118 protein-coding genes, 2 other RNA genes, 2 pseudogenes and 2 riboswitches (2 of these 124 cut by a window edge) are annotated in these 115,343 nt (G+C 37.6%); of the genes and pseudogenes, 96 read left to right on the top strand and 26 right to left on the bottom strand.

All coding sequences use genetic code 11. The features are described from left to right. Both ABC255_RS18075 and ABC255_RS18070 read right to left on the bottom strand, forming a co-directional pair. On the bottom strand, window positions 1–671 hold the 5' portion of the coding sequence (locus ABC255_RS18075; RefSeq protein ID WP_412995633.1) for a DUF4956 domain-containing protein. Its footprint begins 13 nt before the window's first position; the window shows 671 of its 684 coding nt (coding positions 1–671); its start codon is at window positions 669–671; its stop codon lies off the left edge, out of view. A gap of 24 nt (window positions 672–695) precedes the next feature. Next, window positions 696–1,397: a polyphosphate polymerase domain-containing protein gene (locus tag ABC255_RS18070; protein ID WP_335536129.1), complete on the bottom strand. Its 702-nt coding sequence runs from the start codon at window positions 1,395–1,397 to the stop codon at window positions 696–698. Window positions 1,398–1,583: 186 nt separating this feature from the next. On the opposite strand from ABC255_RS18070, the pseudogene ABC255_RS18065 reads away from it, so the two are divergent. Next, a pseudogene (locus tag ABC255_RS18065) lies at window positions 1,584–3,149 on the top strand (catalase); the annotation flags it as partial. 55 nt (window positions 3,150–3,204) lie between these two features. Here the strand turns inward: ABC255_RS18065 and ABC255_RS18060 are convergent. Then, window positions 3,205–4,494, bottom strand: a complete 1,290-nt coding sequence (locus ABC255_RS18060; RefSeq protein ID WP_412995630.1) for a sensor histidine kinase — start codon at window positions 4,492–4,494, stop codon at window positions 3,205–3,207. After that, window positions 4,487–5,173 (bottom strand): response regulator transcription factor, encoded by a 687-nt coding sequence (locus ABC255_RS18055; protein WP_335536132.1) that lies wholly within the window; start codon window positions 5,171–5,173, stop codon window positions 4,487–4,489. Before ABC255_RS18055 ends, ABC255_RS18060 begins: the two co-directional genes overlap by 8 nt. A 156-nt stretch (window positions 5,174–5,329) precedes the next feature. Between ABC255_RS18055 and ABC255_RS18050 the strand changes: the two genes are divergently transcribed. The 3 genes from ABC255_RS18050 to ABC255_RS18040 all read left to right on the top strand — a co-directional run bounded on the left by ABC255_RS18050 (window position 5,330) and on the right by ABC255_RS18040 (window position 7,347). Continuing rightward, on the top strand, window positions 5,330–5,695 hold the full coding sequence (locus ABC255_RS18050; protein ID WP_412995628.1) for a VOC family protein: 366 nt from the start codon (window positions 5,330–5,332) through the stop codon (window positions 5,693–5,695). Between the two features lie 26 nt (window positions 5,696–5,721). After that, window positions 5,722–6,750 (top strand): hypothetical protein, encoded by a 1,029-nt coding sequence (locus ABC255_RS18045; RefSeq protein WP_412995626.1) that lies wholly within the window; start codon window positions 5,722–5,724, stop codon window positions 6,748–6,750. Window positions 6,751–6,879: 129 nt separating this feature from the next. After that, window positions 6,880–7,347 (top strand): SRPBCC family protein, encoded by a 468-nt coding sequence (locus tag ABC255_RS18040; protein ID WP_412995624.1) that lies wholly within the window; start codon window positions 6,880–6,882, stop codon window positions 7,345–7,347. Between the two features lie 41 nt (window positions 7,348–7,388). On the opposite strand, the gene ABC255_RS18035 is transcribed toward ABC255_RS18040, so the two are convergent. After that, entirely contained in the window at window positions 7,389–7,772 is a 384-nt protein-coding gene (locus ABC255_RS18035) for a hypothetical protein (RefSeq protein WP_335536136.1), read from the bottom strand. A 155-nt stretch (window positions 7,773–7,927) separates the two neighbouring features. On the opposite strand from ABC255_RS18035, the gene ABC255_RS18030 reads away from it, so the two are divergent. The 10 genes from ABC255_RS18030 (at window position 7,928) to ABC255_RS17985 (ending at window position 14,854) form a co-directional block, all read left to right on the top strand. After that, window positions 7,928–8,110, top strand: a complete 183-nt coding sequence (locus tag ABC255_RS18030) for a hypothetical protein (RefSeq protein WP_412995622.1) — start codon at window positions 7,928–7,930, stop codon at window positions 8,108–8,110. 58 nt (window positions 8,111–8,168) lie between these two features. After that, a complete protein-coding gene (locus ABC255_RS18025; RefSeq protein ID WP_412995620.1) occupies window positions 8,169–8,393 on the top strand; it encodes a hypothetical protein in 225 nt (74 codons plus the stop codon). 183 nt (window positions 8,394–8,576) lie between these two features. Continuing rightward, window positions 8,577–8,681, top strand: a complete 105-nt coding sequence (locus ABC255_RS18020; RefSeq protein WP_412995618.1) for a hypothetical protein — start codon at window positions 8,577–8,579, stop codon at window positions 8,679–8,681. A gap of 539 nt (window positions 8,682–9,220) precedes the next feature. After that, window positions 9,221–9,634, top strand: coding sequence for a VOC family protein (locus ABC255_RS18015; RefSeq protein WP_412995616.1), 414 nt, complete (start codon window positions 9,221–9,223; stop codon window positions 9,632–9,634). Window positions 9,635–9,649: 15 nt separating this feature from the next. Further along, a complete protein-coding gene (locus ABC255_RS18010) occupies window positions 9,650–10,123 on the top strand; it encodes a GNAT family N-acetyltransferase (RefSeq protein WP_412995614.1) in 474 nt (157 codons plus the stop codon). A gap of 3 nt (window positions 10,124–10,126) precedes the next feature. Then, entirely contained in the window at window positions 10,127–10,834 is a 708-nt protein-coding gene (locus ABC255_RS18005; protein WP_412995612.1) for an AraC family transcriptional regulator, read from the top strand. Between the two features lie 428 nt (window positions 10,835–11,262). Continuing rightward, entirely contained in the window at window positions 11,263–12,300 is a 1,038-nt protein-coding gene (locus ABC255_RS18000; RefSeq protein ID WP_412995610.1) for a DUF3231 family protein, read from the top strand. 39 nt (window positions 12,301–12,339) lie between these two features. Continuing rightward, window positions 12,340–13,377 (top strand): DUF3231 family protein, encoded by a 1,038-nt coding sequence (locus ABC255_RS17995; RefSeq protein ID WP_412995609.1) that lies wholly within the window; start codon window positions 12,340–12,342, stop codon window positions 13,375–13,377. Window positions 13,378–13,773: 396 nt separating this feature from the next. Continuing rightward, window positions 13,774–14,604, top strand: a complete 831-nt coding sequence (locus ABC255_RS17990; protein ID WP_412995607.1) for a GNAT family N-acetyltransferase — start codon at window positions 13,774–13,776, stop codon at window positions 14,602–14,604. A 118-nt stretch (window positions 14,605–14,722) separates the two neighbouring features. Next, window positions 14,723–14,854: a hypothetical protein gene (locus ABC255_RS17985; protein ID WP_335536856.1), complete on the top strand. Its 132-nt coding sequence runs from the start codon at window positions 14,723–14,725 to the stop codon at window positions 14,852–14,854. 127 nt (window positions 14,855–14,981) lie between these two features. Here ABC255_RS17985 and ABC255_RS17980 read toward each other — a convergent pair whose 3' ends face one another. Together ABC255_RS17980 and ABC255_RS17975 are read right to left on the bottom strand one after the other, a co-directional pair. Next, a complete protein-coding gene (locus ABC255_RS17980) occupies window positions 14,982–15,410 on the bottom strand; it encodes a DUF2383 domain-containing protein (RefSeq protein ID WP_412995605.1) in 429 nt (142 codons plus the stop codon). Between the two features lie 104 nt (window positions 15,411–15,514). Next, window positions 15,515–16,126 (bottom strand): cell wall hydrolase, encoded by a 612-nt coding sequence (locus ABC255_RS17975; protein WP_412998581.1) that lies wholly within the window; start codon window positions 16,124–16,126, stop codon window positions 15,515–15,517. A gap of 333 nt (window positions 16,127–16,459) precedes the next feature. Here ABC255_RS17975 and ABC255_RS17970 point away from each other — a divergent pair, with 333 nt between their 5' ends. From ABC255_RS17970 to ABC255_RS17940, 7 genes are all read left to right on the top strand, one after another. Continuing rightward, window positions 16,460–17,461: an LLM class flavin-dependent oxidoreductase gene (locus ABC255_RS17970; RefSeq protein ID WP_412995603.1), complete on the top strand. Its 1,002-nt coding sequence runs from the start codon at window positions 16,460–16,462 to the stop codon at window positions 17,459–17,461. 194 nt (window positions 17,462–17,655) lie between these two features. Continuing rightward, window positions 17,656–18,153 (top strand): hypothetical protein, encoded by a 498-nt coding sequence (locus ABC255_RS17965; RefSeq protein WP_412995601.1) that lies wholly within the window; start codon window positions 17,656–17,658, stop codon window positions 18,151–18,153. 387 nt (window positions 18,154–18,540) lie between these two features. After that, window positions 18,541–19,512: an NHL repeat-containing protein gene (locus tag ABC255_RS17960; protein WP_412995600.1), complete on the top strand. Its 972-nt coding sequence runs from the start codon at window positions 18,541–18,543 to the stop codon at window positions 19,510–19,512. A gap of 143 nt (window positions 19,513–19,655) precedes the next feature. Beyond that, the gene (locus ABC255_RS17955; RefSeq protein ID WP_412995598.1) at window positions 19,656–20,321 is read left to right on the top strand and encodes an LbetaH domain-containing protein; all 666 of its coding nucleotides are present in this window, start codon (window positions 19,656–19,658) and stop codon (window positions 20,319–20,321) included. 90 nt (window positions 20,322–20,411) lie between these two features. After that, window positions 20,412–21,290 carry an AraC family transcriptional regulator gene (locus tag ABC255_RS17950; RefSeq protein WP_412995596.1) on the top strand — a complete coding sequence of 293 codons (879 nt, stop codon included), beginning with the start codon at window positions 20,412–20,414 and terminating at the stop codon, window positions 21,288–21,290. 734 nt (window positions 21,291–22,024) lie between these two features. Continuing rightward, window positions 22,025–22,798 carry an SRPBCC domain-containing protein gene (locus ABC255_RS17945; protein ID WP_412995594.1) on the top strand — a complete coding sequence of 258 codons (774 nt, stop codon included), beginning with the start codon at window positions 22,025–22,027 and terminating at the stop codon, window positions 22,796–22,798. A 7-nt stretch (window positions 22,799–22,805) separates the two neighbouring features. Continuing rightward, window positions 22,806–23,240 carry an SRPBCC family protein gene (locus ABC255_RS17940; protein WP_412995592.1) on the top strand — a complete coding sequence of 145 codons (435 nt, stop codon included), beginning with the start codon at window positions 22,806–22,808 and terminating at the stop codon, window positions 23,238–23,240. 49 nt (window positions 23,241–23,289) lie between these two features. Here ABC255_RS17940 and ABC255_RS17935 read toward each other — a convergent pair whose 3' ends face one another. Continuing rightward, the gene (locus ABC255_RS17935; RefSeq protein WP_412998580.1) at window positions 23,290–24,684 is read right to left on the bottom strand and encodes a TrkH family potassium uptake protein; all 1,395 of its coding nucleotides are present in this window, start codon (window positions 24,682–24,684) and stop codon (window positions 23,290–23,292) included. 146 nt (window positions 24,685–24,830) lie between these two features. On the opposite strand from ABC255_RS17935, the gene ABC255_RS17930 reads away from it, so the two are divergent. The 9 genes from ABC255_RS17930 to ABC255_RS17890 all read left to right on the top strand — a co-directional run bounded on the left by ABC255_RS17930 (window position 24,831) and on the right by ABC255_RS17890 (window position 33,459). Beyond that, window positions 24,831–25,856: a threonine aldolase family protein gene (locus ABC255_RS17930; protein ID WP_412995590.1), complete on the top strand. Its 1,026-nt coding sequence runs from the start codon at window positions 24,831–24,833 to the stop codon at window positions 25,854–25,856. Between the two features lie 165 nt (window positions 25,857–26,021). After that, window positions 26,022–26,621 carry an NADPH-dependent FMN reductase gene (locus tag ABC255_RS17925; protein WP_412995588.1) on the top strand — a complete coding sequence of 200 codons (600 nt, stop codon included), beginning with the start codon at window positions 26,022–26,024 and terminating at the stop codon, window positions 26,619–26,621. A 177-nt stretch (window positions 26,622–26,798) separates the two neighbouring features. Continuing rightward, window positions 26,799–27,359 carry a CBO0543 family protein gene (locus ABC255_RS17920; RefSeq protein WP_412995586.1) on the top strand — a complete coding sequence of 187 codons (561 nt, stop codon included), beginning with the start codon at window positions 26,799–26,801 and terminating at the stop codon, window positions 27,357–27,359. A 108-nt stretch (window positions 27,360–27,467) separates the two neighbouring features. Beyond that, window positions 27,468–27,992 carry a cupin domain-containing protein gene (locus ABC255_RS17915; RefSeq protein WP_412995584.1) on the top strand — a complete coding sequence of 175 codons (525 nt, stop codon included), beginning with the start codon at window positions 27,468–27,470 and terminating at the stop codon, window positions 27,990–27,992. Between the two features lie 310 nt (window positions 27,993–28,302). Further along, a complete protein-coding gene (locus ABC255_RS17910; protein WP_412995582.1) occupies window positions 28,303–29,760 on the top strand; it encodes an amino acid permease in 1,458 nt (485 codons plus the stop codon). A gap of 56 nt (window positions 29,761–29,816) precedes the next feature. Beyond that, a complete protein-coding gene (pabB, locus tag ABC255_RS17905; RefSeq protein ID WP_412995580.1) occupies window positions 29,817–31,559 on the top strand; it encodes an aminodeoxychorismate synthase component I in 1,743 nt (580 codons plus the stop codon). A gap of 226 nt (window positions 31,560–31,785) precedes the next feature. Continuing rightward, window positions 31,786–32,355 carry a hypothetical protein gene (locus ABC255_RS17900; protein ID WP_412995579.1) on the top strand — a complete coding sequence of 190 codons (570 nt, stop codon included), beginning with the start codon at window positions 31,786–31,788 and terminating at the stop codon, window positions 32,353–32,355. A 136-nt stretch (window positions 32,356–32,491) separates the two neighbouring features. Next, on the top strand, window positions 32,492–33,031 hold the full coding sequence (locus ABC255_RS17895; RefSeq protein WP_412995577.1) for a glutathione peroxidase: 540 nt from the start codon (window positions 32,492–32,494) through the stop codon (window positions 33,029–33,031). Window positions 33,032–33,159: 128 nt separating this feature from the next. Next, window positions 33,160–33,459, top strand: coding sequence for a BC1872 family protein (locus tag ABC255_RS17890; protein ID WP_412995576.1), 300 nt, complete (start codon window positions 33,160–33,162; stop codon window positions 33,457–33,459). 77 nt (window positions 33,460–33,536) lie between these two features. Here the strand turns inward: ABC255_RS17890 and ABC255_RS17885 are convergent, their stop codons facing one another. Further along, a complete protein-coding gene (locus ABC255_RS17885; RefSeq protein ID WP_412995575.1) occupies window positions 33,537–33,854 on the bottom strand; it encodes a hypothetical protein in 318 nt (105 codons plus the stop codon). Window positions 33,855–34,094: 240 nt separating this feature from the next. Here ABC255_RS17885 and ABC255_RS17880 point away from each other — a divergent pair, with 240 nt between their 5' ends. The 3 genes from ABC255_RS17880 (at window position 34,095) to ABC255_RS17870 (ending at window position 36,536) form a co-directional block, all read left to right on the top strand. After that, on the top strand, window positions 34,095–34,784 hold the full coding sequence (locus ABC255_RS17880) for an N-acetylmuramoyl-L-alanine amidase (RefSeq protein WP_412995573.1): 690 nt from the start codon (window positions 34,095–34,097) through the stop codon (window positions 34,782–34,784). 127 nt (window positions 34,785–34,911) lie between these two features. Beyond that, entirely contained in the window at window positions 34,912–35,868 is a 957-nt protein-coding gene (locus ABC255_RS17875) for an alpha/beta hydrolase (protein ID WP_412995571.1), read from the top strand. Between the two features lie 119 nt (window positions 35,869–35,987). After that, on the top strand, window positions 35,988–36,536 hold the full coding sequence (locus tag ABC255_RS17870; RefSeq protein ID WP_412995569.1) for a GNAT family N-acetyltransferase: 549 nt from the start codon (window positions 35,988–35,990) through the stop codon (window positions 36,534–36,536). A gap of 62 nt (window positions 36,537–36,598) precedes the next feature. Here the strand turns inward: ABC255_RS17870 and ABC255_RS17865 are convergent, their stop codons facing one another. Further along, the gene (locus tag ABC255_RS17865; protein WP_412995568.1) at window positions 36,599–36,796 is read right to left on the bottom strand and encodes a hypothetical protein; all 198 of its coding nucleotides are present in this window, start codon (window positions 36,794–36,796) and stop codon (window positions 36,599–36,601) included. A gap of 269 nt (window positions 36,797–37,065) precedes the next feature. On the opposite strand from ABC255_RS17865, the gene ABC255_RS17860 reads away from it, so the two are divergent. From ABC255_RS17860 to ABC255_RS17830, 7 genes are all read left to right on the top strand, one after another. Further along, entirely contained in the window at window positions 37,066–38,133 is a 1,068-nt protein-coding gene (locus ABC255_RS17860) for a GGDEF domain-containing protein (protein ID WP_412995566.1), read from the top strand. Between the two features lie 247 nt (window positions 38,134–38,380). After that, window positions 38,381–38,941 (top strand): AAA family ATPase, encoded by a 561-nt coding sequence (locus ABC255_RS17855; protein WP_412995564.1) that lies wholly within the window; start codon window positions 38,381–38,383, stop codon window positions 38,939–38,941. 38 nt (window positions 38,942–38,979) lie between these two features. Beyond that, window positions 38,980–39,513 carry a GNAT family N-acetyltransferase gene (locus tag ABC255_RS17850; protein WP_412995563.1) on the top strand — a complete coding sequence of 178 codons (534 nt, stop codon included), beginning with the start codon at window positions 38,980–38,982 and terminating at the stop codon, window positions 39,511–39,513. 3 nt (window positions 39,514–39,516) lie between these two features. Further along, window positions 39,517–40,623: a D-TA family PLP-dependent enzyme gene (locus tag ABC255_RS17845; RefSeq protein WP_412995561.1), complete on the top strand. Its 1,107-nt coding sequence runs from the start codon at window positions 39,517–39,519 to the stop codon at window positions 40,621–40,623. 177 nt (window positions 40,624–40,800) lie between these two features. After that, window positions 40,801–41,937, top strand: a complete 1,137-nt coding sequence (locus ABC255_RS17840; protein ID WP_412995559.1) for an MBL fold metallo-hydrolase — start codon at window positions 40,801–40,803, stop codon at window positions 41,935–41,937. 68 nt (window positions 41,938–42,005) lie between these two features. Continuing rightward, window positions 42,006–42,464, top strand: a complete 459-nt coding sequence (locus ABC255_RS17835) for a MarR family winged helix-turn-helix transcriptional regulator (RefSeq protein WP_412995557.1) — start codon at window positions 42,006–42,008, stop codon at window positions 42,462–42,464. A gap of 238 nt (window positions 42,465–42,702) precedes the next feature. After that, the gene (locus ABC255_RS17830; protein ID WP_412995555.1) at window positions 42,703–44,157 is read left to right on the top strand and encodes a DHA2 family efflux MFS transporter permease subunit; all 1,455 of its coding nucleotides are present in this window, start codon (window positions 42,703–42,705) and stop codon (window positions 44,155–44,157) included. A gap of 65 nt (window positions 44,158–44,222) precedes the next feature. Here the strand turns inward: ABC255_RS17830 and ABC255_RS17825 are convergent, their stop codons facing one another. Then, complete coding sequence (locus ABC255_RS17825; RefSeq protein ID WP_412995554.1) at window positions 44,223–44,684, bottom strand: CBS domain-containing protein; 462 nt, start codon at window positions 44,682–44,684, stop codon at window positions 44,223–44,225. A gap of 199 nt (window positions 44,685–44,883) precedes the next feature. Here ABC255_RS17825 and ABC255_RS17820 point away from each other — a divergent pair, with 199 nt between their 5' ends. The 4 genes from ABC255_RS17820 (at window position 44,884) to ABC255_RS17805 (ending at window position 50,793) form a co-directional block, all read left to right on the top strand. Next, entirely contained in the window at window positions 44,884–46,044 is a 1,161-nt protein-coding gene (locus ABC255_RS17820; protein WP_412995552.1) for a DUF4317 domain-containing protein, read from the top strand. A 122-nt stretch (window positions 46,045–46,166) separates the two neighbouring features. Further along, window positions 46,167–47,393, top strand: coding sequence for a helix-turn-helix domain-containing protein (locus ABC255_RS17815; protein WP_412995550.1), 1,227 nt, complete (start codon window positions 46,167–46,169; stop codon window positions 47,391–47,393). A gap of 363 nt (window positions 47,394–47,756) precedes the next feature. Further along, window positions 47,757–49,880, top strand: coding sequence for a glycoside hydrolase family 3 protein (locus ABC255_RS17810; protein ID WP_412995548.1), 2,124 nt, complete (start codon window positions 47,757–47,759; stop codon window positions 49,878–49,880). A gap of 124 nt (window positions 49,881–50,004) precedes the next feature. Then, window positions 50,005–50,793 (top strand): DUF2935 domain-containing protein, encoded by a 789-nt coding sequence (locus tag ABC255_RS17805; RefSeq protein ID WP_412995547.1) that lies wholly within the window; start codon window positions 50,005–50,007, stop codon window positions 50,791–50,793. 49 nt (window positions 50,794–50,842) lie between these two features. On the opposite strand, the gene ABC255_RS17800 is transcribed toward ABC255_RS17805, so the two are convergent. Both ABC255_RS17800 and ABC255_RS17795 read right to left on the bottom strand, forming a co-directional pair. After that, a complete protein-coding gene (locus ABC255_RS17800; RefSeq protein ID WP_412995545.1) occupies window positions 50,843–51,310 on the bottom strand; it encodes a GreA/GreB family elongation factor in 468 nt (155 codons plus the stop codon). Window positions 51,311–51,637: 327 nt separating this feature from the next. Continuing rightward, entirely contained in the window at window positions 51,638–51,874 is a 237-nt protein-coding gene (locus ABC255_RS17795) for an ABC transporter (protein WP_412995544.1), read from the bottom strand. A 285-nt stretch (window positions 51,875–52,159) separates the two neighbouring features. Between ABC255_RS17795 and ABC255_RS17790 the strand changes: the two genes are divergently transcribed. The 4 genes from ABC255_RS17790 to ABC255_RS17775 all read left to right on the top strand — a co-directional run bounded on the left by ABC255_RS17790 (window position 52,160) and on the right by ABC255_RS17775 (window position 54,902). Beyond that, window positions 52,160–53,155 (top strand): DUF3231 family protein, encoded by a 996-nt coding sequence (locus ABC255_RS17790; protein ID WP_412995542.1) that lies wholly within the window; start codon window positions 52,160–52,162, stop codon window positions 53,153–53,155. A 102-nt stretch (window positions 53,156–53,257) separates the two neighbouring features. Further along, complete coding sequence (locus ABC255_RS17785; RefSeq protein ID WP_412995541.1) at window positions 53,258–53,440, top strand: hypothetical protein; 183 nt, start codon at window positions 53,258–53,260, stop codon at window positions 53,438–53,440. Between the two features lie 158 nt (window positions 53,441–53,598). Then, window positions 53,599–53,886 (top strand): putative quinol monooxygenase, encoded by a 288-nt coding sequence (locus ABC255_RS17780; RefSeq protein ID WP_412995539.1) that lies wholly within the window; start codon window positions 53,599–53,601, stop codon window positions 53,884–53,886. A 26-nt stretch (window positions 53,887–53,912) separates the two neighbouring features. Next, window positions 53,913–54,902, top strand: coding sequence for a Gfo/Idh/MocA family protein (locus tag ABC255_RS17775; protein WP_412995537.1), 990 nt, complete (start codon window positions 53,913–53,915; stop codon window positions 54,900–54,902). A gap of 56 nt (window positions 54,903–54,958) precedes the next feature. On the opposite strand, the gene ABC255_RS17770 is transcribed toward ABC255_RS17775, so the two are convergent. Then, window positions 54,959–55,657: a sulfite exporter TauE/SafE family protein gene (locus ABC255_RS17770; RefSeq protein WP_412995535.1), complete on the bottom strand. Its 699-nt coding sequence runs from the start codon at window positions 55,655–55,657 to the stop codon at window positions 54,959–54,961. A gap of 193 nt (window positions 55,658–55,850) precedes the next feature. On the opposite strand from ABC255_RS17770, the gene ABC255_RS17765 reads away from it, so the two are divergent. Beyond that, entirely contained in the window at window positions 55,851–56,150 is a 300-nt protein-coding gene (locus ABC255_RS17765) for a hypothetical protein (RefSeq protein ID WP_335533272.1), read from the top strand. Between the two features lie 78 nt (window positions 56,151–56,228). On the opposite strand, the gene ABC255_RS17760 is transcribed toward ABC255_RS17765, so the two are convergent. Together ABC255_RS17760 and ABC255_RS17755 are read right to left on the bottom strand one after the other, a co-directional pair. After that, window positions 56,229–56,495, bottom strand: coding sequence for a DUF3006 domain-containing protein (locus tag ABC255_RS17760; protein ID WP_412995533.1), 267 nt, complete (start codon window positions 56,493–56,495; stop codon window positions 56,229–56,231). Between the two features lies 1 nt (window position 56,496). Next, the gene (locus ABC255_RS17755) at window positions 56,497–57,708 is read right to left on the bottom strand and encodes an MBL fold metallo-hydrolase (protein WP_412995531.1); all 1,212 of its coding nucleotides are present in this window, start codon (window positions 57,706–57,708) and stop codon (window positions 56,497–56,499) included. A gap of 139 nt (window positions 57,709–57,847) precedes the next feature. On the opposite strand from ABC255_RS17755, the gene ABC255_RS17750 reads away from it, so the two are divergent. Both ABC255_RS17750 and ABC255_RS17745 read left to right on the top strand, forming a co-directional pair. After that, window positions 57,848–58,327: a GNAT family N-acetyltransferase gene (locus ABC255_RS17750; RefSeq protein WP_412995529.1), complete on the top strand. Its 480-nt coding sequence runs from the start codon at window positions 57,848–57,850 to the stop codon at window positions 58,325–58,327. A 42-nt stretch (window positions 58,328–58,369) separates the two neighbouring features. After that, a complete protein-coding gene (locus ABC255_RS17745) occupies window positions 58,370–58,714 on the top strand; it encodes an avidin-fold protein (protein WP_412995527.1) in 345 nt (114 codons plus the stop codon). 69 nt (window positions 58,715–58,783) lie between these two features. On the opposite strand, the gene ABC255_RS17740 is transcribed toward ABC255_RS17745, so the two are convergent. Further along, window positions 58,784–59,620, bottom strand: coding sequence for an EcsC family protein (locus ABC255_RS17740; RefSeq protein WP_412995525.1), 837 nt, complete (start codon window positions 59,618–59,620; stop codon window positions 58,784–58,786). A 629-nt stretch (window positions 59,621–60,249) separates the two neighbouring features. Here ABC255_RS17740 and helD point away from each other — a divergent pair. Continuing rightward, window positions 60,250–62,559 (top strand): RNA polymerase recycling motor HelD, encoded by a 2,310-nt coding sequence (gene helD / locus ABC255_RS17735; protein WP_412995523.1) that lies wholly within the window; start codon window positions 60,250–60,252, stop codon window positions 62,557–62,559. A gap of 62 nt (window positions 62,560–62,621) precedes the next feature. On the opposite strand, the gene ffs is transcribed toward helD, so the two are convergent. Together ffs and rnpB are read right to left on the bottom strand one after the other, a co-directional pair. Then, window positions 62,622–62,887, bottom strand: an RNA gene (ffs, locus tag ABC255_RS17730) — signal recognition particle sRNA large type. A gap of 53 nt (window positions 62,888–62,940) precedes the next feature. Then, an RNA gene (rnpB, locus tag ABC255_RS17725) (RNase P RNA component class B) lies at window positions 62,941–63,324 on the bottom strand. A 223-nt stretch (window positions 63,325–63,547) separates the two neighbouring features. Here rnpB and ABC255_RS17720 point away from each other — a divergent pair. The 20 genes from ABC255_RS17720 to ABC255_RS17625 all read left to right on the top strand — a co-directional run bounded on the left by ABC255_RS17720 (window position 63,548) and on the right by ABC255_RS17625 (window position 84,617). After that, window positions 63,548–65,104 carry a spore germination protein gene (locus tag ABC255_RS17720; RefSeq protein ID WP_412995521.1) on the top strand — a complete coding sequence of 519 codons (1,557 nt, stop codon included), beginning with the start codon at window positions 63,548–63,550 and terminating at the stop codon, window positions 65,102–65,104. Continuing rightward, window positions 65,085–66,185 carry a GerAB/ArcD/ProY family transporter gene (locus ABC255_RS17715; protein WP_412995519.1) on the top strand — a complete coding sequence of 367 codons (1,101 nt, stop codon included), beginning with the start codon at window positions 65,085–65,087 and terminating at the stop codon, window positions 66,183–66,185. The genes ABC255_RS17720 and ABC255_RS17715 overlap by 20 nt, the downstream gene beginning before the upstream one ends. Then, window positions 66,182–67,291: a Ger(x)C family spore germination protein gene (locus ABC255_RS17710; protein WP_412995517.1), complete on the top strand. Its 1,110-nt coding sequence runs from the start codon at window positions 66,182–66,184 to the stop codon at window positions 67,289–67,291. The genes ABC255_RS17715 and ABC255_RS17710 overlap by 4 nt, the downstream gene beginning before the upstream one ends. Window positions 67,292–67,421: 130 nt before the next feature. Further along, window positions 67,422–67,796, top strand: coding sequence for a DoxX family protein (locus ABC255_RS17705; RefSeq protein WP_412995515.1), 375 nt, complete (start codon window positions 67,422–67,424; stop codon window positions 67,794–67,796). A gap of 399 nt (window positions 67,797–68,195) precedes the next feature. Beyond that, on the top strand, window positions 68,196–69,032 hold the full coding sequence (locus tag ABC255_RS17700; RefSeq protein WP_412995513.1) for an HAD family hydrolase: 837 nt from the start codon (window positions 68,196–68,198) through the stop codon (window positions 69,030–69,032). A 215-nt stretch (window positions 69,033–69,247) separates the two neighbouring features. Next, the gene (locus ABC255_RS17695; RefSeq protein WP_412995511.1) at window positions 69,248–70,012 is read left to right on the top strand and encodes an NUDIX domain-containing protein; all 765 of its coding nucleotides are present in this window, start codon (window positions 69,248–69,250) and stop codon (window positions 70,010–70,012) included. Between the two features lie 13 nt (window positions 70,013–70,025). Then, window positions 70,026–70,721, top strand: a complete 696-nt coding sequence (gene pnuC / locus ABC255_RS17690; protein ID WP_412995509.1) for a nicotinamide riboside transporter PnuC — start codon at window positions 70,026–70,028, stop codon at window positions 70,719–70,721. After that, a complete protein-coding gene (nadR, locus tag ABC255_RS17685; RefSeq protein ID WP_412995507.1) occupies window positions 70,722–71,741 on the top strand; it encodes a multifunctional transcriptional regulator/nicotinamide-nucleotide adenylyltransferase/ribosylnicotinamide kinase NadR in 1,020 nt (339 codons plus the stop codon). Window positions 71,742–71,895: 154 nt separating this feature from the next. Further along, a riboswitch (SAM riboswitch) is annotated at window positions 71,896–72,004 on the top strand. Between the two features lie 188 nt (window positions 72,005–72,192). Next, window positions 72,193–73,209, top strand: coding sequence for a BMP family protein (locus tag ABC255_RS17680; protein WP_412995505.1), 1,017 nt, complete (start codon window positions 72,193–72,195; stop codon window positions 73,207–73,209). A 235-nt stretch (window positions 73,210–73,444) separates the two neighbouring features. After that, window positions 73,445–74,965: an ABC transporter ATP-binding protein gene (locus tag ABC255_RS17675; protein WP_412995503.1), complete on the top strand. Its 1,521-nt coding sequence runs from the start codon at window positions 73,445–73,447 to the stop codon at window positions 74,963–74,965. After that, a complete protein-coding gene (locus ABC255_RS17670) occupies window positions 74,949–76,025 on the top strand; it encodes an ABC transporter permease (protein ID WP_412995501.1) in 1,077 nt (358 codons plus the stop codon). Before ABC255_RS17675 ends, ABC255_RS17670 begins: the two co-directional genes overlap by 17 nt. After that, window positions 76,012–76,929, top strand: a complete 918-nt coding sequence (locus ABC255_RS17665; RefSeq protein ID WP_412995499.1) for an ABC transporter permease — start codon at window positions 76,012–76,014, stop codon at window positions 76,927–76,929. Before ABC255_RS17670 ends, ABC255_RS17665 begins: the two co-directional genes overlap by 14 nt. A 20-nt stretch (window positions 76,930–76,949) precedes the next feature. After that, window positions 76,950–77,612: a sulfite oxidase-like oxidoreductase gene (locus ABC255_RS17660; protein ID WP_412995497.1), complete on the top strand. Its 663-nt coding sequence runs from the start codon at window positions 76,950–76,952 to the stop codon at window positions 77,610–77,612. Further along, window positions 77,584–78,333 carry a nucleoside phosphorylase gene (locus tag ABC255_RS17655; RefSeq protein ID WP_412995496.1) on the top strand — a complete coding sequence of 250 codons (750 nt, stop codon included), beginning with the start codon at window positions 77,584–77,586 and terminating at the stop codon, window positions 78,331–78,333. Before ABC255_RS17660 ends, ABC255_RS17655 begins: the two co-directional genes overlap by 29 nt. A 298-nt stretch (window positions 78,334–78,631) precedes the next feature. Next, window positions 78,632–79,168 (top strand): VUT family protein, encoded by a 537-nt coding sequence (locus tag ABC255_RS17650; RefSeq protein WP_412995494.1) that lies wholly within the window; start codon window positions 78,632–78,634, stop codon window positions 79,166–79,168. Between the two features lie 141 nt (window positions 79,169–79,309). Continuing rightward, the gene (locus tag ABC255_RS17645; RefSeq protein WP_412995492.1) at window positions 79,310–80,020 is read left to right on the top strand and encodes a YwaF family protein; all 711 of its coding nucleotides are present in this window, start codon (window positions 79,310–79,312) and stop codon (window positions 80,018–80,020) included. 232 nt (window positions 80,021–80,252) lie between these two features. Further along, complete coding sequence (locus ABC255_RS17640) at window positions 80,253–81,752, top strand: carboxylesterase/lipase family protein (RefSeq protein ID WP_412995490.1); 1,500 nt, start codon at window positions 80,253–80,255, stop codon at window positions 81,750–81,752. 159 nt (window positions 81,753–81,911) lie between these two features. After that, window positions 81,912–82,877: an alpha/beta hydrolase gene (locus ABC255_RS17635; RefSeq protein ID WP_412995488.1), complete on the top strand. Its 966-nt coding sequence runs from the start codon at window positions 81,912–81,914 to the stop codon at window positions 82,875–82,877. Between the two features lie 207 nt (window positions 82,878–83,084). Further along, a complete protein-coding gene (locus tag ABC255_RS17630) occupies window positions 83,085–83,738 on the top strand; it encodes a hypothetical protein (RefSeq protein WP_412995486.1) in 654 nt (217 codons plus the stop codon). Window positions 83,739–83,954: 216 nt separating this feature from the next. After that, window positions 83,955–84,617 carry an HAD family hydrolase gene (locus tag ABC255_RS17625; protein WP_412995484.1) on the top strand — a complete coding sequence of 221 codons (663 nt, stop codon included), beginning with the start codon at window positions 83,955–83,957 and terminating at the stop codon, window positions 84,615–84,617. Between the two features lie 65 nt (window positions 84,618–84,682). Here ABC255_RS17625 and ABC255_RS17620 read toward each other — a convergent pair whose 3' ends face one another. Both ABC255_RS17620 and ABC255_RS17615 read right to left on the bottom strand, forming a co-directional pair. Beyond that, window positions 84,683–85,774 (bottom strand): DUF1648 domain-containing protein, encoded by a 1,092-nt coding sequence (locus ABC255_RS17620; protein ID WP_412995482.1) that lies wholly within the window; start codon window positions 85,772–85,774, stop codon window positions 84,683–84,685. Between the two features lie 18 nt (window positions 85,775–85,792). After that, window positions 85,793–86,170, bottom strand: a complete 378-nt coding sequence (locus tag ABC255_RS17615) for a GntR family transcriptional regulator (RefSeq protein ID WP_412995480.1) — start codon at window positions 86,168–86,170, stop codon at window positions 85,793–85,795. Window positions 86,171–86,347: 177 nt separating this feature from the next. Beyond that, a riboswitch (TPP riboswitch) is annotated at window positions 86,348–86,457 on the top strand. A 152-nt stretch (window positions 86,458–86,609) separates the two neighbouring features. Between ABC255_RS17615 and ABC255_RS17610 the strand changes: the two genes are divergently transcribed. The 9 genes from ABC255_RS17610 to ABC255_RS17570 all read left to right on the top strand — a co-directional run bounded on the left by ABC255_RS17610 (window position 86,610) and on the right by ABC255_RS17570 (window position 93,151). After that, window positions 86,610–87,218, top strand: coding sequence for a thiamine phosphate synthase (locus ABC255_RS17610; protein WP_412995478.1), 609 nt, complete (start codon window positions 86,610–86,612; stop codon window positions 87,216–87,218). After that, entirely contained in the window at window positions 87,202–88,320 is a 1,119-nt protein-coding gene (thiO, locus tag ABC255_RS17605; protein ID WP_412995476.1) for a glycine oxidase ThiO, read from the top strand. Before ABC255_RS17610 ends, thiO begins: the two co-directional genes overlap by 17 nt. 4 nt (window positions 88,321–88,324) lie before the next feature. Next, the gene (gene thiS / locus ABC255_RS17600) at window positions 88,325–88,528 is read left to right on the top strand and encodes a sulfur carrier protein ThiS (protein WP_412995474.1); all 204 of its coding nucleotides are present in this window, start codon (window positions 88,325–88,327) and stop codon (window positions 88,526–88,528) included. 3 nt (window positions 88,529–88,531) lie between these two features. Then, entirely contained in the window at window positions 88,532–89,299 is a 768-nt protein-coding gene (locus ABC255_RS17595) for a thiazole synthase (RefSeq protein ID WP_412995472.1), read from the top strand. Then, entirely contained in the window at window positions 89,296–90,309 is a 1,014-nt protein-coding gene (locus tag ABC255_RS17590; protein WP_412995470.1) for a ThiF family adenylyltransferase, read from the top strand. The genes ABC255_RS17595 and ABC255_RS17590 overlap by 4 nt, the downstream gene beginning before the upstream one ends. 295 nt (window positions 90,310–90,604) lie before the next feature. Beyond that, window positions 90,605–91,456 (top strand): DegV family protein, encoded by an 852-nt coding sequence (locus ABC255_RS17585; protein WP_412995468.1) that lies wholly within the window; start codon window positions 90,605–90,607, stop codon window positions 91,454–91,456. Between the two features lie 310 nt (window positions 91,457–91,766). After that, window positions 91,767–92,162 (top strand): transcriptional regulator SpxA, encoded by a 396-nt coding sequence (gene spxA / locus ABC255_RS17580; protein ID WP_412995466.1) that lies wholly within the window; start codon window positions 91,767–91,769, stop codon window positions 92,160–92,162. 125 nt (window positions 92,163–92,287) lie between these two features. After that, window positions 92,288–92,701 (top strand): RrF2 family transcriptional regulator, encoded by a 414-nt coding sequence (locus tag ABC255_RS17575; RefSeq protein WP_412995464.1) that lies wholly within the window; start codon window positions 92,288–92,290, stop codon window positions 92,699–92,701. Window positions 92,702–92,809: 108 nt separating this feature from the next. Continuing rightward, a complete protein-coding gene (locus ABC255_RS17570) occupies window positions 92,810–93,151 on the top strand; it encodes an IDEAL domain-containing protein (protein WP_412995462.1) in 342 nt (113 codons plus the stop codon). A gap of 68 nt (window positions 93,152–93,219) precedes the next feature. On the opposite strand, the gene ABC255_RS17565 is transcribed toward ABC255_RS17570, so the two are convergent. Both ABC255_RS17565 and ABC255_RS17560 read right to left on the bottom strand, forming a co-directional pair. After that, window positions 93,220–94,017 carry an HAD family hydrolase gene (locus tag ABC255_RS17565; RefSeq protein ID WP_412995460.1) on the bottom strand — a complete coding sequence of 266 codons (798 nt, stop codon included), beginning with the start codon at window positions 94,015–94,017 and terminating at the stop codon, window positions 93,220–93,222. 329 nt (window positions 94,018–94,346) lie between these two features. Next, window positions 94,347–97,379 carry an efflux RND transporter permease subunit gene (locus ABC255_RS17560; RefSeq protein ID WP_412995458.1) on the bottom strand — a complete coding sequence of 1,011 codons (3,033 nt, stop codon included), beginning with the start codon at window positions 97,377–97,379 and terminating at the stop codon, window positions 94,347–94,349. 375 nt (window positions 97,380–97,754) lie between these two features. On the opposite strand from ABC255_RS17560, the gene ABC255_RS17555 reads away from it, so the two are divergent. From ABC255_RS17555 to ABC255_RS17525, 7 genes are all read left to right on the top strand, one after another. Then, on the top strand, window positions 97,755–98,789 hold the full coding sequence (locus ABC255_RS17555) for an ABC transporter permease (protein WP_412995457.1): 1,035 nt from the start codon (window positions 97,755–97,757) through the stop codon (window positions 98,787–98,789). A 1-nt stretch (window position 98,790) separates the two neighbouring features. Next, entirely contained in the window at window positions 98,791–99,477 is a 687-nt protein-coding gene (locus tag ABC255_RS17550; protein ID WP_412995455.1) for an ABC transporter ATP-binding protein, read from the top strand. 61 nt (window positions 99,478–99,538) lie between these two features. Beyond that, window positions 99,539–100,219 carry a response regulator transcription factor gene (locus tag ABC255_RS17545; RefSeq protein WP_412995454.1) on the top strand — a complete coding sequence of 227 codons (681 nt, stop codon included), beginning with the start codon at window positions 99,539–99,541 and terminating at the stop codon, window positions 100,217–100,219. Then, window positions 100,216–101,595 carry a HAMP domain-containing sensor histidine kinase gene (locus tag ABC255_RS17540; protein ID WP_412995453.1) on the top strand — a complete coding sequence of 460 codons (1,380 nt, stop codon included), beginning with the start codon at window positions 100,216–100,218 and terminating at the stop codon, window positions 101,593–101,595. Before ABC255_RS17545 ends, ABC255_RS17540 begins: the two co-directional genes overlap by 4 nt. A 134-nt stretch (window positions 101,596–101,729) precedes the next feature. After that, window positions 101,730–102,437, top strand: a complete 708-nt coding sequence (locus ABC255_RS17535) for a DNA alkylation repair protein (protein WP_412995451.1) — start codon at window positions 101,730–101,732, stop codon at window positions 102,435–102,437. 451 nt (window positions 102,438–102,888) lie between these two features. Then, on the top strand, window positions 102,889–103,557 hold the full coding sequence (locus tag ABC255_RS17530; protein WP_412995449.1) for a nitroreductase family protein: 669 nt from the start codon (window positions 102,889–102,891) through the stop codon (window positions 103,555–103,557). 233 nt (window positions 103,558–103,790) lie between these two features. Beyond that, window positions 103,791–104,747: an SGNH/GDSL hydrolase family protein gene (locus ABC255_RS17525; RefSeq protein ID WP_412995448.1), complete on the top strand. Its 957-nt coding sequence runs from the start codon at window positions 103,791–103,793 to the stop codon at window positions 104,745–104,747. A gap of 46 nt (window positions 104,748–104,793) precedes the next feature. Here the strand turns inward: ABC255_RS17525 and ABC255_RS17520 are convergent, their stop codons facing one another. Next, window positions 104,794–105,846 carry a phosphotransferase gene (locus ABC255_RS17520; RefSeq protein WP_412998579.1) on the bottom strand — a complete coding sequence of 351 codons (1,053 nt, stop codon included), beginning with the start codon at window positions 105,844–105,846 and terminating at the stop codon, window positions 104,794–104,796. 38 nt (window positions 105,847–105,884) lie between these two features. Beyond that, a pseudogene (locus tag ABC255_RS17515) lies at window positions 105,885–106,661 on the bottom strand (arylamine N-acetyltransferase family protein). Window positions 106,662–106,855: 194 nt separating this feature from the next. Here ABC255_RS17515 and ABC255_RS17510 point away from each other — a divergent pair. Then, complete coding sequence (locus ABC255_RS17510; protein ID WP_412995446.1) at window positions 106,856–107,440, top strand: nucleotidyltransferase family protein; 585 nt, start codon at window positions 106,856–106,858, stop codon at window positions 107,438–107,440. Between the two features lie 112 nt (window positions 107,441–107,552). On the opposite strand, the gene ABC255_RS17505 is transcribed toward ABC255_RS17510, so the two are convergent. Then, entirely contained in the window at window positions 107,553–107,726 is a 174-nt protein-coding gene (locus tag ABC255_RS17505; RefSeq protein ID WP_412995445.1) for a hypothetical protein, read from the bottom strand. 297 nt (window positions 107,727–108,023) lie between these two features. Between ABC255_RS17505 and ABC255_RS17500 the strand changes: the two genes are divergently transcribed. The 7 genes from ABC255_RS17500 to ABC255_RS17470 all read left to right on the top strand — a co-directional run. After that, complete coding sequence (locus ABC255_RS17500; protein ID WP_412995443.1) at window positions 108,024–110,186, top strand: xanthine dehydrogenase family protein molybdopterin-binding subunit; 2,163 nt, start codon at window positions 108,024–108,026, stop codon at window positions 110,184–110,186. Further along, a complete protein-coding gene (locus tag ABC255_RS17495; protein WP_412995441.1) occupies window positions 110,183–110,659 on the top strand; it encodes a (2Fe-2S)-binding protein in 477 nt (158 codons plus the stop codon). The genes ABC255_RS17500 and ABC255_RS17495 overlap by 4 nt, the downstream gene beginning before the upstream one ends. Next, window positions 110,644–111,504 (top strand): FAD binding domain-containing protein, encoded by an 861-nt coding sequence (locus ABC255_RS17490; RefSeq protein ID WP_412995439.1) that lies wholly within the window; start codon window positions 110,644–110,646, stop codon window positions 111,502–111,504. The genes ABC255_RS17495 and ABC255_RS17490 overlap by 16 nt, the downstream gene beginning before the upstream one ends. Window positions 111,505–111,536: 32 nt before the next feature. Continuing rightward, complete coding sequence (locus tag ABC255_RS17485) at window positions 111,537–112,322, top strand: XdhC family protein (protein WP_412998578.1); 786 nt, start codon at window positions 111,537–111,539, stop codon at window positions 112,320–112,322. A 167-nt stretch (window positions 112,323–112,489) separates the two neighbouring features. Next, complete coding sequence (locus ABC255_RS17480) at window positions 112,490–113,632, top strand: GntR family transcriptional regulator (protein WP_412995437.1); 1,143 nt, start codon at window positions 112,490–112,492, stop codon at window positions 113,630–113,632. A gap of 286 nt (window positions 113,633–113,918) precedes the next feature. Beyond that, window positions 113,919–115,220: an ABC transporter substrate-binding protein gene (locus ABC255_RS17475; protein ID WP_412995436.1), complete on the top strand. Its 1,302-nt coding sequence runs from the start codon at window positions 113,919–113,921 to the stop codon at window positions 115,218–115,220. A gap of 91 nt (window positions 115,221–115,311) precedes the next feature. After that, window positions 115,312–115,343, top strand: the 5' end (the start) of a protein-coding gene (locus ABC255_RS17470; protein WP_412995434.1) for a carbohydrate ABC transporter permease. The gene runs 919 nt beyond the window's last position; the window shows 32 of its 951 coding nt (coding positions 1–32); its start codon is at window positions 115,312–115,314; its stop codon lies beyond the right edge, outside the window.

The raw sequence follows: 115,343 nt of genomic DNA, 5'->3' as shown, positions 1-115,343 counted from the left end.
TTGCCGTCATAGCTTAGCATGATGGCTGATTTTACATCTTCCATGCTAGAAATATTATTAATAAAATCTAGGTCATGATCTTTGACACGGATTTCATAGGTCACTTCATAATCATTACCTGGCATAGCTGACTTTGATTTAAGGGAATGCTTTATAGCATGTCCAGAAATAACATGTTCCAGTGATTTTTCAATCGAAGTGCTGCTGTATCTCACAACTAATAAATATGGATTTTCAATTTTTACTTTGTTAACAAAAACAATTAAGACTACCCCAATTAAAATTGATCCAATAACAGCCAGAGGAACAAAACCTGCACCACACAAAATTCCTACCACAATTGCCCAGAAGATATAGACAATGTCCATGGGGTCTTTAATGGGAGTTCGGAAACGAACAATCGATAAGGCACCAACCATCCCTAGTGATAACAAGGCATTAGATGAGATTCCCATGATGATTAAGCCTGTAGCCATCGACATGATAATTAACGAAATATTAAAGGTATGAGAATAAATAACACCCGTGAAGGTTTTCTTATAGACATAAAAAATTAACAAACCTAATGCAAAAGCGGCCAGCAATCCAATCAAAGAATCTACGATTGAAAAACTGCTTGTCTTTTCTAAAAAACTCGATTTGAAAATATCCTTAAAATTTAAACTTTCCATTTATAATTCCTCCAATAAATTGTATTAACCAAACATCCTGCTATATTGATATTTTGAATAGCCACTTTTTCGACGATCGATGACTTGAAGTAATTGTTTAATGACATCTGGTAAATACTCATCAAATTTCACTTCAAGAACAACGACATTTGGTGTGGTCTCAACCATTGCTAAATCTGGGTTTAAAAGATCATTATTTCGAAAACTCGTTTTAATACAGCCATCAAATGTTACTCGGACGTTACCATATTCATAAATGAACACTTCACGTTCATAGTCGACAACCGTCATCGGTTTTAATTGATACAGTTTCATTTGGACATATAAATCCTTAATAAGAGGTCTTGTGTCATTTTCCATCCACTCAATGTCACCCAAACGAATTTGTTCATATTCCTCCGGGGTTAATCGGCATTTTTGTTTAAAGGTTAAATTATCTCGTTTGCTCTTTTTTTCAAGATTAAGATAATCCATGTTGTAATCATACAATCTGACTCTAAACTTATCTCTATCAAGTAAACCTTCTTTTTTCTGTGATAGGACCTTATTATCATAGTTATCGAAATAAACACTTCGTATTAAATATTTCCCATTGTTTTTTGCATGAGGGTCTGGTGTCATAAAATGCTTCAAATTATTTCTAAGCAGATAGCAATCCAGTGAGGTCATTTCATGCTTTAATTCTCTACGTCCCTTTACACCATTTAAGCTCATCGTCGCCTTCATGTTTCACTCTCCAATCTGTTGAACAACTTCTTGAAACCTATTATGTTGGTTAAACCTTAAACAAACCTTAAAAGTTAATAGAGAGAGAAAAAGAATACATACAATGATTCAAATTGGTAATAATTAGATGGTATTATTTCGTGCAATGGAGGGCTAATAGTGGAAGAAAATCATCAATTTAAGAAGGGTTCTGGTGAAAGTGCTGATACCTTAACCAATCGCCAGGGACATCCTGTAACAGATAACCAAAATATCAGAACGGTTGGCAATCGTGGACCATCCACACTTGAGAATTATGATTTTATTGAAAAAATTTCACATTTCGATCGTGAAAGAGTGCCTGAGCGGGTTGTTCATGCACGTGGAGCGGGAGCACATGGGTATTTTGAAGCGTATGGTAAAGTAGGAGATGAGCCAATCGCAAAATACACAAGAGCAAAGCTGTTCCAAGAACCAGGAAAGCGTACACCGCTTTTTGTGCGTTTTTCAACAGTGGCAGGTGCAATGGAATCACCAGAAACTGCGCGAGATCCGAGGGGATTTGCGGTTAAATTCTATACAGAGGACGGCAACTGGGATCTTGTTGGAAATAACCTGAAAATATTCTTTATCCGCGACGCAATGAAATTTCCTGATATGATTCATGCGTTTAAACCCGACCCGGTTTCCAACTTAAGTAACCCTGAGCGGATGTTTGATTTCCTATCTCGCACACCTGAAGCTACACATATGGTTACTTATCTTTTCTCTCCTTGGGGAATTCCGGCAAATTATCGCCAAATGCAGGGATCAGGGGTTAATACATACAAATGGGTTAACAAGGATGGTGAAGCGGTTCTCATCAAATACCACTGGGAACCATTAAAACAGGGGATTAAGAATCTGACTCAGAAGGAAGCTGAACAAATTCAGGCAAAAAGTGTAAGTCATGCTACCCAGGACCTATATGAGGCCATTGAGCGTGGAGACTATCCTGACTGGGAACTTTGCGTTCAAATCATGAGTGATGATTACCATCCTGAGTTAGATTTTGATCCATTAGATGATACAAAATTATGGCCAACAGACAAGTTTCCGTTCTTAAAGGTAGGAAAAATGGTTTTAAATAAAAATCCGGAAAATTATTTTAATGAAGTGGAGCAAGCAGCGTTTGGTACAGGTGTTTTAGTCGATGGTTTGGATTTTTCAGATGATAAAATGCTTCAAGGCAGAACGTTTTCCTATTCGGATACACAGCGACATCGTGTAGGCACAAACTATTTACAGCTTCCAATCAATGCACCTAAAAAGCGCGTGGCCACAAATCAACGCGGAGGACAAATGTCGTACCATGTGGATTCAGGTCAAAATCCACATGTAAACTATGAGCCTTCTGTTATCGGTGGCCTAAAGGAAGCTGAACAAGTAGGTAAAGTTCACGAACCACACTATAATGATAAATTGGTACGTGAAAAAATTGACCGTCCTAATGATTTTGGTCAAGCTGGTGAAACGTACAGAAGTTTTGAAGACTGGGAAAGAGAGGAGCTCATCAGCAATCTTGTCGACGCACTCAAAATATGCAGACCAGAAATCCAGAATAAAATGTTTGAGTACTTTACAAATGCGGACGAGGATTATGGAAAACGGGTCAAAGAGGGCGTGGCAAAAGCTATGGAAATGAGAAAGGAAACATCACATACAAGCTCAGCTGAAGCAGATGCTGCCACCGATAAGGCAATACAAATGGGACATGAAGCAGATCCATATTAATAAAAAAAAGGCCGGACTCGTGTGAGTTCGGCTATTTTTGATTTGTACAATTGTATTACTTTGGTAGTTTTATTTTAAAAGTAGTGCCCTTATTTTCGTTGGCGCTGACTTTAATACTTCCATCGTGAGCAGCAACAATCCATTGGGCAATGGAGAGACCTAATCCAATTCCGCCAGATTCTCTTGTTCGTGCTTTGTCTTCACGGTAAAAACGGTCAAAGATGTAAGGAATATTTTCTTCTTTTATTCCAATACCCGTGTCACTTATTTCCAAGACTACTTTATGATCTTCTTCGTAGGTCTTTACTCCAATACTGTCATGTTCGCCTGTGTATTTTAAGGCATTATCGAGCAAAATGACGAGAAGTTGATGAAGACGGGTTTCATCAGCATTCATCATCATGTCACAATTTAATTTTAACCAGAAATGTTTATCCTGTGATTCAGCAATTTCGATATAAGGAGAACAAACACTTTTGACAAAACTATCAACATGGATCGACTTTTTCTCCAGCTGTGTTTGAGAGGAATCTGCCCTGGCTAACGTCAACAAGTCAGTCGTCAGCTTTGATAATCTCCGAGTTTCAGAAAGACTTAGGGCGATATTTTCAAATTTATTCGCTATTTTTTCATGAGGTGTGGTCAGCAATAATTCTAATTTATTTTGAATAATCGTTAATGGTGTTCTTAACTCATGGGAGGCATTTTCAACAAACTCGGATTGCTTGTTCCATGAGCGGATAATTGGTTTCATCATCTTTTTTGACAAAAGATAGCTGGCAGAGATCGATAGTAAAATAAAGATGGAAGAACAAATGATGATGAGTTTACTGAAATTATTTAGGATATTTTGCTCGGCGTCAATATTAATCATGAGCTGTGTATATGCAACCTCATCTTCATCATTGGTATCTTCAAATAAAAGATAGCGAAACGGGTACAAATCATTCACGTTTGTATTGGTTATAGTATCAAGGTTCGTTTTAACAGGTTTGTAGTCTGCTAAATAATCTTCATAGAATGAAGTTCCAATCTCATTCTGATTGACAATGTTATCATTTTCATCCCATTTAATGACGATAATTCGCGGATTTTTCGGCCGATCATTCTGGCGTGCTTCAATTTCACCGTTATCATTTGGGGGAGGGGTCCTGGTATTATTTGGTGAATTATCGTCCATCCTTTCCTTAAACATTGACAGCTCCTCATCTGCCTTTGAGAATAAGGTGATTTGAACCTGACTAAAAACAATGAAACCGAATATCGTAAAAATCACAGTAAAAGAAATGAGATTGAGCACCATGAATTTTAACTGTTGTTTCCTGAAGATTTTATTTTTAAACATTTCCTTCACCATTTTCGGTCAGCATATAGCCTAATCCGCGGAAGGTTTTTATATATTGATCATAGTTGAATTTTTTTAAGTTTTTTCGTAATTTGCTTGCATACACCTCTACAACTGTTGCACTGGTGTCGGATTCGAATCCCCAAATTCGATCGAAGATTTGTTCTTTTGTGAGAATGGTATTTTTATTGTTGATCAAATACTCAAGCAGCTCGAATTGCTTCCCATTTAGATTCACAAGTTCATCACCAATGGTCGCTGTATTATTTTTTACATTTAGCTTTAAATCCTTAAAGGTAATCACGTTTTCTTTAAATTCTCCAACGCTTCTTCTAACCATAACCTCTAATCGTAATAACAACTCTTCACGATGAAAGGGCTTGACTAAGTAGTCATCTGCTCCTACCTTAAAGCCGTGGATTTTATCGTCAATCCCGTCTTTTGCCGTTAGCATCATGACTGGTGTGGTAATATTCTTCTTTCTTAGATTTTCTAAAACTTCATAACCATTCATAAAGGGGAGCATGATATCTAAAATGATCACATCAAATATATTCTGCTCCGCTAAAAATAAACCTTCCTCGCCATCATAAGCTTGTTCTGTTTCAAACAGTTCTCCTACTGTTTCACGTATGGTTTCAGACAGGTGTTTGTCGTCTTCGATAATTAATAATTTCATTCGTTGTTCCTCTTTTCAAGTTGCTAATAAGATAGTTTGATTATAGGGCTATTTAGGATAATTGCAAAATGTTTTCATGTAGGGGATAGAAGGAATTTATCAAGATGTGGCGAAAATTGTATATTATAAAACTTTATTTCGAAAGGGAGTTTCTTTATGTATCGATTTAAGGCGATTGATCACATTCAACTAGCCGGTCCTAAAGGTTGTGAAGAAACTGCGAGGAAATTTTTTATTGATATTCTTGGATTTGAGGAAATGGAGAAACCAGCAGAATTGAAAAAGCGCGGCGGAGTTTGGTTTCGAAACGGAAGCACACAAGTACATATTGGTATAGAGGAACCATTTGCACCAGCAAAAAAAGCGCATCCTGCCTTTGAGGTAGAGAATATTGAAGCGTTGAAAAAACATTTAAGAGGTAACAGAGTCGAAGTGATCGAAGACAATAACCTTCCGGGGGCAAATCGTTTTTATACAGCTGACCCCTTTGGCAACCGTATTGAAATACTCGAGTGGAACTAATCTTTCATAAGGGGGGAGTGTGGGTAATGAGTTTAAGAGATAAAACCATTGTAGAATTAGAAGAGATAGAAGAAGAACTGAATGAGCAGGAAGATGAGCATGGGTATTCTAATTTTTCAATGAAAATTGATGTGTACAAGGAAATGTACCGAAAACTCTCCTTGCTTGTCCGACAGCATAATGAGGATGTACAAAGTTCGCTCGATTATGTAAAAAGGAAATTGATTTATTGTCTTATTCATTATGGAACGTATTTGAAGACCGAATATCAAAAAGATGATTACTTGGCGACTCGCTGCTTGGAGGAAGCGCTAAAATATGATAAAACCAATCCACTTGCCGCCTATCGACTAGGTTTCTTGTCTTATAAATTTAATGACTATACTAAAGCGATTCAGTATTTCCGAAATGCTTTAGAAAATGATCAATACCATAAACAGCATCTCTATCAATTAAATGAACAGCAACAGTTAAATGCCCATTTGTATTTAACCAATTGTGCTTTGCATATTGCAAAGGAAACGTATGAAAAAATGAATGAATTACCTCTAGCGAAAACGCAGGAGATACCGAAACAGGAGTTATCTCCGTTGTTCAGGAGTTTAATAGATAATGAAAAATATTTGCTGGAGCATGCCTTCTATAAGTTAAACAATGTTGAAAGAACGACTTGTTCTAAGGCAGAATGTGAGAGGTTAATTTCCAGGCCGCCGCATGATACCCTTCTCGTTTATTTTGGTGATCGGACGATTGTTACTGTTTTTAACGGGGAGGAAGCCACGCTAACTCAAGACCAAGGAAATATGCTAAGTTATTTTCTATTAAATAGTTCAGAAGCTGTACCAGCCACAAGACATGATTTCTCGGTGGTGGATACGGTTATTCCAAACACGTATATTACAAATGTCAGCAGACTACGCAGGAAATTAATACAACACGGAATTCCCTCCATGATACAAACCAAAAGGTACCAAAATGAAACAGGCTACTATTATGATGGATCTTATCCGTTTTATATCATGTATCGATCAGACGAAGAAATTGAATATCGTTAAAGGGGCGGTGACAGGGGGTCATCGTCTTTTTGAGTTGACTCGAAAATAAATTTTGAATAATCATGTGTAAGTTGAATATTAATTAGGTAGGTATTTTAACTTGAAGACCTTCAAAATGGAGGGGATCCTTTGAAAATTGAATACCAACATACTTTTGGTCTGCCAAGAAAGGTTGTCTGGAAGTACATCAAGGATGAAAAGGTATTAGGAAGTGCCATCCCAAACTGCAGGACGTTTGTCCAAAGCACAACTGGTCTATATCAGGCAGAAATTGACATTCACATAGGACCACTAAAAGATGTTTTTAGACTCAAGGTTAAGCTGGAAAAAGAACAGGCACCGTCTTATTATCATCTGTTGCTGAAAGGAAAAGGTAATTTAGGCGAAATAAGTGGCAATGCTGATTTATTTTTCAAAGACCAACAAGGAAGCACTCAGCTCAATATCCATGCAGACGTTAAAGTCACAGGAACCCTCTCTGGTGCTGCAGAGCGGGTGATAAGTGGAGGAGCAAACAAGGGAATAGAGAAATTTTTTCTGAGTGTAGAAAAAGAAATAAAGAAAAACCTTTATCTTTTGCGAAAAGGTCGAAAATGAGAAAGAGCAACGTCATGGGACGTTGCTTTATTTATTCTTACCTACTCATGCTGTGGATAATTAGCTAATTCTTTTATTCCTTCTATCCAATCCTTAAAATTAGCATATTTATTTGCGTCGAAACCAAAGTGCTCTTTAATTAAATTAATGGATTCAAGTTCAGTTTCATGAACAATTCCGTCTGAATAAACTAAGCGGAGGATTTCAGTTAGAACAATATGTTTTGAGCGTTCCTCTTTAAAAACCTTAAGAATATCATCTATCGCTAAGCCTTTGATTTTATAATCCTCCAGATCCATTTCCTCTGTATACTTCGCGATAACTGGGTTTTCAAATACCGAGAATTTCCCATCAATGGTGGCCATTAGATAGGCTAACTCAAGAAACGCCTCTTTCTCCTCTTGTTGAAGCTTTGTCAAAAACATTATGTCTAGCTCCTTCTTAATAAAAATGATTTATGTTATTAGACATCTTACCAAGTTTAAAGACCATTTGTCTAATATTTATATGGTGAAAAAAGGAAAATTCCAGTTTTAAAACGAATAAAATATAGGTTGGGTGAGTAAGGAGGTTGAATGTCATGGGATTTTTTATACATATGCTTGTTACATCACTGCTTGGAGTATTGTTGTTTATTAATTTTGTATATTTTATTAAAAACATAAAAGAAGGAAAAAGTACTCATAATCAAACGATCTTGGGTTCTGTTTTGACCTTCTTTTTTATATTTTCTTTTATGTTTTTCATCCTAAGTCTGCATTAAACTAAGTCTTGGCAGTGAGTCTTAAAAAAATAAAGGTTGTAAAAGGGGCAATACTATTTTGATAAAAACAGTTTTTGTAGGTTTAACAATTTTTTTTCTTATAAGTTTTTTGCTACTATCCATTGGCTATAGGTTTCAGATTGAATGGTTGATGTTCCGTTATTATGAAGAAACTGAAACAGGTTTCTCTATTGGAGGTTCTGTCATTCCATTTATCATCGCGATTATTGTCACATTTTTTATTGGAGAGTATTATCAGAAGAAACATAACAGTAAATGGTAGCGATATTCGATATTGATTATGATTCAAAGGGGATGTTTTATTGCTTGAAACGCGACGATGTTTATTACTCAAACTCCAAGAAAATGATTTAGAGGATATCAAAAAACTATATGTAAATGAGGATGTACGTAAATACCTGGGAGGTACTCGGAAGGGTGGGGGGCGGGATATGGTGTTGAGGTTTTGCAAACAATTCTAGACTTTGCTTTTACATTTCTCGATCTACCAAATGTAGTGGCAGAAACACAAACTGCTAATATTGCTTCTTGTAATCTATTAGAAAACTAGGAATGAAAGTAACAGAAACAGTTAGTAGATTTGGAGAGAAACAATCATTTTATTCTTTACACAGCTATAAAAAAAACCCCACCGGATTTACGGTGAGTTTAATCTAACACCCAAACCCAACATGCTATACGACTGTACAAATTAAAATTAACCTTATCTTAATCGAAGCAATCAAATTCTTCAGGAAGTATTACTGAATCAAATGGACAAATTCTGCAATCTTCAGATTGCAGTTCCAAAAGAATTACACATCCTTCAGAATTTCTACAAGCTTTTAGCGGAGGACAAGGTATCACACAAGGAACACACACTAAATCACCAACTTCTACACTGCAAGTTCCTACAGTACATAGCACTTCATAAATACAAAATCTTTGAAGACCCATTTCTTATCACCTCTCTTTACCTTATAAAATTATTAAATGAAATTAAGAGAGGATTTGAAACGGACAAGTATCTGTATTTTATTACTTTGAATGAATAATGTGTCAACAGGATTCGAATATAGACATTCTTGATATGAGGAGGAAGGAAATACAATGGATAACAAATTATTAAGGATTGGAACTTCTTATTTACCTGTGAGTGATGTGGAGTTATCATCCCAATGGTATGTAAACAAATTAGGTGCAGTGCTAAGCTATAAAGATGAAGACAAAGCAATACTTAACCTTGCAAACCAAAGTTTCTTCCTAGTTAAGGCAAAGGAAAATCAAAGTGCCAACTTCTATAATATATACGGTGAAGAGTGTTTTTCTCTCACATTTGAAGTGAATGGAATATACTCTCTTGAAACCATTTATCGAGAATTTAAAGAAAAAGAAATTAAAGTAGAAGAAATAGAGAACAGAGGACATAGCGGCAGAAACTTTGTTTTCTATGATCTTGACGGAAATAAATTCGATGTGTGGAGTGAACTTAGCCCAAAATTTAAAGAGAAGTTTCTGTCTTAATGGGGGATAAACAAAATGATTAAATTAGGAAATGTAGCCGAGATAGTCATTGCGCACAAACTCATGAAGGAAGCATTTGAAGAGTATCGATTTCTGGAAGTTCCTTCAAGTGCGATTTATGAACCAGTCGAATCATTAAGAGATTCTTTTCGTAATGGTTCAGAAAAATTTATTATCTGTTACATTGATGGCTGTCCACTTGGTTCTTTACGATTTAAAACAATAGGAAGATCTTTGTATTTTTCAAGAGTATCGGTTCCACCTTATGCAAGGGGAAGAGGGATTGCAAAATCAATGTTATCTTGGCTCGATGTATATGCAAAAAAAGAGGGATTTTATAAACTGCAATGCAAAGTGAGGAGCAGCTTAACTCATAATGTACGTTTATATCAATCTATTGGTTATACCGTGTCGAAAGAGGAAATGGTAACGAGTTCTAATAATTTCCCAGTGAACATAGTAGTGATGGAAAAGTTAATCGAGCAATAACTGATGTTCAAAAAAGAGTGCGTAATTGTTAAAGAAATGGCAGGTGTGGTGACGATGGTTCAAGAAACAACATTACATATATTAAACGGACAAGCAATGTACGATTTTTTTAAAAGGAAGAATTTCCTCCAAGGCCAAAAGATGATCCCATTTAACGAAGCAATGTGTTTTGGGGAAACAACCGAAGACCTATTCACACCGGAATTCAACGAAAAACGGGCAAAGGTTCATCACGTAACTTCAGAAAAATATACTGATATTACGTTAAACCCATTAAAGCCGCTCATTAGCAAAAGTTTTACCAACATAGAACTATGGTTTGACGAGGATATGTTTTGTCAAATCAATATCCTCACGATTCTTGCTTGGCTCGACAAAAAGGGTCACACTAAGCCCATTAACCTGCATATTGTTGGTGATAAGTTTGAACCTATTGAAAATTACACATTAATGGCAGCTGGTTATTATGAACACTATGTAGAAGTATTGATAAATAAAACTCTCCCAGAATCTATCGATCTAGTACCCTTAAGGAAGGGCGTTGAGTTGTATTTAGCTTATCTTAACGAGGATAGTAACCTAATGATGTATATTAAAAAGAACCAAAATATGACGGAAAAAGAACTTTTATTCTCCCTCTTAGAAAATTTCAAAGAGTATGGATTAGGGGATGTACAATATTTAGAAATTATAAGGGCGCAACGGTCCTAAAGAATATCCCATCTATTTCAATTAGGGACGATAATAGTTTGTTGCAAGCGTTTCTGCCAAATGCAGAAGCGCTTTTTTGTTAGTTATTTTCACTAATGATTAATTACATAATGACGGGATATCCAATTTATTTCCAGTAAACTTTTCTGGGTGGCTTTATTCTCACTAGTAGAATACATAAATATTCGGTACTTTGACTTAATTTCTCATCACCATGGCTGGACAATGGCATGGTCCATTTTATTCAATTTAATCATTTTTTAATGCTGCTTTTACATTATAAGCGTCCAATTGCAGCGATAATCTTATCCATTCCTATCATTTTATTCTTTGTCATGCTCTTTCATGTACCGATTTATTAACAAAATGAGAATATATTACGGAATGAAGAAAAAACTAAAGGGAAAATAAGGTTAAGGGGAGTAAATATGGATTTAATGAAACCAATTAACATTAGCTCAGATAAATTAGCTCCAGAAAACCATTTTACTGCTGTGGAAATGGGAAAGCTTTGGGCAACCTATGTAGGGAATAGTATGTCGAATAAGATCTTGCAGTACTTCCTAAAGAATGTTGAAGATGAGGATATAAAAACCTTGCTCGAAAATGGTCTAGCCCTAACAGTTGACTTTATACAAACAATTGAGAAGTTTTTCAAACGAGAAAACTTTCCAATTCCCGTGGGATTTACCCAAGATGATGTAAATCTCGGTGCTCCGCGGTTGTTTGAAGATCAATTTTATGTGCATTATTTGAAATATGCTGCAAAAGCAGGACTTAGTTTATATGCCATTGCCATTCCGATGGTAATGAGAGAGGACATACGAGAATTTTTCATTTATTGTAATGAAACTACCACCATACTGTTGGGGCAGCTCAACAATGTATTGATCCAAAAAGGTTATATTATGAAACCTGCAGCCATTCCAGTGCCTAAAAAAGTGGATTTTATTAAAAAGGAAAATTATTTGAATGGCTTTTTCGGCGATATAAGAGAATTACATGCACTCGAAATCACTCATCTATATGATAATATTGAAAACAATATCACCAGTAAAGCTCTACTAATTGGCTTTAGCCAAGTCGCCAAAAGGGAAAAAGTAAGACATTTTTTTGTAAGAGGTAAAGCGATTACCGACCGGGAAGTCCAACAGTTTCAGGATAAACTCCATAAGGAAAATTTACCGTTTCCATCCCAAATTGATCATTTAGTTACAGAGTCTACTTTTTCACCTTTCTCAGATCGAATCATGGTGTTTCACAAAGTAGATATGTTTTCTATTAAAATTCGGTCATTCGCAAACTCTATGGCTGTGAATGGAAGAAGAGATATTGCTTTAATGTATATGAAGGCACTTTCCGAGGTTGCTTTATTTGTGGAGGACGGGGCAAATATTTTGATTGAAAATGGATGGATGGAACAGCCTCCAAAAGCCATTGACCGTGATCAACTGTCAGCTAAGTAATCTTTATTTGGAAGATCTTTGACGTAAAGGAAGAGTGTAATGGAACCAACCAGAATATCTTTAACCGCTCCAGAGGTCTCAAGTTTATGGACTCAATATATGTTTGATACAATGTCAATCGCTTTTATTAGGTATGCACTTGAACACATAAAAGATGAAGATATTATTGAAATATACAAATATTCATTGGAGCTTTCAGAAGGTCATGTGAAAAAAGTAAAGGATTTCTTTGTAGGAGAAGGTGTTCCCATTCCAAAAGGATTTACAGAAGAGGATGTGAATATTCATGCTCCCCGCTTGTTTCAGGATCCATTTTATCTGTACTATATTTACATAATGACTTTACAAGGGCTGACAGGTTACTCCTTGTCTCTCAGTACCTCGATACGAGCAGACCTTCGTAAATACTACAGCACCTGTAACACTGAGACGATGCTGCTTTTTGAGAAAGTCATCGATAGTCTGCTGACGAAAGGGCTATTTTCAAGACCGGCTGTCCTGACGCCGTCTGTAGAAATCGATTTTGTTAAACACCAAAGTTTTTTAACAGGATGGTTTGGTGAGCGCCGGCCATTAACGGGGATTGAAATTGGGGATATTACTTTTAATATGAACAAAATGCATATGCATGTGGCATTAAAAGTGGGTTTTAGCCAAGTGGCTGCTTCTAAGAAAGTTCGGCAGTATATCAACAGGGGGATGGAGATTTCTACTAAACATATTGCTGCATTTGAGAAAATCTTTCGTGAGGAAATGCTGAATTCTCCTGCGTCCTGGCAATCACATGTTACAAACTCGACAACTTCACCTTTTACAGATAAGTGGATGATGTATCAAGTCCAACTGTCTTCACAGATTGCCATTGCCTTCTATGGAACGGCATTAAGCGTTACTTCAAGGGCGGACATCGCTGAAAAGTATATGGCGATGATTGCTGAATTGGTTAGATTTGCGGAAGATGGTGCGAATCTCATGATTGAAAATGGATGGATGGAGGAACCGCCAAAAGCCAGTGACCGTAGAACATTAACAACAGGAAGAAAAGAAGGAATTGAAAATAATCAATATGATAAGTAAATTAGTGAAGGGTGGATAGATTCCAAATCTATCCTTTTTTATATGAAAAATGAAGGTGGTAAGGTTTAAATCATTTATTATTTTCTGTAACCAATCTGGAAAAATCAATTGAGTTTTATCCATAAGCGTTTTTACATAGAGAACTATTATTCTATTTTATTATTTAAAATAATACAATTATAATAAATTTAAGTACCTCGGGCGGCTGGAGTAGTTAAATGGGAGAAAGTCATATTCATGTTAAAGAACATTGAGGGGCCATTAATAAAAGCTAGAAGTTTTACCCAAGACCCATCGCAACTCCAATGTAATCCAAAAACACAGATATGGGGATTACAAATATCCCTACATTTTTTGAGTAGTTTCCAAATTTTACATTAAAAAGGAGCAAAAAAAATGCTGATGAAAGAAGAATTGAAAAATATAAAATTGCTTCAGCAAATTTGTGAGGAAGAAGGACAGCTTCAGCTGAAGCTTAATTTTGATATGCTGGAAAGCAGGTCTGAAAATCGTAAGGAAGATTTTTTTCATTATGAGGATGGCAAGCTTGTTGGTTTCCTTGGAAGCTATTATTTCGGTAATAAAGTAGAAATTTGCGGAATGGTGAACCCGGAATTCAGAAGGAGAGGAATCTTTTCAAAGCTGCTTGAAGAAGCACTTGAGGAAGCAAAGAAACGTGTGGCTAAGACCATTTTATTAAATGCTCCAACAGAATCTCAATCAGCAAAGGAGTTTTTAAAGAACATCCCTTGCACTTTATCACTGGTAGAATACCAAATGAAATGGGAGAAAGTTTCGGAGTTACCTGACGACCCAACGGTGACGGTAAGACCCTCTTTTTCCGGAGATGACACAGAAGCTGAGATACAGCTGGACGTCCAATGCTTCGGGTTAAATGAAAAAGAAGCACGACAGTATAAGCTGGAAACTAAAGACCTCGATACTGATGTTAGATTAATCATTGAAGTAGATGGAAAAATTGCTGGAAAAATGCGACTTTCCGAAATGAATGGTGAAGCATGGATTTTTGGATTTGCTGTTTTTCCAGAACTACAGGGAAAAGGGATCGGCAGAAAAGCACTATCAAAAGTGGTAAAAATGGAAGATGAAAAAGGTTTTTCAATTTTTCTAGAGGTAGAGGCTAAAAATGCCCATGCCCTAAGGCTATATGAATCATGTGGATTTAGAAGCTATCATTCTCAAGAATACTATAAAGTTAATTTTTAAAAGGGAGGGGTGTTCCATGCCCCTCTGATAATATAATAAATTTCCAGAATTTAATAGGAGACATTTGTAACCGTTTACATTATAATAATAGTAAGAACTAGGGGAGGGGAAACAAACCATGGAACTTTTATTAGAACAATGTGAACATAACAAGTCAGAAGAACCTTGTGAAGAGTGTGCCCCACAAATAGAAAATGATGAGAATATGGATTTGTATGAGTATGATTATTATAAAAGGATTTGGTTTTAGGACCAATTGGATCTAGTTAAATATGATAGGATCATCTAACAGGAGCTGTCCAGGACAGCTTTTCTTTTTGTTTATAGCAAAACCATAAAAATGACGTGTTTAAAGCACACGTCATTTTTTATTGCTATTAGTGAAGTAAATGCTGAAGCTGTTCGATTTGTTTACGGCTTGTGTCAATGACTTTTTCCGCAAGCTGCCTGCTTTCAGGGTCGAGGTCACCCCTGACAAGTTTCTCCGAATATTGAACTCCATAATGATCTAAGCCTTTCAAAGCATCTTCAATCATCTCTTTTGTGTCATCCGGAAGCATGGCTTTGTGCATAAAACTATGTATGGAACCAGAGAAACCTTCATCGTCTGCTGGGACACCGCCAAGATTTTGAATGCGCTCAGCAAGTCTCTGAGAATTCTGCTTAACCTCCTGTTGCATCGATTGAAAAACCTTCTTTAGCTCATTTTCTTCAGCTTTTTGGATATAGTGTTCAAATGATCGGATCCCCATATAGGTACCTCTTAATAAGGTATTTAACTCCTCAATAATTGTCTCATTCGTCATTTAATCAGCTCCTCAAAACTTATTATGCAGTTTGTGAGCGGAGGTATACGGATAATCAAAATTTTATTCATATTGAAGAAAAAGGACCATAATGGGCCATTTTTCTATTTTTTAAAGACATGTTGTCCAATTACAAGGGTAGTTGTCCTTGTATCGAGCCATCGGCTGGAGGCGATAGCTGGATTATAGAAGAATAAAGCACCAGGAGCCAATTGGCGTTGTTCCGTGAGAGCGGCTTGTACAGCTTGAATCGATTCCTCATCGGCTGGTTTGTTAATTTCACCATTTTGCACGGGTTGGAATTGACCAGGAGCATAAATGACTTCCTTAATGGTGTTTGGAAATTGAGGACTTTCGACTCTGTTAAGAACTACACAAGCGACAGCAATCTTGCCCTCTAAAGGTTCCGTTTGTGCCTCAGCTCGAACCAATCGTGCCAGTAAATCTAGTTCTTCGTTCGATAGACTTTGGTTCACAGGTTCTACTATTTTCGGCTCATTAGATCTAATCGTTTTATTTGTATTGAGCTCTTGACCAGGGTAAATAAGATTTAAATTGGAAATTTGGGGATTATTATCAGCTAATTCCTGAAGAGTTAAATGATTCTCTCTTGCAATACTTGACATCGTGTCTCCCGGTTTAACCATATAAGCAAATGTGGGGGAAGCAAAAAGTAGTGAAGCGGCAAGTGTTAATAAAGTGATTAGTTTTTTCATCATTCTAGTCCTCCAAGTTGGTTTAATGTATTTAAATCTATTACTATGAATTGAAAAAATAGAATAGTATTACAGTTAAATTACATAGAGGAGACAATTTGAAGACTAGTAAAGTTAAGGAATTATCTTCCAAATTAGTAGAACTGGTGATAGTCGGTGACATAGGGCGGGAGTTAAAAGTTGTAGTGGAAATTGAAATCATATGGTGAATCATTTTATCGGAAGTGACACAGGATAATTTAGAAATAGTAAGCAAAGCATATAAGTTTGTTTCTTGTATTTCTATTGTTACTATAGAAATATACCTTTAAAAAGAAAGGACTAATATATATAATGGGAACTTTTAATATACCTGTTTCAGTCTTAAATCTAGCTCCGATCCGTGAAGGACGGACATCAAAACAAGCGATTGAGGAAATGGTTGATTTAGCACAAGCAACAGAGGCAATGGGCTATGAGCGCTACTGGATCGCCGAACACCATAACTCTCCGACACTTGTTAGTTCAGCTACTGCCATACTCATTAAACATACATTGGAGCATACCAAAACAATCAAGGTAGGTTCTGGTGGAATTATGCTGCCAAACCATTCGCCGCTTGTTGTTGCCGAACAATTTGGTACAATGGCTACGATTTATCCAAATCGAGTAGAATTGGGTCTTGGACGCGCACCTGGAACAGATATGATGACAGCCAATGCGCTGCGCCGCTCAAAAAATGACTCCGTATATACGTTTCCAGATGATGTTCAGGCACTGCTGACTTATTTTGGACCAGAAGAGCACCAAGGTTATGTAAAAGCCTATCCGGGTGTGGAAACCAATGTCCCGGTATATATTCTTGGATCTTCCACAGATTCTGCTTATTTAGCAGCAAGCCTGGGTCTGCCATACGTATTTGCTTCACACTTTGCACCGAAATTCATGGGAGAAGCGATTAAAATTTATCGCGAGCGGTTCCAACCTTCTGAGTACCTAGACAAACCATATATGATGGTATGTTTAAATGTCATAGGAGCAGAAACCGATGACGAGGCTAAAATGTTACAAACCACTATGCACCAGTTTTTCCTAAACGTGGTTCGCGGTTCACGTAATCCATTACAGCCGCCAGTTGAAACCATGGATGGAATTTGGACACCAATGGAAGAAGAAATGGCAAAGTCCATGTCCAGTGTTACCTTAATCGGAAGCAAAGAAACCATCCGTCAGCAGCTGACAAGCTTTCAAGACTACTATGCTGTTGATGAAATCATGGCTGTGTCATATATTTATGATCCTGAGAAACAAAAACGTTCATATGAAATATTTAAAGAAGTGGTGGACGGGGATTAATTTTTATCTCTGTCACTTTTGGTACTTTGTGGACAAATAGGATAATTTAAAAAAGATGACGTGTTAAAAACGTCATCTTTTTTGTACTGCATTCGTATCTAGTAAAATAACATTAGTCGGGCTTTAAAAACAAAATTAGTCACGCCCAAATTCTTTATCACATAGGATGGAGTATCACAAGCGGGGTGATTTGGGTGAATAATTGGTTAAAAGCCGGTATCTTACTATATCTTTCGCTGTTGTTTTTCGGGAGTTTTATAGCAATAGGGATCGTAATGACTGGAGCACTTGATAAATCACTGCCATTTATAGATGACATTAAAATCTTTTTGTATTATTTCTTCGCTGGATCCATTGGGGGCTCACTGCGACATTTATATATGTTTTGTTCTCATTACATGAAAGATGAATTAAACGACTATAGGGAATGGATTATGTACATCTTTTATCCGATATTCGCAACAGGTACAGCAATAGTAGCAGTCACCTTAATCCAAAGCGGGATCCTACTAATAGAATTTGTCGACTTTGAGGATACCCCTTATGCACAAATAAGCTTCGCCTTCTTCGTAGGATTTGGATTCAACCGCTTCGTAAACAAACTAAACGCCGTATCAAAAGATATCTTCAAAACCAATCAACAGCAAGCAAACAACGGAGAAACAAAAACGAAACAGCCAGAGTCCGAATAGGACTCCGGCTGTTTTTGGTGCCACTGTTTGTTGACAACTGTACTGGTGACAGGCACCGTTTATACATAAATGCCCAATTATACAGCTTTTTTTGTATATTGTTTTGGTTGTTTCTCATAGGTTTCGCCTGGAAGGACTAGTTTCAGTTGAAATACTGATGCAATTAAATATGGGATCAAATATGATAATGTCGAATGTAAATAACGAAATCAAAAGCTGCTGAAATCGAATTTGATATAGTAGAGAAGATAAATTGTAAAAGAAATATTACTAAAAATGTGCTAGTTTATCAGATAGTTTGTCTCATTCAAAATAACTCTCGTATTCATAAAGTAAATAGAGTAAAGTTTTATAATTTTACTTAGTATTGTAGAAAGGTGTGATTTTATGGGAAATCGGAAAGACTTCCTTTTCATTGGAGATGGACGGGATAACACGGTTAAGCGTTTCCATCCAACAACAGGGGAGTTCCTTGGTAGTTTTGTCACATCAGGAAGCGGAGGCTTGAATGGTCCTCGTGGACTTTTATTCAATCCTGTAGGAAATTTACTTGTATCAAACCAAAATGTCGACACTAACGAACCTGGAAATGTTTTATTGTTCAATGGTCAAACGGGAGCGTTTATAAGCGAACTGGTCAGTTCAGAAGGCTGTAATGCTGCGTTTGCACCCCGTGGGATTATCCTCTCATACAACAATTCTCTGTTTGTAGCGGACTTTCTTGACATAAACAATCAGCCAGGGGAGTTAAGAGAATTTGACGGAAGCACTGGTGAATTTCTACGCAACCTATTACATCCTGACTTCTTTGCACCGTTTTTTCCACGGGGTGTAGTCATCGGTCCACATGACGGATTGCTGTACGTCTCAGTAGTCAATATTTTCAATCCACTTGATGGGTGGGTCCTTCGCTTCAACCCGGAAACAGGTGAGTACCTAGGGGAATTTATCACTTCAAGTGAAGAAAATAATCTTCATCGTCCTGAAGGTTTAGTTTGGGGTCCTGATGGTAATCTTTACGTTACAAGTTTTCGTGCAGACCCTAATGACAACGATAAAATATTAATTTTCGATCAAATGGGACAGCTTATCGACCAAATAGATCTATATGCAGTAGGAGAACCACGAGCTTTCGCACAAGCTATTCTTTTCGGTCCAAGCGGAAAATTGTATGTACCAATTAGTGATGTATCGAATGTACCTACTGGCGTATTTACTGGTTCCGTTCGAGTCTATGATGTCGACACGAAGACGTTTGATGAAATCATACCTCCATTCTTAAGCGGAGGACCATTAGGCGTTCCTTTTTATTTGACATTTAGAAATACAGATCACGCAACATTGAGATATATGGAATGAAGTTAAGCAACTAAATCACATGGAAAAAGGGCGGCAACGATTTGCCGCCTTTTTAAGTTTAAGAAGAAATGAAAATTTCAATACATAAGTCATCATATATTACATACATATTAACGATTTTTAAAAAGAAGGGAGAGATACAATTGTGGAATCATCATGGCTATCAGAATGGTCCATATAATCTATACACTTATTATGCAGGGTATAACCCGCCAACTTCGGTCAATCCCTATCCTAGGTTTCCCACTATTGATAATCAAGCATTTTTGAGTCCTTTTACATTTGTAGTAGGAGATGTAACCATTCAGAAAAACACATTTGTGGCACCTTTCGTAAGTATCCGTGCAGATGAGGGAACTCCTTTTTATATTGGAAGTAATAGTAATCTTCAGGACGGTGTGATACTCCACGGGTTAAAAAACAAGTATTTTGAGAAGGACAATAAAAGATACTCTATTTATATTGGGGATCAGGTTTCCTGTGCACATGGTGCATTGATTCATGGACCATGCCGAGTAGATGATAATGTTTTTATTGGTTTTAAAGCAATCGTTTATAATGCCATAATAGGAGAAAGGAGCTTTATTTCATCAGGAGCAGTGGTTACCAATGGAGTTAAACTTCGACCTAATAGCTTTGTACCCCCTGGTGCTAGCATCGATACCCAGCATAAAGCTGATTCATTAGGAACTGTCCCAAAAACAGAGGAAGAATTTGCGAAAGAGGTGCAACGGGTGAATCAGGAATTTCCTGCTGCTTATTCATTGTATTTTGGGAAAAATAAATGTTCATGCGGTCTTGCGTGTTAAGAATTTAGAATCAACCCTGCAAATCGGTGCAGGAATAGTCGGATGTGTTCATTTCCTTTCTGCTATTCTTTTAATGAGAGGAGGTTCATCATGGATTCGCTTAGAAGATTGAACGATGCAATAGGGTATATAGAAAAAAACTTACTCGAAGATATTGATATTAAAGAAGTGGCTAGGCGCGCCTATTGCTCGGAATATCATTTTCAACGGATGTTTTCATATTTAGCTGGTATATCACTTTCGGAGTATATTCGCCGCAGGAGGCTTTCACTTGCAGCTTTTGAATTGATGAAAAGTAAAGTGAGGATATTGGACGTTGCTATAAAATATGGATATAACTCACCAGATTCCTTTACAAGAGCTTTTCAAAGCTTGCACGGAATTACACCTTCGGAAGCGAGAAAAAGTGGTCAATCGCTGAAAGCTTTTCCTAGGATGACCTTCCAACTAACTATTAAAGGAGGAAGTGAAATGAACTACCGAATTATCGAAAAAGAAAGTTTTAATCTAGTAGGAATCAAAAAGAGAGTGCCGATCATATTTAATGGTGTAAATCCTGAAATTGCAGCGATGTGGCAAAGTTTAGATATGGAGAAAATAAACACACTTAAGCAACTCTCTAATGTCGAACCAATGGGACTGCTAAGTGCCTCAACAAATTTTTCTAAAGGTCGAATGGAGGAAAAAGGAGAGTTAGATCATTATATTGGAGTGGCAACCACTAAGGATTGCCCTGAGAATCTAACGAAACTCGAAGTACCTGCATTAACCTGGGCAGTATTTGAAGCGGTCGGACCATTTCCTGAAACGCTGCAGAATGTTTGGGGGCGAATCTACTCAGAATGGTTTCCTTCCTCGAACTATCAACTCGAAGTTGGCCCGGAAATGTTGTGGAACGAACATAAAGACGTAACTTCTCCAACTTTTCGTAGCGAAATTTGGGTGCCTGTGATCTCGAAAAATGGATAGAAATTTAGTGTTACTCGCACGGATGGACAAATTTCTTTTTTAAAACAAGTAATAGTGAACAAAAAGCCCTCAGGTACAGTAACTGAAGGGCTCTTTTCTTTTTTAAATGTTCACAATATTGACATATATTTTCATAATATTCGAAATACATTTCGACATGAATGGAATGATTTCTAGTGTTATTCTATTTTGTAGTGTGTTTACTGTGAAATTAATAGTGAATTTTGTAATATTACGTTAGAATTGGTCGACCTTTTTAATTTTTCAATCAACAATTTGTCTGATAGAATAAAAACATAACTACAATAAAAATAGAATTCGTGTTTAGTAGATAAAAAAGTAGAAATGTGTAGAAGTATTTGGAGGGGCTCCAATCATAGTTAGGAGGGCTTTTTATGTATTTCAAAGTTAGGATCTGGAGAAGATTAACCAAAAATCAGAAGATTAGACTTCTTAGACAAAAAGCTCACATTAATTTAATTGGTAAAGGATTTATTGCATAGATTTGAACTTATACAAGATAAAGATGTACTTGGTTGAATAAATAATTGAATGAACAAAACCCGTCAGTTTAGACGGTGTTTTTTTGTTTATTTTGATTTTTCGCTAAGAGAAAAGGATAAAATTTGTGGCCCTTGACGTTATGAGGTAAAACATGTTACCATTTGGTCACTTGATATAAATGTGACTTTTTAGGCACATGTTTTTTAATCGATACTGAAAGGATCGATGTAATGAATGAAGAACTCTCTAACGTATTTAAAGCACTAGGGCATCCAATCCGCAGAAAGATTCTCGATATTCTTAAGCAGTCCCCTAGAACAACCGGAGAACTTGATGAGTATTTTCCGGAAGTTACTAGATATGCCATTATGAAGCATTTGAAGATATTAGAAGAAGGAAATTTGGTAGTGGTTCGACGTGAAGGAAAATATAAACGGAACTTTCTTAATGCGGTACCGCTTCAAGAAATGCATAACCGTTGGGTAGGAAAATATATGGAGCCTACGGCAAATTCTCTATTAAAGTTACGTTCTGCAATAGAACAAATAGGAGGAAAAGAAAAAATGAGTGAATTTCGTATTGAACAGGAGTTATTTATAAACGCATCGCGGGAAGCTGTTTTTAGAGCATTAACAGAAAGGGTGGAAGATTGGTGGGAATTTCGAATAGCACCCAAAGGAGTAACATCTCACTTTACATTTGAACCCGTACCAGGAGGACAATTTATTGAAAAATGGGGTGAAAATGACGGAGCCATCTGGGGGAATGTTTACTTTGTAAACGCTCCTGAAGAAATTCGTCTATTCGGACACCTTGGTATGCAAGGGGCTGTAAATAGTGCTTATACCTATCGTCTACAGGAAAAAGAAGGAGGAACTGTTCTTCAACTTTCACATACTGCATCAGGAGTAATCCAAGAACAATGGGAACAAGAACACTCGAAAGGGTGGGAATATCTTCTTGGAACCTTACTTAAAAATTACGTAGAAAATAAAGTGGAGTAAATAGACAATGGTAGATGTAGTTAAAAACATAATTATTAATCGTCCTATTTCACAAGTATCAGAGTATGCTTCGAACCCTGATCATGCACCAGAATGGTATGTTAATATTCATTCAGCAGAGTGGATATCTACTAAACCACTCGCAATAGGTTCACAAATTGCTTTTAAGGCGAAGTTTCTAGGGCGAGAACTTGCATATGTGTATGAAATCGTAGAATTTGTTCCAGGAAAGAAGTTAGTGATGAAAACGGCCCAAGGACCATTTCCAATGGAGACGATCTATACATGGCAAGCTATTAATGATCATCAAACACGAATGACTTTAAGAAATAAAGGAAATCCAACTGGCTTTTCAAAAATAATCTCGCCGTTTATGTCTTCTATGATGAAGAGGGCGAACATGAAAGATTTGATAAAAATTAAAGAAATTCTAGAAAAATAATTAAGAAACCTGCAAACACACCGTTAAATTATGAACGGTGTGTTTTCCATTATCCAATTAATATTTTTTCTTCTGCGTATTTTACTTTTGCTTCTTTTCTAGGATTTAATAAAGCAAATGCCATGGTTAGTGGCCCAAGTCTTCCTATAAACATCATGATGGTAATCAATACCCTTCCGAATGGGGATAGTTCTGGTGTGAAATTTGCAGACAATCCCACGGTTCCAAAGGCTGATATTGTTTCAAATAGAAGCTTGCTCATATCAGCTTTTTCAGTAAAAGTTAGTAAAAAGAATATAAGAAAGATAAAAAATATCGCAGCCACAACAATCGATAGCGATTTATTTACCAATTCCCAAGGAATCCTCCTTTTAAAGAGGTTCACATTGTCCCGATTGGTCACGACTGCCCAAAAAGCTAAAATAATAATGGCGAAGGTTGTTACTTTAATTCCACCACCAGTCGAACCTGGAGATGCACCAATAAACATCAGTGCCATCATAAAAACAAGAGAGGACAGGTTCATCGCTCCAATATCAATCGTATTAAAACCAGCGGTTCTGGTTACGACTCCTTGAAAATAAGAAGCCCAAAGTTTATCTTCAAAGGCAAGGTTTCCAATAGTAGCCGAATTGCTAAATTCAGAAATCAAGATGATTAGAAATCCTATTATATTTAAAAAGAGTGACATGAGTAATGCAACTTTGGAATGCAAGGATAGTTTACGAAAAGATTTCTTTGCCCATAAATCAAGTATAACGGTAAAACCAATACCCCCAGTAATGAAAAGAGAAGTAATGGCGATGTTTACCGTAGGGTCTCCCACCCATTTACTTAAATTATCAGGTTCAAGCCCAAAACCAGCATTATTGAATGCGGAAATAGAATGGAAAATCCCATAATAGATGGCTTTCCTGAGTGGCATTTCAAATGACCAGCGGATTGCTAAAACAGTAGCTCCTATTAATTCCACGATAAATGTAATAAGAATGATACGCTTAACTAAGGTGACAACACCTGCAAGAGAAAACACATTTAATGAATCCTGGAGCAGTAAGCGTTCCTTTAATCCAATTTTTTTCCCTAAGATAATGAACATAAATATTCCTGTGGTCATAAATCCCCAACCACCAACCTGTATCAAGCTAAGGAGAACTATCTCTCCAAACAAGGTAAAGGTTGTTCCCGTATCTACAACAGCCAAACCGGTTACACAAACGGCTGAGGTTGCTTCAAATAAAGCATCAATAAAGCTTAGTCCACGACCTTCTTCATAAGTAGCAATCGGCAACATAAAAAGAAAAGTCCCTAATAATATTAGACCACCGAAGCCGAGAACCAAGATTTGGGCAGGGTGCATTGTAATTAAATTTCCTTTTCTTTTATAGGTCTTCACTTTTTTAGTCTCCTCTAATAATCCATATTGAAATCTGTCATTGGTAATAATACCAAAAAGAGGCAAGTGAGTGATAGTGAATTTCTTACTTCTTTTTAGTTTAAAACATGAGTGTTTTTATTTTGGCAGGTTGTAAAAAATCTTGGTAAGATATAATACGACGATTAGAAAAAGTGAAAAACGGGGGCAATTAAATGTACAGCTTTAAGAACGATTACAGTGAAGGGGCACATCCTAGGATACTAAATGCCCTGTTAGAAACCAACCTGGAGCAGGATGAGGGGTACGGGGAGGATAGATATTCAAAAGAAGCAATTGAACTGATAAAGGAGAAAATCAGAAATCACGGCGTAGATATTCACTTCATCTCAGGCGGAACACAAACCAATCTTATTGCAATTTCAGCTTTCCTTAGACCGCATGAAGCGGCAATAGCGGTTAGCAGCGGTCATATTCTTGGGCACGAAACAGGTGCCATCGAGGCAACCGGTCATAAAATACTATCAGTTGAAGGCAAAGATGGAAAACTTTCACCATCTGATTTACAGGGAGTCCTAGACGGTCATCCGGATGAACACATGGTGAAGCCGAAATTAGTTTACATATCGAATTCTACTGAAATTGGCTCCATCTATTCTAAAAGCGAATTGCAGGAGTTACATGACTTTTGTCAGCGTAATCAACTAATTTTTTACATGGATGGTGCAAGGCTTGGTTCTGCGTTGTGTTCGGAGGAAAATGACCTGCAGTTGAGCGATCTCCCTAACCTGATGGACGCCTTTTACATTGGCGGGACAAAGAATGGCGCACTGATTGGTGAGGCATTAGTGATTTGCTCTGAATCGTTAAAGGAGGATTTTCGTTATCATATTAAGCAAAAAGGGGCCCTTCTTGCGAAAGGAAGATTAATGGGCATACAGTTTCTTGAACTTTTCCAGGATAACTTGTTCTTTGATTTGGCCACGCATGCCAATAAGATGGCAAGCATGATTAGAGAGGAACTAGTGAAAGCAAATGTTAAGTTTCTGACCCGCTCACCTTCAAATCAAATTTTTCCGATACTTCCGAATTCAGTCATCACGGAGCTACAAGGCAAATATGCATTTCATATTTGGGAGAAGGTAGATTCAGATTCATCTGCTATTCGCTTCGTGACATCGTGGGCTACAAAAGAGGAAGAGGTAACCAGTCTTATTGAGGATCTGAAAAAAGTCTTATAATGTTTTGGAAAAAAAAGATACAAAAGGCGATAGTCAAGCCTGAATGTATCTTTTTTTCTTGAGTAAACCCATTGAACATAAAAGAAGAAAATTTTTTATATAGAATTAAGGGAAGAATTTTAATGAGTAAAAAGTCCCATCATATTATTATTGGAGGTGTGAATAATGGGTTTTTTAGACAAACTATTTGGGAAACAAACCAAGGAGGAAGAAACAGTGACAAATGAAAAATTAAACATTGGAATTATCTTAGGAAGCACACGTCAAGGGCGAGTTAGTCCACAAGTAGGTGAATGGGTAAAAGGAATTGCCGACAAACGGACTGACGCCAATTATGAAATTGTTGATATTGCTGATTTCAATCTACCGTTTTTAGGCACTACGGATGGTTCAGAACCTGGAATTGGTGCCTGGAATGAAAAACTTGCGAACTTAGATGGGTTTGTTTTCATTGTTCAAGAATACAATCACAGTATTACGGGTGCATTGAAAAATGCATTGGATTTCGCACGGGAAGCTTGGAATAACAAAGCAGCAGGAATCGTAAGTTATGGATCAACAGGAGGAGCCCGAGCTGCTGAACATTTACGCGGAATCTGCGGTGAATTGAAAATTGCCGACGTTCGTACACATCCAACATTGAGCTTATTTACTGATTTTGTGAATGGGTCTGAATTTAAACCGCAAGATTTACACCTTGATAATGTCAATGCCATGCTTGGTGAAGTGGAGCAATGGAGTAAAGCATTAAAAACTGTAAGATAATACAGAAATAATAGCGTGTTGGTATAATACCAACAGTTTTAGTTCAGTAAGCACTCTAAAACGGGTGCTTTTTTTTGGATACTCTGTGTCAATAAGATTTAACTATGGAAGGGAATAGCCAAAGGACCTACAGTATAAAATAACGAGGGATAGAAATCATGATGAGGTGGGTAGTTGATGAATTACCAAGAAGGATTGAAACAGGTAGATAAAGCAACTAAAATGATTACTGAGGCAAACCAGTTAATTGTTGAAACAGTTATGAATGCCTTTTTATTTACTTGGCAGTGGTGGACAGCATTTGCTATGATAGTTGCCCCTTGGATTATTTGGGGGATACTCCGAAATCGTGAAAGCTCAGCCCGTTTATTTTCCGCAGGTTTATTGGTGATGGTTTTATCAGAAATCCTTGATACGTTTGGAGTTAGTTACGGAAAGTGGGCTTACCCAGTAAAGGTAGTTCCCGTAGCCACAATAAATTTTTCATACAGACTTTCTGTTTTACCAGTGTTTGTAATGCTATTGTTGCAATATAAGCCAAACTTTAATCCATTTATAAAAGCAGTTTTTTTCGGAGTGCTAGGTGCATATGTGGGTATGCCTGCATTGGCAAAAATTGATTTGTACAAGAAAATTGATTGGTCTTTTACATATTCTTTCTTGATCCTAACCTCATTCTATTTACTGGCGCACTGGTTTAGCCGCTCCAAGGCCTTTGAAAAGGTAGAGAAAAAATAATTAATATACACTGTTGAAAATATTGCTGCCGTCAAGGCAGTTTTTCTTTTCGAATGAAAAAGGATATAGAGTTGAACAAAATAAAATAAAATATGGTGGGATTATGTCATGCATATTAAAGATTTAAATAACCTAGTTTCGAAACTTGGACTTAAACCACACCCAGAAGGTGGTTATTACAAAGAAACCTTTCAGTCAGAAGAACAGATTAGTGATCGCGAATTATCGGTTAATTTTGAAGGAAAACGTAAGCTTTATACCAGTATTTATTTTCTTTTAACCTCAGATGATGTGTCCCATTTTCACCGGCTGAAATCAGATGAACTTTGGTACTATCACGGTGGAAGTTCTTTAAGTATTCATGTTATTGATGAAAGCGGTGAATATAAGGAAATTAAATTAGGGATGAATCTTGATGCAGGTGAAGTACTACAAGTCTTAGTGAAGAAAAATACGATATTTGGGTCATCCGTTTCGGAGAAGGATACTTGTTCATTAGTAGGATGTATGGTGTCCCCAGGTTTTGAATTTCAAGACTTTGAGTTGTTTACACAAGAAGAACTATTGAAAGTTTATCCGCAACACAAGGAAATCATTATGAAATTAGCTTATCAACAGCTGCCAAGTTCGTAGGAATAAATATAGAGGAGTATTTGTGAAGGTTATATTATGACAATTAGGTTTATTACATAAAAGTACAAACCGGAATCAAGATGATGATTCTAAACATGAACTCGCGCATGCTACAACCTCCCTCCCATTCTCTCAATACACTCATTATAGGAGAAAATTGTTAAGACACAGTATGTGGATTGTAAAATTTTTGTCAATTTCCGAACGTACAAAGAGTGTTTAAAAATACTACAGGATATCCCATAGAATCCTTTTCTAAATGAAGTAAATAATAACGATAGATTATTTTAGAAAATGGGTGAGATGGAAAATGGGTGAAAAAGCTATTAAGAGTAAACGAAAGGGATTATCAGCGTGGCAGCTAACGTTGATGGCGTTAGGAAGCGTTATTGGGGGTTCTTTTTTCCTTGGATCATCGGTAGCGATTAATGCAGCTGGTCCATCTATTTTACTATCGTACGTTTTAGCCGGCGGGCTTGTTTATCTTATTCTATATGCCTTATCTGAGATGACAGTAAGTGCACCAACAGTAGGTTCCTTTAGTACATTTGCGGCGAGGGAACTTGGACAAGGAACTGGATTCGTTGTGGGCTGGCTTTATTGGACAGGAACTGTTCTATCGATGTCGAGTGAGGCAACAGCCATATCATTATTAGTTCGTGAATGGGTTCCGAATGTATCAATCGCTTTGTTAGGCGGATCCATTATTGTAGCTGTTACCCTGCTTAATTTATTAGGTGCAGATAAAATAGGTAAGCTTGCAAGCGGCTTATCTGCGGTTAAAATTTTTGCGATTATCTTTTTTATCCTAACAGCATTGGTATTGATTGCAGGTTTAATGCCTGAAACCCCAGCGATTGGTGTGGGAGAGTTGGCAAGGGAACCAATTATGCCTGGTGGGATAAAGGGGATTGCCGGAAGTATGCTGCTGGTTGTTTTTGCGTATGCAGGTTTTGAGATAATAGGATTAGCGGCAACTGAGGCTGATAATCCAACTGAGACGATCCCGAAAGCGATTCGCTATACTGTTTTTTCACTGGTCGGATTATATATCCTGTACGCGGCAGTGCTGTTGCCACTTATTCCTACAGCAGAACTAAGTGAAAACGTCAGTCCCATGGTTGCTTCACTAAATCGATGGGGAATCGGCTGGGCAGGAACTGCACTTAATTTGGTATTGATTTCAGCCATTCTCTCAGCGATGTTGGCATGTATTTTTGGATTAGGCAGGATGATCCGCTCCCTTTCTGATGAAGGTCATGCACCCAATTGGCTTAAGGACAAAAGAGATGTACCGTACAAAGGTATATTATTTTCCGGGCTATCCATGCTGATTGGATTGTTTTTCGGTCTGCTATTTCCGCGAGCCTATCTTGTTTTAATTACATCAGGCGGATTTGCTCTAATTTTTACATATGCTGTAATTATGGCAAGCCATATCCGCTTTCGTAAAAGAGAAGGGTGTCCACCTGGTGGAATCTGTCAAATGCCGGGGTTCCCATTTACATCTTGGCTTGCACTAATAAGCTTAATCATTGTTTTACTATGTATGCCTTTTATTCCAGGTCAGACAGCCGGGCTCATAACTGGAAGTAGTATGGTAGTCATTTACTCCCTTATTTATTTTGTGATGAGCTACCTGCGACGTACTAGAACAACTGAAACACCCAAAAAAAGTATTTCACCCAGGGAATTCCGCCCAAACTACGCAACCGAACTAGCACGGGAATTATCTGAAAGAGTTGACGAAAGAAACAAGGATAAATAAACTAAAAGAGGTTTCTATTATAAAAATCAGAAAACTTAAGGGTGAAAGCATAGATCATGAAACAAAAAAAACCTCTTTTAGCATTTGAATTTGCCGATTCAAATGGAAATATACAACCATTAACGTTTGAAAATCCGGTCAGAGTAATTGCCGCTCATAAAGTGGAAGATGTCTTACCGTCCTTTCAGCTTGTTCAAGAGGCTGTGGAAGACGGGTATTACGCTGCAGGATTTTTATCATACGAGAGTTCTCCCGCATTTGATCCAGCATTTAACGTCAAAAGCGGGGGTTCTTTTCCTTTGCTCTGGTTTGGTATTTTCCAAAAACCCGAGCATAAACAAATAAGCAGTCATGGAGCTTTTTCCGAGGCCAAATGGAAACCGTCAATTACGATGGAGGAATATAATCAAGGAATTTCCTCTATTAAAAAATCTATTCAGCACGGAAATACATATCAAACCAATTATACAATCCGTCTTCACTCGCACTTTAGCGGTGATGATCTTGCTTTTTATACTAGGCTAAAAAAAGCACAAAGCTCGAATTATTGTGCTTACATACATACGGGTGAACATAGTATTTTGTCTGCTTCACCAGAGTTGTTTTTTCACTTGGATAATGGAAAAATTACGACCCGGCCAATGAAGGGCACGATTAAAAGAGGGACGTCTTTTGAAGAGGATGCCCAAAACGCAAACTGGCTGCTACAATCTGAGAAAAATCGTGCAGAAAACCTTATGATTGTCGATTTACTCCGAAATGACCTCGGAATGGTTGCTGAATCAGGAAGTGTTGAGGTTGAGAAATTATTTGAAATTGAACAATACCCGACGGTTCATCAAATGACCTCTACAATTTCTGCAGAGGTATCGGAAACCACCACCCTTGTAGATATCTTTAAAGCACTTTTTCCATGCGGGTCCATTACAGGTGCGCCAAAGGTTAGCACCATGAATATCATTGCAGATTTAGAAAACGAACCACGTGAGGTATATTGCGGTGCTATTGGCTATATTACACCAAATAAGGAAGCGATTTTTAATGTACCAATCAGAACAGTACTGATTGACCATTCAGCTGGCAGCGCCGTGTATGGTGTAGGTGGTGGAGTTACATGGGATTCCACATCGGAAGGGGAATACCATGAGATTCTTGCTAAAGCAAAGCTGTTAGAAGAAAAACCTAGTGAATTCCAATTGTTAGAGAGTTTGCTGCTAGACAATGGGAATTATTTTTTGCTTGAAGAGCACCTTAAACGCCTAGAGAATTCAGCTCGGTATTTTGGGTTTCGATTCGATATAGATCGTATAAGAGGATCATTAAACGAGTTTGGAGATAAAAATGGTAACGTAATGATGAAGGTTCGATTACTACTGGCCAAAGATGGGGAATGGACGATAGAAGACCAGCTTATTAAGCAACAGGATACAGTGTTAAAAGTGGTCCTCGCGGAAGAGTCAGTCGATAAAACAAATCCATTTCTGTACCATAAAACTACCAATCGTGAAATTTACGAAAAGTTTCAAAATCAGAAGCCAACTGAAGCTTTTGATGTCCTGCTTTGGAATCAAGACGGTGAATTAACCGAATTTACCAATGGCAACGTAGTAGTGGAAATCGACGGTGTACGATGGACTCCGCCAGTAAGCAGCGGCTTACTAGCTGGAACTTTTCGAGACAGATTAATCCATAAAGGAGAAATACTCGAAAAAGCACTCACACATGCTGATTTAAAAATCGCCACAAAAATATGGTTTATCAATAGTGTTCGTAAATGGAAAGAAGTTCAGCTAATTTAAAAAGTAAAAAGTCAAGTTAGATACGTGTAATCACCTTATCCCATAGGAAAGGTGATTATTTTTTTGTATTAGTAAAATTAATGGATTTCAAATTGGTCATTACATTGAATTAAGGACTCTTAAAAGTTAAGAATATCTTAAGGATTCTATGAAACTTTTCTTAAGTTTTTATTTGTATAGTAAAAACACAGAAGTTTTCTTGAGGAATTTTTTAAGGAGGCTATTAATGGTAGAAAAGGAAAAACAAATGTACCTTCTTTTAACGAATACGGGTTCATTTTTAACAAAATTAATAAAGCTTTATACAAAAAAACCATATAATCATGCATCTATTGCCTTTGATTGTCAGCTATCAGAAGTATATAGCTTTGGGAGAAAAACGGTCCGAAACCCTTTTATTGGAGGCTTTGTTAAAGAAAATGTGAAGACAGGTTTATTCAAACAAGCAAACTGTGTCATTTATTCTATTGCAGTAACTGAGGAACAAATTCAAAAGATGAACCAGGTTTTAAAAGAATGCGAATTAAAGAAGAAGGATTATCGATATAATTTTATAGGATTATTTGGCGTTATGTTTAATAAACCGATAAAAAGAAAAAATGCCTTCTTCTGCTCTCAATTTGTTGCTTTTCTACTTGAGGAATCTAACATCATCTATTTTAATAAGCCCCTCTCACTTATTACACCTCATGATTTGCAAAGTACATCTACATTTCAATTCGTCTATGAAGGAAAGCTAAAAGATTACCTTAATGAAAAAGAAGCTGAATTTCCTTTGAATTTTGTATCAGTTTGAAAATTTACGTTGTGAAATGAAATTCTCCTTAATGAGTTAGAGCAATTTTTGTTTTTTGCTGGTCTATGACAGTTTATTGTGGAATAGTAGTATTGAGAATTATAGAAATCTAATAAGAAAAAGTTGGAGGTATCATATGTCAATTTATGCTTTTCATGCTGAACTTTCAAATGGAGAAAATATTAGCTTAGAGGACTTTAAAGGAAAAGTATTGCTAATTGTCAACACTGCAAGTAAATGTGGATTAACCCCGCAATATGAGGGTTTGGAGAAAGTATTTAGGACTTACAAAGATCAGGGATTCTCCGTTTTAGCCTTTCCTTGTAATCAATTTGGCGGGCAGGAACCTGGTACGGATGAAGAAATCCAGGCATTTTGTTCGGTAAATTATGATGTGAGTTTTCCTGTGTTTAAAAAAATTGATGTAAACGGGGAGCATACACATCCACTCTATCGGTATTTACGTGAGCATGCCCCAGAAGATAGTAACGTGGATACCGGAAGTAGATTATATCAACATCTCAGAAACAATTTTCCTCAGATTTTAGAGAGTTCTGATATTAAATGGAACTTTACTAAGTTTTTAATTGATCAAAATGGAAATGTTGTTAAACGCTATTTCCCAAGTACCTTGCCGGAAGAGATGGAAAATGATATTGAGAAGTTACTAAAATAATTTTTAAATCGAAAGGGCCATAGCTGGTCCTTTTTTTTAATGATAAATGTCCACAAAATTGAAATAGATGGTTATAGGGAAGAATGATAAAATATAATAATCTAGAAAATAAAAGAGGACAGTTTGATATGAACAAAACTGAGGTAATTGCACGTAGAATACTAGGCTGGAAATTAAATCGGTGGGACAGATGGTATGACTCAGAAAAAGAGGTCTTTATTTATGACTTTCAGCCAGAAAAAAACCTTGAACAAGCACTTTTAATTGTTGAGAGATTAAAAAGTTTCGGTTATTCCTATTCAGTAACAGGTGAACATGAGGTTTGTTTTAATGATGTTTGCACAAGTGGTGAAACCTTAACACAGGCCATTACGGATGCAGCATTTTCTCTCGCCGACAATAGTACAATTGATGAAGGCTGGTTATAGATAAAAGACTCGGTTTTACCGGGTCCTTTTTCAAAAAAAGAACTCCTCAACATTGGAGGCGTTCTTTTGCAAATCTATTATCCCTTTATTGCGTCGTGCTTAAATCCGCTTTGGGTGGCATAGACCTCATACCATTCGTATTGCGGGGATTTAAACCATTCGTACTTTGGCAAATATACTAAGTATCTAGTATTCCCATCGGCATAAAGAATTGATTTGAAGATGGTTACATTGCCAAATCCAAACGTTTTGTCCAAATATCCTTCCATTCCACCTCTGATGATATTTTTTTTGTCTTCCTTTTCTTGCTTATGTAACTCCAGCACACCATCAATGAACATACTTAACACGACCAAAGTAATAAGGATTAATACGAAAATAAATAACTTTAACAATACAATACCTCCTATAAATTTTTTTGACTCAGTATTATTTTACATTCGGTAGAATGTGGAAGGTGTGATAAAAATAACAGGGGATAATGGACTCAGTTATTTATTTTTAAACTATTTGAGCCTGTCCATTTATGTTTCATGTCCATATATAAAGGGTGAAAGGAAAAGGAACTATTTGAGGGGCAATGATTGTCCAAGAAAGCTAGTAAAAGTTCCTTTTTCAAAAAAAGGAGGAATTAAATGTTGAAAATAACTCATGCTGCAGGACATGCACGTATCACACCAGGAAAACAGTCCCCTGATGGATATAAAGAATGGCAGGTTACAAGTGAGATTGTGAAGCTTGTAATGATGGAACTTGAAAGTTATGAAGGCGTTAGTCAAAAACGGATTGATGATCCTACTGGGGAAAGTGATTTTCCGCTAAACAAACGCTGTGAATTCATAAATACCTGGGGTTCAAATGTCCATATCGATTACCATTTGAATGCGTACGGAGCAGGATGGAACGATGCGGGTGGAACTGAAACGTATGTATATACCACGAGGCCAAAAGAAGCATTGGCACTCGCCGAAAAGATACAAGCAAATCTAGTGAGAGAATTAGGGTTTAGAAATCGTGGAGTTAAAGCATCTGATTTTCAAATAGTAAGAGAAACCAACATGACGGCAATATTAATCGAATTCGCCTTTATGACTAACCGTGATGAAGCCATGAAAATGAGGACAACGGAGTATCAGAAAAAAGCAGCGAAAGCAGTAGTAGAGGGGCTTGTTGTTCAGTATGGTTTAGTAAAGAAACTAGTTGAAAATCCAACAGCCAATGTGTTTTATCGCGTACAAGTCGGGGCATTTACAGATATCAATAATGCGAAGGGCTTGGTAGAAGAGTTGAAAGAAAAGGGATATCCAGCGATACTGATTAAGTAGAATAAATGAGTTTGGAAAAATATAGGTCTAACAGTCTAATAAGGTGTTATAACTCCATAAGTACAAGCATATGATTAATGTACCACCTATGATTATTCATAGAAAGAAAGTTTAGGAGGTTATTTGAATGGATTTTATGAGCAGAGTAGCGCCAGAATTGAAAGAAATACTTACGGTTTTCCCGCCGCTTAGACTTCCTGAGGGCTTGGAGGCTGCAAGACAAGCACCAGCCATTCCTATTGAAAAACTTGAAAGCGTCAACATTACTGTGCGTACTATTCCTGGTGGTGATGGACAGGATATGAAGGTTAAGATTTATGAACCTGTACTTCGTGGTGCTGAAAAACTACCAGCTCTGTTATTTATTCATGGAGGTGGATATGTTATAGGAGATGCAGATGGTTCTGACGGCGACTGTCAGGAGTTTTCACAGCAAGCTCAGTGTGTTGTCGTTTCCGTTGATTACCGTCTTGCACCTGAACATCCATATCCGGCACCACTTGAAGACTGTTATGCGGCATTGGTATGGATGACGAATGCAGCAAATGAGTTGAATATCGATGTGTCGCGTGTCGCTGTTGCGGGACAAAGTGCAGGGGGCGGGTTGACTGCTGCATTAAGTTTGTTGGCACGCGATCGGAAGGGTCCGGCAATCTCATTCCAAATGCCATTGTATCCTATGATTGATGACCGAAATGTAACACCTTCCAGCTACGAAATTACGGACGAACGTGCAATCTGGAACCGTGGAAATAATCTGGCAGGTTGGAGGATGTATTTGGGTGAACATGCAAACGGAGAAATTTCACCATATGCAGCACCAGCCCGTGCAAAAAATTTATCTAATCTACCACCCACATTCACTTGCGTAGGGCAATTAGATCCATTCCGCGATGAAACCATAGAATATGTAGCAAAATTAGCGCAAGCGGGTGTTCCTGTGGAATTCCACCTTTATCCAGGTGCTTACCATGGCTTTGAACTATTAAATCCTACTTCAGAAATAGGAAAAAAGGCAAAAAATGAATATGTTCAAGCATTGAAAAGAGCGTTACAGCTTCAGCCTGAATCAGTTAGTATTTAAAAATAATGTGCATTGGATGAGTTTTTTGTCCATTGCGCTTTTTTATTTACAGTTTAAAAATAGAATATTAGAATAAATGAATGTGTTTTCAGTATATTTTCATTAGGAGGAAAACCTAAGTGCTTGTTAATTCAAAAGAATTTACAATCAATGGTTTACGTTATATCATTAGGTCTGCCATGGAAAAGGATGCGAAAAGCTTATCTGAAGTCCGAGTGCAGATAGATGGGGAAACTGAGAATTTGGATAGGGAACAAGGCGAAGCATACATAGATGAATCAGGTTTTAAACAGATTATTAAGGAAGACTCAGAACGGGTTAACAACTTATTTTTGGTAGTTGAAGTACATGATAGAATAGTAGGTTTTTGCCGATGCGAGGGGAACCAATTAAAACGATCCTCTCATAAAGTAGATTTTGGAGTCTGTGTTTTGAAAGACTTCTGGGGGTATGGGATAGGAAAAAAGTTTCTAGAAGAATCAATTGGTTGGGCTGATGAAAATGGAATAAAGAAAATCTCCTTGAAGGTTCTAGAAACCAATAACAAAGCAATAAAGTTATATCAAAAGTATGGGTTTGAAGTGGAAGGTTCTTTAAAAAAAGATAAATTGTTATCAGACGGAAATTTTTATAATACCATTTTGATGGGAAGGTTGAATCCGTCCTAGGAAACTAAAGAGGCGATGCTTTAATGGGCATCGCTTTTGCACAGATTAGTAAGTGTTTGTCCTTAGCTAGGGTCATTTTCATCTAAAGTTAAAATAGTTACATTCGTTGATTCTCCGTTCTCGATTTCTTCCTGGCTAGCATCTTGATTTAAAATATCCTCTGTATTAATGCCTTCTGCAAGAGTGGGTTCCTCTTTTGAATAATTACCTTTTTTCATAACAGTCACCTCTACCGGTTTATTTTGTGTTAGAAATAACACTAGAATTATTGTTTGTAAAAATGTAAAAAGACATTCTTCCAAGTGGATTCGATATGTTTGAATTTGGTGAGTGTAAGTTCTACATATCTGATGGTACCTGTTTAACATTATTAGTAAATTATTAACAAATTCTGTTGTTTATTTTGTCTTGTTAAACTTGTATGATAATAGTAAGAAATACTTTATCAAAATGTAAGAATAGGGTCGTAATAACTAGGACCTCAAAAAACTGATAATTAACAATACTTTTAAAAAGGATTCTGGTTAAAATGAAAGATACATTCATACTGACTGATTTTGTGACAGAGCAAATATTTTCAATTGTTAGGTGGATATTTTTAGTAGTGTCTTGCGTGGTTTTTTATTATCCACCCATTGCCTCTATTGTGAACTTCGAATTACATACCTTTAATTATTTACTCATTTTTGGTTTTACCTATATGGCAATTACACAGGTTGCCCTATGGTTAGCACCTGGGAACCACACAATATTTACATTGCTAATGAAAACGGGGATACTTTTTGATTATATAGCGCTGATTTGGCTTTTATGTTTAACAGGTGGAGTCACGAGCCCGCTATTTCCAATTTCATACCTGCTCATCATCCATTCAACTATTTATTGGAAAATCCTCGGCGCTGCTTTATCTTGTACGGTTATGGTAATAAGTTATTGTGTTCTGTTTTGGATTAGTCTTCCTTTATCCAATCACTCTATTGTAATTTTTTCATTAAATATTACCTTCTTAATTGTAATTGGTTTTTTTGGAGCCCTGATCGTGAACAGAGAGCGCCACCATCATAAACTCCAATACGTTTACAAGGATTTGGTTGTTCGTGACTACTTAACAGGATTGTATAATCATCGACATTTTCAAGAATCTCTTAAAAACTCTTTAGCTGATATTAGTAAGATTGAAATGTCTGTGGTTCTGGCTGACATCGATAATTTTAAAATGATAAACGATCAGCACGGTCATGTAGTAGGGGACAAGGTGTTGATGAAAATAGGAGAGATCCTCCAAAATACCATCCCCCCCTCATTAGGGAGTTCCTTCCGCTATGGAGGAGAGGAATTTGCGATCCTATTTTCTACAACCGACAAGGAAAAAATCATTCCATGCCTAGAGCAGGTTTACAAAGAATTACGAGAGGTTGAGTTTACTAGTGAAAATGGGACCTTCAGCATTACGATGAGTTTCGGTTTATTTGTCAATCAACATAGTATTTCCAATCAAGTGGATCTTGTCAGACGCGCTGATAAGCTATTATATAAGGCAAAACATAATGGCAAAAACCAAGCTATATTTGATTGTGGAACGGTAATTAGGGGATGAAAATATATATAACCAAAAAAGCTGTTGATTTCGAATTCAACAGCTTTTTTATAGATTTTAATTGGCTCTCACCAAACGAACGGGATTAATCTCGAAGTGTTTTGAATATACGTTGGATATTCATCTGGAAACATTCGACCTTGTTGATCTTGGAATATACTAAGTGGTTGCGTAGCAAAAGAAGGAATTTTGTAAAAGAGAGAGAATTTATTATCATTCAAAGTGAATGAATATTTGGGAGGATTCTATGAAATTTGTTTTAATATTTGGTCCTCAAGCTGTTGGAAAAATGACAATAGGACAAGAACTGGCTAAAATTACAGGTCTAAAGCTTTTTCATAATCATATGACCATTGAACTGGTTACGCCTATTTTTGACTTCGGCACGAAGGAAGGCCAAAGATTAGTAACCTTGTTTCGAGAGGAAATATTCGAGGCAGTAGCAAAAAGTGATTTGGAAGGTTTAATCTTCACATATGTTTGGGCCTTCAATCATCCATCTGATTGGGAATATGTAAATAAAGTCTGTCAGATATTCGAGTCCAGAGGCGGCGATGTGTATTTTGTTGAACTGGAAGCAGATCTGAACGAAAGGTTAAAACGAAATAAAAGTCCTCACCGCCTTCTTCATAAACCGACCAAAAGAAATATAGAATGGTCTGAAAATAACCTAAAGAAGTCGATGGAAAAATACCGGTTAAATTCTCTAGAGGGTGAAATTACAAAACCAGAGTATATCAGGATTAATAATACATATATGAGTGCCGAAGAAACAGCGAAAGTCATAAAAGATAAATTTGAGTTATAAATATATTTATATTTGATTTCCAAAAAGAGGAGAACATCATGAAAACGAATTTCTTCAAATTAACAGAACCTACCCAAACGCTTGTTGAAGTATTTAACCGCTGGGAAAACAATCCCGATTTAATCCCGTTAACCCGTCCTAACCAAGACAAGATTGCATTGGAACGACGTGACACCATGACACTCGATGACTTAAAAAAAAGACTGGAACATCATCACACTTACCTGATTTATCTTGATGATCAGTTGGTCGGTGAAATGAACTATATGGTTGACCCCGATCACCTTTACAAGAATGAAGCAGGAACTGCATGGATTGGCATTACCATTGGAGAACCTGCTGGCAGGGGGAAAGGTATTGGGTATCAGGCAATTCAATTTTTAGAAGAAGAAATTAAGAAGGCTGGATTAACTCGGGTGGAATTGGGTGTGTTTGAATTTAACACCCAGGCTCGAAAGTTGTATGAAAAGCTAGGATACAAAGAGATTGGACGTATAGAAAATTTTACTTACTGGGCTGATAAAATGTGGTTTGATATCCGAATGGAGAAGTATTTATTAAAGGATGTATGAATCATGACTAATATTCAAACGTTAGACACTCCAAGCTTACTGGTAGATCATCAAAAATTGTTAAAAAATATAAGTGAGATTGCTAATTTTGCAAATCAACAAGGTGTCGTTTATCGTCCTCATATTAAAACACACAAATCTGTGAAAATCGCTCAGCTGCAAGTGGAAGCAGGAGCAGTTGGAGTAACAACAGCTAAAATTAGTGAAGCAGAAGTAATGGCTTCTGGAGGAATTAAGGATATATTAATTGCCTATCCTATTTCAAATCCAGACAAGATTAATCGATTAATTAAGCTAATACAAAAAGGGGTACGACTGAAAGTCTCCGTAGACAATCCTGAATCCTTACGTTATTTACAAAGAGGACTAGAACATACTCCACATACACTTGAAGTATGGATAAAGGTCAATTCAGGACTTAATCGGTGTGGAGTGGAACCAGGAAAGGAAGCTCTTCTTTTAGCAAAGGCAATAATGACTCATTCCAAGCTTAAACTCGGTGGGATTTTTACACATGCTGGACATTCGTATGCAGCAAAAACCTATGAAGAAATTGAAAACATAGGCCTGCAGGAAGGATTGGCAGTGGTAGAAAGCGCAAAGGAATGTGAACAAGCAGGGATTCCGATACTAGTTCGAAGTGTTGGTTCTACACCAACATTCAAAATTGCAGGAAAAGTACCTAGCGTAACAGAAATAAGACCAGGTAATGCGGTGTTTTTCGATGCCATTCAAGTTGGTCTAGGTGTGACAAGCATAGAGAATTGTGCAGTAACTTTACTAGCATCGGTAGTTGGCGTCTATAAAGATCGGATAATTTTCGATACAGGCAGTAAGTCTTTATGTTTAGACAAAGGTGCACATGGTAATCAGACTGTTAGCGGGTTCGGCCATATCATCGGGCACCCTGAAATAATCATCGAACGTTTATCGGAAGAACATGGGGTAGGAATTTTAGTAGGAGAAACAAATCTAAAGATAAATGATAAAGTACAAATCATTCCCAACCATGCCTGTCCGGTCGTCAATCAGTTTGAAGAGTATGTGGTTTATGAGAATGGACAGTTAACTGACGTATGGAAAGTCGACGCAAGAGGAAAGGTTAAATAATGTCCTTCAGTGATTGAAAGTAACGAACTCTAACTCCGCCATGAATTTTGGCGGTGTTTTTTATTTTTTAAAATAACTTTAGTCAAATTTGATAGATAGATTCTTGTTCGTTATGATAGGGAAGTAAGAATTAGTTTTTAAGTGGTAAGCGTATTTGAAGGGAGACCAACTAGCATAATGGTATATCTACTGATCATTTTGGGCGTTCTGGCAATTGGAATCATACTTTTTATTAATTTACACCCGACGTTTGGGGGCAGCCCAAGTAAGCAGGATCGTGAGCGCAATCGTTATTTCAACCATTATAAAAATAATCAATTTGTCAATCAAAGTCCTACAGACATGAAAATGGATCTATCTACCATTCTTTCACTATTGAAGGATTCCTTAACAGGAAAAAAGGATCGAAGTCCTAATAACCCTATTCCAATTTCTCTTGATTGGAATAAGATCAACAGTGTTGAAGACAGCTTAACGTGGTTTGGTCATTCAACGATTCTCCTCACATTAGACAAAAAGAAAATCCTGATTGATCCGATGTTTGGACCGTCTCCATCACCCGTCTCGTTTGTCGGTACAAAGCGTTACAGCGAAGATCTATTATATGTAATTGAAAAATTACCACAAATCGATGTTGTGTTAATCACACATGACCATTATGATCATTTGGACTACCCATCCATTATCAAAGTAAAAGATAAAGTGGGTCATTTTATCGTCCCACTTGGCGTAGCTGCACATTTAGTAAGGTGGGGCATAAATGAAGAACGAATCACAGAATGTAATTGGTGGGATGAGAAGCAGTGGGATGGATTAACAATCGCTTCAGTTCCGTCACAGCATTTTTCCGGCAGGGGATTGTTCAATCGGAATAGTACTTTATGGAACGGCTGGGTCATTCTTGGAGAAAATCTGAGAATTTATACGAGCGGGGATGGCGGATATGGACCGCATTTTAAGCAAATCGGTGAAAAATATGGTCCTTTTGATCTCACTTTAATGGAAGGCGGCCAATATGATAAACGGTGGTCAGCAATCCATATGCAGCCAGAAGAATCTGTTCAAGCTCATCTTGATGTAAAAGGTAAAAACATGATGCTGATTCACTGGGGAGCTTTTACTTTGGCTTATCATAGCTGGACAGACCCAGTAGATAGAGCAATACGTGCTGCTAAACAAAAAGAAGTAAAATTAATTGCACCAAATATTGGGGAAACGGTTGTTTTAAATGGAAGATTCCCAGAACCTAATTCCTGGTGGAAAGAGCTCAGCACGAAAAACAGTCTTGAAATAGAATCATCAACGCCACAGTAGCTGTCAATAATTCAATGTCAACCAAATTGACATCCGATTTTGGATTTTGTATAGTAAGGTTGTAGATTATGATTGGAGTGAATCAGTTGATCCCAACCTCTGAATTACAAAATTTAGATCTGATTGACCTATTGAGCGAACGTCATTCTTTAGTCCGAAAAATCTCAGAGAAAGCATGGAACAATCAAAGTGAGATTCATATTTCTAATTCTGAATGGTATATCATGTCTAGAGTTTATAAAAAGAAGCCTACCATTTCCTATATCACAAAAAATGTAGAAATTTCTCGTCAGGCAATTCATAAGTTTATCAATAAGCTTGCTGAAAAGGGATTAGTCGAAATCGATAATGTTGAAAACAACAAGAAGGAAAAGTGTATACAGTTAACTGCTTTCGGTGAGGAATGCTATGAGAAAAACGAGGCTCTTAAGGCCGAACTTGAGAATAAAATTGCCGAAAAAATAGGTACGGAGCAAGTAAAAATTCTTAAAAATCTACTAAAGTTAGATTGGGATATAAATCAATAAAATCAAACCCCCGCTTTGTTTGCACAAGGTGGGGGTTTTTATATTATTTAACATTTATCGTCAACTTAGTTGATAATAACTCAAGAAAAATATTTTGTCAACTAGGTTGACGTTAAAGAAAAATCTTTGATATAGTTAACAGGTTCGTAAGTAAGCAGGGGATAAAACGGAAATAGGTAATTCTTTTTAGGGATTACCAAAATGGTCAAATTTATTAAAAGGAGATAGTAATAATTTTATGAGTACACAAGTTCAAGTTAAAAATCCTAAGACAATGGCATTTATCTTAATGTTAGGTGCTTTTGCTGGATTATTTGGTGAAACGGCATTAAACATGGCACTTTCCAATATTATGGAACAATTTGTAGTTCCGGCAACCACTGCACAGTGGCTGACTACAGGATATTTATTAGTTTTAGCAATCTTAGTTCCAATCTCAGCACTGTTAATGAAATGGTTTACGACAAGACAATTGGTAATCGGGGGACTGACTATTTCGCTGGCAGGAGCCATTTTGGCAGCGTTAAATATCAGTTTTAGTGTTTTATTACTTGGTCGTGTTGTTCAGGCAATCGGTACAGGACTTTTATTGCCGGTTATGTTAAGTGTTATGCTTCTTATCTTCCCCATCCAGAAACGTGGAGTCGTTATGGGGCTTATGGGTCTAGTTATTACCTTAGCTCCAGCCTTGGGTCCAACACTTTCAGGTGTCATTATTAGTACATTAAGCTGGCCATATATTTTCTGGTTTAGTGCCATTGCTTATGTTTTACTGATCTTGGTTGCTGCAGCTAAAATTGAAAATGTGTCGGAAATTACGAAACCTAAAATCGATGTTTCGTCCATTCTTTTATCAACAATCGGTTTTGGCGGATTAATTTTTGCATTGAGTACAATGGCTGAAGAAGCTTTTTCATCAACTAAAGTATGGGCACCTTTAGTAGTAGGTCTTATCGCATTAATATCATTTGGTATTCGTCAAAATAAAATGGCTCAACCTATGGTTAATTTACGTGTCTTTAGATATCCAATGTTCACATTAGGAACATTGTCGATGTTTCTTGGCATTCTAATCATTTTATCAACGGGAATTTTACTGCCTCTGTATTTAAAAGGTGCTTTATTATTTAGTGCTGCGATGGCTGGTTTATTATTACTACCTGGTAATGCAGTCAACTTTATCTTGTCACCGATTGTAGGGGCTCTTTTCGATAAAATCGGAGCACGACGTTTTACTATTATTGGGTTTATCTTTGTTTTGATCGGGAATATTGTTTTTCTTTCGACTCTTTCAAGTCAAACACCTGCATGGCAAGTCATCGTAGCGTTTATGATTTTATTCTGTGGTTTATCGATGGTTATGATGCCTGCCCAAACAAATGCAATGAATCAATTACCACGTGAATTATATGGTGATGGATCAGCAGCCATGAATACACTAAATCAAGTTGCAGGAGCAGCTGGTACAGCGATCGCCATCACGGTATTTACAAGTGGACAAAACAGTTATGTAATGGACTTTCCGAATGCTACCCAGCCTGAAATATTAGCTGCTGGAATTAAATATGCTTTCTACTTTATTACAGGCATTTCCGCAGTTGGATTAATAGGTTCTTTCTTCGTAAAAAAACCTAGTGCAGTAACAGAAAAATCACAAGCAGTCGTGCAATCAGCAGAACCTGTCAGCAGGTAGCGGCATTTTCAATAAATCTATAAAAATATCAAGAAACCATTCGCTTAGTTACGAATGGTTTCTAATTATGATGAAATTATTTTTTTATAAATATTATGGATAATGTCTCCTCTGCTTAGCACCCCAATCACACGACCAGCTCCATTAACAACAGGGAGTTTTTTGAAATGATGCCGCGATAATAAACGGATTGCCTTATCAAACTCTTCTTCAGGTGAAACGTAGAGAAGATTTCTTTTGGTCATAATATCTTTTACAGGTGTGTCCAATTTTTCTTGTATTACATCCTTGATTTCTTCTGCCTCAATTATATAAACCAGACCAGCAATACCAGCGATACCCAGAGGTTTTGGAGCTAGGTAGCGTAAAACATCTCCATCAGATATCATACCTACCAAATGATCTTTTTCATTAACAACTGGAACACCGCCAATACGATTTGAATTGAGTATCCGTAACAATTCCTTGACCGTATTGGAAGGTCTCACAGTAAAAACCTTTGTAATCATGAAGTCTCTTACCTGCATCGTAGGTCCCTCTTTTCATGGTGTAATCGCATACATCTTTATTTACTACTAGCTTAACACAAATAAAACGCTGTTCTCTAATAAAATAATATGTCGATTTTGCGTCCTCAGGTATAAGTTTCGGATATAAAAACGTGGAATTGTCAAGTATTACTATTTTTCTTTTTGAACAGTATAATCAGTGATGGGAGTTGAGAAAATGAATTCAAAAGATATCGCAAATATCCGGAAGCAATTTAAGTTAAACAATAATCTCATGCAAATACGAGAGATTTTAAATGTTTATGTTCAGAAAGAATCAGGTGAAATCTATCATTCCGTCATTTCACCCTTTGAATTGTTAGACCAAGAGTCACAAGAATTATTTTTAATTAATTTCAAAAAGGTTTTAACGGGACAACTCGATGCAAAACTATTCGAACTGAAATTTAAACGGGATGTGGAAGACAGCACCCAAATCATACTCTTCGATGGATTACAGGCAGCAACGACCGATGATTGGATCGATCAAATGCATCAAATCGTTAGTAAGATGTTTGCTCATACTGTTTATGAGTTTGATACAGTCGTGACGTTCATACGAGGTGAGTATCGAAAAGCGACTAAGAAACGAGACCAGGAATCCGAAGAAGGTGGGGATGATGAAGTTTATTCAAACCAGTTTATCCTCTGCAGTCTGAATAAAACGGATCAGCCGAAAAGAGCCTTGGTGTTCGATTATGTTGAAAGAGAATTTAGATCTAATAACGCATTTGATCCAATCATTAATTTAGCTTCTCCGATGTCAGGCTTTTTGTTTCCTGCTTTTAATGACAATGCTGCCGACGTGAACCATATTCTATATTGTGCAGGTAAAGCGAATCAACCGGATGAGACATTTATGGAAGAGGTACTCAATTGCGAGGAAATTATTACAGCATTAGAAGAAAAGGATAGCTTCGAAATCATCCTTAATAAAGTAATCGGTGACAAAGTAGAATCCCAGGTCATTTCGAATGTCTATGAGGAAATTGATAGGGTGGTTCAAGAGAGCAAAGAAAATGAAGAAAGTGAAGCTCCGATGTTGGATTCCCGGGATATCGAACGCATATTAAAGGTCAGCGGAGTGGAAAATGTGGATACGGCAAAAGTCGAACATGCTTTCAAAGCCATCTTGGATGATGAAAAACATGAACTTAAAGCAAGCAGTGTACTTCCTAAAACAATAAAAATTGAAACAAAGGTTGCAAATCTATCACTAAGCCCGAAGGACCTGAAACATGTAAAATATATTATGTTCCAAGGAAAAAGGTGCTTAATGCTGGAAATTGAAGATGATGTAGTCGTGGAAGGATTCACATTAGAATCAGAAATAATCTAAAGGGTTATGTGACAGGTAAGTTGGTTCTCTACTAAAAAAGTAGGAACCAACTTTTTTGTTTTGACATCGCTCAACTTGTTAGCTGTATTGCTGATTTGATATCATTTGTATAGGTGATTAAGATGGAAGAACTGATAAGCAAGTGTTGGCAAATTAATAAAGCGTTTGAAATAGGTGTACAAGCTCTAGATAATGAAATGAAGACGATTATACAAATTGCGGATGATAATGAACCCTTGATGGTGATTGAATCCCGAAAAAGAATGTTAATGGAGATTCAAAAAGAGTTAGTACAAGCAAATAAAGATAGTTTTTGTTATCAAACCGATCCTTTTCAATTATCATATTTGGCAGTACCTATAAACGAGGATGACGGGTATGCGGGTATGGTTGTTGTTGGTCCATTTTTGAATGAACGGGTTACTGATCATATGATCTGGAACGTAATAAAGGAAAACAATCTTGAGAATAACTGGTTAAAACAATTAGATACCTATTATAAATCATTACCATTATTAGCAAACTCCTACTTAGCAATCGGCGATTTGTTAGTCAATATCGTTATTCATCCACATGTAAAAGCTCAAATCATCTCCTCTAAAAACAGTGGTAAGCAGTATCGCCTTGATGTGGAGCCTGAAGACTATGACCAGAGTGGAATCGAAATAAAACAAAGATACGATGCAGAAAAGAAACTATTGCACTTTATTGAAAACGGAGATAAAGAAAATGCAATGAAAGCGATGCTTGATCATCATATAGGTGATTTTTTATATCGAGTGCCAGGTAATCCATTACGAGCAAGAAAAAATATTACCTTTTCAGGTAATACCATGTATAGAATCGCTGCTGGAAACGGCGGTGTTGAACCACAATATTTACATGCTATTTCGGAAAAATTCGCGCTGAAAATTGAGTCAGCAGTGACAATGTCCGAATTAAATACGATTGACGTTAGTATGATAGATGAATATTGTCATGCGGTAAAAAATTTCGCTATCAACGGGTATAGTCCAGTTGTAAAAAAAGCGTTAATGTATATAAATCTCCATTTTAATGAATCGATAAATTTGCAAACTGTTGCAGATTTAATAGGATTTAATCGAACGTATCTCGCGAAAAAATTTAAATCAGAAATGAATCTTTCAGTGGTTGATTACATCCAGAGAAAGCGTATTGACGAAGCAAAATTTTTAATTGATCTAGGTCGGTTATCGACAACAGAAATTGGATTACAGGTCGGTTTTAGTAGTTATAATTATTTTTGTAAAGTATTTAAAGAAATAACAGGAATGACAGCCTCCGAGTATAAACGCAACAAAATAGTAGAAAAAGAGGCACATGCATAAGGCATTGCCTCTTTACAATTTTAGAAATGAGATTATTTCTTTAAACATGGCTGTGTTAAAGGAGACTGTTGATTTTAGAACCTGTTGATTGGAGCGGAAGGCGCTTGACTCCTGCGGGATGAACGAGCTGAGTGAGACCCCACAGGTCGGAACGACCGACCGAGGAGGCTCACGGGCGAGCCCGCGGAAAGCATAGCGCCTGGAGCGCAAATCAACAGCCTGGGTTAACACAGCCCAACAATAAAAATTTATTTTTACGATAGTTGCAATTTTATACAAAAGACAACAATATTGGGTGTGGATGCTTCGTCAAATTGTTAATATTAACAATAGGAGATTTAAACAAGTTTAGGAGGCATTACATTGGAAAGTAACCAGAAACAACCCAAATTAGAAGCGAGAGTTAAAAATATCATCGAAGTCGATGGATTAAAATTTAAAGATTTAAATAATAGCGGAAAACTAGAACCTTATAAAGATTGGCGTTTAACCCCAAAAGAACGGGCTGAGAACCTAGTCTCCTTGATGAATAACAATGAAAAAATCGGTATGATGCTGATTAATACGCGTAAAATGGGTCTTTCTCAAGAAGATAAGAGTAAGACAAGTCATGATGGAGTACTTGATGAAGCAATCGTTGAAAAAGGTGAAAACATCTTTGCGGTTGCAAAAATATATGGAACTACTCACACAATTGAAAATATGCATTTACGACACTTTATTCATAGAGACAACCATAGTCCAGCACAAATGGCAGAGTGGATCAATAAAATGAATGAAATAGCGGAGGGAACTCGTCTTGGTATTCCTTGCTTAATTGCATCCAATTCACGAAATGAAAATGGTGAATCCATTTTTGGTATGAACGACGCAGTTGGGATTTTTTCAACATGGCCAGGAACTTTAGGGCTTGCTGCAGCAGCAATGGGAGATATCAAAAATGGCGGCGATGCATCACTAATTAGCGAATTTGCTAAAATTGCGCACGATGAGTGGGATGCGACGGGAATCAGAAAAGGTTATATGTATATGGCGGATACCGCTACCGATCCTAGATGGCAGCGTACGTATGGTACATTTGGGGAAGATGCGGAATTTATTTCAGATGCTATTGGACGTATCATAGACGGATTCCAAGGTAAGGAGTTAGGGAAAGATAGTATTGCCATGACAACTAAGCATTTCCCTGGCGGAGGTGCAAGGGAAAATGGATTTGATCCTCACTATGCAGAAGGAAAATGGAATCTGTACCCAACTCCAGGAAGTTTAGAAAAATATCACTTACCGCCATTTAGAGCAGCGGTTGAACATGGAACTTCTTCCATAATGCCATATTATTCAATACCAAGTATCAGTAAGAGTGTGGTTCAAGAATTCGAGGGAGAAGATATTCCATTCGAAGAGGTCGGCTTTACGTTTAATCATTATTTCTTACAACGTATCCTTCGTGAAGGACTAGGGTTTAAAGGTTACATCAATAGTGATAGCGGTATCACAAATAAGATGAGCTGGGGCGTAGAAGATAAGAGTGAGGCTGAACGTTTTGCCAAAGCAATCAATGCTGGAACAGATCTTGTCGCCGATACCAACGATATTGAAAACCTGAAAATTGCCATCGAAAAAGGTTGGATTAGTGAAAAGCGTATTAATGAAGCAAATGTACGTCTTCTTACAGAAATGTTTACATTAGGATTATTTGATGATCGTACCTATGTTTCACCTGAAAATGCGACTGAAGTGGTTGGTACTCCAGCTCACTGGGAAGCGGCATACGAAGCACACAAGAAATCCGTAACGGTTCTTAAAAATTCAAATGAGACATTGCCATTAACTGCTGAAAAGCTTACGAATAAGAAGGTATATGTAGAAGTCTTCCATAAGGATCAAAAACTTGCAGCTACTTATACGGACCAAGCTAGGAAAGAATGTAAGGAATTTGGAATTTTCACTTTAACGGAGAACCATGAGGAAGCAGAAGTAGCGATTTTGTTCCTGCAGCCAAAATCCGGATCTTATTTCAATGCGACACCTGGACTTTTAGAACTTGAATTATGCGAGAATAAAACAATAAAAGCTTTAGATGGCTCGGAGTATCAAGAAACAACTTTGAGTGAAATAGATCGCCTCAAAGAAGTGTGTAATGATATTCATAATCGTGGTGGTAAGGTTGTAATCAGTGTAAATGTGACATTGCCATGGATACTTGGAAATGCTGAACCGTTTGCAGATGCATTGATTGCGGGATATGATACCTTCTTTAAGCCTCAATTTGAGGTAATCGCTGGTCAGTTCCAGCCAGTCGGCGTCCTGCCGTTATCATTGCCAGCTAGTGAAGAGGTAATTGCTGTCGATGAAAATGGTGATTGTGTGTCACCAAATGATGTACCAGGCTATGACAAGGACAAATATATGTCTGAAGGACTTTCATATGCATATAAAGACAGTGATGGAAATGTCTATAAACTTGGTCATGGATTAACTTACTAATAATTGATTTACTTAAGCTAAGGTGAATGCCTTAGCTTTTTTGTTGATAAAGAAAATTAGGTAATATGGACTACCAGTCAATACATATATTTGGGAGGGAAGTGTATAGTTAAGGAGGGACAACATGGCAAATCCGATTGTTGCTCGGTCATTAGACGAAATTCAATTTTGGTCTCGGATTATGAAAGAGCATTCATTATTTTTAAGTCTTGGTTTCACGTATGAACAAAAACAATTAATTGAGGAAGCACAGCAGTTTTATGCTTTATTTGAGAGGATCGAGGAGAAGTTATCCAGATTTACGGTGAATTCGGATCTGCGTCAAGTTCAAGCTTTTAATACTGAGGTATATCAAGCAGCAGCAGCTATATATGCGTATAAAAGGAAGATATTAGATTTAACGCTTCGCTGTCAAATAAGGCACAACAATTTCCCTTTATTAGTTGACCATATTAGCAGAGAAGCTGCTTATTTTGCAAATCGGTTAAAAGAATTAAATGAAGGAATATTAGCCCCGACACCAGATACGGTTATTCAAGAAAATGTATTTTTCTTAAAAATTATGGCTGACCACGCAAAGTTTATCGGACACCTTTTAGATCCTTCAGAAAGAAAATTAGTAGACCAGGCGAGAGAGTTTAGTAATGATTTTGACAAATTATTGTTCCAGGCAGTTGATTTAGATTATATGGCGCCTCAATCTAAAACCAAACCATTGCTCGGTCAAATGTTAAATCAAAATAAAGTATCCGTTGCTTCATTAAGGGATTTCAAGAAAACAGCAAGAGACTTAATAGAAGAATGTCGGATTAAGAGCAATATACATCCTCTCTTAGCTGACCATACATTTAGGGAAGCTTCAAGATTCATAGAAATCATAGAAATGTTTGAGGCTAGTCTCAGTGGAACGTAAATAAACTAAGACCTTCCACCAAAATTGGTGGAAGGTCTATTTTCATTTCTTAAGCCTCTTTTGTCTTTCTTTCATAATCGATTAGTTGGCCGACAAATGAAATTTCTTTAATGGTTACCAACAGTTCCCCGGTTGGGATTTTTATGGATACCTTATCACCGAGATTCTTAAAAAGCAGCTGCCTGCCTACTGGAGATAAAAAGGAAATATAGCCCAAATCCGGATCCGACTGTTCTGGGTAACAAATAACATAATCCTCTGTTTCATTTTCCTCATCGTACAATACCGTAACCTTTGTCCCGATCAACACTTTGGGAAAAAATGAAATGATTTCATTTCGTTTATTTGTTTTTAATAAGTCCTCAACTTCTAATACATATAAATTAAAAAAGTGTTTTAATCGTTCTTGTATAGGAGTGGAAGAAAGATAGAGATTGGTTAACTCCTTGATGTTTTCGTCTATATAACTCAACTGTTGAACGTAGTAATCCTTAGTTAGGTGTAGACTATGGTTCATAGTAGATAACCCCCAAACTTGGATTGAACTTTTTGCAAAACTTCATTGATTGTTTCATTTATAACTCCTCCTAAATATAAAAAATAAACCTTCCTTACAGAAAATAAGATAACTCACCGTAAAAGTGGCGTTATCAGAATTCCTGTACAGTAAAGAGGACGATGCCCTTTACCTATTGGAAGATATTAGTTCTATTTTACCATATATCAACAGAAATAGCATGATTAGCAATTATTGTTGAGAAGTGTTTATAAGGTGCAAATACAATAAAAAACAGTCCCTTTAAAGAGACTGTTTGTAGGATAAAGTTTGGTTTTAGAAAGTACCTCACTTTTTAAAGTGACACCGCCAAACTTTCTTGAAAATGAGTAAACCAAAAATAATGACAACGAGGAAGCCGATTAACGAAATTAAGATGTTAAAAATATTGGCAAGTGCGCCTAGTGTAAGGATAATAAGGAATTTAGTAATAACACCTAAAGTCGCAAGCAGCAACCATACTAAACCTGTTAAAAATCCAAGGAAAAGTCCCAAAATGCCACAGGAAGAATGACCATTACTCATGAAATTCACCCCCTCACTATGGTAGTTCAATATCATCATATGCCGAGGGGTAGAGCCTGTTCTACAAATCCAGCAAAAGGGGCGGAAATGGGCGACGGAGACCATATTGACAGACCTCAAAAGCCACGGTGACAAAGGCACGGTGACACAAAGGCACGGTGACAGGCACCGCTCGTGGACACTGTCCACCTCAGGCGGACAGTAGGTTTTTATTGTAATTATGAAATTGAAGATTAAATATCTAAGTTTGATTTGGGAATTCTAAAGGTTATGGAGGGATATGTAATGACTAATAAAGTAGAGATAGTTAAATTAACGAGTGCTGAGATATCAGCGCTATGGACAGCCAATATAAATATCAGCGTAGTATTTTGCATGGTGACTCACTTTATAGAAACCTGTACGGATCCGGAGATTCTAACACTGTTAGAAGAAGCAAAGTATTTAGCTGAAACACATAAAAAACAGATTGAACAGCTATTTTTAAAGGAGAAAATCGTTGTACCGGAAGGTTTCAAGGTTGAGAAACATGTGATCCCAAATGCAGCCAAACTTTTTTCTGATCTCTATTACATACAGTGTATCCTTCAAATGAGCAAATTTGGTCTTGCTTCGCATACTGCGGGTTTAACCGTTTCCGCGAGGGAAGATGTGCGAAGGTTATTTAATACTCTTATGGATGATGTGGCTCAGTTATACAATAAAGTAGTAAGTAAAATGCAGGAAAAAGGGATTTATGTGAGAATGCCATACATGAATTATCCTTCAGAAATTGATTTTGTGAACAAAGAAAATTTTCTGACAGGCTGGCTTGGACGCAGGCGTCCGTTATTAGGGATTGAGGCCACGCATTTATTGATTAATGCCATCCAAAATGAAATGGGGATGCAACTGTGTACTGCATTTTCACAAGTAATACAGGATCGTGAACTGCGTGAATATTTCCATCGAGGAAAGAACTTGTGCAAACATATCTTAAGCTCCATTCATGATGTATTACAGGAAAGTGAAGTGCCCGCCGCCAATTCATGGGATCATGGTGTTACCGAATCGACTGTAGCTCCGTTTTCGGAACAATTAATGCTTTATGTGATAGGAATACTTTCAAATCTGGGAATGGCAGCATATGGTGCTGGTTTAGCAACTACGATGCGCAGGGATATCAGTGCCATGTATGCTAATTTTCTAACCAAAACAGGAGCTTTTGGGGAAGATGGAATGAATTTGATGATTGAAAGAAAATGGTTCGAGCAGCCTCCTCAATTTGAAGCATCGAAATGAAAAATAAACCTGAGAAAAGAGCAGTTGGCTACTGCTCTTTTCTTGTATCATTCGAGAACGGTCTGTAAAATATTTATCAATCACACAGACTGAGGTATGTAAATGAAGAGATATAAATTAATGAAAGATTTCAAAGGAATCTATAAAAAAGGAACTACTTTCTTTCTTATATCAGAATCAGAATTTATTGGGGTAAAAGAGTTTGTTTTACAAACCAGGAACTTAGACGGCAAAATCATTCTTTCTGAAAAAGAATTAAAGAACCACTTTAGGCAAATTTATTAATTCAATAGTGATAAAATAAGGAAAACTATGAAAAAAATCATGAAACAAGTTGTTACTTGTTAGAAGATTGTGCAAAATAGAGTATGTAGCAGCATATATCCAATCAAATTACTAATTAGCGGTAACGGTAGTTGTAAAAAACGAGAGGGGTAAATGAAATGATAAAAGTGGTTGCAAAAGCCAAATTGAAACAAGGTGTATCGGTAGAGGAATATCTGATTCAAGCTAGAGAATTAGTGGCAGAAACCAGAAAAGAAGAAGGATGTATTACCTATGCTCTTCATCAGGATATCAATGATCCATCAATCGTCACTATGCTAGAAGAATGGGTAAATGAAGAGGCCTTAGCTCAACATAATAAAACCGATCATGTGAAAAGAATTGTACCAGGGCTTAGAGAACTACGAGAAAGTACCGAAATTAACATTTATAGAGAAGTAGAATAGAAACGTAGCAGAGCGGGGGAAATATCATGAAGTTGGATAAAGTTCGTTGGGGCATCATTGGCTGTGGGGATGTAACGGAAGTAAAAAGCGGCCCGGCATTCCAAAAAATCAATCACTCTGAGCTGGTTGCTGTCATGCGTAGAACAGGAAAGCTTGCGAAAGACTATGCGGAACGCCATCATGTTCCCAAATGGTATGACGATGCAGACCAACTCATTAACGATCCAGATGTAAATGCTATATATATTGCAACACCTCCTGGCTCTCATATGGAATATACCCTAAAAGCAGCTAAAGCAGGGAAGGCTGTTTATGTAGAGAAGCCAATGGCACGCAATTACAGCGAGTGCCAAGAAATGATGACAGCATGCGAAAACGCAGGAGTCCCTTTATATGTGGCATATTATCGCAGAGCACAACCTCGATTTTTAAAAGTAAAAGAGTTGTTAGAAAATGGTGCTATCGGCGAGGTTCGGTTCGTATCTGCCACACAGTATCAAAAAGATTTTGAAGCGGGGAAGGAACCTGAACAGCTCTCTTGGCGTGTTCAACCTGAATTGGCTGGCGGAGGACTCTTTTTTGACTTAGCCAGTCATACGCTCGATTTATTGGACTTTTTGCTGGGACCGATTACGTCTGTCCAAGGATTTGCTTCCAATCAAGCAGGTTATTACGGTGCTGAAGATATTGTTTCCAGTACATATTTGTTTGAATCTGGCATTCATGGTGTAGGGAAATGGTGTTTTACTGCCTTTGAAAATGAGGATATAAATGAAATCATAGGCAGCAAAGGGAAGATTACCTTCTCCACCTTTGGGAACGAACCGATACGATTGACTACAGAACAGGGTACAGAAGAGTGGAGTTTCGAACGGCCACAGCATGTTCATCAACCCCTGGTTGAAACCATTGTATCTGATCTAACCACTGAAAATAGCGGGTGTCCTAGCACCGGAATGTCTGGTGCCAGAACCAACTGGGTCATGGGTGAAATGGTGAAGAACTATTACCTTTAATTAATGCTTACAAAAAAGTAACCATTCTAACAAAGAATGGTTACTTTTTTAAACTATTAAACTAATATAAGTCTTAAGGCTCCGATTATGGCAAAGCCAAGAATTAGTGTTTGGAAGGCTTTTTGCGGGATAAGAGGCACCACTTTAATTCCAATCACAGCACCTATTAAAATAGTAGGAATCAACCACATATTAAAGGTAATGGAATCAAAGGTAATTAATCCTAAACTGATATAAAACGGTATCTTAATCAAATTCACGAACATGAAAAACCATGCCCCTGTTCCAACAAACTCTTTTTTCGGTAAGCCTTTCATCAATAAATAGATCGCCATTACGCCGCCTGCTGCATTTCCAATCATTGTTGTAAATCCTGCTAAGATTCCCATAGAGAGGGTAAACCATAAAGACTTTGGCAGAGCCTCCGTAAATTTTTCTCCAAATCGTTCACGACTGATATGCAAAATAATGAGTGCCAATACGATAACACCAATCAGTGGTTTTAACTGATCGCTGTTTATTTGATTAAGGACAAAATATCCGAAAGCGATTCCAATCAATACCCAAGGAATCAATGAAATGAGATATTTCCAAACTACGCTTCGACGATAAAAAATGACTGCAAAAAGGTCTCCGACGACCAACATTGGCAACAATATTCCTATGGATTCTTTTGCAGGAAATACGTACATAAGAATCGTGGCAACAAGAATACCCATGCTGGATACTCCGGTTTTTGTAAAACCAATAAACACCGTGCTCAAAATAACGATAAACCATTCAATGTAGGATAAGTCAAAAATGATAAATCACCTCAATTTTTTAATAATTCTCTATATTATTTTAAAGCAGAAAAGGATTATTTTCTATGTTTAGTTTTGGGATTTCACATGTATCATGATAAAGTAGTTCAATAGAATAAAACAGTATATAGAGAGGAGTTCCCACATGAAGAAGATTGATGAGTACTTTGAAACAGCGATGGAAGCCTGGAGTATGATGCAAAAGACTTCTGATGATGAAGGGGCAGAATGGGCAGAAAGATTTGAACGCTACTTTTATGAATTTATTGATGAATTAAAGAAATGGTGGGCGACACTTGACCCAAAGCCAAAAGATATAGAAGAGGCTGAGGAGTTACCAGAAATAAAAAAATGGATGGAACAAATTCCAGCTCCTGTTCAACTAAATTTTCTCACAGAACTAGAGGATATTGTGGATGGAGTAGATACAGTGAGGTTCGATTAACCAGTTGGCAAAAAAAGGAAAACTCCCTGAATATCGAGAGTTTTCCATTTTTATAAATTTATTTGCGATTAAACGTAACTAGTTCTTTTTGAATTTACTGCCTTTACTCTTTGAACGAAGCTTTGTCATCAAATCATCCACTTTTTCCTGTTCTGTCTGAGTAGTTTGCTCGTCCAATTTAATCAATGAAATTTTGTCATTTTCGATACTCATTTCGAAATAGGAGTTTTTCTTGCTTCCTTCCGGTAAGTCCTCGACTGGAATAACAAATTCTTTTTTGATTTCCTCTACTAAAATAACAGCAAATTGATTGTCTTCGATTCTGTCTAGGTAACCCTTAATCATCCTAACCTCCTGTGCAAGCAAGTCCTTGCGATTTTATATCTGCGATCCTTGCTGGTCCAATTCCTTTAATTCTGCCTAAATCATCTACTGAGGAAAAAGGCCTTAAGTTGATTAAATCCTGGGCACGGGCAGGCCCAATGTGCATGATTTCCTGCAGCTGCTCGATGGATGCCGTATTTATGTCGATACAATTGCCAGCAATCGGAGCAGTTTCCACTTTAGCCTCATCGTTAGGTGTGCTTCCGCTGCTCGAGGGTGTAATCGTCCCATCCTTTTTCGTCAATATTTTATAATCTTTTCCGGCTGTTTCTACAATGATGGTGCCGTGAACATCTGTCCCATAAAGCTGGATTTTAGAATTTTGAATAAGATTTACCACTTCTTCATGTGGATGACCATATGTATTGTTCAAACCGGCACTGTATATCGCCACAGCTGGCTGCACTTCCCGTAAAAAACTGGGGTGCGTCGATGTAGAAGACCCATGATGACCAAGTTTCAGAATGTCAGCTTTAACATCGATACCACTTTGAAGCATTTTTAACTCAGCGTCCGTAGTCGCGTCTCCTGTTAAAATAAACCTAACGTCACCATAGGTTAATTTTAACGAAATCGATTCTTCATTATCCTGTTCACTTATTGTTTTTGGATATATGACATCAATTTGGAGCGGACCTACTTCAAACTGATCTCCCATTCTCGGTTCATAATAGTCAACTTTTTTCGCATCGATCGCTTTTAACAGACTTTGGAACGTTTGAGAGGGATTTGTGTTCCCTGATAACCAGACCTCACCCACATTGAAGTTGTTAATGACCTGATCTAACTGCCCAATATGATCGGCGTCTGGATGTGTTCCAACCGCAATATCAATTTGTGATACCTTCTGTGACCTTAGATATTGGATGACTTCATCACCAGTCCAGTTGCCAGCGTCAATGAGTATTGTAAAGTCCTCACCACCTTCAGAAAACTGAAACAAAGTTGCATCACCTTGACCGACATCAATGAAGTGAGCCTTAAGTCCGGTTAAATCAGAACGTACTGCTTTATCTTCTTCAGGTGTTTCATCTTTTTGCGTAGGAACTGACTTTTCTACGATGTTTTCTTTCCGTTCTGCTATATCCTTGGATTGGTGCAGTTCTTGGCCACAGCCGCTTATGAGAAAAATCAAAATGAAACTATATAGAGCAAAAAGGTAATGTTTCTGCATTCAATTCCCCCTTTTCACCTATTAGCTTAACACAAATCAACCATTTTCAGACAATTCAAGCCTGACCTATGTGTTTTTTAGTCTAGTCAAAAAAAAAATATGAGTTTAGTATAAAATCAAAAAGAGAGAGCGGGTTAATATGGAAATCATAAAATTGAACAAAAACCATATAGAAAATGCACTTGATTTAGTTTGGACGGTATTCCTAGAATTTGAAGCTCCTGATTATTCGCCCCAGGGAATTGAAGAATTCAAGAAATTTATATCTATTGATTCAATGATTAAACAATTTGAAAAAGAAGAGATAACCTTTTGGGGATGTATCATTAATAATGTATTAACTGGTGTAATCGCAACAAGAGGAAGCAATCACATCTGCCTGCTTTTTGTAAATAAAGACTATCATAGGCAGGGGATTGGAAAACGTTTATTTCATACTGTTTTAGAGGAATGTAAAAGGAATTCAAATTGTAATAACATTACCGTCAATTCATCTCCTTATGCGGTAGAAGTGTACCATCGACTTGGATTTGTCAATCTTGATCAGGAACAGACGGTAAATGGACTAAGATTTACTCCGATGAGCTATTCAATATTTAGAGGTATGTCTAGGAAATAAATGGTATGATTATAAAAAAATCAAAGGAGAAGTGAGGTAATCATGATAAATTATAATGGCCGTAGGTTTGTATCAATTGAAAATACGGAAAATGGGGAGGTTTCTTCACAAACAGTCTTTGAATATAAACAGGAAGGTAAAATCATCTCAGCAATTTACGGTGGTGGCGAAATTATACAGGGAACATTAATTGGATTGGTCCGGGAAGATGGCTGCTTAGAGTTCAGATACAATCATGTGAATTCGAAGGATGAAATTAGGGGCGGAAAATGTGTGTCTACTCCGAATATCTTGGCTGATGGAAGAATTAGACTATATGAACAGTGGAAATGGCTTGATACTGAAAATGCTGAGGGAAGTTCCATAATAGAAGAAGTTACGAGATAAGTAATGTTGAAGAAGAATAGGAAGTGCCAGGAACTGTCCAATACAGAGGATAGTGCCTGGCACGCTTTTTTATTTAGGAACATTGCTGATTTCTTTTCCTTGGTCGATGTCATAAAGTCTCTCCATGATTCTCCGTTTTCGAAATAACATTTTTCCTGCTTCGGCAACATCATTAATCGAAGAGCGATTAATAAACGCACCAAAAATCATGCCAGCAATCGGAATCATTTGAAAAAGCTTTTTCCACCCAAATGAATCTCGGTAGGTAGTCACTACTTCACGCCATCCCTGTAATTGTGAAATCATTTGCTGGTTTTGACCTCCTTGTCTAAAGGAAGATAACTCCTCTAGAATAGCCTTCTTCCCGACAATATCGGAGGAAGAAAATTGCAGGCATTTCACAATAAAAATCCTTTCTGATTTTTCTTTAGGATCATACCCATAACAAATGGAGATTTCTTGAAGGACTTTGAGTGATAATCCTAACAAAACAGGTATATCAATAGCTAACGTAAAAAGCCCGCCAATCCCTGTTGTGGCTCCTTGTACCGTGGCCATTTTAGTTCTTGAACTTCGTAGCTCTTCTGCAATTTCATCCATTTTACTTATCGGAACCTGTTCAAGTAATCCAATGTGAAGATCATCGGATGAAGAATCTGATGCGAATTTCTTCAATATATTTTCTTCTTTAATTAAATATTGACCGCCTGTCTGAATGTAGTTTCCTAATTCATCGATGGCCAAGCCGATTTTATCCTGAATAAATTTTGGGGTTAGCTTATCTAGCAGCATGAAGGGCAAGCGGCCAATTTTTTCCCAAAACCATAAATCTTTCTGTTCATTTTCCCAAGCTTCAATCTTTTTTAATTCATCTTTTAAATAATCAGCTGATTCACCATTTAACAAAACAATCCCACTCCAATTTCAACAAATTCTTAACATGTATATACGTGAAAGTCTCAAACAAGTTTCATCTATTAAGTACAATTTCAAAACTTCAATTTAATAGAATACACAAATGATCGATATATATACTAACTTTCCTTTTTGGAGGTCCTTACTTTCTGCACTGAAGGTCAAATACAAGGTTAGCTCATGAAGGAATATTTCGACCTATATAAAAATATTTATATAAAAAACAAATTTAAGTTTGTACATGATTTCCCTGTAGAGATTCTAGAAGGGAGCAAAGTCTTTGAATCGGAATCGAAATAGAAATGTTCAATTAACTATTTTTCTGCTATTTTGCTTACTCATCATTCTGATCGTTCATGCGGTTCTTCATATTAAAATTTATATTGTGTATAGCACAGGATTAGGTCCCCTATTTGTCATCGGGTTGATCATTTTCCTGATTGTCCTCTTATACTACAAAGGATAAAAAAGTAAACTAATAATTTGAATTAATAACTATTAAATGGTAAAATATAGCTCCATTGTAAATGAAAGCATCTGCAAAATAATTGTAGATGTTTCTTTTTGTGTTCGTGTGATTGGTCGTAAACGATGATAGGGAGAGGTGGCGGTTTAAGAGAATGAGTTCAAAAAGGCAAAAGTCAGTACGTGACCACAAAGATTATCAATTAGAAGTTGAGCGTTTAGAGTTTACAAAGGAATACATAAAAAATGTGTTGGAAATGTCGAAGGGGAATAAAGAACAGTTTATTGAAAATTTGAAGGAAGCGTTTGCTGACTTGGATACCTCAGACAGCAGTTTAAGTTACATGACCTTACTAACGAATGCTCAGTATTTGGAATTGGCACAGAGTGAATTGGAGCGATTGGCGAGTGTCATTGGAAAACCGTACTTTTCGAGAATAAACTTTAAAAGCAGCGGTGATACCGATGAAGAAATTCTTTATATTGGGAAAGCCTCACTATTTGACCGTGTGAACCAAATCCCGATTATAGTGGATTGGCGCTCTCCGATTGCTAATGTTTACTATGATGGACGACTCGGGGAAGTTACCTATGATGCTTATGGGGAACCCCAAAGTGGTTATCTATCTCTTAAAAGGCAATATGAAATAGAGAACGGTTTTCTAAAAGAGATAAGAGATATCGACTTAACCACACACGATGAACTCTTGCAGAAATCGTTATCTGGTAAAGCTGACAATCGCTTGACCGAAATTGTCGCCACCATCCAAAATGAACAAAATGACGTCATTCGAGCGTCTCTTAAACACCCCATCATCGTTCAAGGAGCTGCAGGAAGCGGTAAAACAACCATCGCACTCCATAGAATATCCTACTTCCTTTACTCTTCTGGATATCGATTCCCTCCAGAAAAATTAATGATTCTTGCACCAAACCGATTGTTTATTGATTATATTTCCGCTGTTTTGCCAGAATTAGGGGTAAACAAGATTAAACAAACCACCTATATCGATTTTATGAGACATTGTCTCGGGAAGAAAATTAAATTATTAACACCAAACTCAAAATTAATGGTCCTTATGAAAGGCGAGGAAAAATCAAAATGGTTACAATGGGTGTCAGGTTATAAAGGTTCCCTGGATTTTAAAGAATTAATCGACAATTATGTAAAAGAGATCGAGCAAACCCTCGCACCAACAAAGGATTTTATTGTTGAAAAATCACTTCTCATGAGGGGTCAAAAAATCAATCGACTCTTTTTAAAAGAATTTAACTACTTACCTATCTATAAAAGACTCGATAAAATAAAAAATTTATTGGCCAATGATTTGCGACTGAAAAAATCCATCATCCTAACCAAGATTAATAGTAAGTATGATGAAGCCTTAGAAAAGGCACTTTATAACAACAGAATGGACGCAGATAAAAGAAGAGAAAGAGTCGTCACCATCATGGATACAAAGGAAAAGCGCCTTAGGACCGTAGAGCAGGAGTCAAAGGCGGCTATTAAAAATTATATGGATCCTTTTGTAAGAAAAGATATTTTTGCATTATATAAGGACCTGATGACATCTTCTGAACTTTTACAAAAATATTCACATACTCTTACAGAAAAAGAGTGCAAGAAACTGAGCCTATATAGTCAAAGGATTTTTGCTAAAAAGGCACTGGAACTAGAAGATTTAGCTCCATTATTTTATATGAAATCGAAATTAGAGGGCATTGATGAACCATTTAAAATGAAGAGTATATTCATAGACGAGGCACAGGACTACAGCTATTTTCAATTCGCTGCGATGAAAGAAGGTTTCGAAACGGATTTATTTACGATCGTGGGCGATTTAGCGCAGGGGATTCATTCGTATCGGGGGTTAAACAGCTGGGAGCCATTAGTTACGGAAATTTTTCCTAATGCAAATTATCATGCCCTGCAAAAGAGTTATCGAACAACGGTTGAAATCATGCACTTAGCGAATGACATTCTCACGATAATGGGCAAAGACTTGCCAATTGTAGAACCAGTCATCCGGCATGGTGACAAACCGCGCTTTACAAAAATTGATCCTGGCAGCCATCAACAGGTAAAAGAATTATTAGAGGGAGATATTCAATTACTGAAAGAGCAAGAACTCAACTCAATAGCGATTATTGGAAAAAACGACAGCGAATGCTTGCGAATATTTAAAATGCTGGAGACTAGCAATCTTCCTATCCAGCTTTTAGAAGAGAAAGAGGATATGAAAAAGGGGAGTGTAGTCATCGTACCTTCCTACCTTTCAAAAGGATTGGAATTTGATGCCGTCCTCATTGTAGCCTTGGAAGAAGCGTATCGTGAAGAAGAGTTAGATATTAAATTACTGTATGTAGCCATGACAAGACCGATGCATAAATTGTACTTATATTCCTCCGAGCCATCACAATTGTTATTAGCGAAAGTAAACACTTCCCATTTCGAAATAAAATAAAAAGTGACAGGCACCATTCATAAACTGAATGGTGCCTGTCACTTTTTATCGTATATGTAACACCGTGCACCTGCCTCTGATAAGAACAACCAAGCGTTACTTGTAAAAATTAGCTCAAATTAGGCTGACCCACGGCACATAGTAGAGACTACTTATGGCTGCTTCCTTCCGGACCTGACCAGTTTCGTAGGTACCATTGCGCAGGACCCAATTTTTCAACACTATTTTTACAAGGCAGACCTTACTTGCTCAAACCTCGGGCAGGAGTTCAACCCCGCTATGGCGGATTGCGGGTTACAGGGCACCGCCAACTCCCCGTCTAGCACGGTATGTATAGGCTAGACTATTGCTTATGTTTTGTGTAGTACCGGCGCATGAAATGGCTGTAAGCCAGGTTCTGTTCCTGCGTGCTCAAACGATGCCAATCTCGCACAACAGGTGTAATCATATGACTATCAGTCACTTTAGACTGATCCATCCGTTGGTTCATAATTCCCTCAGAATGGTGCCCCTACCAAAGTTTGGGTTGCTCGCTCGTGGGGTTTACCCGTTCCATTTCTTCTGTTTCCAGAAGAATTCGTCACTGTGGCACTTTCAGGGTACTCGAAGCATATCCACGAAGGACTTAGCATAATTTCCCCGCCGTCAGTAGTAAGAACTGCTGCCCACCTTTACAGATGGCACGAACACTCCGGGCATCTCAGCACCGGGCGAGCCTGGACTTTCCTCAACTCATGTAAACATGAGCCGCGATTACTCACCATTTCATGTTTGTTTGTTATCGACTACGTAAATCAATATACCATAATAAAGTGAAAGTGGTCATTAGGAGAACTGCTCCAGAGATGGAAGATTAAGGTTTTTTTATAAATTACTTTCTTATTGATCATTATGTCATATTATTTCCATTAGAGTTCGTGGTTATAAATGAAAAGGAGATTGACATAGATTTACCATATTTGGGGGAAAGTATTGGAAAAAAGGTCAAATGGAGAAAAAAATGAACTTTATTTTTCGTGGTATAAAGAGTCACATAAAAAAAGACTTGAAACAGGTTCCTTCTGATCAGAAGTCTAAACCGTTTGTAGGGGTATTTACGTCACTAGATGAAAACATTTCATTTATTAAAAAAACTTTTTCTTGTTCAGATGATTTAATAATCCAGGAATTCAACGTAAGAAATAAACGGGGGATTCTTGTCTTCTTAAATACGATGACGGATTCGGATAAAATTCAAAATAATATTTTAAGTCCTGTTCTGGAAGCGAATGGTGACAAGCTCGAAAGTGTACTTAAATCTAAATTTCTAAAATCAGATAACTTAATCAAAGCGAGAGAAGAACTATTAAATGGATCCTGTATCATCGTCTTTGATAGAGACCAAGAATTTTACAGGTTGGAAGTGGCCATCTCCAAAGATCGGGCAGTCATTGAACCTAATAATGAACAAGTGATACAGGGATCTCATGAAGGTTTTATCGAAAATCTTTTGATCAATCTCCATTTAATTCGAAAATCGATAAGAACTTCAGACTTAGTCATGGAACAGTTATCAGTTGGTGAGCATATTCAATCCAAACTAACCATGGTTTATATGAAAGACCTTGCAAATAAGGAAATAATTAAAGAATTTAAACGGAGGATTGATTATATTTCTATTGATTATATACCCAGTATTGGATCTCTTCAGGAATTAATAGAAGATTCCACCTGGTCACCTTTTCCACAGATTTTAAGTACAGAGAGAGTAGATCGTGTAATAGGTCATCTGAATGAAGGAAGAGTTGCGATATTAATGGAAGGCAGTCCTTCTTGTTTACTTATACCCGTCACCTTCTTTGCATTCTTTCATTCACCTGATGATTATAATTCACGCTGGATGATTGGAACGTTTATCCGTTCCATGAGACTCGTGAGCATTGCCATTGCGGTTAATTTACCTGCTATTTATATTGCGATCATTGGTTTTCATTTCGAAGTACTTCCAGATGATTTAGTTCTCCCAGTTGTAAGTTCTATTCGAAATATACCATTTCCCCCATTAATTGAAGCACTTGTCATGGAGTTGACCATTGAGCTGATTCGTGAAGCGGGGGTACGGCTGCCAGCAAGAATTGGCCAAACGATTGGTATTGTCGGGGGGCTTGTAATTGGGGATGCGGTTGTCCGTGCTGGACTCGTTTCGAATACCATGATTGTAGTTGTGGCGATTACGGCAGTTGCAGCCTACAGCATCCCTTCAACGGAAATGAGCGATGCCGTTCGTTTATTGCGTTTTCCTCTTATGATTCTTGCTTCAACCTTTGGATTTGTCGGGATTATTTTTGGATTTATGTTTACTTTAGCTCATTTATGCCGGTTAGAATCATTTGGTACACCTTATTTTGCACCTTGGGCACCATTTCGATTAAAAGATATAAAAGATACTTTTATCCGTTTACCATTATGGAAATTTAATACGCGTCCAATCGATTCAAATCCGAAAAAGTTGAGAAAGCAATCCTTGTCAAGAGGGTGGAAGACTAATGAAACTAACCGCGAATAAAATTACTAATAAACAGCTTGTATTTATGATAATTCAGGCACAAATTGGTGTAGGAATATTATCATTGCCACATGATGTAGCATTAATAGCTAAACAGGATGCCTGGATTTCAACTATAATAGCAGGAGTCTTATCACAGGGTGTTATTTTCGTCATTTGGGGACTTTGCAGAAGATTTCCTGACCTTTCACTGTATCAAATACTTCCGAAATTACTAGGGAGAATTTTCGGAAAAATACTTATTCTTAGTTATTCCTTGTACTTTATGGTAACAGGGAGTTTAGTTCTAGCGAGATATAGTGACATTATCGATAAATGGATTTTGCCGCAAACCCCTAATTGGATCACCATGCTTTTAATGCTATTAACTTGCATTTACATCGTCAGTGAAGGTTTAACCAGCATTGCAAGATTCTATGTACTGGTATCGCCAATTTTGATTGTATTAGTAGCGTTAATTTCTTATGCGATGAAAGATGCGAACTTACTGTATATCTTTCCAATCGGGGATCATAGCATGCCAACCATATTGAAAGGTTCAAAAGAAGCAGCTTTCTCGATGTTGGGCTTTGAACTTTTTCTCTTTATCCACCCCTATGTTCAATCTTCCGGAAAAGAGAAGCTCGTTGCCATCACTACAGCTAACATGTTTGTTACATTCTTTTATACCTTTATGGTGATCGCAAGTATTGTCTATTTCGAACCTAATGTGGATATTGCACTGACTCCTGAGCCATTATTGTATATGATTAAAGCTTATTCATTTCAGGTTCTCGAAAGGACTGATTTATTTTTCTTATCACTTTGGCTTGTCATCGTTGCTACTTCCATAGCAAACTGGCTATTTTTATCCTCAATGGGGTTGGCTAGCCTTGTTCGAAAAAAACACTATGCTCGCTTTCTCCCGATTGTTGCTGGGATCTATTTAGTTTTGGCCATTATCCCCGATCGAGGGAAAGACTTTGAACGTTTTAATCAGGTTCTTGGGCCTTCGCACTATATTTTTATTGTCATTATACCGATACTTCTATTTATTCTTTCGTTTATTCTGACAAAAAAAGAAGCGGTGAGTAAAGTATGAAAGGCAAAAAGCCTATCTTGGTAATTCTATGTTTATTACTTACTGGCTGCTGGGATCAGCATCTGATGAAAAATGCGGTATTGGTTCAGATTTTAAGTTTTGATTTAACTTCGAAAGAAGAACTTTTATTAGGGGTCTCTATCCCGATTATTGAGGAGTCCTCCGGGGGTCCGCAAGCCATGGTGAAAAGTGAGACATTTTCTGCTAGCGGTTATACACCGAGGGATAGCCGTCTTAAAATCGACCGTGAAATAGCAGGTATATTAGATACATCTAAAAATAAACTGATCCTGTTCGGCGAACGTATGGCTGGTACCGGTATTTATTCCTCGTTGGATGTCATTTGGAGAGATCCACGAAATTCACTTGGCGCTACTCTGGGGGTTGTGGAAGGGGAGGCAGTTGATTTGCTTAATATTAAACCAAAACATGAGACAAATGTAAGTGAATATATTCAAGATGCAATTACAAGCGCAGAAGAAAACTCCGTCATTCCGAGTCAAACGATCCAAACGCTCGCTTCAGAATTTATTGATCCGGGAGAAGATACCCTCCTGCCTTTCCTTAAAATGAATAAAAAGAAAAGCGCAGTGGTTGTAGGATTAGCGTTAATGAATGATAAAAAATATACAGGAAATTTACCACCACAAGAATCAACTCTCCTGCTTTTATTGAATAACAAAAAAGGAAAAAACGCACGATTTACAAAACAAGTTAATAATGATGAGCAGCACGTAGTAAATGATTATATTTCCTTTAATATCCAAGATATGAAAAGAAAATTAAAGGTTCAAGTTAAAGATAGAGAGGTATTTGTTTCAATAAATTTACATTTAAAGATAAGTGTTGAAGAGTACCCAAAAGGGGATGTTCCAAAGGAAATGGATCGTCTAAATAAGTTATTATCAAAAGAGCTTACTGAAGACGCGAAACAGGTAATAACAAAATTACAGCAGGTGAATTGTGATGCTTTTGGAATTGGAAGGAGACTGATTGCGTTTCACCCCAAAACCTGGGAAATTCAAGATAAAAAGGAGTACTTTAAAAATATAAAGTTTAATACAGTTGTCAAAGCTGAAATTGTCAAACACGGAATTGTCAGGTAAGGATTGAAAAAGAAACCACAAGCTCTAAATAGCTTCGTAGTTTCTTTTTTGAAAAAGACGGAATATTTCTTTAATTAAAGGTATATATGTATAGAGAAAGTTACTTACCTAATGAAAGGATGATGTCTGAATGGATTGGCTATGGCTGGTTGGTCGGGCAGTATTTGGTCTTTATTTTGCTTATTCTGGTCTAAATCATTTCATCCAATTTCAAGGTTTAAAGCAGTATGCAGCCTATAAGAAGGTGCCAGCACCAGGACTATCGGTAGTAGTAACGGGATTAGTACTCCTAGCAGGAGGATTGAGCGTCCTTACTGCATATTGGATAGAATGGGGATTATATTTATTGGTACTATTCCTCGTTTTATCAGCTTTCATAATGCACAATTTCTGGAAGGAAACAGATCAGAATGCAAAAGTAGGCGAGATGAATCAATTCCTAAAGAATATTGCCTTAGCCGCAGCAACTTTAATGTTACTATCCATCACCAATTGGACCTGGTAAATTTATTATAAAATAAGTGTTTAGATTGGAAAAAGAATCATCTATGAGAACAAGCCGTTCACTTTTGAGTTAGCCTCATAGCAGAAATCAAATATAATAACAGTTATAAAAGCAGTGTGTTTCTCAATGAAAACACACTGCTTTTTTGCACGTTTACATGTTTAAAGTATTATTATTAACTTCTTTTACTAATGGGACAGAATAGTTAATTAAACTTTATTTTAAGAAACACCTTGTTTCATTATTGTAACAAATCACTCCTTTTGATATTAATGACTAAAAGTTTTGTATCTGTTTACTCTTGTTCCAAAAAGTATTACGCTACTAGTGCAGCCTTTCACCGTTATTATTTAAATTTTAACAATAACAATATAAATACTTTAATTATTGGAGATAACTATGCAAAATATAATTTTCATTGATATAGATGGAACATTAGTGAATGACCACGGAGTAATCCCAGAATCAGCTAAAATTGCTATTCGAAAAGCTAGAGAAAATGGAAACCTTGTTTTCATATGTACAGGGCGTTCTAAAGCAGAAATTTTCTCCGAAATCCTAGAGGTCGGTTTCGATGGTATGATTGCGGCAGCAGGGGGATATGTCGAAATAGGAGAAAATGTACTCTTGCACGAAAAATTGAAAAGCGAAGAAGTGCAGCATCTCGTTGAGTTTTTTAACAAACATGGTATTGACTTTTACTTAGAGTCAAATAATGGTGTATTTGCAAGTATCAACTGCAAAAATCACCTAAGTACCATTATAGAAAAATATATCATGGATCATTCTGATGCCATGGAAGAAATCAAAAGAGGTTTTCAGCCATTTTTTGATATTTTGATTGAAGGAGAAGAATTGGTTAGAGAGGATATAAATAAGATTTCCTTTCTAGACTCAGAAGTTCCTATTGAAGTGATAATGACAGAATTTGGAGCTGCATTTACCGTTATACCTAGTACAGTTTCACTACTAGGTAACAACAGTGGAGAATTATCTGTACTAGGCGTTCATAAAGCCACAGCAATTGCAAAGGTAATTCAGCATTTAAACATAGATAAAGAGAATACCTATGGTTACGGAGATGGTTTGAACGACATTGAAATGCTTGAATTTGTTAAAAACGGTATTGCTATGGGGAATGCAAAAGAAACAGTTAAGCAAGTAGCTGATGATATTACTGATACACACAATAATGATGGTATTTATAAAAGCTTTATAAAATATGGACTTATTTAATAAAAACAGCGACAAGTGTATAAAAGCTTGTCGCTGTTTTTATTATTAAAGACCCTAACTTTAAGTCAAAAGGCACAATCGTTCATTATGATTGTGCCTATTTTTAATTGCTTAAGGGAATCTTTGTAAAAAAATATTGACTAAACACAAATAATGGAATACACTTTAATTAACGATTAACACACTGTTAATTAATAAAAGAGGTGAATAATTAAATGAAAAATGAATTTACAACTCCAGATGGTTATACGAGTGATATTGCCGTTTTTACGATTACATCTGAAAGTAATGGTGAATATAAGCCTCCCATAAAAAGTTTGAAAATAATGCTGATTAAACGAAGTGAATGGGACCATGAAGGAAATACAAATATCGAAGCAGGGAAGTGGGCACTTCCAGGTGGATTTGTTCGGCCGGATGAGACAGCTTTTCAAGCAGCAGAACGTAAACTGGTGGAAGAAACGGGAGTGGATGGACTTCGGATCAAACATTTTGGTGTTTATGACTCACCTAATCGGGACAAAAGAGGCTGGATAATTTCAAATGCCCATTATGTCATAGCGAACGAAAACTCCTTGAAAAAGCGCAAAACTACCTATGACGCCCAAGATGTCCAGCTTTTTTCTATTGAAGAAGCTCTAGCTCTTGAACTTGCCTTCGACCATCGCAGTATTATTGATGATGCCCTCTGGTTTATCAAGAAAGATATGGCCCTCACCACACTTGCAAAACATTTCCTCCCAGAAGAGTTTGTGCTTTCGGAGCTTCAAGGAGTTTTGCTTACCGTTTTGGATGACCCATCCATCTCAACCGATGCGGCATTTTTTAGAAAAGCACCAACACTTCCATTTATAGAAGCTATATCGGAAAACGGGAAACTTAAGAAATCAAATGCATATTCGAAAACACCGGCACAACTTTACCGTTTTACAGATTTTCAACCGATTGTTTCGGTATATAGAAATAAACTAAAAGGTTAGGGGAGAGGTACAAATGGGGATTTTAAAGAATTGGACGCGTTTTGAAATAGCTTGGTTGTTCACCTTTACATTGATTAACATTTACCTGTTCTTCGCTTGGTCCGACTCACTTCTTGGTTTGATCTCATCTTTAAGTGGTATGCTCTGCGTGGTTTTAGTGGCAAAGGGAAAAATCGCAAATTATTATTTCGGGATTGTCCAAACGTTAACCTATGCTTATATTGCATACGGCTATGGCCTCTATGGAGAGGTTATGTTAAATGCATTGTTTTACTTTCCAGTACAATTTATTGGAATCTATATGTGGAAAAAGAACAAAACCGAACATGGTGTTAAGGGAGAAGATGTCAGAATAAGCAGCCTTACAAGAAAAGGATGGTTCTATACCTTAGTGTCTATCATCATTCTTACGATTGTCTATGGCTTTTTCTTAAAATTCCTAGGTGGCAATTTAGTATGGACCGATTCAGCCACAAATGTACTATCGATTGCAGCACAAATTTTGATGTTAAAGCGATATACCGAACAATGGCTACTATGGATTTCAGTCAATGTTTTATCAATTTTTCTATGGCTGGGTGTTCTAATCTCTCAGGGAGGAAATGATTTCTCCATGCTAGTGATGTGGTCAGCATTCCTTGTAAACAGCATTTACGGGTATGTGAATTGGAGAAAACTATCGATCAAACAAGTTCAGGAGGCGGCCTAAATGACAGTTGGTTTTATCGGAGGAAAATTCCTTCCCTTGCACCTTGGCCATGTGTATGCCATCGTTCATGCTTCAACGATCGTGGATGAACTGTACGTTGTTTTATCTCATAGCGAACTGCGAGACAGAGAGCTTTGTCAGGATACAAAAATGAACTATATTCCTGTTCAAATCCGGCTACGCTGGCTTTCACAATTAACCAAAGATATGCCACATGTAAAAGCAATTAGCATTGAAGATCATCAAGATAACGACAACTACGATTGGGCTGAAGGAGCACAATTAATAAAAAGAGAAATCGGAAAGCCCATAGATCTCGTTTTTAGTTCAGAAGTTCAATATAATGATATTTTTGAAGAATTATATCCTAACGCAAAGCATAAGCTGATCGATCCAATGCGTTCACAGGTAACCATCTCTGCTACAACCATTCGTACCGAAGGTGTCTATAAACATTGGGAGTTCATACCTGATTTTGTTAGACCTTATTTTGTAAAAAAGATTGTCATGGTTGGGACTGAAAGCTGTGGGAAATCATCCTTAACGAGAAACCTAGCTAAAATTTACAACACAACCTATGTAGAAGAATATGGCCGAACTCTATGTGAAGAATTGGGTGGCTGTGACGGGATTATGGTCAAGGAAGATTATCAAAGGATTGCTTATGGACATAAGATGGAAGAATTTAAGGCCATTGGAAAAGCAAATAAGCTTGTTTTTATCGATACAGAAGTCATTGTAACCCAGTTTTACTCAAACCTATACAATAATGAACATCAGCTGGTTCTAGATGAGATTGCAAAAATACAGGATTATGACCTATGGCTATTCCTTGAACCAGATGTAAAATGGGTGGATGACGGCTTACGTGTTCATGGCGAAGAGAAGGTAAGAGACCAAAACAATGAGAACCTAAAAACATTATTAAATAAGCATGATGTTGACTATAAAATCTTGAGTGGTAGTTATGAAATCAGGTTAAAAGGTGCCATGGAACATATTGATAAATTGCTACAGTAAAAAAATAAAAAATAAACCGATGAGCAGCTAATTTCCATCGGTTATTTTTATAATAATTAAATAGTCTTGTAATTTGAAAACTTTTAAAATATAATAAATTAAGTTTTTATTATTGCTATGTTGTTTAACTTAATTACGTAAATACATATTGTTAACCTTATCCAGAGAGGCAGAGGGACTGGCCCGATGACGCCCAGCAACCGCTATATTTATATAGTATGGTGCCAAATCCTACAGAACGAGGAAGTTCTGAAAGATAAGGAAGAGTATATTCAAAAACCCTCTTCCTATTTTTCGGAAAAGGGTTTTTTTATGGGGTGAAACAGTAAAACACGAACATTAATATAAAATATTTTAAAAATGTTCGATTTTGTATTGCTATTTTCGAATTTTTTTAGTAAATTAATAGACAAATAGTAATAAAAACGAAATATAACACAGGGGGAACGTCATGAGAAAACTACTTGCATTTATCGCACTAGCTTTAGTCTTGCTTGTCGCTGGATGTGGAGCACAAGAATCAACGGGGAAAGATACATCATCAAAAGAGGATAAGAAGAAAATTGCTCTCGTACTGCCTGAGAAAATTGGGGTTAACCCATTCTTCCAGCAAATGGATGAAGGGGCCAAAAAAGCAGCAGACGAATTTGGAGTGGAATTAAAGACAATCGAATCTACGGATCATTCAGCGATAGAAGAAAATCTTCGCGTAGCTGTAGCAGAAGGATATGATTTAATCATTACTTCATCATTTGAATCAGAAGATGCATTGAAAAAAGTAGCAACAGAAAATCCGGATCGTCAATTTGCAATTATTGATACGGTCGTCGACCTTCCAAATGTTCAAAGTGTTAATTTCAGAGAGCACGAAGCAGCGTTCTTGCTAGGAGCTGCAGCAGGCCTTTCTACCAAAAGTGATAAAGTGGGTATGGTAGTGGCTATGGATATTCCACTAATGAAAAAATGGACAGTTGCGTTTGAAGAAGGATTAAAGGAAACAAATCCAGACGCTGAGTTTTTAGTAAACTATGTTGGAAGCTTTACGGATCCGGCGAAAGCAAAAGAATTAGCGTTGTTGCAAGCTTCTAAGGGGGCAGACTTCGTTGCAGGAGCTGCTGCAGTCGGAGATCTGGGTGTATTTGAGGCAGCAAAAGAACAAGGAATCTTTACTTCTGGTCAGGACGTTGACCGTACAGAGGTAGATCCAGAGCACGTCGTTCTTTCACAGTTAAAAGGGACGGACGCTGCTGCATATGAAACAGTAAAAGCATTTGCAAACGGCGATTTTAAAACAGGCATTGTCGAGTATGGCTTGAAGGAAAAGGGCGTTGGCTTAACATATGTAACACATGAAAGCAAAACACCGCTTAACAGCTTTGTTGGACAAGAAGTTATTGACCAAGTAAAAGCACTTCACGAAGAAATTGTATCTGGAAAACGAGAAATCAAAAATCCACTGAGCAATTAATCTAATAGGCTATTACCGTTAGCATGGTTGTTAAAATCCTAAAGCCGATTTTAACGTGGAAATAGCTAGGTTCCGCTCTAGAATTTAGATTGCTGGCTCTTTTCTTCTTGAATTTATACTATTTCTTAAGGAAACTTAGTACAATCATTAACAAAGTTTAAGAAAAGAGCCATTTGAAAAAAGTAAACCGACTGCACAATGTAGTCGGTTTCCATTTTTAAAGGGGGGTAAAACCATGAGCGATGTGTTAGAAATGAAGGAAATGACCAAAAAGTACGGTGAGTTCCTTGCGAATGAAAGGATTTCGATACATCTGAAAAAAGGAGAGGTTTTGGCGATTGTCGGCGAAAATGGTGCCGGCAAGACAACCCTCATGCGGATGCTTTACGGTCTTGAACAGCCGACGAGCGGTGAAATAATATTGGGCGGTAAGAACATCAAATTTTCTGGACCACTGGATGCGATTGAAAATGGTATCGGTATGGTGCATCAGCACTTTATGTTGTTTTCAGATTTTTCCGTAACAGAAAATATTGTAATTGGGCATGAACCGAAACGTAATGGTTTCTTTAATAGAAAAGCAGCGGCAGAAAAAGTGAAAGAACTTAGCGAACAATATAAAATCAATGTCAATCCAATGAAAAAAGCTGGCGATTGCTCGATTGGTGAACAGCAGCGGATTGAAATTTTAAAAGTGTTATATCAGGGTGCGGATATTATTATTCTAGACGAACCAACAGCAGTCTTGACTCCGATTGAGGTTGAGGAACTGTTAAAAACGATTCAATTCTTAGCGGATCAAGGGAAAAGTATTATCTTAATTACGCACAAGCTGCCAGAGGTGATGAAAGTAGCGGATCAAATCACCGTGTTAAGAAATGGTAAAGTTACTGGAAATGTTTTAAAACAAAATACCAATGTCGAACAGTTGGCCACCTTGATGGTCGGGCGTGAACTTCAGAAACTTACCGACCGTATTCAAGTGAATGGCGAGCCGCTTCTTATGGTAGACAATCTTTCAATCGGCGGAAAAGATGAGAAACCAATTTTGGATCAACTCTCTTTAACAGTTCATCGCGGAGAGATTGTCGGGATTGCCGGAGTATCGGGGAATGGGCAGTCAGAGCTGATTCAGGCAATTTCAGGCTTGAGAAAAATCGATCGTGGCAGTGTCCGCTTAGGGGAGACAACCTTAACGGGAAAAAGTGTGGCCTCTAGAAGAAGTGCTGGTCTTGCTCATATTCCAGAAGACCGTTACCTGTGGGGCGCTGCAAAGGAAGCGACTGTCGAAGAAACAGGACTGATGGGCTATTATCGAAAGAAAATGTTCAATCAATCTTCCTTTATCCGACTAAGCCCATTTCGAAAGCTTGTTAGGGGATGGATTGAACGATTTGAAATTAAAACACCTTCCTTAGACGAAAAATCAGGAAATCTATCAGGCGGAAACTTGCAGAAACTTATTGTGGCACGTGAACTAGGATTTGAAACTGATTTTCTCATAGCAGCAGAACCGACCCGTGGTGTCGATATCGGCGCCATGGAATATATTCATGAAGCAATCATTGAGAAACGAAACAATGGAGAGGGAATTTTGCTTGTATCGTCTGAGTTATCGGAAATACTCGTTTTATCAGACCGGATTGCTGTTATGTACGAAGGGAAAATTGTTGATATTCTCGATCGAAAAGAAGCGACGGAAGAGAGATTAAGTGTACTTATGGCAGGAGGAAACGAGAATGAATCGCAAGCGTAAACTACAACAACTGCTTAGCTCGTTGGTACAGCCTCTTACGGCCGTGTTGATTGGGCTTTTGACAGGGGCAGTCGCTATTAGTCTAGTAGGGGCGTCTGTTTTGGAAACCTACAAAGTCATGTGGGACGGTGCATTCGGAAATTTCTACTTTGTTACCGCCACACTTGCTCGTGCCACTCCTATTATTTTCATCGGTTTAGGGCTGGCCATTGCTTTTCGAGCTGGTGTCTTTAATATGGGAGCAGAAGGGCAAATGGTGTTAGGTGCTGTCAGTGCTGCACTTGCGGCTTTATATGTTCCAGGACCAGGAATCATCAAAATACTAGCTGCACTCGCAGCTGGGTTTTTAGCCGGGGGCCTATGGTCGCTCCTTGCGGGATGGATGGAAACTAGATTTAAAGTACAGCTATTAATTTCAACGTTACTCTTAAACTATGTTGCGGTGTTATTTGCAGGTTATTTAGTTTCAGAGCCGTTCCAAGACATAAGTGGATCGGCTGCATTAGCGCAGACTCCGATGATTGATCAGATGGCATGGCTTCCTAAGTTATTCCAAGGTATGAGTGTTCATATGGGATTCGTCATTGCGATTGTTTTGGCGATTATCCTATTTATCATTCTGCGTTTCACTTCACTCGGATATGAAGTAAGAATGCTCGGATATAACCCGTTTTTTGCTGAGTATGGCGGAATTAACAAGATTAAGGTTCTATTGTTCAGCATGTTCTTTAGCGGCGGGATCGCTGGACTAGCGGGGACAGTTGAAGTCCTTGGTTCACAATATCGATATGTGGAAGGTTCCCTAACGGTGCCAGGTTATGCATGGACCGGGCTAATGGCAGCCCTTCTGGCAAATTCTAATCCTCTTGGTACAGCGGTAGCGGCGATTCTCCTTGCTGCACTTCAAACAGGTGCAATGGGAATGGAGCGAAATACCGAGGTTCCGCTTGAAATTGCCAGTGTAATTCAGGGTGTCCTTATCTTATTTGTAACAGCAAAAATCACCATCAATTGGTGGAAAGTAAAGAAGAAAGCGGGTGACATCCATGGAGCTGCTTGATCTCTCCTTTTTTACGTCAGCGATTCGAATGATTAGTCCGATTCTTTTGGCAGCTTTAGGAGGAGCCCTTTGTGCTCGCGTTGGAATTTTTAATGTTGGTCTTGAGGGCCTAATTTTAGCAGGTGCTTTTTCTGCCATCGTTGGAAATTATTTTAGCGGAAGTGTGCTTGTGGCCGTTTTAGTCGGTGCGTTAGGATCCGTCCTTGTTTCACTGCTATTTGGTTTGGCGGCCATTCGATTTAAAGCAAATCCAATCGTAGCAGGGATTGCAATCAACTTTTTAGTACTGGGTTTGACGACGTTTGGACTTCGGGCGATTTTTGATGTAAAAGGTGCCTTTTATGATAAAAACATGGAAGGACTGCAAAAGGTGGACATTCCGGTGATTGAAGGGATTCCTGTTGTAGGTAAACTTCTTTCTGGACATTCACCACTAGTTTATGTTGCTTTTCTAGCGGCAATATTGTTGTATATTTTCTTTTACCGTACGGTTACTGGTTTCCGAGTTCTTGCGGTGGGGAAAAATGAAGCAGCAGCAAGAAGCCTTGGCTTAAAGGTTACATTTTTACAGTACGGTTCAATTGTAGGATGTGGAATTCTTTGCGGTTTAGCTGGTGCTCAGCTTTCACTTGGTCAAGTGACTATGTTTACTGAGGGCATGACGGCTGGACGTGGCTTTATCGCTTTAGTGGCAATGATGCTAGGTCAATCTCATCCAATCGGGATCGTTGGATCTAGTCTTTTATTTGGGCTGATGGATGCGTTAAGTATCAGACTTCAAGGTTTTTCGATGCCAACCCAATTTACGGCAATGCTACCTTACATCATCACCATCATTGCGATGTTCTTCCTAAAGAACCGTGGTGCAGACTCACAGCTTTCAGGACAGCAAAGCTCTAGGTAAGAACAAGGAGGAAGGAAACGATGAATAAAGCAGAAAGAATTAAAAAGACGAGAGTTCCGGCGGTTGATCCGAAGCTCGCAAAGCGACTACCGCCTGGTCAGGCATTAACGGAACGTTTTCCGATTCTTCATGAAGGAGACGTGCCGGTTTATGATATGGAAAAATGGGATTTAAAGGTGTTTGGGGAAGTCGACAAAGAGGTCGTTCTCTCCTATGACCAAATCAAACAAATGCCACAGACAACCATTAAGGTAGACATTCACTGTGTTACACGCTGGTCTCGTTTTGACAATAGCTTTACCGGTGTCAAGTTCAGCGATTTTCTAAAGGTGATTGGAGTGACTCCTAAGAGCAAGTATGTGATGCTGCATGGTGATAATGATTATACAGCCAATATTGCTTTAGAGGATTTACTTAAAGAGGATGTTATCTTAGCACATTCGTTTGAAGGGGAACCGTTAACGGAAAAGCATGGTTGGCCACTAAGACTTGTTGTACCACATCTTTATTTTTGGAAAAGCGTAAAATGGATCCGCGGAATTGAGTTTATTGACGAAAACCAGCCAGGGTTCTGGGAACAAAACGGTTTCCATATCAATGGTGATCCATTTAAAGATGAAAGATTCTCAGGAGAAGATCTGCCAATACCAGAAGATGAATGGGAGCGAAAAGACTTTGACTAAACAATTGCCAAATTTAAAACTAACATCAGATAGCCTGCCCGATCGTGTCCTGGTATGCGGGGATCCAGGTCGTGCCAAAATTATCGCCGATTTATTGGACAACCCAGTTCAACTCGCTCAAAATCGTGAGTACCATACTTACAGCGGCAGTTGGAAGGGGAGTCAGGTTGCGGTAGTCAGCCATGGTGTTGGAGCACCAGGTGCGGCCGTATGTTTTGAAGAACTAATCATGGGTGGCGTACAGTCGATCATTCGTGTAGGAACTGCAGGTTCTTATCAAAAAGAGGTGACACCTGGAAGCCTTGTGGTCAGCACCGCGGTGGTGAGTTGTGATGGATTAACGAAACAAATTGTTCCTCCTGGTTTTCCAGCGGTTGCCGACCGTAAGATTGTTGAGGCATTAATGAATGCGGCAGTTTTAAATGAGGGAGATATTCCTGTAAATGAGGGGATTACCCTTACACTCGATGCCTTCTATTCAGGAGTAATCGAATTTCCACATCAGCTTTATAAAAAAGCGGGAGTACTAGCAGTCGACATGGAGAACTCTGCTTTGTTTGTTATTGCTTCTTTAAAAGGCGTAAAAGCTGGGGCGATTATGGCGATTGATGGCTATGCGGATGCTGAGCTGCGAGACGAATATAATCCACACAATGACTTGGTCGCGAGCGCTGTGGAAGCAGAAATGAAAATTGCCTTGAATGCAATCACAGCAATATAAGCTTTAGGTTTCGCTCGCTGAAACCTTGTAGATACGATTAAAAAAGCCGACTTATAATGCTCGGGCTTAATTGGATCCGGTGATTTGTCAATTGCAAAAAACTATATTACTATCTTTTTACAAAGGTATCGACAGATTGATAGGAAAAGTGTAAAATAAGTGAATCCTAAATATAAATCCACGTACTGTGGTCGAGGTTGTAGCACCCCTCGCTAAAAAAACTAAGACGAAGCAGCATTTCTCTTAGAGGTGCTGTTTTTTTGTTGTTCATCTTAGAGAGTAAAGGGAGAGTATTTTTGTGAGGATTTTATTGTATTTAGTTTCAATCGTTACGGCAAATGTAGTAACTGCAGCATTCGCACCATTTGTTATGGGGATATTCATCGTTCCAATGGGAACATTTTTAATCGGGGCCACATTTATCTTCCGTGACTTAGTGCAAAACAAGTACGGCAGAAAGAAAACCTATATGTTTATTGGGATAGCACTTTTAGCGTCGGCAGTAGTTTCGTCCATTTTAGGTGATACTTTGATCATCGTGCTAGCTTCTGCAGTTACTTTTGCGATTGCTGAAACAACCGATACTGAAATTTATTCAAGATTAAAATTGCCAATGAGCTTACGTGTTCTTTACAGCGGAATTGTCGGAGGGATCCTGGATTCTGCCATTTTCGTGGTTCTTGGTCTGAGCCCATTAGGTGCAAACTTCCTTCCATGGGAAGCTGTTCCAGCAGCAATCCTAGGTCAAGTTATTGTTAAAACAATCATCCAAGGAATTGCAGCGCTCATCATTCATCAAACGAATAACATGAGCAAAAATACAGTTGCTAATTAAGTTTAAAGCCCCAAACTCATTCATCCTGAGTTTGGGGCTTTTATTTTATATAAATCATAGTCCATCAACGTCTAGTACGGACTGTGGTAGTCATATATTCTTATGACTCTTGAATTTTTTAGAAAAGAGGTGTTTGTTATTATGTTTTCTGTTACCGGAATGCAGACTTTCACGTTCTTTTCAATGCCCCATATTTTGACGTTAATTCTCTTTGTTCTAACCTTTTTCCTTTTCGTGTACTACAGGCGTGGTCTTAAATCATATCAAAATCTCATAAAATGGACATTATTTACTATCTTAATTGTTTGTGAGGTTTCTTTCCATTTGTGGTTAATTCTAACGAACCAATGGGAAGTGGCTGATCTCCCATTACAGCTTTGTTCACTCAGTACGTTTTTATCGCTGTTTTTATTTTTGAAACCCAATCAAAAAGTGTTTAATCTGTTATTTTTCATCGGACTCCTTCCTGCGATATTAAGTATGGTCACACCGGATATCGTCTACCAATTTCCTCATTTTCGGTTCTTAAAATATTTCCTTCATCATTCCGCCATCCCACTAGCTGTATTGTACTTTATCCTCTTTGAAGGGTATCGAGTTCCTAGAAAGGCAGTTATATCAAGCTACCTTACTTTGAATGTGATTGCTGTACCCATTTTTTTCTTGAACCGGTTTTTGGACACTAATTTTTTCTTTTTAGCTAGCCCTTCAGAAACAGAAACCTTACTGTCATTCTTCGGTAGTGGAATCATGTATTACATTAGCCTTGAAATAGCCGCGATCATTGTGTTTATGATTACGTATATACCAATGGGTATTTTATTAAAAAGAGAGAAAGGTACTGCAAATTGAATGGCAAAGTGTACAGCTTATACAAAGAACCATACAGTTTCTACACAGGTTCTACAAAAAACCATACAGGTTCTACAATTAACCGTACAGTGCCAATAACAACACAACTGAATTGTGTCTAATTTAATTCTTCTATGTAAATAAAAGGAAAATACCTTCTCCTTCTCGAATATTTTTAAATAGCAACATGAAGTTGAAACATAAACTTCTAAATTAAGAGAGGAGAAGGGTAATGACGAACACAATTATTGAAAGCGCTTACGGTAAGCTGCAAGGAGAACAAATCAATGGTGTATTTACATGGAAGGGGATTCAATATGCGAAGCCTCCAGTGGGACCACTTAGGTTTCGTGCCCCGGAGCTGCCAGATTCTTGGGAAGGTATCCGCGATGCGACCTCCTTTGGACCAGTGGCTCCACAATCACAACGGGACATAATGGAGTTCTTTGGAAATGACATTTCGAATATGAGTGAGGATTGTCTGTACTTAAATGTTTGGTCACCAGCAGCGGATGATAAAAAGCGGCCAGTAATGGTTTGGATTCATGGCGGTGCTTTTGTGTCTGGATCAGGGTCTAGCAGCTGGTATGATGGTGCTTCGTTTGCTGCACAAGGTGATGTCGTTGTCGTGACGATTAATTACCGATTGGGTATTTTTGGCTTCCTTCACCTTGGAGAAATTGGGGGTGAGGAGTATGCGACTTCTGGAAATTGCGGCATTCAGGATCAGGTAGCAGCATTGCAATGGGTGCAGGAGAATATCGCGGCTTTTGGAGGAGATCCGAATAATGTAACCATATTTGGAGAATCCGCGGGGGCAATGAGCATTGGTGTGTTGCTTGGATTCCCATCAGCACAAGGTCTATTCCATAAAGCCATTCTCCAAAGTGGTGCAGCAGCAAATGTACATTCTTCAGAAAGAGCTACAAAAATAGCGGGTCAATTATTAGCCACTTTACAAGTTGAACCATCGAATCTATCAAAATTAGAAGAATTGCCAGTTGAACAGTTAATCCAAGCCTCCGACCTCGTTCCTCCGATGAGCTTAGGGCCAGTGATTGATGGTATTTCACTGCCAAGACAACCGGAAGAGGCGATTGAAGAGGGTTCTGCAAAGGATGTTACCCTCTTAATCGGGACGAATAAAGATGAATACAATATTTTTAGTGTTTTTGACCCTGAGTGGAAAAACGCAGATGAGACAAAGGTTACCGAGCTTTTTGAAAAAACTTTTGGACCACTGGTACCGCTTATTTCTAGTTATCTCGCAGGTAACAAGCCTTTATCCCAAGAACTCTATAACAAACTATTAACGATGAGTATCTTTACATACCCTGCACAAAAATTAGCACAACTGCAGGTAAAACAAGGTGCTCCTATTTGGATGTATCGTTTTGATTGGGAAACACCGGTATTTGGAGGTGCGCTTAAATCAACGCATGCCTTAGAAATTCCATTTGTGTTTAATACATTAGATACCCCAAATACGGATAATTTCACAGGATCATCTCCTGAACGTCAATTGGTAGCTAATCAAATGCACAGGGCATGGATTAATTTTGCGCGTAACGGCAATCCTGGTTCAGAAAACCTTCCTGAATGGCCGAAGTATAACCTGAATGAGAGATCAACGATGATTTTTAATATAGAAAGTACAGTAGAAAATGATCCAAACCGTGAAGAGCGGATGATTTGGGAACAGGCAACAATGATGATGAAATCCTTTAGTTAAACATAAGAAGTGCCAGGCAATTTCCTCAAATGGGAAAGGTGCCTGGCACTTTTACTGTCGTATCCTTATTTAAATTCTTTGTTGTTAAAAAATGATCACATATCAATTATAATTTATTAAAATACTAAAATATTTACATCATGATAAAGGAGAATCGAGTTGAAGAAGAGATGGGTGAGAATAAGTATAGCAGTTGTTTTGATTTTTATAATAGGAATGGCCCTTGCCGGCAATTATTTTTACAATGTCGGTATTAATCGCAGTCAAGAAGGACCGGACCTTCATGGAGGAGGCAGCTCGGCGGCGGCGGCTAGTATTGAAGGATCAGAGGATCAGCAGGCAAAGATAGAGGCGTTAATGAAATGGACAGAGCAGCAGAAGTTTGAAATCGTTCAGATGAAGTCTTATGATGGCTTAACATTAAAGGGGCGTTTTTTGAAGAATCCTAATTCTAACGGCAAAGTCGTGATTCTGGCTCATGGGTATAAGGGCAGCAGCGAACAAATGCCAGGGATTACAAAAGATTACTACGATATGGGATATGATGTACTAAAGCCAGACGCCAGAGGACATGCCATGAGTGAAGGAGACTATATCGGTTATGGATGGCATGATCGTAAGGATTATGTTGATTGGGTAGATTTTTTAATTAGAGAAAAGAAAGAGAATACTATTTTTCTCCACGGTTTTTCAATGGGTGCCGCAACCGTCCTGATGACTTCCGGTGAACAGCTACCAAAAGAAGTAAAAGGAATTATCGCAGATAGCGGGTATACCACGGTTAAGGCTGAATTATCCCATCAATTAAAATACCTCTATCACCTTCCAGCCTTTCCGCTCATGGAAGTGACGGGTGTCATTACGAAAATTCGAGCGGGATATACATTTGAAGAAGCTTCTGCATTAGAGAGCGTAAGGAAGAATAAACTCCCATTGTTTATTATACATGGAGACCAGGATGAGCTTGTCCCAACTGAAATGGGAACTGAAATTTATGAAGCGGCTTCTAGTGAAAAAGAGTTGTGGATCGTGAAAGGTGCCGGTCACACAGAGGCCTATAAGGTGTCTGAGGAAGAATATAAGAAAAGATTACAAAACTTTCTAGATCGTGCGAATCGAAAATAATTTAATAGGATTGTCTTACCATTGCTCCCTTCATCAAGGGAGTTTTCTTTTTTCTAATGTCGGAAGTTATATATACCCTATGGGTATTGGTCTAATCCTGGGACAATCAAGGTACATAGTATGAGATTGTGAGTTATTTAGTAATGACAAATGACCAATTCATTCGTGAATGAAAATGTTGAAAAAACAAATTAGGTGGGGGAATGAATGAAAATGAATGAACAAAAACATTACCGAGATGATTTGTTGGAATGGTGTTATGCTGTTGAGGAAAATTGGGATAGTATGAAACCGAGGTTTTTAAAACTCTATGACATCGAAATCATATCGGAATGGGAAGAATCTTGCCGCCTATTAAAAGCGAAGTTATCAAAAGACATAAATGCCGACATGGAGGACTATGAAACTGCAAAAAATTTATATGAAAAATGGGAACTGCTTTATAGAGAATCAATTGCTTATCCAGAAGAGCTTGAAGTCGAATCTGAAAATTATGTGGAAATGGATGGACAAATCCACATTGATGAAGATGATTTAGAAACAAACGCTCATCGTGAAGAGAGTGAGAGTGAATCTAAACAATATATTGACTTGGAGGAAGTAAACCAATACCGTGAAAATATGTTGGAATGGTGTAATAACCTGTATACAAATTGGAATAAAAATAAACCGAGGTTATCAGAGCTTGTTGATAACGAAATCTTAGAGACATGGGAAGGAATGTATTCCGAATTAACAGAGAGATTACAGGAAGACCTGCCGTTGGACTACGAAGTCTATGAAATAGCTAATACTTTATATGAACAATGGAAAAATCTTCTTGACGAATCGTATTCTAAAGAAGAGATTGAAGTTGGATGAGAAAATAAAGTATGGGAGTTCGCAAATTCTGATCAATCATAAGGGATAAATACAGAAAACTCCCTCTAAAAGTGGAGGGAGCTTTCTTACAAATACTTAAATGGTGAAAATGAGGAAAAAGGAGCAAATTTTGTATTTGTGTGGTCTATCCAGCTTTTTCATGTATAGTAGAGGAGAAGATAAAAAGGCAGAACTAATAAATGAAAGGCTGATCATATGAAGGTTGCAATTTTTGATTTTGATGGAACATTATTCCCTGAGGAGACTTTCCCGCTTTTGATGAGTCATTTAAAGAAACATCCTATCCATTTTCAGAAGTATCGTAAATTCTTCTTCAGAATACTACCTGTCTACCTAGCATATAAATGTAAGCTTTATCCCGAGCAAAAAATGAAAGAGTACTCTATGTGGTCTTATATAGCTGCATTTGGTTCTTCTACCAAATCAGAAATTGATGAGTTTTTTTCTCAAATTGGCGGGATGATGAGTCAAAACCTGAGTAATCACATGTTACATAGACTCGAGCAACATAAAAAAGATGGGTACTATACCATGCTTGTTTCGGGAGCATATGAGCCGCTCCTGAATTCGGTCACTGAGGATGTTACTTTTGATTGTATCATTGGAAGCAGTATTCCTTATGAGGATGAAAAACTAAGGAAGAATGCTTCAATAAACTATATATATGGTGAACGAAAAACTGAATTTATCAATAACCATTTATCGAACATGAAAGTTGACTGGCAAAACAGCTTTGCATATGGGGACAGTTACACAGATTTAAATGTTCTTGAATTAGTTGGAAATCCAGTAGCGGTCAACCCTGAACCTCGTCTATTAGAAATTGCTAATAATAAGAAATGGGAAATCATATCGTAACCAAACAGCTTATTGACAGACAAAACGAGAGCGTATCCTAATCAATGGATACGCTCTCGTTTTAGTTACAAGGTAGTTAAGACTATAACGACCACAAGCGGGACGATAACAATGATATAACCGATTGGATTACCAAAATTCAGGGTCCAGCCAACGCCAAATCGTTTTTCTACAAAAATAGAAGGATCATTTCGGTTGAAGTAAAAGAGTCCGCCTTTCCAGTGTGGGTCATCGTCGTAATCTGTTATTTCCTCTTCTGCCTCATCGACAGATTGTTTGTCTGAACGCCCTACTTTTATAGCAAAAACAATGGTTCCGGCTAATACTATTACTAGGAAAATAATTGGCGTTGCCATCATGACCGTACCTGCAAATAAATCAGGGTGAATCGTGGTTAATTGGAAGAAACTAAACATAACTGTTAGCAATAAACTAACTCCAAACATCAGCCAACTTGAGTTTTTCCGTAATGTTAGCTGACGAGTCCGTGATGCATTTAAACTGGTTGCACTTAATTTAAAACCAGATTTATTTTTTCCAAGATTGATTCCCAGGAACATTGCTTGCATAGCTAAAAGCGTTAGCGGCATTAAGATCGCTGACATTGGCGTTTTCTCTGTAAAGGCGTCCGCTTCACCATTTATTCCCCAGTGAGTTGGAATTTGTTCCGGCAATAGGTCATATTGGAAAATCGTATATCCGATGACCCCGACAGTAATCATCATTGGAAGTAAAAATACATACCAAGGTAGCATTTCATCTTGTGAACGAACCGTTAAATCAGATACTTTAACCTGTTTTAAGTTTTCCATCCAATTATTTTTCTTTTTTAATTGAAGGGTCTTTCCATGATAGAAAAAATATAGGGAAAAACTGAAAAGAATAATGCCAAATTGGATCAATATCCCGATTAACACGGTTTCTTCTTCACCGGGAGTACTTATCATTGCCCAAAGTATATAACTGGCTAGAACGATACATGAAAGAAGGGCAACCATGAATGTGTATCTCTTTTTATAAGATAATAGCTGTTCATTTTTTATGTGCTTTTCTGGGACGGTGACGCCAAAGATAATCGTCCGTTTTACTAAAAAGGGAATAGCTGTCTGGATACCAACCAGGATGAGGGAGATAAAAAGAAAAATGGCTAATGTCATATAAGTTCCTCCTTTGTTTTAGTTCTTTTTAAAGTCATTAATAATGGCGGCAACAAGCTCCTGAATTTGCTTTTCAGACATTCCGACCACAAGTGCTTCTGCAATGAGTGGCTGATATTCATTTTTTAGTCGATCGAAAGAGGATTCATTGAAATCTTGAGGATAAGAGATAATCGCGCCCGATTTCGGAACAATCTTGATGATTCCTTTTTTCTCTAATAGGTGATAGCTTTTGTTAACAGTATGCATGTTAACACCAAGGTCAGATGCAAAAGCCCTCACTGAAGGCAGCGTTTGACCTGGTTGAATCAAACCTCGAGCGATTCCTTCGACAATTTGATTGGATATTTGCTCATAAATAGGAATGTCAGAGTCGGGTTCAATTCTAATCATCATCTTCTTTCTCCTCCACATCTGTTCTACATTTATTATAACACATCTGTTCTATATAAACTAGAACAAAAGAAATAGTATTTTAATTTGCGAATAAAATAGAATCGAATTCACTTGAAACATTCCAATTATTGTATTAGAATTACGGTTGTACTCAGAATAATCAAATAAACTGAATAATTCAATTGCTAGGGGATCCCTTGATAAGGGCTGAGAATAAAGTAGTTACTTTTAAACCCTCAAAACCTGAACAGGTTAGAACCTGCGTAGGAAAGTAGAGAATGTGTTTGTACTTGTTTGCATGTGAACAAATTTCAAACCAAACCACTTTTCTATTTAGGAAAGTGGTTTTTTTATTGAAAAAAATGCTGATAGAATTGATACTTTATGATTTTTTAAGGAGGTGTCTAAGGTTTTTAATTGGATTTAAGGAGAGATAAACGTGAAGCTAATAGCAGTAACAGATGATAGGCAATCAGTACGTGATTTAGCATCTAAAATCATTGGGTTAATAGAAAGAATAGATTTTGTCCAAATACGCGAAAAAACAAAAACAGCTCATGAAATCATCACTTTGCTCCAATATATGGAGGAGGGTGGTGTTGATAAAGATAAAATCATCCTAAATGACCGTTTGGATATTGCTTTGTTAATGGGTATCCAAAGAGTTCACTTACCAGAAAAAGGTCTCCCTGTAAAAATGGTTAAACAAAATTTTCCTCAAATAAGGGTTGGACGCTCTGTTCATTCTTATGAGGGAGCAAAGAAAGCGGAAAGAGATGGCGCGGACTATTGTTTATATGGTCATTGCTTTGAGACGTATAGTAAAAAAGGAAAGAATCCAAATGGCATTCAGCCTATTCTTAAAATCAAAGAGGAGCTAAGAATCCCTGTTTATGCTATTGGTGGAATTACATTGAATAAAATAGACACATTGCAACAAGTGAAAGCAGATGGTATAGCGGTGATGTCAGGAATTTTTTTCGCAGAAGATCCATTTTTTTCAACAAAAAAGTATTATGAGGCGATAAAACATGAATCAAAAATTTGATGTAGCCATAATTGGAGGCGGAATAATTGGTTGCTCAATTGCTTACTATTTAGCAAAGGAAAAGATGAATGTAGCATTGTTTGAAGGCAATCAAATAGGTTCGAAATCGACAAGTGCTGCAGGTGGTATGCTTGGTGCTCACTCTGAATGTGACGGGGATATTGATGTGTTTTTCCATTTTGCAAGAAGCAGTCAGAATGCCTACTTCCAACTTAAGGATGAATTAAATCATATGAGCGGTTTCAATATAGGGTACAGAAAAGGGGGGATTTTAAAGCTTGCTTATAATGAACCTGATGCATTTGGGCTTCGCTCCATCTTATCCCAACCGACTGTAAAATGGCTCGATAAAGAGGCAGTATGGGAGATGGAACCAGATGTTTCTTCCAATCTATTAGGAGCAGCCTACATTGAAGAAGATGTCAATGTTATGCCAAATGCTGTTTGCCAGGCTTTTGCCAAAAGTGCCCAAATACTTGGGGCTTCTCTTTTCGAATTTTCCCCTGTACTAGATATTCAAAAGAAAGATCATAGCTTCTTGATCCAAACAGCAACAAGTCATGCTGAAGCCAGGCATGTTGTGGTAGCCAGCGGGGTTTGGAGTACAAAATTTTTTAAACAGCTTGGGTTAGACCATCAATTGACTCCTGTAAAAGGGGAATGCCTTTCTGTAATAGATGAAAAAGCGACTTTAAAACATACCATCTTTTATGATCACTGTTATATTGTGCCGAGAAATAACGGAAGGCTCGTGATTGGAGCAACCATGATTACGAATGACTGGAATGAAAGAGTTAGTCTTAATGGGATTGAGACTATCATTGCGAAGGCAAAAACGATGCTTCCGACTGTCGCAGATATGAAAATGGATTCATTTTGGGCTGGATTACGTCCGCAAACATTTGATCAAAAACCATTCATCGGCCACCATCCTGAAGAGGAAGGGATATTATTTGCTACAGGGCATTATCGAAATGGAATCCTGCTTGCTCCTGCAACGGGGCAGATGATTCGCGATTTGATACTTAAAAGACAAATAAAAAGCGAATGGGTGGAGGCCTTTAAAATCGACCGCCATCAGCCATTGCTGTTAAGTAGGTGAAAAAATGTCCATTACATTAAATGGAAAGAGTGTTGACCTTCTTGAGGGAGTCATTACGGTGGAACAATTACTTTCCCACTATCATTTAGAAAACCGTATTGTCATAGTTGAGGTCAACAAGGAAATTGTTATGAAAGAAAACTATAAAACAATCAGTCTCTTGCATGGGGATGTCGTTGAAATTATTCATTTTGTAGGAGGAGGATGAAACATGTTAAAAATAGCCGATCGTACATTTCAATCAAGACTTTTATTAGGAACTGGTAAATATCCATCATTTGATATTCAAAAACAGGCGGTAGAAGTATCCGAAGCAGAAATTTTAACCTTTGCTGTTAGAAGAATGAATATTTTTTCAGATAAGCAGCCAAATTTTCTTGAACAACTAGATTTGTCTAAATATACGCTTCTTCCTAATACGGCTGGTGCAAAAACAGCTGAAGAGGCGGTGCGGATTGCGAAACTGGCAAAAGCTTCTGGATTATGTGACATGATTAAAGTAGAAGTAATTGGAGATGACCGAACACTTTTACCAGATCCTGTTGAAACATTAAAGGCCTCAGAAATGTTATTGGAAGAAGGATTTATTGTTTTGCCATATACATCCGATGATGTTGTATTAGCAAGACGTCTTGAAGAACTTGGGGTACACGCTGTAATGCCAGCTGCATCACCGATTGGTTCTGGTAAGGGAATTATCAATCCACTTTACTTAAAATTTATTATTGAACAGTCTTCGATTCCGGTGATCATTGATGCGGGTATTGGTTCTCCTAAAGATGCAGCCTTTGCGATGGAGCTTGGTGCGGACGGAGTGTTACTAAATACAGCCGTTTCAGGTGCGAAAGATCCTGTTAAAATGGCTCAGGCAATTAAGTTGGCAGTAACAGCAGGGAGATTAGGATTTGAAGCTGGAAGAATAGAAGAAAAGGAGTATGCGATAGCGAGCAGTCCAACAACTGGGATGGTGACATCTTGACAAAGCGGTATTTAAGACAGGAGTTATTTTTAGGAAGAAAGGCACAAGCGACAATAAAAGAGGCAAGTGTAATCATCATTGGTGCAGGAGCTCTTGGATCTGCAAGTGCTGAAATGTTAGTAAGAGCCGGGATCGGGCGCCTGACGATCGTCGATCGAGATTATGTCGATCTGAGCAATTTACAAAGGCAGCAATTATATACGGAAGAAGACGTAAGAAATCAATTACCAAAAGCCATAGCTGCCAAAACAAGACTCGAACAAATCAACAGCGAAATTATTATTAATAGTTTCATAGAGGATGTTAACGGACTGAATATTGAAGAATTGATAAAAGATCATTCAGTGATCGTGGATGCAACTGATAATTTTGAAACTAGTTTAATTGTGAATGATGCCGCTGTGAAACATGGAATTCCGTTTCTATTTGGAGCATGTGTTGGAAGTTATGGACTTGCATATCCGATTATTCCGGGAGAAACACCTTGTTTACACTGTTTATTAAATCATTTGCCAATGGATGGGATGACCTGTGATACCGTTGGCGTGATAAGTCCGATCGTTCAAATTACTGCGGCATTGCAGGTTACACAAGTTTTACAGATTCTCTCCGGTGAAACACTTTCTCCGATGCTTCAATCCATGGATATTTGGAAAAATGAAAAAGCGGAGATCAATGTGAATCAGTTAAAAAACAAACTTTGTCCAACATGCGGAGAACAACCATCCCATCCTTTTTTATTGTTTGAAAACCAGATGAAAACAGATGTCTTATGTGGAAGAGATGCTGTCCAACTTCGTCCAGGGCTGAAGCCGAATACATATTCACTCCCTCACTTGTTGGAGAGATTGGAGAATCATGTTACTAATCCAGTATTAAATGAATATTTGCTTTCCTGTAACTTTGAGGATTATCGAATTGTTTTCTTTAAGGATGGCCGTGCGATTATACACGGTACCAATGAGGCCAAAAAGGCACGAGCAGTCTATAACCGATTCATTCAATTTTAATAGGATTTGGTTTGATGGTGGACCAAGATACAAAAAAGCGTACAGTTTCTACAAAAAACTGTACAGTTTATACAAAAGGTCATATAGTTTCAACAAAACGAGAGCGTTCCTGAATAATGGATACGCTCTCGCTTTACTACTGATACTTCCTCAAATGTATGATTTTGAGTCTATTTAGGACTTACTATATCTTTTTTTGGATATGTGTAGCCTATGTACCTTTTTCATGTATAGTAGAGTAGAACTATATGCAGAACGAATCATAACGGCTTTTCTATAGAAGTGGAGGATATGGATGAGAAAAATTATTTTGACGACAGAGAGTGGTGCAGATTTACCAGTTGAATTAGCTGTCAAACATAATGTACACGTGGTTCCAATGCACGTAATCATGGAAGGAAAGGATCATTTAGATGGTTCATTACCTGTAACGGATATTTATGATTATTACGAACGGACAAAGAAAATACCTTCAACGACATCAACCAATTCCCATGAATATCTTGAATTTTTCACAAAAATCAAGAATGATTTTCCTGATTGCGTCATCATACATATTGGTTATACGTCAAAAGCATCTTCTTCCTTCCAAAATGCGATCATCGCAACGGAAGAGTTGGATGATATTTTCCTAATTGATGCTTTGAACGTAACAGGTGGATTAACAGCGATTGTGATGTATGCGGTTACCTTGTTAGAGAATGAACCTTCGATTGAGCATGACCAATTAGTCGAGAAGATTGAATCAAAGGTTCCTAAATCAAGATTGGCTTTCGTCCCAGGAAGCTTGGAATTTTTAAGAGCAGGGGGTCGGGTTAGTAATCTAGCGTATCTAGGTGGGGCCCTGTTAAAAATAAAGCCGCGAATTGAATTAATTGATGGAAATCTTGTTTCAACAAAAAAATATCGTGGAAAAATGGATGTTGTTTCAGAAAAACTAATGCGTGATTATTTAGATCAATACGATATTGATAGAGGACAACTTTATCTTCTTTACTCGATCGGACTTGATGAAAAGATTAAGCAGGGGATGGATGAAATCGCAATTGAAACTGGTTTTAAAAATGTAAAATGGATTCAAGCCGGCTCCATGATATCTACTCATGCTGGACCTGGGGGCTTCGGAATAGCAGGCTTGGAAGTTTAGGAAATGATTAGATTTTACACAGCACTAGAATATTTGACAAAGAAAACAAGGAAGGCAATGAGCGGTCTAGCCTAATAGAAAGATGGCTAGATCCGTAATTTTTAGTCAATCATAAAATTAATTAATTTACCCATTAAATTACATTTGACTTATTTAACTGTAAAAATTAATATTACAGTATAGCCGTTGAGTTTAGCTCTCTAAATTAATTTTAAAAGACATGTTTTTATTGCTTCTTAACTGTAATATTTTTCGTTACATTTAGGCTATTAAGCAATGGTTGAATAATAAAAAGGGAGTGTGTAAAGGTATGGTAACTGTATTTACAACACCGAGCTGTGGTTCTTGTCGAAAATCAAAGGCGTGGTTGGAGGAACATCAGATTGAATATATTGAAAGAAACATAATAGCTAATCCGCTTACGATCGATGAGATTAAATCAATTCTTCGCCTGACAGAAGAAGGGACGGACGAGATTATTTCAACGACCTCAAAAGTTTTTCAGGAATTGAATGTCGATATTGAATCTCTGCCACTTAACGAATTATATAAATTAATAATCAACAATCCCAAAATGTTACGCCGGCCAATCATCATAGATGAAAAAAGATTACAAGTTGGATATAACGAGGACGAAATAAGCAGGTTTTTACCGCGCAGGCTTCGTACATTTGTAAACACCGAATCGCAAAAAGCAGCTAATTAATAGGCAGATAAATTGAAGTTACGTTGTCCAATCTGTTACGTTTATCATTACAGTATAGGAAATGTTATAATCGTTAATAGTAGCAATATCTAATAGAAAAATGATGAATGTATAGGAGGCAGGTCATGAACAGTGATTTTACACTTGCCATTCACAGTTTAACTCTACTTGCATTACAGCCAGACCGCATGTCAACAAGTGAATATATTGCAGAAAGTGCCGGTGTCCACCCAGTTCGTATTCGTAAAGTATTAAGTTTATTAAAAAAACATGGTTTTATTAAATCAAAAGAAGGAACAGGCGGGGGATTTATATTTGCTTTAGAGCTTAGTGAGGTTAATCTCTGGGACATCTATAAGATTACTTCTGAAGGTGCGCTTCAGCCTAAATGTCCTGAATCGAACGAGCAGTGCATTGTCGGGGCAAATATGCAAAGTGTCTTGTTTACCATTTTTTTGGGTGCTGAAGACCATTTGGGTGAATATTTAAAGAACTACACCATTAGAGAAATTGTTGATCTTATTAATAAAAAACAATAAAGACTTGGCAACAAGTTTCTTTCTAATTTAACTGTAATAAATTTAATTACAGTAAAAGAGGTCATTCATCATTTAGTAGTACTATACTTTTCCAAGCAGGTGAAAAATATGTTGAGTAATAATCAATTTCCAATGTTAGAAACAGGTGATTGGGTTAAGGGAAATTTGCTGAGTGGGGAATTAATCATAGGTTATATTGAATCGCTGAGCAATGTAGAAGGGGTGGCAAAGGTTACGGTTGTGACAAGTGACAACAAAGACATAATCGGCAGAACAATTGCATTATTAACTAACCAGCTAAAACATTTACCTGCTGCAAATGTCACTAATAAGGAACAAATCCTTTTCCTAATTGACTTGGCGTTATTATCCGGTGATGAAGAATGGTTTAATGAGTTATCAGCCAAATTACATTCAATCAATCAGCTGGTGAAGGAAGTTAATGCTTAAGGAGACATTCATTTAGGAAAAAAACTGACAGGTGCGATTCACACCTGTCAGTTTTTTTTGCAAACAATTTAAATCGCAGTTGATTTATAAGGTTGTTGAAGATAACGTTCTATAAACTCCGCTAATCCATCATTTTCATGGTGTCCTGTGACAAAATCAGCTGCAGCTTTAACCTCTTTGCTAGCGTTCCCCATTGCTACACCAGTACCAACATGACGGAGCATCTCTATATCATTGGGTCCGTCTCCAATGGCTACAACTTCATCAGGACTAATTCGGAATTCGGTAAGTAAGCTTTTTATAGCAGACCATTTGGAAACATTAGGGGCAAGCAATTCAAACCCGTCATTCCAATCGACAACTTCTGCTTCATTTTTAAACAATGCGGATATTTCAGGGCTAGGTTCTCCAGTTCGAACACTATATTTAAGGACATCTTGATATTTCGCCTGTCTTAAATCGCCGATATATCGTGGCGGAATTTTCCCAACCTTTGTCCAATAATCAATTTCTTCATTTGTTTCCTTACAGTAAAGCCCATTTGCTGTATGGACCATAACATTATAAGGACTTTCAGCGGTCAGATGATGAAACCGTTCCTCGTTCAACCGGAGAGTATTCATCTCGGTAATGATCCCTGTTTTTTCATCGTGTATAGCGGCACCATTCAAACAAATCATCGGAGTTCGTAAACCTATTTCTTTATGGTAGGGTGCGGTTACTTCATAGTGTCGACCAGTGGCTAGAAAAACCTTGATTCCCCGATTAATAAGCCCATAAATGGCTTGCATATTTCGGTGGGAAATGCAGTTTGAGGCTTTAAGAAGAGTACCATCCATATCAATAAATATTGCTCGCACATTCATTTATATTGCCTCCTCATTGGTTGTTACGCCAATCATATCATTTGAATATTAAAGTTAAGTAAACTCGGTGTATTGTTTAAGTGAATTTTATTGAGCTAGCAGGACACGTTCTTCTGTTATGTAAAATTAATACCAGTAATGGCTCCACCTACGCCAACTACCATGATAGCCACACATGCTATCCCCACTAATAATAGAATAATAAATCAATGTTAAGGGACTGCTTTGTTGATGTTAAGGTTATGTAAATCTATTTTAAAAAACGCAAGCGAAATAATTAAACAAAAAAACATGCAAGCGATGTTCATCACTTGCATGTCTGGCTTTATTTACATTTGAATGTGCTGATCTGTGGATTCTGACATTCTTTGTTTCTTTGATTTTTTAAAATACAATAATTCGTACACACATGGAATGACGATCAGCGTCAAGAGGGTAGCTAGAGCCAGCCCGCCGATAACAACAACAGCTAAGCTTTGGGAAACCAAGCTTCCGGTCTGAGATTCCTTAAACAAGAGAGGAATCATTGCACATATTGTGGCAACTGCGGTCATCGTAATTGGTCTCATTCTGGTAGCCGTTGCTTCCACAATCGCTTCGCGAATCGTCATATTTTCTTCATTCTGTCTAACCCGGTCAATCAGAACAATCGCATTTGTGACGACAATTCCAATCAGCATAAGCGCTCCAAGCAGTGCGGTGATATCAACGGAAATCCGGCTGATTAGGATTCCTAAAATCGCACCGATTGCCGCAAGCGGAAGAGAGGTTAAAATCGCGATTGGCGCTTTGATGGACTTAAAGGTGATGACCATAATCAAGAACACAATTCCGATGGAAACAAGCATTGTTAAGAAAAGATCGGTAAAATCCTCCATCTGTTGCGCACTTGCTCCTCCAACAAGAACCTCCACATCGTCAGGAATGTCCATTCCTTTATTGTCTTTTTGATCTCCGAATATTTCCAGATTAATCTTGGTCGAAATTTCAGAGAGCTTTGCAGGATCGACAGTTGCCGTGACGCGAAGATAGGTCTTGCCATCTTTATGGAACTGACTGGTTGAACTTTCAGTTTCTTTTAATGTAGCTATCTCTGAAACAGGTACCATACCGCTTTCGGTCATAATCGGAATGTTTTTCAAGTTTTCTTGTGTTTCTGTGATAAGTAAGGGTTCAAGAACAACGTTCGTTTGTTTTTCATTCAAGGTGATTGTACCAATTGGGGTTTGGTTGAGCATGACCCCAAGCTGCTGAGCAATTTGCTGCGTATTACCCTTTGCAGGATCTACGACTAAAGAGTAGACGGTTTTCTTTTCATCTTGATTCGTTGTCACTTCTTCAACACCGTCAATATCAGCTACTGTTTCTTTAATATTGTTTGCAGTTTTTTCTAGTCTGTAGATATCTTCACCAACCACATCGATCGTAATATTGGTTCCTGATCCGCCCATCATAAACGAAGCGGTGGCGACTTCTAATACTGCTCCCTTATAGTCGTCCTTTTTCTTTTCAATTTCTTTTAAAATCGTATCTGTATCCTCTTTATCTTTCAATAGAATACTAATGACCGCTTCAGTTGGAGAACCAATCTGGCCAAATTGAGCGAAATCAGCCGAAGAACCGACTTGGTTAAATACATATTCAACCTCATCCATTTCAGCTATCTCATTTTCCAGCTTAATTGCTTTTTCTTTTACCGTTTCAAAAGGCGTTTCATTTGGGTATTTCAAGGTTGCTGATACAAAGTCGGCAGAAGAATTGTCAACAGCACCCTTCGGTACCGTAAAGTAGGCGACTATTGAACCCGCAAACAAAAGGATGGAAATCGCAAATACAATCCATTTATGATTTAAAGACCATTTGACTACCTTTGGAAAGCGTACTGCCGGTTTATGTTCCGGTAGTTTAGTATTTTTCAATAATCCAGCACTCATTAACGGTACCAATGTTAATGCAACCACTAGTGAGGCGAGGAGGGAATAGGTTACCGTTAAGGCAAATGGTAAAAGGAATTCTTGAAGTCCACCGTTTAATAAACTCATCGGCAGGAAAACCGCGACCGTTGTTAACGTGGAGGCTGTTATCGCAACACCAACTTGTTTCGTTGCATCAATCACCATTTGAACTGAAAACTTCTCTGTTTGCATTTTACGATAAATATTTTCAATGACAACGATACTGTCGTCCACAAGTCGCCCAACAGCAACTGCAACCCCGCCGAGTGTTAAGATATTTAATGTTACCCCAGATCGTGACAGTAAGAACAAGGTGAAACAAAGTGATAGCGGGATGGAAACAATCGTTATAAACGTTGTTCTGATATTTCGTAAAAAGATCATAATCACAATCGTTGCAAATAAAGCACCAAGAAGTACTTCTTTCATCATCGTTTGAACAGATGTTTCAACCATATCTGCAGATGCCACATAGATTGTAGCTTTTTGAGAATCATATTTTTTATTGATTTCCTTCGTTACTTTTTCGATTTCTTTACTAATGGATACAGCGTTCGAATTACTATCCTTCGTAATACTGATGCTTAATGCTTCCTCACCGTCGAAACGGTTGAGAAAATTAGATTGTTTTGTCTCATTAATCGAGGAGATATCTTCTAGGTTTACATTTGGAGCAACTGGCAGTTTTTTTAGTTTTTCGAGACTTGATATGTCGCCAATTACCTTAATATTGCTTGTTTTTCCATCAATATTCTTTTCACCGACTGCAAGAGCGGTGTTTTGACCTTGAAGAATTCCCAGCACAGACTGAAGGGATACCTGGTTTTGTGCTAACTTTTGATTATCGATTTTTATAGAAATTACAGGATCAACCAATCCATATGTTTGAACTTGAGCAACACCGTCAATTTCTTTGTATAACGGTTCAATTTTTTCTTTTACCAACTCTAGGTTTTCGGTTGTGAGGCCATCTTTAAAGGTTACAGCGATGTTGGAGATCGGAATCATGGAGGTATTTAGCTGCGAAATGATTGGCTTTGATATGTAAGCTGGGAGTCCCACATTGGATAATGCCTCTTGAACATCTAATTTTGCTTGTTTCATGTCTGAACCAGCTTCAAAAAATAAATCTACTTTTGAAAACCCGTCTCCCGTTGTGGAATAAATCGAATTTTTTCCTTTAATTCCGGTTACGGCACGTTCAATCGGCGAAGTAACATCACTTTCCATTGTCTTTGAATCGGTTCCTTGACCCATCGTAATAATGGTTACTTGCGGATTGTCTGCTGAAGGCAAGAACTCCATCGGTAATCTAAAATAACTTACGACACCAATGATTAATATTAATATCGTAATCAATGAGACCGCGGCTTTATTTTGAAAAGCCCATTTCGTAAAAAATGACATAGGTACATCTCCCTTATGTTCTAGATAAAAATCCAAGTGAATCGTAACATGATTTTGTGACTGACAGCCATTATTTACCATAAAATTGCAAGAGTTTTACATTCTCTACATAATTCCATCGCCTCCGTTTGTAGTTCTATTTAACTATTTATTCGATCCTGCTCCATAAATATCCCATATTTTTCTTATTTTGAGGAGACTGAATTTTTTCTACGACTTAAGTCTTACAGAGTGAAAAAGGTGCCAGGAACCAACCAAAATTTTGCTGGTTCCTGGCACTATTTTGTATTCTAATAAAAATGTAAACAGTTGTTCATCCACCGTTCATATTCCGATTATAAACTTTCATTGTAAAAAGAAATGGGAGGAATGAAGATGAACATGGCTTGGAAAGAAATGAAAAACAATAAAATGAGATTTATGATTTTAGGTTCTATTGTTTTTCTTGTTAGTTTATTAACGTTTATCATATCTGGTTTGGCGAATGGATTGTCACAGGATAATTCTGCATTAATAAAAGATTTGCCTGATGGACTTTTTTTTATGTCTAAAGAGGCGGAACACACGATTAACCTTTCAAAAATAGATAATGATATTCAAGTTAAACTATTAAACAAACATAAAGAAGCAGTTGCATTTTCCATTCAAATGGGGTTTTTGAATGATAAGGATGAAAAGCAGCAGAGTGTTGCCTTTGTTACCTCGACTGAATCTCAGTTGTTTGAAAATGTCCAAAGAGGAGAAGTTGTTTTAGATCAGTCTATGCAAGACAAGGGGATACAAGTTGGTGATTCCTTAACAAGTAATCAGTACAGCGGCAAATTCTTAGTAAAAGGTTTCGTTGACCAAAAGAAATTCAGTCATGCACCTGTTGTATTTATCAATTCCGAAGACTACAAAGATATGTACCGCGCTACTGAAATGCAATTGATTTTTGTACCAGAAAAGAAATCTCTTGATGCAGTCAAAGGATTAGATGTGTTTACTAATAAAGAATTCCTAAACACCATATCAAGTTACAAGGCAGAGCAGACCTCCCTCAATATGATTGTTTGGTTTTTAGTTGTGATTAGCGGTATGCTATTCGGAATCTTTTTCTACATGATGAACGTTCAGAAAATGGGTTTATACGGTATCTTAAAGGCAATTGGGGTAAAAACAAGAACATTATTTAAAATGATGTGGACACAAATGATAGTTATTACCGGGATGGCCTTAACGATCTCGATTACACTAAGTCAGGCTTTTAACATGCTTGCACCTAAAGATATGCCCTTTCATTTGACTCTAGAAACAACAGGACAATTATCTACCGTCTTCTTCATGATAGGTTTTATTGGATCTACAATTTCTGGCATACAGATCAAAAAAGTCGAACCATTACAAGCGATTCAACAAGGAGAGGTTTAGTATGACACTATTTACTATCGATAAAGTGAGAAAAACGTTTACAAATGGGGAAGTGAAGGAGGAAATCCTAAAAGGAGTCAACCTTACTCTTAAAAAAGGTGAGTTAACCGCATTAGTCGGAGCTTCAGGTTCTGGTAAAAGTACACTCCTAACCATTGCAGCTGGACTTCAACCTGCTTCAGATGGAAAGGTACTTTTTGAAGGTGAAAATTTGACTGAAATGAATGGAGATCAAGTTAGAAAGATTCGTTCCAGTAAATTTGGATTTGTCTTTCAATTCGCCCATTTGGTTCCATTTCTCACCGTAGAAGAGCAGCTACTTCTTATGATGGATGTGTCAGAATCTAAAATAAATAAGACAGAACAAAAAAAGGAAATCGACCACATCCTAACATTAGTTGGAATGAACCATCGAAAGCATGCCTACCCGTCAACATTATCTGGCGGGGAAAAGCAGCGGGTAGCGATTGCACGTGCCATCATCCATAAACCAAAGGTTCTGTTCGCTGATGAGCCAACTGCCAGCCTTGATTCAACAAAATCAAGAGATGTAATGACGTTACTTCGAGATTTGACAAAAAGGTTGAACCTGACTACATTAATGGTTACCCATGATGAGGAAATGCTCTCCTATGCGAATACTGTCATTAAAATGAGTGATGGAAAGATTTTGCTTAGTCAACATTAGAATCCAAAGATTGTAAGGGTATAATGAAGCAGACGATTTTAATTTTAATAGGAGAAAAGATATGACAACTATTTTAATTGTTGATGATGACATTCATATATTAAATCTAGTCAACATTCAACTTTCGAATGAAGGCTATAATGTACTGTTAGCAAAAGATGGGGTTGATGCCTTGGAAGTACTTAAAAAGGAAGCTAGTGACTTAGCCATCGTTGATGTGATGATGCCGTTCATGGACGGCTTTGCTTTAACAAAGGAAATTCGCAAACAATATAATATTCCAGTCCTCATGTTAACGGCTAAAAACCAAATCGAGGATAAGGAGCAAGGATTTTTAGCCGGAACGGATGATTATTTGGTTAAGCCCTTTGAACCCAGGGAATTACTTTTTCGAATAAAAGCATTGTTACGGCGGTATGAACATCAAATGGATGAAACCATTATGCGTATTGGTAATACAACCATTAATAAAAAAAGCTTTGAAGTTCAGATTGGAAACCGAACTTTGCTCCTGCCCTTAAAGGAATTTGAACTTTTATCATATTTATTTTCTAAACCGAAGCAAGTGTTTTCCAGGGAGAATCTGATAGAACAGATTTGGGGAAGGGATTATGAAGGTGATGACCGAACGGTAGATGTTCATATAAAAAGATTGAGGGAACGTTTTTCAACATTAAGTGATGATTTTCAGATTAAAACAGTAAGAGGGGTTGGCTATTCTTTGGAGGCCAAAAGGAAATGAGAACCCTCTATGTAAAATTTATTGTTATCACCACAGGCATGATGCTAATAAGTTTTCTCTTTGCTTTTTTAATCTCTAATACCTATTACCATCAAAAGATAAAGCCTTATAATGACCAAAAAAATACAAACGTAGCCTTAAACATTGCCGCTTTTGCAAACGAACATCCTGATAACAACTTAGGAGTCTATTTAGAAAACATTTCTGAGGTTGGCTATCAACTGTATTTAGTCGATAGCCTTGGGAATGAACATTATTTTGGTGAACCTTTCAGAGATAAAAGTCTTCCTGCTTCAACTAAAGAACGTGTATTAAATGGTCAAGTTTTTCATGGAATCCTTCACTTCCCACGTGAAACCTTTGTTACAGGCTTTTTTTTCAATGAACTGAGAAACAGTATTGGGGTTCCATTAAAACATAACGGGGTAGACTATGCTCTTTTTTTAAGACCGGATATTAAATTTCTTTTTGGCGAGATGCATGTCTTATTTGGATGGATTCTGCTTTTAGCCATTTCTTTGAGCATATTGATGGTACTGATTAACACCAGATATTTAATAAAACCTATTTCTACACTAACGAAAGCAACAAAGTCATTAGCAAATGGTCATTATAACGTGGAACTGGCTAGTAAACGTAATGATGAGTTAGGACAGCTTTCCGAAAGTTTTTTACAAATGGCAAAAAAGTTAGAACAAATGGACGACATGAGAAAGGAGTTTATTTCCAATATCTCTCATGATATCCAATCACCACTTTCTAATATAAAAGGGTATACGAACCTGTTGGATGACGATTCCATTAAAAAGGAAGATAGGATCCAATACGTTTCCATCATCAATAGTGAAATAAGAAGGCTTTCTTCCTTAACCAAACAATTGTTACTTCTTGCTTCGTTGGATCGAAATGAGGATGTAATGCAGAAAAAATGGTTCAAAGTTGGTAAGCAAATAAAGGGATTAATTCATAATTACCAATGGGCAATAAATGAAAAAGGTTTAATGCTTAGTTACTCTTTACCTGATATTGAAATTATGGGTGATCCCGCCTTCCTTGCGACAGTTTGGGATAATCTATTATCCAATGGTATTAAATATAATGTACCTAATGGCAGCATGGAGATTTCGATTGAAGAAAGAGGAAATTCAGTCTTCGTGAAGTTCGTTGATACAGGTTTAGGAATGAGTGGTAAGGAAGTGGATAGGATATTTGAACGCTTTTACCGTGCAGACACATCACGTACAAGAAGTATTGAAGGGACAGGCTTGGGACTCTCAATTGTTTCAAGCATTGTCAAGCTCCATAATGGGGTTATTACAGTAAAAAGTAATGAAAAACAAGGGTCTACTTTTATTGTTGAATTGCCAGTTAAATAGAAAATTTATCATAGAAATAGCAGAAGCATTTTTTTGTGCTTTAAGCTGTTTAAATCATAGAAGGGGCACGATAATCCAAAATTTATAATGATGGAAATGTTTGATATGATGATAAAGGAAGGAAGTGCTAAACGATGGAATTCGAAATGGTTATGCAGGAACTGGAGTCACTCGGTAAGGAACGAATGAAAAAGATGTACATAAGCAATGGGGCACACGAACCGGTCTTTGGGGTGGCTACAGGTGCCATGAAGCCGATTGCGAAGAAAATTAAGAAAAATCAGCCTTTGGCAGAGCAGCTATATGCAACTGGGAATTATGATGCCATGTACTTTGCCGGCATCATTGCGGACCCAATGATCATGACGGAAGCGGATTTTGACCGGTGGATGGATGGTGCATATTTTTATATGCTGTCCGATTATGTAGTGGCAGTGACTTTGTCTGAAGCCGATATTGCGCAAGTAGTTGCCGATAAATGGATTGCAAGCGGTGAAGAACTTAAAATGTCGGCCGGCTGGAGCTGCTATTGCTGGCTTTTAGGTAATCGCCCGGACAGTGAATTTAGTGCAACTAAGATTGCCAGTATGCTCAATCAGGTGAAAAATACGATTCACGTATCTCCTGAACGGACAAAATCCGCTATGAATAATTTTATCTATACAGTTGGAATTTCTTATATGCCGCTTCATGAAAATGCAGTTGAAACCGCTAAGGCAGTAGGTCCAGTCGAGGTCAAGCGGGACAAGAAGAAAAATAGTATTTTGCTTGCTTCCGAAACTATTCAAAAGGAACTGGATAGAGGGAGGCTTGGTTTCAAACGTAAATATGTAAGGTGTTAGCATATCAGACAAATGTTAATAATTTCAGAATTATGCAAGTATAACCAGCAAATGTAAAATAGAATAAACGGAGATTTTCCTGTTAAATCAAGATTGGAGCTCATTTCGGGGGATATAAGGGGAGGTTTTCCGCTTATTCAAAGCAAAATCTCCCATTTTCGAATTTTCCGAGTCGATAGGCGGAATCTCTCCGTCTATATAAGCTTTTTTTAATAATGTTTACATATTAAGCGGAATTTTTCCGCCTATTTTTCAACTCGGGTGCTTAACCAGGGTTACGAAAGCATTACTTTTGACAATTCGATTCAATGTGAGTAAAGTTACCAAGTATGATACAAACATTAGTATCTTAATTCCATTTTTCATAATAGGGTTAAAACACCATGAGTTTTACTTAAATGTTCATAGTAGAGTTGAACGAAACTATCATGTCATTACAGGAGGAAATATTATGTCAAACTCTCAAACTATAGAAAAGCTCGACCAGCAAATGTTTTTAGATGTAATTCGTGAACGTCGATCTGTTCGTGCCTACGATCCAACAGTAAAGATCTCACGTGAAGAAATGACTGAAATACTTGAACTAGCAACGTTGGCTCCTTCATCTTCAAACCTGCAGCCATGGCGTTTTCTAGTCATCGATAAACCGGAGTTAAAGGAAAAGCTTTTGCCAATCGCGTTTAACCAACAACAAGTAGTTGAATCTTCTGCGGTGATTGCCGTCCTTGGCGATGTGGAAAGCTACAAGAAAGCAGAAAAAATTTATGGACAGGCTGTTGAAGCAGGCTTTATGCCAGCTGATACGGCTAAATCATTCATTGAACGAACAGTTGGCATGTACTCAAGCTTGCCGGCTGAAGTGGCACGCCAAATTGTATTTACCGATGGCGGCCTAATCTCAATGCAGCTCATGCTTGTCGCACGTTCTAAAGGGTACGACACGGTTCCAATGGGAGGATACGATAAAGCGAAGTTCGTTGAAGCGTTCGGAATATCCGAACAGTATGTGCCGGTTATGCTCATTGCTATCGGAAAAGCAGCGAAACCAGGCCATCCTACCAAACGACTTCCAATTGAGGATGTAGCCTTCTTTAACGAAATGCCATCAGTTGAAGAGTAATACAATACGAAATAGGTTTCTAAAAACAATTTTAGAAACGTAATCGAACCCCGTTTCTTTTTAGAACGGGGTTTTTTATGTTTAATAATCCATTAAATAGGGTAATTGGAAGGAATAAACTGCCTTAGTTTTGTTTCGGAATGTTGCCATGCATGATAAAATGAATAACTATATAATATCAAGAAATTTATATGTTAGATTATAATTTTACAATAGTAATAGGTGTGATGCATTTGAAGAATAAACGAGTTACGTGGATGAGTATTTTTATTGGTATTTTACTATTAAGTGGTTGCCTATATTTAATTCTGCCAGAACGTAATCAAACACAGGTGGAAAGTGTAAAGGCGGTTGCTTCTTTAAAAAGAGAACTAACAGAAAGTACAGAAGATAGGGCAGCTGAAGTTGCTAAAGCTCAAGAAGAGGTAGAAACTGAGCAGGTAGAAGGTGATAAGCCAATAACGGAAAATATTAAGGAAAAGGTCAGGGAAGTAGTGGAAGTTACTTTGGACTTCTTTAAGAAAGACCAGAAGATTGTGGCAATCGGCGACTCTTTAACCGAAGGGAGTGGTGATGAAACAGAAAATGGTGGTTATGTTGGTATCCTTAATCACACATTTGAAGACAACAACCTAAATATCACCGTAGAAAACTTCGGTAAAAAAGGTAACCGGACAGATCAATTATTAAAAAGGCTGGAGAAAGAAGAGATTGCTTCTGAAATTAAAGAGGCTGATATGGTTCTAATCACAATTGGTGCCAATGACATTATGAATGTATTAAAATCTAACTTTATGAATGTTACGATGGAACCCTTCCAAGAGGAGAGGGTGAAATATATAGAGCGATTAGAGGCCATTTTTAATAAAATAAATGATCTGAATCCAGATACCCAAATTTACTTAATCGGCTTTTATAATCCATTTGAACGTCATTTTGGTGAAATAAAAGAACTTGGCTTGATCATTGACAGTTGGAATGAAGCAGGAAAGTCTCTTGCTGAAGAATATGATAATGTAAAGTATATTCCAACAAAAGATATATTCAGTAATTCTAACATGGACTTATTGGCGGAAGATGAATTTCACCCAAACACAAGCGGCTATAAACTAATGGCCCAGCGAGTATTAGAATATATGCAAGAATCCAATGAAAAAACCGAGATTAACAAAGTTGAAGTATCACCATAATGGTATGCAATGGGGACGGTTCTCTTGGTCTAACTTAAACAAAAAGTTAGACCGTTGGAACCGTCCCCATGGTTTTTAACAGCTTGTTTTTATTATCCATAATCCAATTACAGCGTATCGCAGACTTTTGGATATATTCTTTAACAATGTCAATGGAGCTGACCTGATCGAAATAACGACCCAGAAAGTGAATGAATACGTCGAGACTTCTAAGTTGGATGAGGGTGGGAACTGCTTCAATTTCAGCTTCTGTCAATTTTAGTGATTGCCCATAACCGGAAAGAAATGCGTTAATTTTTGCCCAAATAATGGTTGCTTCTTCGCTAGGTTGGATGAAGTCTGATAAGCAAACAGCCAGTTCCATCACCCGCAAATCGTTCGTCACGAATTCAAAATCGAGAACAGCTGACACGATACCATCTTCATTGACGAGAATGTTGGACGCGTTAATATCGCCGTGAACAAGCTGATGTGGTAATTGACTTAATGTTGGAACTTGCTCCATAAAAGAAGTCAGCTGTTCATGAATCACTAATAAATCTGTTGTCTGTTCCGAAAATTCCTTCGGAGGTTTTTTGCAAAAGCTTAAAACATCATGTAAAGAACAACGAGGATGAGTACTTTCAATCTCATAATACGGTCTGTAAGCAGGATGGTGATTACTTTGGACAAGTGCTAAAGAAGTTGACAAGCGACCAACCGTTACGCCATAGGAGCGAATTTCAGCCAATTCCTCCAGAGCAGGGTTTACGCCATCCAAGTACCGAAATAAACCAGCAATTTTTCCATTACTTGTTCTTACTATCGTTTCTCCATCAAGTGATGTGACAGGCTGCGGTGTAGAAAAAGTAAGAGACATTTCCGCTAAAGCTACGAGAATAGCATGCTCATACTTTACCTTCTTTACATCCTGGTGGGTTTCGTAAATGCGAAGTACATATTGCTCATCATCAACACGTACAAATCGAGTCGTATTGTTTGCTCCACTTTGCCCAACCCATGTTAGCCAACTGCCAGTCGGAAAGAAATGTGCCAGTATTTCATCAATGTATAAATTTTTCATCATAATCGTAATCCTAACTCCATGGGGACGGTTCACTTGGATCAAGTTAGACCAAAAGAACCGTCCCCACAGTTCTAAATTTTAAAATATTCTTTTCTTATTTCATTGAATCTTTTTTCATCAATGATTTCCTTTTTCAATGCGCTATCAATCCATTGTGTAAACGAAGTGTCAGTTAATGTTATGTTTCCCTTATCTGTTATCTTAGTGATTAATGGCTTTTTATTAAATGCGGATTTAGGATGTTCCACAATAATTCTTTGAACTTCATTTAATTCAGTTATATTTTGAACCTCTTCTTTAGTATTAAAAGCCTAACCGATCTTCCAATCTTCATCTTTGCGATTTAATTTCATGTACAAAATATAATCCCCATGTTCACTTTCTATATGTTCCACTTTAAATTCACCATTACTTGAGGCAACAGACTCTCCGCTCAATGGAACAGGTTTTAATGGCAGGTTCCCTCCAAATCCAGTATCAACGACATAGACCTGCCCATTATGGGTAATAAGATTAAGCACATGAGTATTCCCAGTCGGACTCCACTGTTGCTCAATATGATTATACGTTACTCCGCGTATTAAGGTCGGCTTAAAGTTGTTTTCATATAAAAAAAGGTAAAGAATCGTATTTAGTTCATAACAAAGCCCGCCTTCATTTTGTTCAATTATTTTACTCGTTAAATTTTCTTTTGTAATTTCCTTCGTTCTATTTTCAATAATACATAAATTTTCAAAAGGAATGGTCTTTGCTGTTTTTTCAAGAACTGTATCTAAATATTGAAATGTGATTATAGCGTCCTGTGGGAGCCCCACTCTATTACGAAATAATTCGTTTAAGTCGTTCATTTAATCTTCCCCCTTGATGCCTGCATATATTAAATGATAGCAAAAACCTGAAGGTAACCCAAATTAGAATATATTCTTTGGAAGTCCCATATTGTAAATGATAGAATAACTCCATAGGGACGGTTCTCTTGGCTCAAGTTAAACAAATAATAGACCAATAGAACCGTCCCCATGGTCTTTGTGAGGTGTTAATAATGGAAGCAATCGTCCTAGCTGCTGGCTATTCCAGTCGAGCGAATGCATTTAAAATGAAGTTGTCATTGGGGAAAATGACGCTTTTGGAGCAAACGATTTCTAAATTCGAAGGAGTTTGCAGCAGAGTTATCGTCGTAGCAGGGTTTCAAGCAGAAAGTATACAAGAGGAAATTGTAAGGATCTGCAATAACAATACCTATTCATTTCAAATAAAATTTGTTTACAACGAAAACTTCAAGCAGGGGATGTTTAGCTCCATCCAAATGGGATGCAACGAAGTAAATGCCCCAGATTTCTTTATCACACCTGGAGATTGTCCGCTTGTTAAAAAGGAGACAATTCAGCAAATCGCAGGCCATAAAGGGGACGTAGTGATTCCCAGCTTTCAATTTAAAGGTGGACATCCTATTAAGTTATCAGAAGCAGTAAAACAAAAAATACTCGAAACCGATCCGGAAAGTAATTTACGTGAGGTCCTGAATGGGTATGAAAAGGTATATATAAATATAGATGACCAGGGAGTTCTTATGGATGTTGATACGCAGGAGGATTACCAAAGAGCCATTGATTATAATAAAATTTAAAGGAGAACACATTTCGTTAGTCAGCGAATGTGTTCTCCTTTATTTAGGAACTATTAATCTTAATAAGAACATGTAGTGTAGGATTTTCCTCTCAATGTATTTTCCTCTAAGGTTAATCCGTATATCTAACACCTTTTAAAATCATATTGACTTTTAATTTAGTATCTTTGAAAATATTTTTTCTGAATTCCTTTGCTTTTCTGAAGGCTTCCGTCATTCCTGATGCTATAATTTTTATTTCTTTGGTACCTACCGGTTCTTCTATAAGAAAAATATATTCTTTCATGCTGTTTCACCTCTTAAGTTGTAATTTTAATATAATTATATACGATTTTGAAAGCGATTACCACATAATTTTGTGAACGTTTTCACTTTTAACAAAAATGCTTATGGTAATGAAAATTCCTTGTAAAACATTCTTACATAGTTAAGTAAAGTTTCCCGTCATTAAAATATAATGAAAAGAACGAATTTCTTGAGTGAAATTAATCATAAAACTTTATGCTGACTTATAAAATCGTAGGAAGAGGTTCTATTAATCTTGTATCTTTTTTAAAAATGAGTCGAAGGGTGTTGTTGGATCGTGAAACTTAAAAACATAAGCACCTCAGTGCCCAAAAAGGACCATAAAGGGAAAGTATCTGGCCAGTTGGCTTACATTAGTGACGTGAAAGTGGAAAATATGGTTTATGGTGTTTTGTACCGGTCTCAGGTTGCATATGGAAAAATTAAATCGATACAATTACCAGACCTTCCTGAAGGATATGAAGCGGTTGGTGCAGAGAATATCCCCGGACCAAATTATGTAAAAATTATTAAAGAAGATCAGCCCATCTTTGCCAATGAGTGGGTCAATTATATTGGTGAGCCAATTCTCATGCTCGTAGGAAAGGACCTGGATATCCTGTACGGTCTGCTTGATGAAGTAAAGATTGAAATGGAAGAACACCAGGCAATTTATACACTGGACGAAGCAATCAAACAAAAGTCAGCAACCGGGGTAACGATGGCAAACTATGAATTTGGGGAAAGCTTAGAAAGCATTTCAGCCATTGAGCAGGGTGCATTTCATATTATCGAAGAAGAATATGATGCGGGCTATCAGGAGCATGTTTACCTTGAGCCGCAAGGTATGCTTGGCATTTATAAGGACGATGAAATTGTCGTCCAGGGCTCGATGCAGTGTCTTTATTATATAAAAAATGCATTGATCACCGCTTTAGCGTGTGGCGATGATGACGTAAGTGTGGTTCAAAGTCCAACTGGCGGTGGTTTTGGCGGAAAAGAAGAGTTTCCTTCAATGATGGCGTGTCACGTAGCAGTAGCTGCAAAGGCAGTCAAAAAATCGGTCATGCTCGTGTTCGACAGGTCTGAGGATATGGTAGTCACAACGAAAAGGCACCCAGCAAAACTCAAGTACCGAACAGCACTTGATAAGGAAGGAAATATCTTGAGCATGTGTGTAGAGGTTTTTCTCGATGGCGGGGCAAATGTAGGATTGAGTTCAGTCGTGCTGCAGCGCGCCTTACTAAACAGTGCCGGTGTTTATAAAATTCCGCATTTTCATGCAAAAGGCTATGTGTTAAAAACCAATACCGTACCGAACGGTGCCTTCAGAGGCTTTGGTGCGCCACAAAGCTTTGCCGGAATCGAAAGTCATATAGCTCATCTTAGTAAACTAGCAAACATCGACCCACTTGAGTATAAACGTAAATACCTCGTCAAACAGGGAGACCCCACGATTACCAAAGGAAATTTTCGCGATCCAATTTTAATGGAAGATATGATTGAGGACTTACTTAACGCGTCCGATTACAAAAAGAAAAAAACGGAGTTTGAAACCTTCAATCAACAAAATCTGCGCTATAAAAAAGGGATTGGAACGTCGCTGTTCCTCCATGGCTGTGGATTTACTGGCAGTGGTGAACGAGATCATATAAAAGCAAAGGTCAGGCTATATAAATCCAAAGACGATCGGGTGTCACTGAAGATATCAAATTCTGACATGGGACAAGGCATTTTTACTACACTGAGTAAAATTGTCGCCAAAGAACTAGATCTCCCATATGAAGAAGTTTTGTACCCTTATCCCGATACAAAAGAAGTTCCCGACTCTGGTCCGACTGTAGCCTCAAGAACGACAATGATTGTCGGTAAATTACTTGAACGAGCCGCCAAAAAACTGAAGGCTCAGTGGCAACCCGGAGTGGAACAGGAAGTAACGGAGGACTATGTTCATCGGGAAATGATCCCTTGGGACGAAAAAACATTCACAGGCGACGCCTACCCGGCCTATTCGTGGGGCGTGAATTTTGTGGAAGTAGAAGTGGATACATTAACTGGAAATGTAAAGTTGGAAAAAGTATATGCCAATTATGAAGTAGGGAAAGTCATCGATGACCGGGTTATGAAAGGGCAAATTGACGGTGGCTTGGCACAAGGATTAGCGTATGGGTACCTAGAAAAAATGACCTCAAAAGAAGGCAGAATTCAACAAAAAAGCATAACGGACTATGGACCCCCGACTTCAATGGATGTCGTTACCATTCAAAGTAAAGTGTTTGATAATCCCTATGCGGATGGTCCCTACGGGGCAAAGGGTGCAGGTGAATTGACATTAATCGGCGGCGCTCCTGCTGTCCAGTCGGCGATCGAGAATGCACTGAAAACTCCTTTTCAGCAAATTCCAATTACCCCTGAAGTGATTATCGAAAGTCTTTGGACGAGAGAAGGTGAGGAAGGATGATAAAATTCACTCTAAATGGAAGAAAAATAGAAACAGACGCCCCTCCAACAGCAAGATTACTAGATTTAATAAGAGAGGATTTTAATTTAATTGGTACAAAGGAAGGCTGCGGAGAAGGAGAATGCGGAGCCTGCAGTGTTTTTGTCAATAACCTCCTGCAAAACAGCTGCCTCGTTCCAATTGGCTCCATTGAGGGAGCCGATGTTGTCACGATAGAAGGAATTATGGAGTCTGAGCAATTTAAAGTTTTAGATGAAAGCTATTCCGAAGCCGGAGGAGTGCAATGCGGTTACTGCATTCCTGGGATGGTCATGGCAAGTGCAGCTTTATTATCTCAAAACCCACATCCTTCAGAAGCTGAAATTCGTGAAGGGATATCAGGAAATCTCTGCCGATGTACGGGCTACAATATGATTGTCGATGCAATCAACCTGGCGGCTAAAAAAGGGGACGGCTTATGGCAGAAAAAATAATCGCCTATCGATTCGACCGTTTAGAAGAAACCTTGGGCCAATTGAATAAAGATAACTGTGCGATTATTGCCGGGGGCACAGATGTCATGGTTATGCACAAAAGTCGAAGAGGAGTACCGCCAAAAATCCCCAAACCAATTATTTTTATTGATCATCTTTCTGAGCTAAAACGGGTGTATCTAAAAGGTAACAATCTCCATATCGGGGCCTGTTGCACGTATAGCGAATTACTCGATGACGCGCTAATTCCTATACCATTAAAAAAGGCAATTAAAACGATTGCTGCTCCTGCGATTCGAAACAGAGGGACTTTAGGGGGGAATATTTGTAACGCTTCCCCAGCTGGTGACACATTGCCATTATTATATGTATACAACGCAAAAATTTTGCTGCGCTCTGTTAATGGGGAGCGAATCGTTCCGGTTAGTGAATTTATTCAAGGTGTGCGAAGGGTTCAACGTGAACCAAATGAAATTTTGACTGAAATTATCTTGCCGTCGGTTTTAGTAGAAGGTGCTCATGTCGTTTTTGAGAAAGTAGGCAACCGCAACGCAGATGCCATAGCCAAAGTAGGGTTTGCAGGATATATAAGGACAAAAGGTGCTGTAATTGAGGATGTTCGCTTTGCATTCGGGGCGGTCGGACCTACGATGGTTCGTTCGATTGATATTGAGAAAAAGCTGCTAGGAAAGACCATACCATTAGCGGATGCAGACATCGCACAGGTTATCGCTGCCTTTAATAAAATCATCAAACCAATCGACGATCAGCGCTCCACAGCATTATATAGAAAAACAGTAGCCTTAAATCTTTTACGTTATTTTCTAAGCATGAAACACAACTAAGCTTAAAAAAGGGGGAGCTATACTTGCTACTGATGGAAAAAGTCGCGATGCTGAATCGTCAAAACGAAACCTTTGCACTAGCCATGATTATTGAATCAAAGGGCTCGACTCCCAGGCATGTTGGAAAAATGATTGTATACCGGGACGGTACCATTGAAGGTACTGTCGGCGGGGGCCTGGCAGAACACTTTATCATCGAAGAGAGTGTAAAAGCACTCCAAATCGGTAAATCAAAAATCGTTGAATACAAACTAAATAAACATGCAAAAGACGGAATTCAAATGAATTGCGGCGGGACACTAAGGGTGTTTATCGAGGTTTATACAAGCAGACCTGAACTAGTTCTGGCTGGAGCCGGTCACTTAGCATATGCCCTATCAAAGCTTGCCGATTCCCTTGAACTTCCTTATTGTATTGTCGATGACCGGATTGGTTACGCAACCAAGGATCGCTTTCGTAATGCCACAAACATTTTTGTCAACGAGGATATTGAAGAGGCATTGCTCAGCGCAAACCTCAATGAAAAGTCCTATGTAATTATTGTGACAAAAGATGGTGATGACAGAGTATTAAAAACAGCACTACAATTTCCAATCGCCTATGTTGGGATGGTGGCAAGCAAACGCAAGGTGATAACGATATTTGAAAAATTAAAAAGTGAAGGTGTCTCACAAGAACAGCTGGAACAGGTTCATTCTCCAATCGGACTGGAAATTGGCGCGGAAACAACAGAAGAAATTGCCATCAGTATTATCGGTGAAATCATAAAATTAAGCAAGGGAACCAAACCTTTAAAAGTGAAACAGTTAATTAGATAATTGAAATGTTTTTAAACGTTCCTTGCATTATTGCAGGGAACGTTTTTATATTTATCTGAATTGAATAGACCTTTTTGACTAGTCAAAAATAACTATATTGTTTTAATAGCTTTAAGATGATATATTTATATATAATAAATATATCAACTTTAAAAGGTGAAATGCGAATGAGTACTCCCTTATATGAAAAAATATATGAATATATCATCGATCAAATTAAGCAAGGCAATTTAATGGAGGGAGATCGAGTTCCTTCCGAAAAGGAATTGGCTGGAGAATTCGATGTAAGTAGAATTACATCAAAAAAGGCATTAGATTTGCTTGCTCAAAATAACATCATTGAGCGGATAAGAGGAAAAGGTTCATTTGTCGCCCATCAGCAACAAGAAAATAGGGATTCTTCTCCAAATGGCTATCAAAATTCCAGTCTTACAACGAGTAAATTGGTCGCCCTTATCATACCTGACTTTGATAATGCATTTGGGTTAAGTCTAGTAAAAACGATAGAAAAAATTTGTATGCAAAATAATTGCAACTTGATTATCCGGCGTACCGGAGGGGACACCAAAGAAGAGGAAAATGCTATCATCGATCTTGTAAAAAGTGGTGTGGATGGTCTCATCATCTTTCCGGTGCATGGCGAACATTACAATACAGAAATATTAAAGCTAGTAGTAAAGGACTATCCAATAGTGTTAGTGGATCGATACTTAAAAGGTATTCCTGCTAGCTCCGTTTGTACAAATAATCAATCGGCATGTGAAACCTTAACCAATTATTTATTCACGTTAGGTCATAAGGAAATCGCCTTCCTTTCACCGTCTCCTAGCGGAAATTCTACGCTAGAGGAGAGACTCCAAGGGTTTCATATTGCTTTTTCAAAGCAAGGTTTGAAAATGAATCCTGACTTTTTATTAATTGATCTGATCAGTTCCTTACCACAATACGTGGACCACTCGGAAGATATTATGAAAGCAGACTTTCATTCGATCAAACAATTTATTCTAAATAATCCGGAAGTCACAGCCTTTATTGTGAGTGAATATTATTTGTCTTTAACACTAATGAATGTTTTAAAAAAACTGGGGAAAAAAATTCCCGAAGATTATTCTATTGTCTGTTTCGACTGCCCAGAGGACCGTTTTGATCAGTCGCTCTTTACCCATATACATCAACATGAAGAAGAAATGGGCAAAAAGGCCGTTGATCTTTTAATGAAGCAATTAAAGGGCGAGAAAATCCCCAAGCATACTGTGATTGATTTTACTTTGATTGAAGGGAAATCGACTATGCTAAATCAGCGAATATAGATGCGAAAGCAATCCTTTGCGTAAGGATTGCTTTTTTTGTTGCTTTCTAAACAAAAATACTTTTAAAAATGCCCAAATAATAAGAAAGAATTTTCAAAAAGTATGTTGACATGTCTGTGTTCAGTTGGTAATCTATCAATATACCATTAATAATAACAGGTTATAGTTGTTATATCATTTTGTTAAATTTTTTTGAGTAGTTTTGAAAGCGCTTTTATTAATGGTTCAACTATGAAAATACATAAAAGGGGATATGAAAAATTAATAAGAAAGCAGGGGGATGAACATGAAGCAAAAGAAAAAAAGAATGGGAGCAATAGCATTAATGATCGCGCTGACTTTATCTATGATTCTTACAGGATGCTCCTCCAAATCGAGTTCGTCAGAGAAAGGAAGTAAGAATCAAACCACAGTAACTTTTTGGCACCCAATGACAGACGTTACAGGCGAAGCGGTGGATGCAGTCATTAAGGAGTTTGAGAAACAGAATCCGGATATCAAAATCAATGCTGTCTATACAGCAAATCAAGGTGAAGGACAAAATGAAAAATTAATGACGGCTATCTCAGGGGGAAATCCTCCAGATGTCGCCTACTTCGACCGTTTCGAGATCGGATCCTGGGCAGCGCAAGGATCTTTGGAAGATTTGACACAATTAGCGGAATCCAGTGGAGTTACAAAGGAAAGCTACTATCCTTTTGCTTGGGATGAGGCCAGTTATCAAGGTAAACTATACGGCATCCCTACGACTACCGATTCAAGGCTCGTGTATTTTAATATAGACCATTTCAAGGAAGTGGGATTAGACCCAGAAAACCCTCCGACAACCATTGCTGAATTAGAAGCTGCTGCGGAAAAATTAACGAAGAAAAAAGGAAAGCGCTTTGAACGAATTGGCTTTATTCCATGGTTTGGTCAAGGTTGGTTTTATGGCTGGGGTTGGTCGTTCGGCGGAGAATTCTATAATCCTGAAACAAATAAAGCTACAGCAAATGATCCAAAGTTAGTAGAGGCTCTTCAATGGATGACCGATTTTGCTAAGAAATATAATGTCGAGGATATCGCTGGTTTTACTGATTCACAAGGTCAGGGTGCTATGGACCCATTCTTAACGGGTCAATTAAGCATGAAGTTAAGTGGACCGTGGGAAGTTTCCGCGATTAAGAAATTCAAACCTGACTTGAAATATGGGGTATTTCCTATCCCAACTCCAACGGGGGAAGATCATACAACCTGGTCAGGAGGATGGTCCGTTGTCATTCCTAAAGGCGCGGAGAATAAAGAGGCTGCATGGAAATTTCTGAAGTTCTTTGGCGGGGAAGAAGGTCAAAAGATTTTCAGTGGAATCTCGAGAGACTTCTCTGTCCTTGATTCCGTTAATGAAGAACTAGGTTATAAAGAAGATCCAATCTTAAAAGAATTTGTTAATATTTTACCTGTTTCTCACCATCGACCAGTAATGACACAAGGCTCTTTATATTGGAATGAACTGGCCAGCGCGGTAGAAAATGCAACTCGTGGAAATGGAACGCCAGAAGAGCTATTAACAAAAGTGAATGAAAAAGTAAATAAAGAGCTAAGTAAATAAGAACTTACTGAATAAGAAAGGGAGGGGTTTTTCTCCTCCCGGATCATGAATATCGGGAGGAGCGGTGATTAATGTGAAAGGAAACATACCATTGGCTGAAAATTTGAACTCTCCTAAACCAGA

Source organism: Neobacillus canaveralius (assembly GCF_047237705.1).
In the GTDB taxonomy this organism is placed as follows: Bacteria; Bacillota; Bacilli; order Bacillales; family Cytobacillaceae; genus Neobacillus; species Neobacillus niacini_K.
The sequence above is the reverse complement of the archived record's forward strand: the minus strand, read 5'-3'. Positions and strand labels throughout refer to the sequence as shown.

What these genes read in the sequence shown, in the direction of transcription:
- ABC255_RS17510 (WP_412995446.1), top strand. Translation starts at nt 106,856, where the DNA reads ATGGAAGCAATCGTCCTAGCTGCTGGCTATTCCAGTCGAGCGAATGCA.
- ABC255_RS17480 (WP_412995437.1), top strand. Translation starts at nt 112,490, where the DNA reads ATGAGTACTCCCTTATATGAAAAAATATATGAATATATCATCGATCAA.
- ABC255_RS18015 (WP_412995616.1), top strand. Translation starts at nt 9,221, where the DNA reads ATGGATAACAAATTATTAAGGATTGGAACTTCTTATTTACCTGTGAGT.
- ABC255_RS17485 (WP_412998578.1), top strand. Translation starts at nt 111,537, where the DNA reads ATGGAAAAAGTCGCGATGCTGAATCGTCAAAACGAAACCTTTGCACTA.
- ABC255_RS17825 (WP_412995554.1), bottom strand. Translation starts at nt 44,684, where the DNA reads ATGCAGGTAAGAGACTTCATGATTACAAAGGTTTTTACTGTGAGACCT.
- ABC255_RS17880 (WP_412995573.1), top strand. Translation starts at nt 34,095, where the DNA reads ATGTTGAAAATAACTCATGCTGCAGGACATGCACGTATCACACCAGGA.
- ABC255_RS17800 (WP_412995545.1), bottom strand. Translation starts at nt 51,310, where the DNA reads ATGAACCATAGTCTACACCTAACTAAGGATTACTACGTTCAACAGTTG.
- ABC255_RS17850 (WP_412995563.1), top strand. Translation starts at nt 38,980, where the DNA reads ATGAAAACGAATTTCTTCAAATTAACAGAACCTACCCAAACGCTTGTT.
- ABC255_RS18010 (WP_412995614.1), top strand. Translation starts at nt 9,650, where the DNA reads ATGATTAAATTAGGAAATGTAGCCGAGATAGTCATTGCGCACAAACTC.
- ABC255_RS17890 (WP_412995576.1), top strand. Translation starts at nt 33,160, where the DNA reads ATGAACAAAACTGAGGTAATTGCACGTAGAATACTAGGCTGGAAATTA.
- ABC255_RS17975 (WP_412998581.1), bottom strand. Translation starts at nt 16,126, where the DNA reads ATGAAAAAACTAATCACTTTATTAACACTTGCCGCTTCACTACTTTTT.
- ABC255_RS17785 (WP_412995541.1), top strand. Translation starts at nt 53,258, where the DNA reads ATGAAGAGATATAAATTAATGAAAGATTTCAAAGGAATCTATAAAAAA.
- thiS (WP_412995474.1), top strand. Translation starts at nt 88,325, where the DNA reads ATGTCCATTACATTAAATGGAAAGAGTGTTGACCTTCTTGAGGGAGTC.
- pnuC (WP_412995509.1), top strand. Translation starts at nt 70,026, where the DNA reads ATGGGGATTTTAAAGAATTGGACGCGTTTTGAAATAGCTTGGTTGTTC.
- ABC255_RS17545 (WP_412995454.1), top strand. Translation starts at nt 99,539, where the DNA reads ATGACAACTATTTTAATTGTTGATGATGACATTCATATATTAAATCTA.
- ABC255_RS17530 (WP_412995449.1), top strand. Translation starts at nt 102,889, where the DNA reads ATGTCAAACTCTCAAACTATAGAAAAGCTCGACCAGCAAATGTTTTTA.
- ABC255_RS18005 (WP_412995612.1), top strand. Translation starts at nt 10,127, where the DNA reads ATGTTCAAAAAAGAGTGCGTAATTGTTAAAGAAATGGCAGGTGTGGTG.
- ABC255_RS18055 (WP_335536132.1), bottom strand. Translation starts at nt 5,173, where the DNA reads ATGAAATTATTAATTATCGAAGACGACAAACACCTGTCTGAAACCATA.
- ABC255_RS17840 (WP_412995559.1), top strand. Translation starts at nt 40,801, where the DNA reads ATGGTATATCTACTGATCATTTTGGGCGTTCTGGCAATTGGAATCATA.
- ABC255_RS17695 (WP_412995511.1), top strand. Translation starts at nt 69,248, where the DNA reads ATGAAAAATGAATTTACAACTCCAGATGGTTATACGAGTGATATTGCC.
- ABC255_RS17970 (WP_412995603.1), top strand. Translation starts at nt 16,460, where the DNA reads ATGGGAACTTTTAATATACCTGTTTCAGTCTTAAATCTAGCTCCGATC.
- ABC255_RS17720 (WP_412995521.1), top strand. Translation starts at nt 63,548, where the DNA reads ATGGAGAAAAAAATGAACTTTATTTTTCGTGGTATAAAGAGTCACATA.
- ABC255_RS17940 (WP_412995592.1), top strand. Translation starts at nt 22,806, where the DNA reads ATGGTAGATGTAGTTAAAAACATAATTATTAATCGTCCTATTTCACAA.
- ABC255_RS17820 (WP_412995552.1), top strand. Translation starts at nt 44,884, where the DNA reads ATGAATTCAAAAGATATCGCAAATATCCGGAAGCAATTTAAGTTAAAC.
- ABC255_RS17765 (WP_335533272.1), top strand. Translation starts at nt 55,851, where the DNA reads ATGAAGAAGATTGATGAGTACTTTGAAACAGCGATGGAAGCCTGGAGT.
- ABC255_RS17750 (WP_412995529.1), top strand. Translation starts at nt 57,848, where the DNA reads ATGGAAATCATAAAATTGAACAAAAACCATATAGAAAATGCACTTGAT.
- ABC255_RS17540 (WP_412995453.1), top strand. Translation starts at nt 100,216, where the DNA reads ATGAGAACCCTCTATGTAAAATTTATTGTTATCACCACAGGCATGATG.
- ABC255_RS17645 (WP_412995492.1), top strand. Translation starts at nt 79,310, where the DNA reads ATGTTTTCTGTTACCGGAATGCAGACTTTCACGTTCTTTTCAATGCCC.
- ABC255_RS17630 (WP_412995486.1), top strand. Translation starts at nt 83,085, where the DNA reads ATGAAAATGAATGAACAAAAACATTACCGAGATGATTTGTTGGAATGG.
- ABC255_RS17760 (WP_412995533.1), bottom strand. Translation starts at nt 56,495, where the DNA reads ATGATTAAGGGTTACCTAGACAGAATCGAAGACAATCAATTTGCTGTT.
- ABC255_RS17845 (WP_412995561.1), top strand. Translation starts at nt 39,517, where the DNA reads ATGACTAATATTCAAACGTTAGACACTCCAAGCTTACTGGTAGATCAT.
- ABC255_RS17950 (WP_412995596.1), top strand. Translation starts at nt 20,412, where the DNA reads ATGGATTCGCTTAGAAGATTGAACGATGCAATAGGGTATATAGAAAAA.
- ABC255_RS17835 (WP_412995557.1), top strand. Translation starts at nt 42,006, where the DNA reads ATGATTGGAGTGAATCAGTTGATCCCAACCTCTGAATTACAAAATTTA.
- ABC255_RS17990 (WP_412995607.1), top strand. Translation starts at nt 13,774, where the DNA reads ATGCTGATGAAAGAAGAATTGAAAAATATAAAATTGCTTCAGCAAATT.
- ABC255_RS17945 (WP_412995594.1), top strand. Translation starts at nt 22,025, where the DNA reads ATGAATGAAGAACTCTCTAACGTATTTAAAGCACTAGGGCATCCAATC.
- ABC255_RS17660 (WP_412995497.1), top strand. Translation starts at nt 76,950, where the DNA reads ATGAATAAAGCAGAAAGAATTAAAAAGACGAGAGTTCCGGCGGTTGAT.
- ABC255_RS17615 (WP_412995480.1), bottom strand. Translation starts at nt 86,170, where the DNA reads ATGATGATTAGAATTGAACCCGACTCTGACATTCCTATTTATGAGCAA.
- ABC255_RS17620 (WP_412995482.1), bottom strand. Translation starts at nt 85,774, where the DNA reads ATGACATTAGCCATTTTTCTTTTTATCTCCCTCATCCTGGTTGGTATC.
- ABC255_RS18035 (WP_335536136.1), bottom strand. Translation starts at nt 7,772, where the DNA reads ATGTTTTTGACAAAGCTTCAACAAGAGGAGAAAGAGGCGTTTCTTGAG.
- ABC255_RS17900 (WP_412995579.1), top strand. Translation starts at nt 31,786, where the DNA reads ATGGTAGAAAAGGAAAAACAAATGTACCTTCTTTTAACGAATACGGGT.
- ABC255_RS17655 (WP_412995496.1), top strand. Translation starts at nt 77,584, where the DNA reads ATGAATGGGAGCGAAAAGACTTTGACTAAACAATTGCCAAATTTAAAA.
- ABC255_RS17575 (WP_412995464.1), top strand. Translation starts at nt 92,288, where the DNA reads ATGAACAGTGATTTTACACTTGCCATTCACAGTTTAACTCTACTTGCA.
- ABC255_RS17985 (WP_335536856.1), top strand. Translation starts at nt 14,723, where the DNA reads ATGGAACTTTTATTAGAACAATGTGAACATAACAAGTCAGAAGAACCT.
- ABC255_RS17670 (WP_412995501.1), top strand. Translation starts at nt 74,949, where the DNA reads ATGAATCGCAAGCGTAAACTACAACAACTGCTTAGCTCGTTGGTACAG.
- ABC255_RS17805 (WP_412995547.1), top strand. Translation starts at nt 50,005, where the DNA reads ATGGCAAATCCGATTGTTGCTCGGTCATTAGACGAAATTCAATTTTGG.
- ABC255_RS18000 (WP_412995610.1), top strand. Translation starts at nt 11,263, where the DNA reads ATGGATTTAATGAAACCAATTAACATTAGCTCAGATAAATTAGCTCCA.
- ABC255_RS18060 (WP_412995630.1), bottom strand. Translation starts at nt 4,494, where the DNA reads ATGTTTAAAAATAAAATCTTCAGGAAACAACAGTTAAAATTCATGGTG.
- ABC255_RS17595 (WP_412995472.1), top strand. Translation starts at nt 88,532, where the DNA reads ATGTTAAAAATAGCCGATCGTACATTTCAATCAAGACTTTTATTAGGA.
- ABC255_RS17755 (WP_412995531.1), bottom strand. Translation starts at nt 57,708, where the DNA reads ATGCAGAAACATTACCTTTTTGCTCTATATAGTTTCATTTTGATTTTT.
- nadR (WP_412995507.1), top strand. Translation starts at nt 70,722, where the DNA reads ATGACAGTTGGTTTTATCGGAGGAAAATTCCTTCCCTTGCACCTTGGC.
- ABC255_RS17855 (WP_412995564.1), top strand. Translation starts at nt 38,381, where the DNA reads ATGAAATTTGTTTTAATATTTGGTCCTCAAGCTGTTGGAAAAATGACA.
- ABC255_RS17625 (WP_412995484.1), top strand. Translation starts at nt 83,955, where the DNA reads ATGAAGGTTGCAATTTTTGATTTTGATGGAACATTATTCCCTGAGGAG.
- ABC255_RS17715 (WP_412995519.1), top strand. Translation starts at nt 65,085, where the DNA reads ATGAAACTAACCGCGAATAAAATTACTAATAAACAGCTTGTATTTATG.
- ABC255_RS17960 (WP_412995600.1), top strand. Translation starts at nt 18,541, where the DNA reads ATGGGAAATCGGAAAGACTTCCTTTTCATTGGAGATGGACGGGATAAC.
- ABC255_RS17535 (WP_412995451.1), top strand. Translation starts at nt 101,730, where the DNA reads ATGGAATTCGAAATGGTTATGCAGGAACTGGAGTCACTCGGTAAGGAA.
- ABC255_RS17505 (WP_412995445.1), bottom strand. Translation starts at nt 107,726, where the DNA reads ATGAAAGAATATATTTTTCTTATAGAAGAACCGGTAGGTACCAAAGAA.
- ABC255_RS17490 (WP_412995439.1), top strand. Translation starts at nt 110,644, where the DNA reads ATGGCAGAAAAAATAATCGCCTATCGATTCGACCGTTTAGAAGAAACC.
- ABC255_RS17665 (WP_412995499.1), top strand. Translation starts at nt 76,012, where the DNA reads ATGGAGCTGCTTGATCTCTCCTTTTTTACGTCAGCGATTCGAATGATT.
- ABC255_RS17920 (WP_412995586.1), top strand. Translation starts at nt 26,799, where the DNA reads ATGAATTACCAAGAAGGATTGAAACAGGTAGATAAAGCAACTAAAATG.
- ABC255_RS17680 (WP_412995505.1), top strand. Translation starts at nt 72,193, where the DNA reads ATGAGAAAACTACTTGCATTTATCGCACTAGCTTTAGTCTTGCTTGTC.
- ABC255_RS18030 (WP_412995622.1), top strand. Translation starts at nt 7,928, where the DNA reads ATGGGATTTTTTATACATATGCTTGTTACATCACTGCTTGGAGTATTG.
- ABC255_RS17560 (WP_412995458.1), bottom strand. Translation starts at nt 97,379, where the DNA reads ATGTCATTTTTTACGAAATGGGCTTTTCAAAATAAAGCCGCGGTCTCA.
- ABC255_RS17475 (WP_412995436.1), top strand. Translation starts at nt 113,919, where the DNA reads ATGAAGCAAAAGAAAAAAAGAATGGGAGCAATAGCATTAATGATCGCG.
- ABC255_RS17780 (WP_412995539.1), top strand. Translation starts at nt 53,599, where the DNA reads ATGATAAAAGTGGTTGCAAAAGCCAAATTGAAACAAGGTGTATCGGTA.
- ABC255_RS17875 (WP_412995571.1), top strand. Translation starts at nt 34,912, where the DNA reads ATGGATTTTATGAGCAGAGTAGCGCCAGAATTGAAAGAAATACTTACG.
- ABC255_RS17995 (WP_412995609.1), top strand. Translation starts at nt 12,340, where the DNA reads ATGGAACCAACCAGAATATCTTTAACCGCTCCAGAGGTCTCAAGTTTA.
- ABC255_RS18045 (WP_412995626.1), top strand. Translation starts at nt 5,722, where the DNA reads ATGAGTTTAAGAGATAAAACCATTGTAGAATTAGAAGAGATAGAAGAA.
- ABC255_RS17860 (WP_412995566.1), top strand. Translation starts at nt 37,066, where the DNA reads ATGAAAGATACATTCATACTGACTGATTTTGTGACAGAGCAAATATTT.
- ABC255_RS17555 (WP_412995457.1), top strand. Translation starts at nt 97,755, where the DNA reads ATGAACATGGCTTGGAAAGAAATGAAAAACAATAAAATGAGATTTATG.
- ABC255_RS18070 (WP_335536129.1), bottom strand. Translation starts at nt 1,397, where the DNA reads ATGAAGGCGACGATGAGCTTAAATGGTGTAAAGGGACGTAGAGAATTA.
- spxA (WP_412995466.1), top strand. Translation starts at nt 91,767, where the DNA reads ATGGTAACTGTATTTACAACACCGAGCTGTGGTTCTTGTCGAAAATCA.
- ABC255_RS18050 (WP_412995628.1), top strand. Translation starts at nt 5,330, where the DNA reads ATGTATCGATTTAAGGCGATTGATCACATTCAACTAGCCGGTCCTAAA.
- ABC255_RS17495 (WP_412995441.1), top strand. Translation starts at nt 110,183, where the DNA reads ATGATAAAATTCACTCTAAATGGAAGAAAAATAGAAACAGACGCCCCT.
- ABC255_RS17910 (WP_412995582.1), top strand. Translation starts at nt 28,303, where the DNA reads ATGGGTGAAAAAGCTATTAAGAGTAAACGAAAGGGATTATCAGCGTGG.
- ABC255_RS17980 (WP_412995605.1), bottom strand. Translation starts at nt 15,410, where the DNA reads ATGACGAATGAGACAATTATTGAGGAGTTAAATACCTTATTAAGAGGT.
- ABC255_RS17895 (WP_412995577.1), top strand. Translation starts at nt 32,492, where the DNA reads ATGTCAATTTATGCTTTTCATGCTGAACTTTCAAATGGAGAAAATATT.
- pabB (WP_412995580.1), top strand. Translation starts at nt 29,817, where the DNA reads ATGAAACAAAAAAAACCTCTTTTAGCATTTGAATTTGCCGATTCAAAT.
- ABC255_RS17790 (WP_412995542.1), top strand. Translation starts at nt 52,160, where the DNA reads ATGACTAATAAAGTAGAGATAGTTAAATTAACGAGTGCTGAGATATCA.
- thiO (WP_412995476.1), top strand. Translation starts at nt 87,202, where the DNA reads ATGAATCAAAAATTTGATGTAGCCATAATTGGAGGCGGAATAATTGGT.
- ABC255_RS17925 (WP_412995588.1), top strand. Translation starts at nt 26,022, where the DNA reads ATGGGTTTTTTAGACAAACTATTTGGGAAACAAACCAAGGAGGAAGAA.
- ABC255_RS17675 (WP_412995503.1), top strand. Translation starts at nt 73,445, where the DNA reads ATGAGCGATGTGTTAGAAATGAAGGAAATGACCAAAAAGTACGGTGAG.
- ABC255_RS17570 (WP_412995462.1), top strand. Translation starts at nt 92,810, where the DNA reads ATGTTGAGTAATAATCAATTTCCAATGTTAGAAACAGGTGATTGGGTT.
- ABC255_RS17815 (WP_412995550.1), top strand. Translation starts at nt 46,167, where the DNA reads ATGGAAGAACTGATAAGCAAGTGTTGGCAAATTAATAAAGCGTTTGAA.
- ABC255_RS17640 (WP_412995490.1), top strand. Translation starts at nt 80,253, where the DNA reads ATGACGAACACAATTATTGAAAGCGCTTACGGTAAGCTGCAAGGAGAA.
- ABC255_RS17565 (WP_412995460.1), bottom strand. Translation starts at nt 94,017, where the DNA reads ATGAATGTGCGAGCAATATTTATTGATATGGATGGTACTCTTCTTAAA.
- ABC255_RS17915 (WP_412995584.1), top strand. Translation starts at nt 27,468, where the DNA reads ATGCATATTAAAGATTTAAATAACCTAGTTTCGAAACTTGGACTTAAA.
- ABC255_RS17705 (WP_412995515.1), top strand. Translation starts at nt 67,422, where the DNA reads ATGGATTGGCTATGGCTGGTTGGTCGGGCAGTATTTGGTCTTTATTTT.
- ABC255_RS17795 (WP_412995544.1), bottom strand. Translation starts at nt 51,874, where the DNA reads ATGAGTAATGGTCATTCTTCCTGTGGCATTTTGGGACTTTTCCTTGGA.
- ABC255_RS17550 (WP_412995455.1), top strand. Translation starts at nt 98,791, where the DNA reads ATGACACTATTTACTATCGATAAAGTGAGAAAAACGTTTACAAATGGG.
- ABC255_RS17775 (WP_412995537.1), top strand. Translation starts at nt 53,913, where the DNA reads ATGAAGTTGGATAAAGTTCGTTGGGGCATCATTGGCTGTGGGGATGTA.
- helD (WP_412995523.1), top strand. Translation starts at nt 60,250, where the DNA reads ATGAGTTCAAAAAGGCAAAAGTCAGTACGTGACCACAAAGATTATCAA.
- ABC255_RS17710 (WP_412995517.1), top strand. Translation starts at nt 66,182, where the DNA reads ATGAAAGGCAAAAAGCCTATCTTGGTAATTCTATGTTTATTACTTACT.
- ABC255_RS17830 (WP_412995555.1), top strand. Translation starts at nt 42,703, where the DNA reads ATGAGTACACAAGTTCAAGTTAAAAATCCTAAGACAATGGCATTTATC.
- ABC255_RS17585 (WP_412995468.1), top strand. Translation starts at nt 90,605, where the DNA reads ATGAGAAAAATTATTTTGACGACAGAGAGTGGTGCAGATTTACCAGTT.
- ABC255_RS17700 (WP_412995513.1), top strand. Translation starts at nt 68,196, where the DNA reads ATGCAAAATATAATTTTCATTGATATAGATGGAACATTAGTGAATGAC.
- ABC255_RS17745 (WP_412995527.1), top strand. Translation starts at nt 58,370, where the DNA reads ATGATAAATTATAATGGCCGTAGGTTTGTATCAATTGAAAATACGGAA.
- ABC255_RS17930 (WP_412995590.1), top strand. Translation starts at nt 24,831, where the DNA reads ATGTACAGCTTTAAGAACGATTACAGTGAAGGGGCACATCCTAGGATA.